Raw genomic sequence first — 115,343 nt, forward strand, 5'->3', positions numbered from 1 at the left:
ACTACGCTGCACGCCCGCCCGAACGTGGTGGGGGCCCCCCCGGGGATCGGTGCGGCCCCCCTCCTCGTACGGCATTCGGTGCGGCGGGGCGCTCCGGGGCTGCCGCGGGCCCGGGCTACTGCGGGTCCGGGCCCTTGGCGACCGGGCGGGCGGGGTCGTTCGACCACTCCGACCACGATCCGGCGTAGAGCGCGGAGGGGATGCCCGCGATCGCGAGGGCGAGGACCTGGTGCGCGCCCGAGACGCCCGAGCCGCAGTACACGCCGACCGCGCCGTCCTCCCGGGCGCCGAGCGCGGTGAAGCGATCCGCCAGCGCCTCCGCCGGGAGGAAGCGGCCGTCCTCGTCCACGTTCTCCGTCGTCGGCGCCGAGACCGCGCCCGGGATGTGGCCTCCGACCGGATCGATGGGCTCCACATCGCCGCGGTACCGCTCCGCCGCCCGCGCGTCGAGCAGCAGCCCCGAGCGCGCAAGCGCCGCCGCCCCGTCCGCATCCAGCAGCCCCACCTCGCTCGGCTGCGGCGCGAAGTCGCCCGGCTCGGGGCTCGGGGTCTCCTTCGACAGCTCGTGCCCGGCGGCCGTCCACGCCGCGAGGCCCCCGTCCAGGACCCGTACGTCCGTGTGGCCCGTCCAGCGCAGCAGCCACCACGCCCGCGCGGCACCCCATCCGAGACCGCCGTCGTAGACGACGACCGGAGTGTCCGCGGAGACACCCGCCCGGCGCATCGCCGCGCCGAAGACCGCCGGGTCCGGCAGCGGGTGCCGGCCGCCGCTGCCGGGCGGACCGGCCAGTTCCGTGTCCAGGTCGACATAGACCGCGCCGGGGATGTGCCCGGCCTCGTAGTCGGGCAGCCCCGGCGGGCCGCCGAGCTGCCAGCGGACGTCCAGAAGGACGGGGCGCCGGGCCCCGGCCGAATCGCTCGCGAGTTCGCCTGCGGTGATGATGGGCTTCATGGGTGCCATCCTCGCGCAGCTCGCGACGGCCTGGGCCCTCTTCCCCTGACCATCCCGTGCGACGGCGGGACGACGCGTCGACGACCGGACGGCGCGGCCGTGGCGCGCGAAGCGCTCAGGGGTGCGAGCATCTGGACGTGGCGCGCGACCGACGCGCGTGTACGGCGGGTGAACGGCGGGCAGGTACCCGCTGCGGGCCCCGTGGGCCCCGCTCCCACCCGCCCGAACGAGCTCGTGCGCACGCTCAGTCCCCCCGCACGGCCACGACGATGGTCCGAGGAGAGAGTGACGATGACCGAGGCGACTCGGCGCACACCCGGTACACCCTGTTGGGTGAGCTTGATGGTGCATGGCATTGACGCGACGCAGGAGTTCTACGGCGGGCTCTTCGGCTGGGAGTTCGTGCCCGGCCCGCAGCAGCTCGGTCCGTACGTCCGCGCCCTGCTCGACGGCCAGGAGGTGGCGGGCATCGGCCAGCTGCCTCCCGACCGGCATCTGCCGGTCGCCTGGACCACCTATCTGGCCACCGACGACGCCGACGAGACGGCCGAGGCCATCCGCTGCTGCGGCGGCACGGTCGCGGTAGGCCCGCTCGACGCCGGCGAGGCCGGCCGGATGGCGATCTGCTCGGACCCGGTCGGCGCCGTGTTCGGCGTCTGGCAGGCCGGGCTGCACCAGGGCACGGCGGCCGCGGGACCGCCCGGGACGCCGGTCTGGAACGAGCTCCTGACGTACGAGACATCGGCGATCGCCAAGTTCTACCGGACGGTGTTCGGGTACGAGGCCGAGCCGGTCGTCTCCGCCGACTTCGACTATCTGACCCTCCACGTGGACGGACGTCCGGTGGCGGCCCTGCACGGCGCAGGCACCGGGCTCCCCCGCGACCGGGGCGCGCACTGGCTGACGTACTTCGAGGTCACCGACACCGACGCGGCCGCGCGTCTCGTCACCGAGCTGGGCGGCCAGGTGCTGCGGCCTCCCCGGGAGGGCACGGCGGGCCGGAGCGCGCTGGTGGCGGACCCGGAGGGGGCGGTCTTTACGATCGTCCACTCGGCGAACTGACCGACCGCCTCCGGGCCGGGCCCGATCCGGGCTCGGACCGGAGCGGCGCCAGGCTCCGATCGGAGCCGGCCCCGGGATCGGAGCGGTGCCGGGCTCGGACCGGCCCCAGCCTCCGACCGGGAGCCGGGCTCGGACCGGGAGCCGGGCTCAGCTCCTGCCGCTGCGCGTGAGGGTCCTGCGCAGTCGGGATCCACTGGCACGGGCGGCCGGATCGCCACCGGGCAGGCCGAGTTTCCCCAGCCTCTGCCCGTCGAAGTACCGCGCCATGTCCGCGTTCCCCCGGTGCATCTCCAGGAAAGCGACGGTCTCGTCGCGCAGCAGGGGATGGAGCTTGGACTGCATGCAGAAGCCCACGGCCCGGACCAGCGGCGTCAGCGTCTCCGGCCCGGCTCCGGGCACGGCAGGTCCCGTACCGGTCTCCAGGTCGGGCACGATGTGGTCCACGACCGTCAGCGGCACCCGGTTGCTGTTCTCGTACGGCGTGAGCCGGGCCAGGACCGTGTCCGTGCCCACCCGGGCGATGGGGACGCCGTAGTAGACGGACGCGGTGACCATCGCGGTCGAGAAGCAGCCGACGACGAGCGTCGGCCGGCAGCGCTCGTAGAAGGTCTCGGCGAGCAGCGGACCGTCCAGGACCGTCAGCCGCACGCCGGCCTCCTCGGCCGCCTCGTACAGGGCCGTGCCGTAGCGGGCGGGCGCGGTCGGGTGCGGCTTGAAGATCACCGACGTGTGCCCGGCGGCCGCGGCACCGCGCAGCATCCGGATGTGCAGTTCCTCCTCCTCGTCGGCGGAGAGGATGCCGAGCGAGGCGAGGTACTGGCCGAGGAGGAGGGCCGTCGGCTCGGCCTCGACCGCCGCGGTGACCTGCTCATCGCCATCGGCCGCCTCGGCGATCTCCGAGAGGATCCCGCGGAACGCCTCGTCGGGTACGAGCTCGGGCTCGACGCCGTACTCGGAGAGCAGCAGGGGGCGCAGACCGGGTACCAGGTCGAGGTGGAGCAGGCGCCCGATCCGGCAGGCGATCGACTGCGGCAGCTCCTCGCGCGTCGGCCCGTAGCTCATGAGGCCGTCGGCGTAGACGTCGACGGTGCTCTCGGCGAAGACCGCCGCGAGCGCCTTGGCCGGATTGACCTGGATGGACTCGACGATCAACTCGACCGGGGCGGTGCCCAGTTCCCACGCCGTCCGGAACACCCGCTGCCACAGCGGGGCCTCCTCCGGGCGCGGCGCCCAGGTGGCGGGGTGGTGCGGGTGGATGGCCTCGTTCCAGTCGATCACCTCGTCGAAGCGGGAGGCGATCCGGTCGTAGCCGGTCATGGTGTCCAGGCGCAGCGAGGTCTCCGGGATCGCCGCGTTGTTCGACACGAGCAGGATGCGCCGGGCGTCGTCGGGGGCGCCGAACTGGCCGGCGTCGATCGCCGCCGCGAGGGTGGCCGCGCCGTAGAGCGTGGACACCTCGAAGATCTGGATGCGCGTGTGCGAGGTCGTCGCGCTCTTCGCTGTCGTCGCGGTCATGGGGTCAGGCCGTCCTTCCGGTGGCGCGCAGGCCGCGGAGCAGGGTGCTGCGCGCGGGGTCCATCGTCGCCAGCGTCTCGTCGAGCACCTGCTGCGGCATCCGGCGCAGGGCGTCGGTCACGTTCCGCTTGAGCCGCTTGGTGACGGCGGGCTCGTACTGGTCGGCCTTGCCCATGTGGAAGGCGATCATGGCGCAGTACGTACGTACCGCCTTGGGCAGGAAGCGGTCGGCGTCACGGTCGGCGGACACCTCGTCGAGCAGGAGGTCGTACGACGGGATGAAGTCGAGCTGGCGGTTGTCGGTGATCTGGGTGAGCGAGGTGGTGACGCCGCGCCGGTAGAAGACTCCGTGCAGGTTGAGGGCCGCGTAGGTGGTGGCCTTCAGGTGGAGGCGCCAGATCCAGAGCCGGTCCTCGGCGGTGCGCAGCTTCGTCTCGAAGCGGGAGCCGCCGTTCTCGAAGAGCCGGCCGCTGTAGATGCCGAAGGGGACGAAGGGGTAGTCGACCATCGTCACCATGCTGGCGGGCGCGATGCCGTCGCGCGGATCCATCACCGTCTCGCGCTGCTTGGCGGGGGCGTACCGGATGGCGCGCTTGGTGCCGGTCGACAGCACGTGGTCGGTGCGGGCGAAGTCGCAGCCGAGGGTCTCGATGCCGCGGACCATGCCGCGCAGATGGCCGGGGGCGTACCAGTCGTCGCCGTCGAGGAAGGTGATGTGGTCGCCGGTCGCCGCGTCGATCCCGGTGTTACGGGCCTGGGCCACGCCGAGGTTGGTCTCGTGGCGGATGACCTTGGCGTTCGGGATCCGGCTCTGCCAGCGGTCCAGGACGTAGGGCGTCTCGTCCGTCGAGCAGTCGTCGATCAGCAGGAACTCGAAGTCCGGGTCCGCGTTGTTCGCGAGGCTGCGCATGGTGTCGGACGCATAGATCCCGACATTGTGGAACGGGACGATGACGGACAACTTCGGCACTCGGATTTCCCCACACTCAACCAGATGTACTGACAGGCAATCGATCACTCAGGCGACTCGGCTCACTGTGTCCACCAGGGCGGACGCCCGCCAGGCGGGCAGCGTATCCACCGTTATTTCCCGCCGGTGGAGCCCGATGTGCACTCCAGGTGAACTCTTGTCGCCCTGCGGGCGAACCGGTGCCTGAAGCCGAGCGCGAGGAGGGCGAGCAGCGCTATGGCGGCGATCGCGCCGCCGATGCGCAACCCCGGGGGCCGGAAGGTGCAGCTGACCGAGGTCGTCGTGGAGTCGATCGGGACGGCCAGGAGGCCGAGGTAGCGCTGCGCGGGGGCCGGTGAGGCGTCCCCGGCGGCGCAGCTCCAGCCGGAGATGCGCGGGGCGGCGACGAGGGCGGTTCCCGTGCTGCCCGGGGGGAGTTCGGCGGTGAGCGTGTGACCGGAGACGCGCACGGAGGTGGCGCCGGTCGCCGTCAGCTTCTGTACGGCGGTGTCGAGGCGCTCCTTGTCCAGGCAGCCGACGGGCTGCCGTGGCAGGGTGGCGGCCCGCGCGTTGCCGCGCAGTTCGATCCGTACGACGCCGGAGGCCGGGACCGTGCCGAGCGTCTGCATCGGCCCCTGTACGGACGGGAGTCCGCCGAAGAAGGTCACGGGCGGCTGTCCGGTCTGGGCGGCCGTGCCCTTGAGTTCGGGGGCCCAGAGCCAGAGTTGGCTGCCCGCGGGGCAGGAGGCGGTCAGCGTGGTGACACCTCCGGGACCGTCCGTACCGCGCACTCGGTCCGGCGTGGTGTACACCGTCGAGCCGAGCAGAAGCTCCTGGTTGGCGAACGGGGAGTCGCCGAAGGCGGCGTCGCGCGCGGAGAGCTTCACGTCCGGGCGGACGGTGACCAGCGGCGGCACGGGTGAGTCCGTGACGGTGATCGCGCCCTCGGGCAGGGTGTCCGGCGTGACGGGCGCCGAGGGCGTGGAGCGCATCCGGGTGCCGATGGAGAAGATCGCGTCGGTGACCGGGTTGTCGAGGGTGACCGGGTGGCGGCCCTTGGCCCAGAAGCCGAAGCCGAGGGCGGAGAGCGTGCGCGCGTACGTGTCCGCCGTGAGACTGGAGTAGTACTCGGCTCCCTGGCCGCCGACGAGCAGGACGTCGTTGCCGCCCGGCAGTTCGCCCGGATCCGTACGGTGGCGTGGCCAGGCGTTCTTCGCCTCCACGGCGCGCGCCATGTCCTCCTGCCAGGGTCCGACGCGCGGGTTCCACTGGACCTTGCTCAGCTCCTGCTCCGCGATCCTCCCGCCGGTGAGCGCGGTCTCCCCGGCCTGGGCCACGACGAGCAGGCCGACCGCCAGGGCCGACAGGGCCCGGGCGCCGACCGCGTACCGCCGGGCGAGCAGGGCGGCGACGGCGGCGAGCACCGCGAGGGCCAGGGCGGCGGCGAAGGCGGGGTAGGTCCAGCGGTCGACGACGAGGCTGCCGCGGGCCCCGAAGGCCAGGGCGGCGAGGAGCACGGCGCCGCCGAGGAGCGCGGGCAGCGGGGGCAGTCCGCGGGCCGTGGAGAGCCAGGCGGCGATCAGCAGCAGCCCGCAGAGCACGAAGGTCTGACGGTACGGAAGTCCGTTGGGCGAGGCGCCGGCGTGCCAGAGGAGGTGGGTGGGGGCCCACTGGAGCGAGAGCGCGACCAGGCAGATCGCGGCCGTCCAGGCGATACGGAGCCGGGGCGAGACGGCGCTGTTGAACGGCAGCGTCAGCGCGAGCGCGAGGGCTGGGGTGCCGATGAAGAGGGCCGGGGTGGCGACGCTGGCCGTCGCGGGGAGCAGCCGGGCGAACACCTCGGTCCAGGCGACAGGGGTGAACGTCACCTCGGGGGTCGGGTCCGCGACCCGGGTGGCCAGGAAGATCACCAGGATGAGCGGGGCCGCAAGACCGATGCCGAGGAGCACGGAGCGGGAGGCGCGCAGCAGTCCGGCCAGGCGCCGGCGGGCTGTCGTGTCGGCCGTGAGCAGCCGGACGGTCAGGACGACGGCGGCGCCGAGGGTCGCCATGTACGCGGTGTAGAAGTTGGCGAACCAGGCGAGGGCGACGACGAGCGGGCCGAGAACCGGGCGGCGCGCGGTGCGGGCCCACTCCCCCACCAGGCAGAGCAGGGGGAAGGCAAGCAGTCCGTCGAGCCACATCGGCACGGTGGCGCCGTAGTTGAGGGTCCAGCCGCACAGCGCGTACGCCGCGCCCAGGACGGCGGCCACCTGCCAGGGCCCGCGGCGGAGCCTGAGGAGCAGGACCGCCATGGCCGCACCTGCGGCGGTGATCTTGGCGGCGGTGATGACGTAGAGGGCGAGTTCCGTCCGGTCGGCCGGGAAGAACACGACCATCAGGTCGAACGGGCTGCTCAGGTACGTGCCGTAGTCACCGAGGAAGTTCGATCCGAAGCCCGCGCTCCAGTTGAGGAACAGGTCGCCGTCGGCTTCGGCGAGCAGGACCTTGCGCCAGTGGACGTGGAAGGGCAGGTACTGCTGGCCGAGGTCGACGGTGTTGCGGGTGGTAGGCCCGAACGGATAGCTGCCGGCGAGCCGGGTGCCGAGGCAGAAGACGAGACAGGTCAGCAGGGCGGCCGCGGCGGCCGCCCGTACGCGGATGCTGTGCCGGGCCCGCCCGAGGTAGTGCTGTGGGCGGTTCCTCGTCCCGTCCGCCGCGCGGGGCGGCTCGGCCCCGGGGCGCGCGCCTTCGCCCTGATCGGGCACGGTCTCGGCAGCAGGGGGCACACGTCCTCCGGGGTGTGTCGCGCGGCGCGCGGCTTTTCGTAGGCCCGGTGTTCACGTCCACGTCACGGGCAGAGAGCCATTACCGCCGAGCCGAGCGACTCGCATCCGATCAGGAGGCGGTCTTCCGGCACACCCGAGGTGAACACGAGGTGCCGCGGCCGTTCCCGGCGCCCTGCACCCTGTCCGATGCCCTGCACCCTGTCCGGCGCGCCCTGCACCCTGTCCGATCCCTGCCCCTGTCCGGTGCCAGGCGAGACACAGATCACTGCACACGGAGGTATTCACCTCCTGCAATATCCTCCGCTTGCACTTAGCCAGCGTCTGCAACTATTGTCGAAGCACGCAAGACCCCCCTGCAAACATTTCTGGAAGGTGCTTCGCCATGCCTCTCGCGCTCCTGGCCCTGGCCATCGGGGCCTTCGGGATCGGCACCACCGAGTTCGTGATCATGGGCGTACTGCCCCAGGTCGCCGGCGACTTCGGTGTCACCATTCCCACGGCCGGCTGGCTGGTGACCGGCTACGCCCTCGGTGTCGTATTCGGCGCCCCGCTCCTCACGGCGCTCGGCACCAGGGTGTCCCGCAAGAAGATGCTCCTCTTCCTGATGGGCCTCTTCGTCGTCGGCAATCTGCTCTCCGCCGTCGCCCCGTCCTTCGGCATGATGCTGATCGGCCGGATCGTGGCCTCCCTCGCCCACGGCGCGTTCTTCGGCATCGGCTCGGTCGTCGCCGCGGGCCTGGTCGCCCCGGAGAAGAAGGCGTCCGCGATCTCGCTGATGTTCATGGGCCTGACCGTCGCCAACGTCGTCGGCGTCCCGCTCGGCACGTACATCGGTCAGGCGGCCGGCTGGCGCGTCACCTTCACCATCGTCGCCGCCCTCGGCGTGCTGGGCTTCCTCGGCGTGGCCAAGCTCGTGCCCGAGACGGGTCGACCGGAGACGTCGGGCGTCCGCACCGAGTTCGCCGCCTTCAAGAACGTCCAGGTATGGCTCGCCATGGCGATGACCGTCCTCGGCTACGGAGGCGTCTTCGCGGCCGTCACGTACATCACCCCGATGATGACCGACGTCGCCGGCTACAGCGAAGGCGCCGTGACCTGGCTGCTCGTCCTCTTCGGCATCGGTATGTTCCTCGGCAATCTGATCGGCGGGACGTTCGCCGACCGCGCCCTGATGCCCATGTTGTTCGTGTCGCTCGGCGCGCTCTCCCTGGCGCTGCTGACCTTCACGGCCACCGCCCACGACAAGGTCCTCGCCGCGATCACGCTCACCCTGATCGGCGCGCTGGGCTTCGCCACCGTGCCCCCGCTGCAGAAGTGGGTCCTGGACCAGGCGAAGCAGGCCCCGACCCTCGCGTCGGCCGCCAACATCGGCGCCTTCAACCTCGGCAACGCCCTGGCCGCCTGGCTCGGCGGTGTCGTCATCGCCTCGGGCCTCGGCTTCACCGCCCCGAACTGGGTCGGCGCGCTGCTCTCCGGAACCGCCCTGCTGCTGGCCTTCCTCGCCGCGTTCCTGGACCGGCGGACCCGGGCCGCCGCCGCGTCGGTGCGGGCCGAGGCCGCCGGAACCGCCGAAGCCGGCCAGGCTCAGGCAGCCTCCGCGCCGGTAGCGGCCGGGCTGCACTGACCCCCGTACCCCCGTACCCCCGAACATCCGTCACCCCCCACCCTGATGAAGGAAGACACCACCGTGAGCACCACCACCGCCTCCGCCGTCACCCCGCTGAGCACGCAGGACGCCGAGATCCTGCTCACCGCGGCCCGCCGCGCCGCCGAGGCCGCCGGAGTGACCGTCAGCGTCACCGTCCTGGACGCGGGCGGCCACCTGCTCGCCTTCCGTCGCGACGACCGCGCCGTCCTGATCTCCGGCGAGACCAGCACCCGCAAGGCGTACACCGCCCTCCAGCTGAACGCCCCGACCGCCGACCTCGTCGACCTGGTCAAGCCCGACGGCCCGTTCCACAGCCTCACCACGGCCCTGGACCGTCCGCTGCTCTTCATCGCCGGCGGCCTGCCGGTCCACCGCGACGGCCGGCTCATCGGTGCCATCGGCGTCGGCGGCGGCGCGCCCGAGCAGGACCACGGCTTCGCCACGGCGGCCGTCGAGACCCTCGCCTGAGCGCGAGTCCGGGGCCACGGGCCCCGGGCGGATCAGCTCTGGCTGACCGGCAGCACGTCGGGCGAGAGCGCCGCCGCATGAGCCGTCGCCGCCGTCATCCGACGGCGGTGGTGGCGTCGGCAGAGCACCTCATAACCGATCTCGTCACCGGCGTTCACATCGCCCACCACGACCTGCGCACCCTCGACGACCATCGCGCCGCCGACGGTGCGCGCGTTGTGCGTGGCCCGTGCCCCGCACCAGCACAGCGCCTCCACCTGAAGCACCTCGACCCGGTCGGCGAGCTCCACGAGCCGCTGCGACCCGGGGAAGAGCTTCGAGCGGAAGTCGGTGGTGATGCCGAAGGCGAAGACGTCGAGTTCGAGATCGTCCACGACCCGGGCGAGCTGGTCGATCTGCTCGGGCGACAGGAACTGCGCCTCGTCCGCGATGACGTAGTCGCAGCGGCCGCCCTTGGAGAGATGGGCGACGAGGTACGCGTAGAAGTCGAAGCCCTCGGCCGCCTCCACCGCGTCCGTGACCAGACCGAGGCGCGAGGAGAGCTTGCCCTCCCCCGCACGGTCGTCCCGGGTGAAGATCATGCCCTGGAGCCCGCGGGTGGAGCGGTTGTGCTCGATCTGAAGAGCGAGGGTGCTCTTTCCGCAGTCCATCGTTCCGGAGAAGAACACCAGCTCGGGCATGGGAAGTCGGGGACCTTTCAGGTCGGGGTGGGTGACGGGAGTACGGGCGTACGGGTACGGGGTCAGGAACGGACTTCGATGAGCGGCACCAACTGCTCCGCCGGCGTCATCGAACCGTGCACACCGACCATCGCCGACTCGTGGGGCTCGTTGACCGAGGCGGTGATGATGACATCGTCATGGGCCGCGGCGACGACGTCACCGATCCTGCCGTACACGCGCTCGTCGACCCTGTCGCCGAACCAGCCGAGCGCGAGTGCCTCGTCCCGGCTCGCCACCCAGAACTGCTCGCCGAGCACCTCCCGCCAGCACGTCAGCACATCGGCCTCCGCGCCCGGCACCGCGTAGACATGGCGGGCACGGCCCTCGCCGCCGAGCAGGGCGACCCCGGCGCGCAGCTCCCAGTCCTCGTCGAAGTCGATCCGGTGCTGGTCGTCGAAGGGGATGTCCACCATGCCGTGGTCGGCCGTGACGTACAGGGCCGAGCGGGGCGGCAGCTGTTCGGCGAGGCGCTGCACGAGCCGGTCGACGAACATCAGCTGGCCGCGCCAGGCGTCGGAGTCGATGCCGAAGCGGTGTCCGGCCCCGTCGAGCTCGCTGTAGTACGTGTAGACCAACGAGCGGTCGCCGGCGGCGAGCTGCTCGGCGGCGAAGTCCATCCGCTCCTCGCCGGAGAGCCGGCCGTGGAACGTTCCGCCGCTCAGCGCGATCTTGGTGAGCGGGGTGTCCTGGAAGATCGGCGAGGAGACCTGGGCGGTGTGGATGCCCGCCTCGTGCGCGAGCCGGAAGACGGTGGGGTACGGCTGCCAGACCTGCGGCGAGGTCCACGGCTTCCAGCGGAGCTGGTTCATCAGCTCGCCCGTGTCGGGGTTGCGGACGGTGTAGCCGGGCAAGCCGTGCGCGCCGGGGACCAGGCCGGTGCCCACGGAGGCGAGCGAGGTCGCGGTGGTGGCGGGGAAGCCGGCGGTGATCGGACGGCCCGTGCCGCCGCGCGAGGTGGCGAGAAGGGACGTGAGGTACGGGGCCTCGTCCGGGTGGGCCTTGATCTGCTCCCAGCCGAGTCCGTCGATCAGGAAGACGCAGTTCCGGTCGGCGGGGGCCAGCTCGGCGATCCGGGCCTCGAAACCGGGCACGTTCTGAGCGGCGACGAGCGTCGGGAGGACGTCGGCCAGCGAGCCCGTGCCGTACTCGGGCACGGGCGCCGTGGCGAGGTCGAGCGGGACGGGGTCGTCCGGCCAGCCGGAGGTGACGGCGGTGGGCTGGACCATCAGCGGGTCGCCGCGGTGGCTTCGGAGAGCGACTGGGCGAAGGCGAGGGTCTGGCGCACCGTGTCCGGGCCGTCCCCGGCGTCGCTGACGCGCAGGCTGAGGTCGTCGGCGGTGGCGTTGCCGGTGTAGCCGTGGTCGGCGTCGCAGTTGGGGTCGCCGCAGGCGGCGGGCTCCAGGTCGATCCGCGAGACGGCGCCCCAGCCGATGGTGAGGACGACCTCACGGGGCAGGGTGCCGGGGGTGTACGACTCGGGGTTGGCGACGACGCGGCTGACGACGACGGAGGAGATCCGGTCCAGCTTGACCGACTCGGTGGACGTCGTGGCGTACGGCGTCGGGGAGCTGTTGTCGGCGGCCTGCTCGTCGGTGTGGCTGACGATGAAGCGGTTGGCGGTCAGGACGAGGACCGTGACATGGCGACGGACCTCGTTGGAGTCGAAGGTGGTCTCCTGGTGCACCAGGTACGACGCGATCGGCTCGCCACCGACAGCGGCCTCCACCGCCTCGGCCACGAGGGCCGGGTAGTAGCCGCTGCGCTCGATCGCCGCGCGCAGCCCCTGAGTCGTCGTACCGGTCTTCGCCATGGACTCCATCCTAATCCGTCGGAAGGGGCGCTCCGGGACGCTTCGGAGCCGGGTTGGAGCCGGATTCCGACCGGGCTCGTGCCAGGTTCAGTAGCTCGGAAGGCTGCGGGGACCGAGGTCCGTACGGGGCGGGGGCGGGGCCAGGCGGACCGTCGCACCGAGCACGGAGAGGCCGTGCGGGGCGACGACCACGGGCTCCAGGGTGATCGCAACCACCTCGGGATGGTCGTCGACGAGCCGGGAGACGCGCAGCAGCAGTTCCTCCAGGGCGGGTGTGTCGACGGGGGCCGAGCCGCGCCAGCCGAAGAGGAGCGGGGCGGTGCGGATGGAGCGGACGAGGTCGGCGGCGTCGCGGTCGGTGGCCGGGACGAGGCGGTGGGACATGTCGCCGAGCAGCTCGGAGGCGGCTCCGGCGAGCCCGAAGGAGAGGACGGCGCCGACAGCCGGGTCGATGGCCGAGCGGACGACGGTGTCGACGCCGCGGGGCACCATCGCCTGGACGACCGGCTGGAGCTCGGCGGGCTTGCCGAGCGCCTCGGTCAATTCGGCGTACGCGGTACGGAGTTGTTCCTCGCCCGCCAGGTCGAGCCGTACGCCCCCGAGGTCGGGGCGGTGGCGCAGATGGGGGGCGGTCGTCTTGAGGGCGACGGGGTATCCGAGCCGGGCGGCGGCGAGGACGGCGTCGTCGGGGGTGGGGGCGGGGAGGGTGGGCCGCACGTCGATCCCGTACCGCCCGAGCAGCTCGCGCGCCGCGTCGACGTCGAGGGTGGCGCCCCGGGCGTCCACGTCCTCCCCGAGCACGCGCTCGATCTGTGCGGCGGCCCCGCCCTCGTCGATGTCCTCGAACTCGGGCACCCGCCCGGGCTCGGCGGCCTGCCGCCGCCACTGCCCGTACCGCACGGCCTCGGCCAACGCCCTGACGGCCCGCTCGGCGGCGGGATAGGCGGGAATCCCCCCGCTCGGCGGCCCACCCGCGGACCCCACCGGTGCGGGCGTCGCGTCGGCGGGGACCGCTCCGGCGGCGCCCGGCCGTACAGGCGCGGACGAGCCGCCCGCCGGTCCGTGGCCGGGGATCGCCCCGGTCTCCACCCCGGCTGCTCGGGCACCCGCCGGAGAAGCTGACGCCGCCCCGCCCGGGGGCCCGCCCACCGGGGCGTCCGGGCTCTTGGGCCCGGCGGGCTGGGCAGCCCCGAGCGGACGGCGCGCGGGCGGGCGCGTGCTCGTCGCCGCCGAGAGCGCTTCCGCCAGGCCGCCCATCTCCACGTGGACCACGACCACCGGCTTCGCCGGAGACGGGGCGGAGGCGACCGCCTCGCGGAGGTACGCCGCGAGGACCTCGCCGTCACCGGACTCGACCGCGCCGTTCTCGCCGACCCACGGGATCGCGGTCACGACGACCGCGTCGCACGCGTCGTCCGCGAGCGCGGCCGTCAGCGCAGCGCGGAAGTCCGCGGGGCTGGCGCCCGTCGTCAGGTCCAGCGGGCGGTGCGGGCGGAGCCCCTCCGTCAGACAGGCGTCGTACGTCAGCAGCCCGAGCGACTCGGAGTTGCCGAGGATTGCCACGCGCGGCCCGGCGGGCAGCGGCTGGCCCGCCAGGAGCAGCCCGGCGTCGACGAGTTCGGTCACGGTGTCGACGCGGATGACTCCGGCCTGCCGGAGCAGGGCGGAGACCGTGGCGTGCGGGATCCGGGTGACCGGCACGCGGTGCCCCGGCGGCGCGCTCCCGCTGTGCCGCGCGCCCTTGACCACCACGACCGGTTTGACCGCCGCCGTGCGGCGGGCCAGCCGGGTGAACTTCCGCGGGTTCCCGATGGACTCCAGGTACAGCAGGACGACGTCCGTCTCCGGGTCGTCGTACCAGTGCTGGAGGAAGTCGTTGCCGGAGACGTCGGCCCGGTTGCCGGCCGAGATGAAGGAGGAGATGCCCGCGCCGTGCCGGTGCAGTCCGGCGAGGAGCGCGATCCCGATCGCGCCGGACTGGGTGAAGAGCCCGATCCGTCCGGCGGCCGGCAACTGCGGCGCGAGCGAGGCATTCAGCCGGACACCGGCCGAGGTGTTGATGATCCCGAACGCGTTGGGCCCGATGATCCGCATCCCGTACGAGCGGGCCTGCCGCACCAGCTCCCGCTGCCGGTCCCTGCCCTCCGCCGTCCCCGTCTCGGCGTAGCCCGCGGAGAGGACGACGAGCCCCCGCACCCCGTGCTCCCCGCAGTCGGCGACGGCCTCCGGCACGCGCTCGGCGGGCACGGCCACGATCGCGAGGTCCACCGGCTCTCCGATGTCCGCGACGGAGCGGAAGGCCGGCACTCCCTCGAGCGTGCCGGTCTCCTCGGGGAGCGCGCGGTTCACCGCGTACGTACGCCCGCCGAACCCGCCGTCCAGGAGGTTTCGCAGGACCGTCCGGCCCACCCCGCCCGGTGTGCGTCCGGCGCCGACGACGGCGACCGAGCCGGGAGTGAGGAGCCGCTGTACGGAACGGGCCTCGGCCCGCTGCTCCCGCGCGCGCTGCACGGCGAGCGAGCGGTCGGTGGGCTCCAGGTCGAGATGGAGCCGTACCGAGCCGTCCTCGAAGCTCCGCTTCTGGGTGTACCCGGCGTCGGTGAAGACCTTGATCATCTTGGTGTTCGCGGGCAGCACCTCCGCCGCGAACCGGCGGATGTCCCGCTCGCGCGCCACCGCCCCGATGTGTTCGAGCAGGGCGGATGCCACGCCCCGCCCCTGGTGGGCGTCCTGGACCAGGAACGCGACCTCGGCCTCGTCGGCCGGTGCGGAGGCGGGCATGCCGCGGTCGTCGATCCGGTCGTACCGCACGGTGGCGATGAACTCCCCGCCGACCGTCGCGGCGAGTCCCACCCGGTCGACGAAGTCGTGATGGGTGAAGCGGTGCACGTCCTTGGCGGAGAGCCTCGGGTACGGCGCGAAGAAGCGGTAGTACTTCGACTCGTCGGAGACCTGCTCGTAGAAGCTGACCAGCCGTTCGGCGTCGTCGGCGGTGATGGGTCTGATGCGCGCGGTGCCGCCGTCACGGAGGACCACGTCCGCTTCCCAGTGGTCGGGGTAGGCGTGCTCCGGCTGTTCCGCCTGCCGACCCGGCTGTTCCGACTGCATGGGGCAAGCGTACGGCCGGAGTCCGACACGGGCACCGGTCGCGCGGCGCGTGGTCGCCATGCAAGGTAAGGAGGACCGATCGGCCTTCCCGCGGGGGCCGAAGGTCGGCCACGAGCACCCCGCGGCCCGTGAGAGACTGGTCTAGACAACCCGCTTGAGACTTGAAGGGCAACACCATGGCTGAGCGCCGCGTCAACGTCGGCTGGGCCGAGGGCCTGCACGCCCGCCCCGCCTCCATCTTCGTCCGTGCCACCACGGCCTCCGGCGTCCCCGTGACGATCGCCAAGGCCGATGGCAACCCGGTGAACGCCGCGTCGATGCTCGCGGTGCTCGGCCTGGGAGCGCAGGGCGGCGAGGAGATCGTTCTCGCTTCGGACGCCGAGGGTGCCGAGGCCGCGCTCGACCGCCTGGCGAAGCTGGTTGCCGAGGGGCTCGAGGAGCTTCCCGAGACCGTCTGACCTGATCTCCGAAAAAGCCGCGCACGCCGGAACACCGGCGGCGCGGCTTTTTCGTCCCCCCGATTCCGCGGGCACACTCCGTGCGACGTATTTGCGGTCAGCGCATTGCGGTCAGCGCATTGCGGGCGACGCATTGCGGGCAGCACTTTGCGCACCGAAAATTTCCGGGCGCCATCCCCTGTACGAAGGGACAGGCCCGCGAAATTCCCACCCTTTGTATACGGCCCGCTCGTTAATTCCGGACGCTCGCGGTGTTGACGACATGTTGCGAAACCCTCACACGCCCGCGCTCCGGGCGTTTCAGCCGGTGCAGCGCCAGGGACCGTTCGGCGTGCGACGCCGTCAGCGCACGAGCCCGTTCGGCGTCGCCGCGCGCCACCGCGTCCACGATCGCGCCGTGCTCGGCCCATGCCTCGACGGGCTGGGCGGGGATCTCGACCGCGTACATCCAGGCGATCTTGTGCCGGAGCTGGGTGAGCAGGGCGGTGAGCGCCGGGCTGCCCGAGGCCTGGGCCAGCGTCTCGTGGAACCAGCCGCCGAGCGAGCGCAGGTCTTCCGCCTGCCCCCGCCTGGCCCGCTCCTGCCCCAGCCTGACCAGGCCCCGCAGCACCTTGAGGTGCGCCTCCGTGCGGCGCTGCGCGGCGCGCGCGGCACCGAGCGGTTCGAGCAGGGACCGTACGTCCAGCAGGTCGGCCGCCTCCTGCTCGCTGGGCTCCGCGACGTGGGCGCCCGCGTGCCGGCGGGTGATCACGAAGCCCTCGGACTCCAGGGTGCGCAGCGCCTCGCGGACGGGGACGCGGGAGACTCCGTAACGGCGGGCCAACTGCTCCTCGGTCAGCCGGCTGCCGCGCTCGAAGACCCCGAGGACGATGTCGTCCCGGATCGCCGTGCATACAGAGTGCGCGGGAATGCGCATGTTCGACCTCCGCCTTAATCCGCGCGAAACCGGTTCTCCCGGGACTCTATTGCAGCAGGGCATTGTTTCCGATGGCTCCCCCGGAACCATGGATATGTTTTTGGTCAGCGAAAAGCCCCGGCCTAGTACGAGCCGGGGCTTTTCTGACGCGCTGGGAAGACCGCGAACGGTCAGACGTTCACACCGCGGGCGCGGAGGTACGCGATCGGGTTGATGTCCGAGCCGTACTCGGCGGTGGTGCGGGCCTCGAAGTGGAGGTGCGGGCCGGTGGAGTTGCCGGTCGAGCCCGAGATGCCTATCTGCTGGCCCGGGGTGACGGACTGGCCGACCCCGACACTGATGGCCGAGAGGTGACCGTACTGGGTGTACGTGCCGTCGTTCATCCGGATGACGACGTTGTTGCCGTACGCGCCGCCCCAGCCGGCCTCGACGACGGTGCCGGAGCCGACGGAGACGACCTTGCTGCCGGAGGCGGCGTGGAAGTCGATGCCGGAGTGACTGCCGGAGGACCAGAGCGAGCCGCCGGTCTTGTAACCGGTGCTGACGTACGAGCCGGCCACGGGGAGCTGGAAGGAGTTCAGGCGCTTGCGCTCGGCCTCACGGGCGGCGCGCTCCTTGGCCTCGCGGATCTCCTTGGCGCGGGCCTCCGCCTTGCGCTTCGCTTCGGCCTTGGCACGGGCCTCCGCCTTGCGCTTCGCCTCGGCCTCGGCGGCCTCGCGCTCCTGGGCGGCGGCCTGGGCGTCGACGGTCTCGGCGAGGGAGTCGGCGGCGACGATCTGGGTCAGCCCGGTGTCCTCGACGGAGGGGGCCGCGTCCGTGTCGACGGCGAGTGCCGGGGAGGCGAGGGTTCCGATGACGCCGGTGGTGGCGAGGGTCGCGACGCCGGCGATGCCGGCGCTGCGGCGCGCCAGACGGCTCGGACCACGATGCTTCCCGGTGGCACGGGTGAACGCCATGTAGGGGCTGTTCCTTTCCTTCCTTCTCGCCTACCGGGTTAGCTGACGGGTTCGGAGCAGGAAGGTCTCCTACGGGCCCCTCCGCACGGGTGCGAAGGCGTCCGATTCACCCCAGGGACTTCGTGTGGGTCCCCGGCTCCCCAGGCTCGCGCCTGACGGGGACTCGGCGATGACTGTCCGATGCCGCGGGTGCGGCGGGTGCAACTGGCGAACAGCCGGACTGACGCTAAGCGGACCATCTTTCAATCACCAAACAGACACGCCAGTTTGTAAGACATGCCACAGGCCATACACCCACCCTCTGCGGCAATACGGACAAAAAAGGAGGACCCCGACGTACTGTGACGTCGGGGTCCTCCGGTGCCGCCGACCGCGCCGGCGGTCCGGCTCAATCAGCCGGTGACGACGGTCACTTCGCCGATGCCGAGGGCGCGCACCGGCTCCTCGATCTCCGACGCGTCACCCACGAGCACGGTGACGAGACGGTCCACGGGGAAGGCGTTGACGACCGCGGCCGTCGCCTCCACCGTGCCGGTCTCGGCGAGGCGCGCGTACAACTGCGCCTGGAAATCGTCCGGAAGGTGCTGCTCGACCTGGTCGGCGAGGGTCCCGGCGACGGAGGCGGCGGTCTCGTACTTGAGCGGTGCCACGCCCACCAGGTTCTGCACGGCGACATCGCGCTCGGCGTCCGTCAGACCCTCCGCGGCGAGGGTGCGCAGCACCTTCCACAGGTCGTCAAGTGCCGGGCCGGTGTTGGGTGTGTCGACGGAGCCGCTGATGGCGAGCATCGAGGCGCCGTTGCCCTTGCCGTCGGAGCGCAGCACCTGGCCGAAGGCGCGGACGCCGTAGGTGTAGCCCTTCTCCTCGCGCAGGACGCGGTCCAGGCGGGAGGTGAGCGTGCCGCCGAGGCAGTACGTGCCGAGGACCTGGGCCGGCCAGACGCGGTCGTGCCGGTCCGCGCCGACACGGCCGATCAGCAGCTGCGTCTGGACGGCACCCGGGCGGTCGACGATGACCACACGGCCGGTGTCGTCGGCCGTGATCGGCGGAACCGGGCGGGACTCGGCGGAGTTCCCCGTCCAGGCGCCGAGCGTCTCGGCGAGCACCTTGTCCAGGTCGACGTCGGTCAGGTCGCCGACGACGACGGCCGTGGCCGTGGAGGGCCGGATGTGCGCCTCGAAGAACGCGCGGACGGCGGCGGCGTCGATCGCCTCCACCGTCTCCTCGGTGCCCTGGCGCGGCCGGGACATGCGCGAACCGGCCGGGAACAGCTCCTTGGAGAGCTGCTTGGCCGCCCGGCGGGCCGGGTTGGCCGTCTCGTGCGGGATCTCGTCGAGACGGTTGCGCACCAGTCGCTCGACCTCGGTCTCGAGGAACGCGGGCGCGATCAGGGCCTCGGAGAGCAGCCCGAGCGCCTTGGGCAGCCGCGAGACGGGGACCTCCAGGGAGACCCGTACACCCGGGTGGTCGGCGTGCGCGTCGAGCGTGGCGCCGCAGCGCTCCAGCTCGGCCGCGAACTCCTCGGCGCTGTGCTGGTCCGTGCCCTCGGAGAGCGCGCGGGCCATGATCGTGGCGACTCCGTCGAGGCCCGCGGGCTCGGCCTCCAGCGGGGCGTCGAAGAAGATCTCGACGGCGACGACCTGCTGGCCGGGGCGGTGGCAGCGCAGCACGGTCAGGCCGTTGTCCAGCGCTCCGCGGTCCGGGGCCGGGAAGGCCCAGGGCCTGGCGGTGCCCGGCTCCGGCTGCGGGTGGAACGTCATGCTCGTCAAAGACGCGGCAGCGTCGGTCACTGGTCCGCTCCCTCTTCCTCGTCGCTGTCGCTCTGCTCGGCGTCGTTCTGTTCGGTGCCGATCGGCTCGTAGACCAGCACCGCGCGGTTGTCCGGCCGCAGCTGGGCCTCGGCGACGGCACGCACCTCCTCGGCGGTGACGTCCAGGACCCGGTTGACGGCGGTCAGGGCGAGCTGCGGGTCGCCGAACAGGACCGCGTAGCGGCAGAGTTCGTCGGCGCGGCCCGCGACCGTGCCGAGCCGGTCCAGCCACTCCCGCTCCAACTGGGCCTGGGCGCGCTCCATCTCCTCGGGCGTCGGGCCCTCGGAGGCGAACCGGGCCAGCTCCTCGTCGACGGCGGCCTCGATCTCGGGCACCTCGACCCCGCCGGACGTCTTGACGTCCAGCCAGCCGAGCGAGGGCGCGCCGGCCAGGCGGAGCAGGCCGAAGCCGGCGGCCACGGCCGTACGGTCGCGGCGGACCAGCCGGTTGTGGAGCCGGGAGGACTCGCCGCCGCCGAGGACGGTCAGGGCGAGGTCGGCGGCGTCGCACTCGCGCGTGCCGTCGTGCGGGAGGCGGTAGGCGGCCATCAGCGCGCGGGCCGGGACCTCCTCCTCGACGACCTCGCGCAGCTGCTCGCCGATGGTGTCGGGGAGCGTGCCGTCGCGCGGCGGCAGCTTGCCGTCGTGGGACGGGATGGAGCCGAAGTACTTCTCGATCCAGGCCAGGGTCTGCGCCGGGTCGATGTCGCCGACGACCGAGAGCACCGCGTTGTTCGGCGCGTAGTACGTGCGGAAGAAGGCCCGCGCGTCCTCCAGCGTCGCCGCGTCCAGGTCGGCCATGGAGCCGATCGGCGTGTGGTGGTAGGGGTGACCCTCGGGGTAGGCCAGCGCGGTCAGCTTCTCGAAGGCCGTGCCGTAGGGCACGTTGTCGTACCGCTGGCGGCGCTCGTTCTTGACGACGTCGCGCTGGTTCTCCATGGACTCGTCGTCCAGGGCGGCGAGCAGCGAGCCCATGCGGTCCGCCTCCAGCCAGAGCGCGAGCTCCAGCTGGTGGGTGGGCATGGTCTCGAAGTAATTGGTGCGCTCGAAGCTCGTCGTGCCGTTGAGCGAACCGCCCGCGCCCTGCACCAGCTCGAAGTGGCCGTTGCCGTGGACCTGCTTCGAGCCCTGGAACATCAGGTGCTCGAAGAGGTGGGCCAGGCCGGTGCGACCCGCGACCTCGTGGCGGGAACCGACGTCGTACCAGAGGCACACCGCGGCGACCGGGGTCAGGTGGTCCTCGGAGAGCACCACGCGCAGGCCGTTGGCCAGCCGGTGCTCGGTCGCTGTCAGGCCGCCGGAGCCGGCCTCTGCCGTGGCCGTGTGACCCATGGGCATGTACGTCCCTTCGATCGCGATGTGGAAAAGTCCTGCCACCCTATGCAAGCGCACCGGCACCTGGCGAAGTTCCCGCAGGTTCCCGGCGTCCCTCTTCCGGGTCGCGCGGATGTCGCGTACGGCTGACGGCCGGCCCGGCCGACAGCCGGCGTACGGCTCGCGGACGGTCGGACGGACGGCTGAGGGACGGGCGGCGTACGGCCGCCGCACGGCTCCCGGACGGCCCTCGGCGGGCCTGTACCCGGGTCGCGGTCGGCGTTGTCGGTGGGACGGTCCACAATGGTCCGCGTCAGATCAACCTTGTTGGTGAAGGAGCCGCAGCCGCGATGGCCCGCCGCAGCACGAAGACACCGCCGCCGGACGACGCGTTCGAGGAGAGGATCCTCGACATCGACGTCGTCGACGAGATGCAGGGCTCCTTCCTCGAGTACGCGTACTCGGTGATCTACTCCCGCGCGCTGCCGGACGCCCGCGACGGCATGAAGCCCGTCCAGCGCCGCATCGTCTACCAGATGAACGAGATGGGCCTGCGCCCCGACCGCGGCTATGTGAAGTGCGCCCGCGTCGTCGGTGAGGTCATGGGCAAGCTGCACCCGCACGGCGACGCGTCGATCTACGACGCGATGGTGCGCATGGCCCAGCCGTTCTCCATGCGCCTCCCGCTGGTCGACGGCCACGGCAACTTCGGCTCGCTGGGCAACGACGACCCGCCCGCCGCCATGCGGTACACCGAGTCCAGGATGGCCGCCGCGGCGCTGATGATGACGGAGTCGATCGACGAGGACACGGTCGACTTCTCGCCGAACTACGACGGCCAGGAGCGGGAGCCGGTCGCGCTGCCCGCCGCGTATCCGAACCTGCTGGTCAACGGCGCCTCCGGCATCGCGGTCGGCATGGCGACCAACATGCCCCCGCACAACCTGGGCGAGGTCATCGCCGCCGCCCGGCACCTGATCCGGCACCCGAACGCGGACCTGGAAGCGCTGATGCGCTTCGTCCCCGGCCCCGACCTCCCCACCGGCGGCCGGATCGTCGGTCTGTCCGGCATCAAGGACGCGTACGAGAACGGCCGCGGCACGTTCAAGATCCGCGCCACGGCGACGGTGGAGAACGTGACGGCGCGCCGCAAGGGCATCGTCGTCACCGAACTGCCCTTCACGGTCGGCCCCGAGAAGGTCATCTCCAAGATCAAGGACCTGGTCGGCTCCAAGAAGCTGCAGGGCATCGCGGACGTCAAGGACCTCACCGACCGCAACCACGGTCTGCGCCTGGTCATCGAGGTCAAGAACGGCTTCGTGCCGGAGGCGGTCCTGGAGCAGCTCTACAAGCTGACGCCGATGGAGGAGTCCTTCGGTATCAACAACGTGGCGCTGGTCGACGGCCAGCCGCTCACGCTGGGCCTCAAGGAGCTCCTCGAGGTCTATCTCGACCACCGCTTCGACGTGGTGCGCCGGCGCTCCGAGTTCCGCCGCGGCAAGAAGCGCGACCGGCTGCACCTGGTCGAGGGCCTGCTCGTCGCCCTGCTCGACATCGACGAGGTCATCCGCCTCATCCGCTCCAGCGAGAACTCGGCGCAGGCCAAGGAGCGCCTCATCGAGCGCTTCTCGCTGAGCGAGGTCCAGACGCAGTACATCCTGGACACCCCGCTGCGCCGGCTCACCAAGTTCGACCGGATCGAGCTGGAGACCGAGCGCGACCGGCTCAACGGCGAGATCGACGAGCTGACCGGGATCCTGGACTCCGACAGCGAGCTGCGCAAGCTGGTCTCGGGCGAACTGGCCGCGGTGGCGAAGAAGTTCGGCACCGACCGGCGTACGGTCCTGCTGGAGTCGGCGGGCGCGCCGATCGCCGCCACCTCCCTGGAGGTCGCGGACGACCCCTGCCGGGTCCTGCTGTCCTCGACGGGCCTGCTGGCCCGTACGGCGACGGAGGAGATCCCGGCGGCCGCGGAAGGCAGGCGCTCCAAGCACGATGTGATCGTCTCCGTGGTTCCGGCGACGCAGCGCGGCGACATCGGCGCGGTGACCTCCGCCGGACGGCTGCTGCGGATCGCGGTGATCGATCTGCCGCAGCTGCCGAACACCGCCTCCGCGCCGAACCTGGCGGGCGGGGCACCGCTGGCGGAGTTCCTCACCCTGGAGGACGACGAGACCGTCGTCTGCCTGACGACGCTCGACGAGGCCTCGCCTGGGCTGGCGCTCGGCACGCTCCAGGGTGTGGTGAAGCGGGTCGTGCCGGACTATCCGGCGAACAAGGACGAGCTGGAGGTCATCACCCTCAGGGAGGGTGACCGGATCGTCGGCGCGACCGAGCTGCGGACGGGCGAGGAGGATCTGGTCTTCATCACCTCCGACGCCCAGCTGCTGCGCTACCAGGCCTCGCAGGTACGGCCCCAGGGACGTCCGGCGGGCGGTATGGCGGGCATCAAGCTCGCCGAGGGCGCCGAGGTGATCTCGTTCACGGCGGTGGATCCGGCGGTGGACGCGGTCGTGTTCACGGTCGCCGGCTCCACGGGCACGCTGGACGACTCGGCCGCCACGTCGGCGAAGCTGACGCCGTTCGACCAGTACCCCCGCAAGGGGCGTGCGACCGGTGGCGTGCGCTGCCAGCGGTTCCTGAAGGGCGAGGACGTGCTGATCCTTGCCTGGGCGGGCGCCACCCCGGCGCACGCCGCACAGGAGAACGGCACGCCGGTGGATCTGCCCGAGATCGACCCGCGCCGTGACGGCTCGGGCACCCCGCTGCCGAAGCCGGTCGATGTCGTGGCGGGCGCCCTCCGCTAGCGCTCCCCCCGTCGAAACGCCCCCTGCCCCGCGCCGTCGCGCGGGGCAGGGGGCGTTCGCCGTCGTGGGGCCGGTGGGGCCGGGCCGGCGGGAGGCCGGGGCGGACGGGGCCGGGACGGATGGGCCCGTGGCCGGTGTCAGGACGGGTCGCGGGGCGGGGCCGGTGTCAGGACCGATCGCGGGGCGGGGCCGTGGGCGCGTAGGTCGCCTCGATCCCGGCGACGATCAGGCGCAGCCCGTCCTCGAAGCCGGTGTCGTAGTCGGTGAAGAGCTCCGCCCCGGCCGCCGCCGACAGGGGGTAGTCGGCCAGCCGCTCGGCCCGCCGCTCGACGTCGAAGCCCTCGCGGGGCTGCCCCGGCACCGGCTCGGTGCCCTGCTCCTCCGTCACGAAGCCCAGCGTGAACATGTACGCCGTGGTGCTGGCCCGTACCGCCTGGGGCAGCGAGAAGCCCGCTTCGACGAGCGAGCCGAGCTGGAGCTCCATGTCCGCGGCGAAGTCGGTCCCGGTGAAGCGGGCACCGCTGTAGACCTTGGCGCCGTCGCGGTAGCGCAGCAGCCCGGCGCGCAGACCCCGGTTGACCGCGAGGATCCGCTCCTGCCAGCTCAGGTCGCCGGCCGGTCGCGCCACGGGGTCGGCGACCATCTGCCGGTACATCACCGTCGCCATCTCGTCGAGCAGCGCCTGCTTGTTCTTGAAGTGCCAGTAGAGCGCGGGCGCCTGCACGTTCAGCTCCTGGGCGATCGCGCGCAGCGTGAGTCCTTCGAGGCCCCGCTCGTTCAGCAGGCTCAGGGCGGCCTCCGCCACCTGCGCGGGATCCAGCCGAGTCGTCTTCTTCGTCGCCACCCCGCCACGGTATCCCCTTGACAACTTAACAACGTTAAGGCCATGCTCCGGAGCATGGAACTTAACAACGTTAAGGACGTGGGAGGCAGTGGCATGACCAGCGGCACGAGCGCGGAGACGGACGTCGTCGTCGTCGGAGCGGGCCCCACCGGACTGGTGCTCGCCATCGACCTCGCCCGCCGGGGCGTACGCACGCTGCTGGTCGAGAAGGCCGACCGGCTCTTCCCCGGCTCGCGCGGCAAGGGCATCCAGCCGCGCAGCCAGGAGGTCCTCGACGACCTCGGCGTACTGCCCGGGATCCTGGACGCGGCCTCCCTCTACCCGCGGATGCTGGCCTGGGAGGGCGCGGAGCGTCAGCACGAGTGGGACATGATGAAGCGGTCCGAGCCGACCGAGCAGGTCCCGTACGCGAACGTGCTGCTCATCCCGCAGTCCCGCACCCAGGAGCTGCTGTACGAGCGGCTGGTGGAGCTCGGGGGCGGCGTCCGGTTCGGCACGGCCCTCACGGGGTTCCGCCAGTCCGCGGACGGGGTCGAGGCGGAGCTCTCCACCGGCGGGACGGTACGGGCGTCCTATCTCGTGGCGGCCGACGGCGGACGCTCAACCGTCCGCAAGGCGCTCGGTATCGGCATGACGGGCGAGACCGTCGACCCGCGGCCGATGCTCGTCGGTGACGTCCGCCTCTCCCCCGAGGCGCTCGTCGACCGGGCAAACTGGCACATCTGGCCGAAGGCGCCCGGAGGCGGCGTGGCGCTGTGCCCGCTGCCCGGAGCCGACCACTTCCAGCTGATCGTCGCCTTCGAGGACGAGGCCGCCGCCGTCGACACCTCGGCCGAGGCGGTGCGCGGACTCGTCGCCGAGCGCACACCGCTCGCCGCGGCGGACGTCGTCGAGGTGCTGTGGGCCTCCGACTTCCGGGCCCGCGCGGCGATGGCGGACCGGTTCCGCGACGGCCGGGTCTTCCTGGCGGGCGACGCGGCGCACGTGCACTCCCCCGCGGGCGGTCAGGGCCTCAACACCAGCGTCCAGGACGCGTACAACCTCGGCTGGAAGCTCGGTCAGGTGCTGCGCCACGGCGCCCCGGCCGCGCTGCTCGACTCCTACGAGGCCGAGCGGCTGCCCGTCGCCGCCGCCGTCCTCGGCATCAGCAGCCGTATCCACCGGGCCTCCGCCGAGGGCGAGAACACCCAGCGCGGCGAGGAGGTCCAGCAGCTCGGCCTGGGGTACCGGGACTCGCCCGTCGCCGTCGAGACCCGGAGCGGGCTCGCCGAGGGCGCGCTGCGCGCGGGCGACCGCGCCCCGGACGGCCCGTACGGGGATGAGCACCTCTTCGACGTCTTCCGCGGACCGCACTTCACGCTCCTTGCCGTCGGCACGGAGCCCCCGGCCCTCCGGACGGGATCGGTGCGCACGGCCCGCGTGGCCGCGTACGAGCCCTACGGCACGGGCCTCTTCCTGATCCGGCCCGACGGCTACGTGGGATGGGCGGGCGAGAGCGCGGACGGCCTCGCGGACTACCTCGCCGCCGTCGGCGCCTGACCGGCCGACCACCCCGCGTCCGGCTCCGGGTCCGGGTCCGGCTCCGGCTCCGGCTCCGGCTCCGGCTGGGGTACGTAGCGCAGGACGCCCCACATGCTGTGCTCGTCAGGGATGTCCTGCGGGCCGTTCAGCTCGCACTCCGCCAGCCCCTTGCGCAGAGCCGGCGCGTCGATGCCGGAGCCGATGAGCACCAGCTGGGTGAGCCTCTCCTCGCCGACGGGCCAGGGCTCGGGAAAGAACCGCAGGAAGCGGCCGACCGCGTGGACGACATACCGGTTGTCCGGGTCCGCCGCGCCGAGATCGACGAAGCCCTTGATGCGGTAGAGCCCCTGCGGGCGGGAGTCGAGGAAGGTCATCAGGCGCCGCGGGTGCAGGGCGGTGCCGGTGGAGAACGAGAGGGACTCGTAGTGGGCGTGCGGATGCTCGGCCTCGGGGTCCCCGTAGAGCAGGTCCTCGATGGACATCTGCCCCTCGATCTCGTCCTCGGGCACCACCCGGTCGAAGAGGACCTCGGGGTCGACGCGCCCGTACGAGGCGCGGATCACCGCGGCCCGTCCGGCCAGCGCGGCGACCGTCTCGTGCACGGCGTCGAGCTCCTCCCGCGCTACCCGGTCCGCCTTGTTCACCACGACCAGATCGGCGAGGGCGAGATGACGGTCGGTCTCCGGATGCCGCTCCCGGGTCCCGGAGAACTCGGCGGCGTCGACGACCTGCACGAGCCCGCCGTACACGATCCGCTCGTTGTCGCTGGCGAGCACCATCCGGACGAGTTCCTGCGGCTCGGCGAGACCGCTGGCCTCGATGACGATCACATCGAGCCGCATCTCGGGCCGGGTGAGGACCTCCAGATACTCGTCCAGCTCGCTCGCGTCGACGGCGCAGCACAGGCACCCGTTGCCGAGCGAGACCGTGGAGCCGACCTGCCCGGCGACGGTCATCGCGTCGATCCCGATGTCCCCGAAGTCGTTGACCATGACCCCGATCCGGGTGCCCCGGGCACTGCGCAGCAGATGGTTGAGCAGCGTGGTCTTCCCCGAGCCGAGGAACCCGGAGAGGACGATGACGGGAATCTGCTGCCTGACCACGAAAACCCCTCCGACCACGAACCACAAAGCCCCCAGAATAGACACCAGCCGCGCGGCCCAGGGCCACCCGCAGCCACCGACGGTGCGCCGCCACCCGCAGGGCGGCCCGCACCTCTGCCCTCCTGGTCGCGGCGGGTGGTCGTTTCCGGTCCCCGCCCCCCTCCCCGTACCGTTCCTGCCATGAGCCCCGCACCGACCGCCCCCGCGCGACCCACTCCGCGCCGTCGGCGGTTCGGCTGGCCGCGGCGGGTCTTCGCGCAGGTCCTCCTCATGCAGCTGGCCGTCGCCACCGGCGTCACGGTGCTGGCCACCGGCCTCTTCCTCGCACCGCTCAGCGACCAGCTCGACGACCAGGCCATGCGGCGCGCCCTCGCCATCGCCGAGACCACCGCCTCCCCCGAGGTCGCCGCCGCGCTGCGTGACTCCGAGCCCTCCGCCGGTGGTCCGGTACAGGTCGAGGCCGAGCGGATCCGGCAGTCCACCGGCGCCGAGTACGTCGTCGTCATGGACACCCGAGGCGTGCGCTGGTCCCACACCGACCCCGCGCAGATCGGCAGGATCGTCTCCACGGACCCCAGCGCCGCCCTCTCCGGGCAGGAGGTCATGGAGATCGACAACGGCACCCTGGGCCGCTCGGCGCGGGGGAAGGCCCCGCTGCGCGACGTGGACGGGACCATCGTCGGCGCGGTGTCCGTCGGCATCGAGTACGACAGCGTCCACGACCGGCTCCTCGGGGCGATCCCCGGACTGCTCGCGTACGCCGGCGGGGCCCTGGCGGCCGGCGCCCTCGCCGCGTATCTGATCTCCCGCAGGCTGCAGCGGCAGACCCACGACCTGGCGTTCTCGGACATCTCCGCACTGCTCGCCGAACGCGAGGCCATGCTCCACGGCATCCGCGAGGGTGTCGTCGCCCTCGACCGCGCCGGCCGCATCCGTCTCATGAACGACGAGGCCCAGCGGCTTCTCGGTATCGGACCGGAGGCCACCGGGAGCCCGCTGGAGGAGGCGCTCGGCTCCGGTCGTACGGCCGACGTGCTGGCCGGCCGAGTCACGGGCGAGGACCTGGTGACCGTCCGGGGCCACCGGGTACTGATCGCCAACCGGATGCCGACGGACGACGGCGGCGCCGTCGCCACGCTGCGCGACCGGACCGAACTGGAGCGGCTCGGCCGCGAGCTCGACTCCACCCGCGGGCTGATCGACGCCCTCCGCGCCCAGGACCATGAGCACGCCAACCGGCTGCACACCCTCCTGGGCCTGCTGGAGCTGGAGATGCACGACGAGGCGGTGGAGTTCGTGACCGAGGTCGTGGGCGTCCACCGCGCCACCGCCGAGCAGGTGACCGAGAAGATCCACGACCCGCTGCTCGCCGCTCTCCTGGTCGGCAAGGCCACGGTCGCCGCCGAGCGGGGCGTGTCGCTGCGGATCTCGGCCGACTCGCTGCTCCCCGACCGGCTGGTCGACCCGCGCGAGCTGGTCACGGTCGTCGGCAACCTCGTCGACAACGCCCTGGACGCCGCCGCGGGCACCGTCGAGGCGCGCGTCGAGATCGCTCTGCGGGCCGAGGGCCGTACCGCCGTCCTGCGGGTCACCGACAGCGGGCCCGGCGTCCCGGACGACCGGCGCGATCTCATCTTCACCGAGGGGTGGACGACCAAGGAACTGCCCTCCCACGGCAAGCGGGGCCTGGGGCTTGCACTGGTACGCCGGCTCGCCGAGCGTCAGGGCGGCAGCGCCCGGGTCGACACGGGGCCGGACGGGGGCGCCGAGTTCACCGTCGTCCTCCCCGAAGCGCTGAACGAACCGGAGCCGCAGCCGGAGCCGGAGCCGTCGGCGGAACTGGACGAGCGACCGGACACCGGGCCGTCCGCGCCCGGCACAACCGCTCCGCCCGGCACGTCGGCCACCGGCACGTCCGCGCCCGGCACCTCGACGACCGCCAGCTCGGCCACCGGCACGTCGTCTGCCGGGGCCTCCGCGCTCGGGCCGTCCGCGTTCGGGGGGCCGCGGTGATCGACGTCCTGGTCGTCGACGACGACCGCCGCGTCGCGCAGATCAACGCGGCCTATGTGACGAAGGTGCCCGGCTTCCAGGTCGTCGCCACCGCCCACTCGTCGGCCGAGGCGCTCGCCCGGCTCGCCGAGGTCCCCGTCGACCTGATCCTGCTCGACCACTATCTGCCGGACGAGAACGGACTCGCGGTCGTACGGGAGCTGCGCCGGCTGGGCCACCAGACCGATGTGATCATGGTGACCGCGGCGCGCGACGTGGCGACCGTGCAGGCGGCGATGCGCCACGGAGCGCTGCAGTACCTGGTCAAGCCCTTCGCCTTCGCCGGGCTCCGCGGCAAGCTGGAGGCGTATGCCGCGCTGCGCCACACCCTGGAAGGCGGCGGCGAAGCGGAACAGGCCGAGGTCGACCGCATCTTCGGGGCGCTCTCCGCGAGCGCGGTGGAGCCCGACCTCCCCAAGGGCCACTCCCCCACCACGGCGGAGCTGGTGCGGCAGGTACTCCTCGCCGCCGACAAAGCCCTGTCCGCACAGGAGATCGCCGAGCGGTCGGGAGTCAGCCGGCAGACCGCTCAGCGCTACCTCAAGCTGCTCGAACGGACCGGCCGCGTACGGCTGTCGCTGAAGTACGGCGAGACGGGCCGCCCCGAACACCGCTACGTCTGGGCGAAGTCCACGGGCTGACCCCCCGCACCGGCCGAACCCCGGCGCGTGCGTCCGGCTCGCTCACACCGCTCCGGCGCCGGTCAGCGCCCTGACCTCCGTCTCCGCGTGCTTGGCCGCGTCGGGCGGCTCGGATGAGGTGACGGTCCCGACCCAGCCGGCCAGGAAGCCGAGCGGGATGGAGACCACACCCGGGTTCTGGAGCGGGAAGACATGGAAGTCGACCCCCGGGAACAGCGCGTCGGGGCTGCCGGAGACGACCGGCGAGAACACGACGAGCAGCACCGCCGGGACAAGGCCCCCGTACACCGACCACACGGCGCCGCGCGTGGTGAAGTTCCGCCAGAACAGCGAGTACAGCAGTACGGGCAGGTTGGCGGAGGCGGCGACCGCGAAGGCGAGACCGACCAGGAACGCCACGTTGAGGTCGCGGGCGAGCAGGCCGAGTCCGATCGCGGCGGCGCCGATCCCGGCCGCGGCGATGCGCGCCACGGTCACCTCGCTGTACGGCTTCGCGCGCGTGCCCCTGCGGCGCAGTGAGGCGTACAGGTCGTGGGCGACGGAGGCCGAGGAGGCGAGGGTGATGCCGGCGACGACCGCCAGGATGGTCGCGAAGGCGACGGCGGCGACGATCGCGAAGAGCACCGTGCCTCCGGTGGAGCCCGCTCCCCCGCCGAGATCGAGCGCGAGCAGCGGTACGGCGGTGTTCCCGGCCGCGTTGGAGGCGCGCACGGCGTCGGGGCCGATGATCGCGGCGGCGCCGAAGCCGAGGACGATCGTCATCAGGTAGAAGCCGCCGATGAGCCCGATCGCCCAGACGACGGAACGGCGGGCCGCCCGTGCGGTCGGCACGGTGTAGAAGCGGGACAGGATGTGCGGCAGTCCGGCGGTGCCGAGGACGAGCGCGACGCCGAGGCTGATGAAGTCGAGCCGTGAGGTCCACTCCCCGCCGTAGCGCAGGCCAGGGGCGAGGAAGTCCCGTCCGTGTCCGCTGCGTTCCGCCGCCGTGGCGAGCAGGTGGTTGAAGTCCCCGTGGAAGCGGAGCAGGACGAGCACGGTGAGGGTGATCGTGCCGGCCATCAGCAGCACGGCCTTGACGATCTGGATCCAGGTGGTCGCCCGCATTCCGCCGATCGACACATAGATCACCATCAGGGCGCCGACACCGACCACGGTCCATGAGCGGGCGGCTTCACTGGTGCCCCCGAGGAGCAGGGCGACCAGGCTGCCGGCCCCGACCATCTGGGCCACCAGATAGAGCACGGAGACCGTGACGGAGGAGGTTCCCGCGGCGATCCGGACGGGGCGCTCGGCCATCCGGGCCGCCACCACGTCGGCGAGGGTGAACCGGCCGCAGTTGCGGACCAGTTCGGCGACCAGGAGGAGCACGACCAGCCAGGCGACGAGGAAGCCGACGGAGTACAGCATGCCGTCGTAGCCGAAGAGGGCGATCAGTCCGGAGATGCCGAGGAAGGAGGCGGCGGACATGTAGTCGCCGGCGATGGCGAAACCGTTCTCCAGCGGGGAGAAGAGCCTTCCTCCGGCATAGAACTCCTCCGCCGAACCGTGCCGGTTACGGCTCACCCAGGTGGTGATCCCGAGCGTCACCACGATGAACGCGCTGAACAGCAGCAGCGCGAGTGTCTGATGGTCGTCGGTCACGGTCGGCCTCCCCGCGTGATCTCCTGCGCCCGTGTCTCGTCGAACACCGTCCAGCGCAGCTCCAGGGCGGCGCGGTCCCGCCGCAGCCGCGCGTTGCGGGCGTAGGCCCAGGTCAGCAGGAAGGTGGAGAGGAACTGGCCGAGCCCGGCGAGCATCGCCACGTTCACCATCCCGAAGACGGGCCGGGCCATCAGCGCGGGTGCCGCCGTCGCCGCCACCACATAGGCGAGGTACCAGACGAGGAAGGCGAGGACGGCCGGGATCACGAACCGCCGGTAGCGGCTGCGTACTTCCTGGAAGGCGGCGCTGCGCTGGACCTCCAGGTAGATGTCGGCAGCCCCCTGGCCGCCCGGCTGCTGTCGCGGTACGGCCCCGGTCGCCGCCGCACCGTGGTCGGCCTCGGCGGAGGGCGTCTCCATGTCGGCCGACTCGCCCCAGCCGGAGGCGAGTGCGTCGTACCAGGGGTCGTCGATCCGCACCGCGGGGGCGCCCGGCTCTTCGTCCTTCTCCACCGGTGAACTCTCCTTGTCAGCGAACCGTTTCGGCCGCGTGCCCAAGGATGGACAGAGCGGGAAGATCCCGGACTCTTCTCCCTCCTCACTTCACCCCATCAGGTGATGGTTCTCCCAGGTGGCGCGACGAGCCCGTGCTGATATGCGTACCGGACGCCCTGCGCCCGCTGGCACACCCCCGCCTTGGCGCAGAGATTGCTGATGTGGGTCTTCACGGTGGCGGTGGAGATGCTCAGCCGGACGCCGATCTCCTGGTCGAAAAGGTGCCGGCACCCACAGCCGCACAGCGAAGCCGTCGCCCTCGGGGCCCGCGTGCATGGTTCCGCCGAGGAGTTCGGCGCGGTCCCGCATGCCGAGCAGCCCGTAGCCCGATCCGGAGGCGTTTAGCCCCGCCGCCGCGGCCCGGCCGGGCACACCGTCCGTGCCGGCTGCCCCGTGTCAGGGGCGACTGGCGCCCCCGAGTCGCGTATCTCCAAGGCGACTTCCGCCGTCCCATAGGCGACAGCAACCGTGCCCTGGCTCCGGGTGCGTGTTTACGGACCTTGGTGAGGGCTTCCTGCGCCACTCTCCGTACGGCCTGGGAGGCTTCCGCTGGAAGGCGTCTGCGGGCGCCGGCCCCCTGGACCTCGGCCCGGTCCTCGCGCGCCGGCTCCCGCAGACAGTCCTCGACGGGCACCATGTCGCCCCGGAGCGCGGAGAGCGCCTGCCGGGTCTCGGCGAGCCCCTCCCGGCCATGGAGTGGGCGGCCACCACCCGCTCCAGGATCGTCTCCCGTCCGGCGCCGGCCTCGATCTGCAGCCTGGCCGCCTCCAGGTGGACCATCTGCGCGGAGAGGCTGTGCGCCAGGACGTAGGGCCGCCGAGGCCGCCTCGGCGTCGCGTACCGCGCGCTCCTGCGCCAGCGGCCGGAACCCGGCTGCGGGCTTCGGCGTCCAGACGCAGCGAGCATCCGGTGAGCAGCACGGGCGGCGGTGGTGACTCCGGCCGCCAGAACCCCGGTGTCATCCGTGTCCACGAAGCCCTCGGAAAGATGAGTCCCTCCGTCACCGCGACGCTACGGAGAGGCAGCGCGGCTGTGATCGTCTCAGGGGTGGACGGTCGGCCAGGGATCACCCCGACGGGCGGCCGGGCGTCACGCCTGAGGCGTCGGTCGGCTAGGCGTCGATGCGCGAGCGGTCGAGCGTGGCCGCGGAGCTGGTGATGAACTCCTTGCGGGGCGCCACATCGTTGCCCATGAGCAGGTCGAAGACCTGCTCGGCCGAGTCCAGGTCGCCGATGTTGATACGGCGCAGGGTCCGGTGGCGCGGGTCCATCGTGGTCTCCGCCAGCTGGTCGGCGTCCATCTCGCCGAGGCCCTTGTAGCGCTGGATGGCGTCCTTGTAGCGGATGTTCTTGCGCTGGTACTCGAACAGGGTCTGCCGCAGCTCGTTGTCCGAGTACGTGTAGACGTACTTGTCCTGGCCCTTCTTGGGCTGGACGAGCTCGATGCGGTGCAGGGGCGGCACGGCGGCGAAGACCCGGCCGGCCTCGACCATCGGGCGCATGTAGCGCTGGAAGAGGGTCAGCAGCAGGCAGCGGATGTGCGCGCCGTCGACGTCGGCGTCGACGAGGAGCACGATCTTGCCGTAGCGGGCCGCGTCGATGTCGAAGGTACGGCCCGAGCCGGCTCCTATGACCTGGATGATCGCTCCGCACTCGGCGTTCTTGAGCATGTCCGAGACGGAGGACTTCTGGACGTTGAGGATCTTTCCGCGGATCGGCAGGAGCGCCTGGAACTCGCTGTTGCGGGCGAGCTTGGCGGTACCGAGCGCGGAGTCTCCCTCGACGATGAAGAGCTCGCTGCGCTCGACGTCGTCGCTGCGGCAGTCGGCGAGCTTGGCAGGCAGCGAGGACGACTCCAGCGCGGTCTTCCTGCGCTGCGCCTCCTTGTGCTGGCGGGCCGCGATACGCGTCCTGGCGGCGGCCACGGCCTTCTCCAGGACGGCACGGGCCTGGGCCTTGGCGTCGCGCTTGGTGGACGTCAGGAAGGCCTTGAGCTCCCGGGCGATCACGGTGGCGACGATCCGGCGGGCGGCCGAGGTGCCGAGCACCTCCTTGGTCTGCCCTTCGAACTGCGGCTCGGCGAGCCGGACCGTCACGACGGCCGTGAGGCCTTCGAGGGCGTCGTCCTTGACGATGTCGTCCTCGGCGACGCGGAGCATCTTGGCGGAGCGCAGGACCTCGTTGACCGTCTTGGTGATGGCCTGCTCGAAGCCGGAGACATGGGTGCCGCCCTTGGGGGTGGCGATGATGTTGACGAACGACTTGACCGTGGTGTCGTAGCCGGTGCCCCAGCGCAGGGCCACGTCGACGCCCAGCTCACGGGTGACCTCGGTGGGCGTCATGTGCCCGCGGTCGTCGAGGACCGGGACGGTCTCCTTGAAGGTGCCCTGGCCGGTCAGCCGCAGCACGTCGCAGACGGCCTTGTCCTGGGCGAGGAACTCGCAGAACTCGCTGATGCCGCCGTCGAAGCGGAACGTCTCCTCGCTCTTGCCCACGCCCTCCAGGTCTCGCTCGTCCCTGACCACGATGGTCAGGCCGGGCACCAGGAAGGCGGTCTGGCGGGCGCGCTGGTGGAGGTGGTCCAGGGAGAGCTTGGCGTCCTTGAGGAAGATCTGGCGGTCCGCCCAGTACCGCACGCGGGTGCCGGTGCGGGTCTTGGGGACGCGCTTGCCCTTCAGCAGCCCGTTGCCCGGGTCGAAGGGGCTGTCGGGGCCCTGCTCGGTGAAGATGCCGGGGACACCGCGGCGGAAGCTGATCGAGTGCGTGGAGCTGTTCCGGTCGACCTCGACGTCGAGCCTGGCCGACAGGGCGTTCACCACGGAGGCGCCCACGCCGTGCAGACCGCCGGAGGCCGCGTACGAGCCGCCGCCGAACTTTCCGCCGGCGTGCAGCTTGGTCATGACGACCTCGACGCCGGACAGCCCGGTCTTGGGCTCGACGTCGACCGGGATGCCCCGGCCGTTGTCGCGCACCTCGACGGAGCCGTCCTCGTGGAGGATCACGTCGATGTGGTCGCAGTAGCCGCCGAGAGCCTCGTCGACCGAGTTGTCGATGATCTCCCAGAGGCAGTGCATCAGGCCGCGGCTGTCTGTGGACCCGATGTACATACCGGGGCGCTTGCGGACCGCTTCGAGCCCTTCGAGTACGAGCAGGTGCCGCGCGGTGTAGTTGGAACCGTCACGGTCTGCGGTCAGCAGCGCACTGGACGGCACGGACGTCTCGGCGGTCACGCGGTTCGCTCCTCGCTGAATTTGAAAACTGGCCCCGTGGGGTAAGGCCCGGCGTCGGTCACCGGTCAGAGGGTACCGATGCCTGGTAGAGCGGTTGTCACGCCACCCTCCTGATTTCTCATGCTAGTGCAGAGTCGCATGGGTGTTCGATCCCTCGAAGGGGTGACGTGAACATCACGTTCCCTTCCGCGCATGAACCATTTAGGCTCCGGGCACGTCCTCATGAACAACCGGCAACCCAGCCGGGAGGACGAAACCGAGACAAGCAATGCGAAATCCGTAGAGCGACGCAATACGGCTCATTCGCCGCCAACCGGCAGCAGCAGCCACCTCGGGAAGAAGTTTCGAGGAAAAGCCACGAGCGGGAACGTTTTCGGCCTGGTTGGATGTTGACCCTGGTACGACAGCTCGTCGAGCTAGAGAAGAGGCGACGTGACTACTGTTCTGACCCCCGCGAGCCCCCTGACGGCCGCTGACCGCTGCGACCGCTGCGGCGCCCAGGCGTACCTGCGCGTCGTCCTGACCAGCGGCGGTGACTTGCTCTTCTGTGCCCACCACGGGCGCAAGTTCGAGCCGGAACTCAAGAAGATCGCCGCGGAAATACAGGATGAGACGGACCGGCTCACCGACGTGCCGGCCAAGGCAGTAGACGAGGACCGCTGACGCCTCGCATCCACGACGAGCCATGGCCGGTCGCTGACCGGACGACGGGCGGCCACCCCCGCGTGACGGAGGGTGGCCGCCCGTTCTCGCGCCCTCGGCTCAGAAGTTCGCCGGCAGCACGGTGGAGACGCGGGTGTAGACCCCCGGGCTCTCGGCCTGCCCACAGCCGCTGCCCCAGGACACCAGACCGATGAGCCGCCCGCCTGCCACCAGCGGCCCGCCGCTGTCCCCCTGGCAGGCGTCCTTGCCGCCCTGCGGATCGCCCGCGCAGAGCATCGTGCCGGCGCGGTACGCGGACCCGAAGCCGCCGGGATACGCCCGCTCGCACGCGGCGTCGGGCAGCACCTGGACACGCGCGGCGCGCAGCGCGGAGGCGTAGGTCCCGTTGCCGGTGGTGTCCCCCCAGCCGTACACGTCCGCGGCCGTCCCCGGCGCCTCGGCCGCGTCACCGGGGACGGCCGGCGTGATCACGTACGACAGGGGCAGCGGGCTCGCCAGCGTCAGTACGGCCAGATCGTTGGCGTTCGCCGTCGGGTCGTAGTCCGGACTGATCCAGGTGTCGGTGACACGGATCTCCTGTCCGCCCGTGCCTCTCAGCGCGGACCGGCCCGCGATGACCTTGAAGTCGGCGAGATCCCCGGGCGCGCCGCCCAGGACGTCCCTGCCCAGGCAGTGGGCGGCGGTCAGCACCCGGGTCGGTGCCACCACCGCTCCCCCGCAGAACTGACCCGCGCGCGTACCTCCGAACCGGTCACGGCTCGAGAGCGCCACGGCCCAGGGGGCGTCGGCGATCCGCGCGGGCTGCCCGCCCACCACGACACTGTCGGCGGCCGCGGGAGCGGCGGCGGCGAACGGACCGGCCGCCGCCGAGATCAGGCCCAGGGCAGCGGTCACTGCTCGGGCGAAGGGGCGACGCATAGAGCCTCCTGACTCTCCGATGATGTCGGTTCACCCAGCGTCGTCCAGACTCACGCGCCGTGCACCCCCGCAATGCCGAAGGGCCCGGCTCCCTCCTGGGGAACCGGGCCCTTCTCGGCTCGTACGACCGCGGACTAGTCGAGGTAGTCGCGCAGCACCTGCGAACGAGACGGGTGGCGCAGCTTCGACATGGTCTTCGACTCGATCTGGCGGATGCGCTCACGCGTCACGCCGTAGACCTTGCCGATCTCGTCCAGCGTCTTCGGCTGGCCGTCGGTGAGGCCGAAGCGCATGGAGACCACGCCTGCCTCACGCTCGGAGAGCGTGTCGAGGACGGAGTGCAGCTGCTCCTGGAGGAGCGTGAAGCTGACCGCGTCGGCCGGGACGACCGCCTCGGAGTCCTCGATGAGGTCACCGAACTCGCTGTCTCCGTCCTCACCCAGAGGGGTGTGGAGGGAGATCGGCTCACGGCCGTACTTCTGGACCTCGATGACCTTCTCCGGGGTCATGTCGAGTTCCTTGGCCAGCTCCTCCGGGGTGGGCTCGCGGCCCAGATCCTGGAGCATCTGGCGCTGGACGCGCGCCAGCTTGTTGATGACCTCGACCATGTGCACCGGGATACGGATGGTGCGGGCCTGGTCGGCCATGGCGCGGGTGATCGCCTGACGGATCCACCAGGTGGCGTACGTGGAGAACTTGTAGCCCTTGGTGTAGTCGAACTTCTCGACCGCGCGGATCAGACCCAGGTTGCCTTCCTGGATCAGGTCCAGGAAGAGCATGCCGCGGCCGGTGTAGCGCTTGGCCAGCGAGACCACCAGGCGGAGGTTGGCCTCCAGGAGGTGGTTCTTGGCGCGGCGGCCGTCCTCGGCGATGATCTCCAGCTCACGCTTGAGCTTGGGCGCCAGCTTGTCGGAGTTGGCCAGCTTGTCCTCGGCGAACAGACCGGCCTCGATGCGCTTGGCGAGCTCGACCTCCTGCTCGGCGTTGAGCAGCGGGACCTTGCCGATCTGCTTCAGGTAGTCCTTGACCGGGTCGGCGGTGGCACCGGCGACGGCGACCTGCTGCGCCGGAGCGTCGTCCTCGTCCTCGTCGGACAGGACGAAGCCCTTGTTCTCGCCCTCGGCCTCCTCGTCCTCGCCCTTGCCGGGCGCGACGTCCTCGAGGAGCTCCTCGCCCTCGACGACCTCGTCGGAGTCCTTCTTGGCGGCCGTCTTCTTGGCCACCGTCTTCTTGGCGGCCGTCTTCTTGGCCACGGTCTTCTTGGCCGCGGTCTTCTTCGCGGCTGCCTTCTTGGCCGGGGTTCCGGCCTCGTCGGCCGGGTCCGCGCTCTCTGTCGCCGGAGCCGCCGCGGCGGCCGAGACGGTCTTCGTCACGGTCGTCTTGGCGGTGACGGTCTTGGTGGCGGTGCGCTTGGCCGGGCTCTTCGCTGCGACGCTCTTGCGGGCGCGCTTCGGCGACTCCGCTGCACTGACCATCAGCGTCACACCCTCTTCCTCGAGGATCTGGTTGAGGCTGCGCAGAACATTCTTCCACTGGGTTGGCGGAATCTGGTCAGCCTCGAAGGCCCGACGCACGTCATCGCCGGCGATCTGCCCATCAGCCTTTCCCCGCTCGATGAGCGCCATCACAGACTCGGACTCGGCGATCTCCGGCGGGAGCGTACGGGATGTGCTGGCCGACACGAACAACCTCTCGGAACGATGGAAAACGGCTTCCGGCCCCGCCCATGATCGGGCCGGAGCCGACGACCGTCGACGGGGAATGTGCCGACGGCGCGGGCTGGACCGGGGAACTGCACAGCGCCTGACACGGCTGCTGTATTCCTTCCTCGGCTGTCACCTCTTAGGTCATCGCACGACTTCGAAGAGTGTTACGCCCAATCCGCGTGGCCCGAGTCACACCCCATGTGCGACTAATCGGTCAGAACGGACGTTCTCGACCTATTCGCGCCGCCGGAGCCCCCGCGGCCCCGGGGACACATGATGTTCCCCGGGTTCCGCGCGGGTCCGGCGACGCGCGCTGCGCACAACTCCGCCCACCCTGCCACGGCGGGCCTCAGTGCTCGCGCGGAGCGGGCACGACCCGCTCCACCTCCGGGTGGACCGTGAGCAGCTGCCGCATGGCCGCTTCGGCGCCCTGGGCGTCGCCGGCCGCGAGGCAGTCGACGATCCGCGCGTGGTGGGTCAGGCAGGACTCGCCGGGGCGGTCACAGCCGGTGACCGGGCCGCCGGAGACCTGCAGGGCGGCGCCGACGATGCCGGAGAGGTGCTCCAGCATGCGGTTGCCGGCGAGCTGGATCAGCAGGGAGTGGAACTCGGCGTCGGCCCGGGTGAAGGTGATGCCGTCGCCCTGGGCATAGGCGTGGCCCATGATCTCGACCATGTCGGCGAGTCGCTGCTGGACGTCCTCGCGGCCGTGCCCCGCGGCGAGCCGGGCGGCGAGGGGCTCGATCGTCCAGCGCAGCTCGTTCAGCTCGCGGCGCTGGTCGTCGCGCTGGGGCCCGAAGGCCCGCCACTCGATGATGTCCGGATCGAGCAGGTTCCAGTCGCTGACGGGCCTGACCCGGGTGCCGACGTTGGGGCGGGCACTGACCAGGCCCTTGGCCTCCAGCACACGCAGCGACTCGCGCACGACGGTGCGGGAGACCTCGAAGCGCTGGCCGATCTCCTCCGGGACGAGCGGGCGGTCGGCGCCGAGGTCGCCGGAGACGATCATCTGGCCCAGCTGCTGGACGAGCTGGCCGTGCAGCCCTCGGCCGCGGCTGCCGGCGCTGCGACGACCGACCCGGCCGAGGTCCGTCTCCACCCCTTCCCAGGCGGGCGGGCCCACGCGCTCGGCGGCGGGCGCCTCCGCGTACGGGTAGCGATCGAGGTCGCCCGGGGCGCCGAGGCCGGAGTCGACGGAGCGGGCGGCGGTCATCATGGTGTGCGCAAGGGTACTCACGCATCCTTTGTCGGCGTGGCCCCGGTGGCCCTTGAGGTCTTTGGTGAAAAGCACACGAAAGGGTGATCGGCACCCGCTACACAATTGACGATTAATCGGACATAAGTGGGCATTTTCAAGAGAGTTGCCGGGGAAGCGAAGCGTTTCGATCCCTGCCTGATCACCAACGCGCTCTACGGTGAAGGCCAGTGATCAGATACGCGCAGAGCAGGGCGGTCAACGCCAGCGTCAGCGCCACCCCCACGGGCTGCGCCACCACCCGCAGCGCCCCCAGCATCCAACGGTCGGCGGCCAGCGGCCACTGCATGCTGGCAAATTCCCGCAGTCGGCCCGGGAGTCCGGCGATCGACCGGCCCGCAGGGGCCGAGGTGACCAGGCGCAGCAGCGGAGCCACGACGACGGGTACCGAGAGCACGGCGGCCACTCCCGCCGTGGCGACCCGGAAGACCCCTGCCCCGAGCACCCCCGCCCAGGCGCAGCCGACGATCAGACCGAGCCAACTCGCACAGAGGGTCGGCCAGTTTTCGGGTACGGGAATCAACTCGCCGCCGTAGACGAGGCGGAGTGCCTCCAGGTCGACCACCACGACGAGCACGGCGAGGACCAGGGCCACGGCGGCCGCGACCGTGAGCTTGGCGAGCAGCAGCCCGAGCCTGCGTGGCACGACGCCGCGTCCTGTGGTGAGTGCCGGGTAGCGGTATTCGTCGCCGAACGAGAAGGCGCCGAGCAGCCCGGCACCCAGGGCGGCGGGTGGCAGTGGCGAGAGCGCGGGCCAGCCCGCGAGGACCGTGGGCAGAGGTGTCCGGCCACTGCGCGCGAGGAGCACAGAGATCACCACGGAGGCGACGAGGACGGCCGCCGCGACCAGGGGAGTCGCCGGTACTCCGAGCAGCCTGCGGATCTCGTACCGCACCGGCCGCAGCGGCGAACGGGCAGGCCGCCGGACCTTCGACTGCCTGGGCTCGGGAGAGGCCGGCTCAGGTGAGGCTTCGGAAGGACGCCCCTCGGGCTCAGGTGAGGCTTCGGATCGACGCCCTTCGGGCTCCGGTGCGGGGTCGGAGGGGTTCCGCGAGCCGAGCAGGCCGGTGTCGCCCACCTCGTCGGCCAGTTGATGGATGAGGACGCCGTGCCGGAAGGCGGTCTCGCCGATCGCGGCGCAGTCGCTGCCGTAGACGGACAGCCGGTTTCCCCGCTCGGCGATCACTTCGACGCCACGACGGGCTGCGCGTGCCTCCTGGGTCACCGCGGCGGCGAGCCGCGCGGCGTGGGGTGTCCGGACGACCACGCGCGGCCGCAGGCGGGTACGGGCGAAGTCGGCCGCCTCCTGCGCCGCGACGAGCCGGCCCTTGTCGAGCGTGACGACCCGGTCGGCGTTGCGGGCGGCATCCTTGGGGTCCGCGGTGGTGTAGAGGACGGTGCCGCCGTCGGTGGCATGAGCGCGCAGGAGTTGGTGCAGCCAGGCCTTCTCACGGGCGGAGAGCCCGGCGCCGGGCTCGTCGAGCAGCAGCGTGTGCGGATCGCCCAACAGGGCCGAGGCAAGGCCGAGTCGGCGGTCCATGCCACGGGCCAGCCTGCCGATGCGCTGATCATGGAGGCCCGTGAGCCCCACGAGGTCGAGCATGTCGTCGGCCCGGGACGCCGGGACCCCGGCCGCGGCGCACAGCATCCGCAACTGGCTGCGCAGCGTCCGCGAGGGGTGCCCGGGAACGTCGCCGAACAGCACCCCGACCTCGCCGGCGGGGTGCGCGATGCGCTGGAGAGGGCGGCCGCGGAAGTACGTGACGCCCCGGCCCGGCTCGAGGTCGAGCATCAGTCGCAGGGCCGTGGTCTTACCGGACCCGGCGGGGCCGACAAGAGCGGTGACCTGGCCCGGCCGCGCCTCGAAGGTGAGATCGTCCACGGCGGGCGGGAGGTCACGGCGGGGGTTGCTGGTGAGTCCGATGGCCTGGAGCATCGCTTCTCTCGCGGTAGGTGAGACCGCTTCGCGGCAGGGCGGCTACCCAAGCAAGATATCGCTACATTTCGGACTTTCGGTGCAGGGTTGAGGCCCGGGTTGAGGCCCGGGGTCGCCGGGGAGCGACGCGGTCAGACCTCAGGTCGGAGCATCGGCGGGTTGAGCAGCGTCGCCCCGCCCGCGCGGAACAGCTGTGCGGGACGCCCTCCCTGACGGGTCGTGGTCCCACCGGCCGGCACCAGGAACCCTGGGGTGCCGGTCACCTTCCTATGGAAGTTGCGCGGGTCGAGCGCCACTCCCCACACCGCCTCGTACACCCTGCGGAGCTCGCCGACCGTGAACTCCGGCGGGCAGAACGCCGTTGCCAGCGAGGAGTACTCGATCTTCGATCGGGCCCGCTCGACACCGTCGGCGAGGATCCGCGCATGGTCGAAGGCCAGCGGCTCGGCCTGCTCGTCCGGCTCCACGGACCCTGGCTTGCCGAGCATCTCCTCCACCGGCGCCCACCGGGCGCTGTTCGCGTCGCCACCGGCGCGCGGGGCGGGCAGATCAGGGGCGAGTGCCAGGTGAGCGACGCTGACCACCCGCATCCGGGGGTCGCGCTGCGGGTCGCCGTAGGTGGCCAGCTGCTCGAGGTGCGCGCCGTTGCCAGGCATGGGCGCCGGGGTGCCCGGGTCGTGGACGCAGAGCCCGGTCTCCTCCACCAGCTCACGTGCGGCGGCCGCGCCGAGGTCCTCGTCGGCCCGGACGAATCCGCCGGGCAGCGCCCACCTGCCCTGGAACGGCGTTTCCCCCCGTCGTACCACGAGGGCGCACAGGGCGTGGCGCCGCACGGTGAGCACGACCAGATCGACGGTGACGGCGAAGGGCGGGAAGGCCGACGGGTCGTAGGGAGGCATGCCGCGATCATAGTCGTCTTCCTGACGATAAACACGCCCCTCCCCTGCATCGACCACGACTTCTTCGCGCTGCTCCGCAGCGCCCCTCGCCATGTCGAGCGGCATCCGGTCAGACCCCCAGCTGGAGGCCGTCGGCGGCCTCTTCGACCATGCCCAGCCCGAGCCGGCTGACCCGCGCGGAGAAGGGCTCACCAGCGACTCGGATCTCCGACAGCCGGACCGTGCCGAGCGGAGCCGACCGGACGGGGTGCAGGGCGACCGTGCCGCCGGGTGCGTCGGGCCGTACACCCACGAGGGTCGTCAGGAGATGGACCGCACCGGCTGCGGCGACCGCGGCCGGACGGCAGGCCGCCGGATGCGGAGCCGGTACCGCGCCTGCCGTCCGCAGGCTGCCCGCGTACATCTCGGGCAGCCGGTAGCCGAAGGCCTCCGCCGCGTCGAGGGTCCCCTTCAGCAACGACGCCGCCTCCTTTTCGTATCCCGCCGCGCCGAGACCGGCCACGGCCACCACCGTCTCGTGAACCCTCACCGCTCCGGCCCGGTGGCCGAACGGGTTGTTGCCGGGCTCCTTGGCACCGAGGCTGCGCAGTCCCCAGCCGGAGTCCAGCGCGGGGGTGCCCAACAGCCGGGCCAGCTGCTCGGTCTCGGACTTGTCCAGCAGACCTGGTGCGTACCGGCCACCGCCGAGAAGCCCGGTGTCGAGGAGGTGCGCCGCCCAGCCGCCGAGCCGGGTCCACGGCCGGCCGCCCGGCGCCGTGGCCAGAGCGGGCCTGCCCCCTGACCGGTCGTCGATCCAGAACTCCGCCCGGAACCGCTCGCGCAGCGCACGGGCCCACTCCCGCCAGGCGTCTCCTCCGGGTCGGCCACAGGCGTCGAGCAGGTCGGCGCCGAGTACGGCCGCGCGGTGGGCGTGGGCCTGTGTCTCGGCCCGCCACGGCCCGGCGGGCCCCGGGTCCGGAACGAACCCGTGCGGGTCGGCCGCCGCACGGAGCCAGTGGAGGCACCGCTCCGCGACGGGAAGCAGCTCCGCGAGGTCCTGCTCGGGCATCCCCCAGCGCCTGGCCTCGGCGAGGACCGTGGGGAAGGCGAGGGTCGCCTCGACTCCCGTACAGCGAGGCGGCAGGAAGGGGCCCGCGTCTCTGAGGGGGCCGGGAATGCGCCCGGACGCCGGTCCCGGTCCGTCGAGCTGGGTGCGGGCCATGGCCCGGAGAGTGGTGACGGCGAGCCGGGTGCCGAGCGGGAGCGCCATCCGCGCGGCCCAGAGAGCCTCGGCCGTGACCGGTCCGCAGCGCCAGGGCACTCCCGCGGCGAGATGCACATCGGCCGGGTGTTCCTGGTCTCGCTGGAGGAGCGCACGCAGATCGTCGACGGCGACACGCAGCAGCTCGCCGACCCGAGGATCGTCCCCTTCCGCACGGGCCTCCGCGATACCCACGCCCCCGGGCCGGCCGGTACCGGCACCGGCGCCGGAGGGACCGGAGAGCCCGTGGGGGCGGTCGCCCCGGACTCTGAGCTCGATGGTCCGGGCCGATCCGGGAGCCAGCTCGACCTCCCAGCGCAGAAGTCCGGCAGCCGCCAGAGCATCCGTCGGCGGTGGGTCGGTGGTGACGGACGCGCACCGGCCGTCGTCCGCGGTCCAGCGCATCCCCGTGCCGTGGACGCTCGCGACGAGTTCGGGGCTCGCCCGCCCCGCCGCGACGGCGCCCAGGTCCGCGAGATCCGTCCCCAGAGAGATTTCCACCGGGAGCCGAAGGGGCCTGACCGCGAAGCTGCGCAGCGTGATCCGCTCGGTTCCGTCGGCGCTCCGTGAGCGTTCGACGGTGAGACCGGGGTCGGGGCCAGTGTCTCCCGCCGTACGTACGACGGAGAGGAAGACGGCGCGGTCCGCTGCGTCCTGGCGGCCCTGGAGCGCGAGGGGTTCACGGCCGGCCACCCGCAGCACGCAGCGGGCAAGGAGTCGGCGTCCGGAGGCGTAGACCCCTTCGAGGCCCTGTCCGGTGAGCTGGCCGTGCCCTGGGCAGACGGCGAGTGCGGGCAGGGCGACACAGAGGAGTGCGTCGTGCACCGAAGGAAGCTCCGCCGGTCGTACGGCGCCAGGGGCCCTGAGGCGGGTGGCGGGCGCCTGTCCGGCCGGGAGTGCGTGGGCTGGGGCGGGACGAGAGGCCATGGGTGGTGTGCGGTGCTCTCTGTGCGATCCGGACTGCCGAGGAGGGGTCGGCGGCACGGTTCGTCAGGCTCCGCCACAGACGTGAACGCCGCTGCGGGCGGCCGGGTCACGGGCGTCATCGCCCGCTCCTCGTCCCGCGGGGTCCGCCGCCGCGCCGCGCCCCCGCGCCCCGCGGCGGCCTGGGCGAGACCTTGCCGGGTCGGGTGCCGGCCGTTCGCGGGCCCTGCCGGACGCCCTTGACCGGCCTGACCGCCCTCCCCGCCTTGCCCCGCTTGACCGCCCTGTCTTCCGTCTCCGCACTGTCCGCCTCGACCGGTGTGTCCGCCCCTTCCGCCTTGATCGTCGGCGGGCGGCCGTCCTGGAATCCGATCGGCCGGGCCGCGGCGCGGGCCTCCACCACGGTGGCGGCCCTCGCCCCGCGTTCGTGCCTGAGGCAGCTGCGCAGCGATTCGGGGTCGAGCCCCTCGTTGCAGGCCTGATGCAACAGGCGGGCGAAGACGTAGTCGGGGTCGGCGTCCAGCGCGAGGCCCAGGGCAGCCCGGGCGGCCGGTTCGTCCCCGGTGGACCAGGCCACCCAGCCGGCGAGGGTGAGCGGGGCGGCCGCGTGCTCGTCGAAGGGGGTGACGCAGCGCCGGGCCAGCGCGCGCCACAGGCGCAGAGCGGCGGCGCCTTCGCTGCCCTCCATCCACTCGGCGGCCTGGTCCCGCGTGTCCCGGTCCTGGAGGCCGAGGATCAGGGCCGCGGCCTCGTCCGTCCCGATCGCCGCGTCGTCCGATGCGTCCTGCTCGGCCGTTCCGGGGCCGCGCCCGGGGCTCGTCACGGGCGTCCTCGCCGTGGTGCCGGTCCCGCCGGGCGGGGTGTCGAACCGCCGGAGCACCTCCCGGGCGAGCGTGAGCGTCGCCTCCCTGACCTCGGCGCGCCCGGCGCCGGGCGGGCCGTCGAAGATCTTGGGGACGATCAGGGTCGCGCCCTCGTTCAGCGCCTTGCGCTGCCGCTCCTCGTCGGGCCACGACGGACGCGGCTTGAGCCGTGCCTCCATGTCCCGCAGGGATCCCCGGACCTGAATCCCGGCGTAGGCGGCCGAGGCCGCCATGACCGACGTACCGGTCAGCGCCATGGGCGTGCCGTCGGGCGGGCAGCAGCGGGTGTCGGGACAGCAGTAGGAGAAGTACAGGCCGTCGGAGATGCAGAGGGCTTCGTAGACGGGAATGTCGAGCGCGCCGCAGGCGGTGCGCAGGCGCTGGGCGAAGGGGCGCAGCCGCTCCATCACGTGCCGGCCCGTCTCGCCCGGTGCGGGGTCCTGGCAGAGGAAGACGACGATGCCGTCCGGGCGGGTGCCGCGCCGGGCGCAGCCGTCGACGAGGCACTCCGCGAGGTGTTCCGCCGTCGAGGGCCATTCCTTCGCCGATCGCGGGATGCCCAGCCTGACCCGGCCGCCGAATCGTCCGAGCTCGCCGTGGAGCGCGACGAGGACGACGGAATCGCTGGGATGGAAGCCGAGCATGAAGGGCAGGGCGTCGGCCAGTTCCGCGGGGCCGCGCAGGGTGATCTGATGAGTTTCGGTCGTTCCACGGAATTCGTGCGGGTTCGTGTTCATGGTCACGACGTTCTCGCGACCAGTGCCGACTCCGAAAGCCCTGTGGATAACTCGACGGGGAGGCCCTCACCAGGTTTTCCACAGGTTTCGCGGCCCGTTCGCGCATTGTCCGAGTCATCGGGTTGCATGGGGGCATGACCAACGCAGAGCGCCTCCCCGACCGCGCGGCCCTCCGAGCCACCGCCGACGCCGTACTCGCCCGCCTCGTCGGCGACCCCACGGGCACTGCGAGACTGCGCGAGGACCAGTGGCGTGCCATCGAGGCGCTCGTCGCGGACAAGCGGCGCGCTCTGGTCGTCCAGCGGACCGGGTGGGGCAAGTCCGCCGTGTATTTCGTCGCGACGTCGCTGCTGCGGGCGTCCGGCAGCGGTCCCACCGTGATCGTCTCCCCTCTCCTGGCGCTGATGCGCAACCAGGTGGAGGCCGCCGCCCGAGCGGGGATCCGCGCCCGCACGATCAACTCGTCGAACACGGAGGAGTGGGAGACGGTCCAGCAGGAGGTGGCGGCGGGCGAGGTCGATGTCCTGCTGGTCAGCCCGGAGCGGCTCAACAACCCTGGCTTCCGCGACGAGGTCCTTCCCCGGCTGGCGGCAGCCACGGGCCTGCTCGTGGTCGACGAGGCCCACTGCATCTCCGACTGGGGCCATGACTTCCGGCCCGACTACCGCCGTCTGCGGACGATGCTGGCCGAGCTGCCGGCGGGTGTTCCGGTCCTCGCCACCACCGCGACGGCCAACGCCCGTGTGACGGCGGACGTCGCCGAGCAGCTCGGTACGGGCGCGGGGACCGATGCGCTGGTGCTGCGTGGCCCGTTGGACCGCGAGAGCCTGAGCCTCGGTGTCGTCCGGCTGCCCGACGCCGCGCACCGGCTGGCCTGGCTGGCTGATCACCTCGGCGAGCTGCCCGGTTCGGGGATCATCTACACGCTCACGGTGGCCGCCGCCGAGGAGGTCACCGCGTATCTGCGCCAGTGCGGCCACACGGTCTCCTCGTACACCGGCCGCACCGAGAACGCGGACCGGCAGCAGGCCGAGGAGGATCTGCTGGCCAATCGGGTCAAGGCTCTGGTGGCGACATCGGCGCTGGGCATGGGGTTCGACAAGCCGGACCTGGGCTTCGTGGTGCACCTCGGTTCGCCGTCCTCCCCCATCGCGTACTACCAGCAGGTGGGCCGTGCCGGGCGTGGTGTGGAGCACGCCGAGGTGCTGCTGCTGCCGGGCAAGGAGGACGAGGCGATCTGGCAGTACTTCGCGTCGGTGGCCTTCCCGCCCGAGGAGCAGGTGCGCCGCACGCTCGACGTGCTGGCGCAGGCGGACCGTCCGCTGTCGTTGCCCGCCCTCGAGCCTCTGGTGGAGCTTCGGCGGACCCGGTTGGAGACGATGCTCAAGGTGCTCGACGTGGACGGTGCCGTGCACCGGGTGAAGGGCGGCTGGACGAGCACGGGACAGCCCTGGGTGTACGACTCCGAGCGCTATGCCTGGGTGGCGCGGCAGCGGGCGGCCGAGCAGCAGGCGATGCGCGAGTACGCGGCGGGGACGGGCTGCCGGATGGAGTTCCTGCGGCGTCAGTTGGACGACGAGGAGGCCGCCCCGTGCGGCCGCTGCGACAACTGCGCGGGGTCCCGGTTCGACCCGAAGGTGAGCGACGCGGCGCTCGATGCCGCCAAGGGAGAGCTCGGCCGGCCCGGTGTGGAGGTGGAGCCGCGCAAGATGTGGCCGACCGGACTCGCGGCGGTGGGCGTCGATCTGAAGGGCCGTATCCCCGTGGGCGAGCAGTCGTCCGGCGGGCGGGCACTAGGGCGGCTTTCGGACATCGGCTGGGGCAACCGGCTGCGTCCCTTGCTGTCCGAGCGGGCGCCGGACGGTCCGGTTCCGGACGATGTCGTGCAGGCGGTCGTGCGAGTGCTCGCCGACTGGGCGAAGGGGCCCGGGGGTTGGGCCTCCGGGGCACCGGACGCACCGGCCCGGCCCGCCGGTGTCGTGACGGTGGCCTCGCGCAGCAGGCCGAGGCTGGTGGACTCGCTGGGGCAGCGGATCGCGGAGATCGGCCGGATGCCGCTGCTGGGGGCGGTCGAGTACGCGCCGGAGGCCGAGGAGTTGCGGATCTCCCGGACGAACAGCGCTCAGCGGGTGGTCGGGCTCCACCAGGCGCTGACGGTGCCTCCCGCGCTGGCGGAGCGGCTGGGCTCGGCCGGGGGTCCCGTGCTGCTCGTGGACGATCTGTCGGACAGCGGCTGGACGCTCGCCGTGGCGGCCCGTCTGCTGCGCCGGTCGGGGGCCGAGGGGGTGTACCCCCTGGTGCTGGCGGTCCAGGCGTAGAACGGGGAGTGAACACTGGGTGTCTGGGCAGGGATATGAGTGGCATACCACCCTATTCCAGTCAGCGGCCTCAATTGCTCGTTGCCGCTCGCGCACAGGCCCGCAAGAATTGGGAAACCGCCCGGCATTGGCCCTGTACGCGGTCCGGAAGGACTGTGCCGTGGTGCGCCCTCACTCGACCCTGCCCGCCCAGCGGGCGCGTATCCGAAGGGAGGACCGTGACCTTCGGATTCGCTCCGTCCGCAGCCACCTCGATCACCTCGTCGTCCGAGTCCGCCAGCCGCCTCGCTCGGATGCTGGAACCGGCCGAGTGGGCGGCCGCCGGAATCCCGCTGCTGCGGAATCCTCGTGAGGTGGTCAGCGGCCTGCACACGCGCCATCGGCCGGCGCCCGCGACGGCGGTCGTCGCGGTGCTCGACCACGAGGAACGGCTCATCGCCAGCGCGTCGTTCACGCGTCGCCCGGTCCCCGCGGACGGCTGGGAGTTCCGCAACGCGCTCCTGGCTCATCTGCGGCGCGTGATCCCGCACGACCTGCGACGGCGCACTCCCGTACGGACGGCCGTGCTGCTCTACTGCCGTGATGGCGACGAGCGTTGGACGGAGGAGGACGGCGCCTGGATGTGGGGGTTGCGGGATGCCTGCACGCTCCACGGGCTGCGCTGTGGTGCGTACATCACTCTGACCCGCAGCGGTTGGCAGGTGCTGGGCGAGGGACGCGGCGGCAGGCACCCCGGCCTCGGATCGCGTCCCGACGCGCTCGGCGATGCAGCATCCGAAAGGGGAATCTTCGCTCCGCGCACGGCCGGAGGTGCGGCCGAGCCGCTGCGCCGGACCGCGGCCCGCTGATCGGGACGGCCGGTGCGCGCGACCACGGCCCGGCCGCCCGCGAGGGGCAGCCGGGTCACGACCGCGAGAGACGCTCCGGCTCAGACACCCGCGCCGAGCACGGCGTTGATGCGCTTCGGGTCGCCGCAGACGATGAGCAGCGTGGTCGCGCGTCCCATCGCCAGGGGCAGCGCCCGTGCGGTGACTTCGTCGGTCGAGCCGTTGACCGCCACGACGACGACGGGCCGTGCCGTGGCACGCTCCACGGCGGAGGCGTCCGCGAAGAACACGTCGTCGCCGGCGTCCTGCTGGGCCCAGTAGGCGGCCTCACCGAAGGACAGCTCGTGCGCCGCCCACGGGTGCTGCTCACCGGTGGTGAGCACGAGGATGTCGCCGGGGGCGCGGCCGCTCTCCAGGAGCAGATCGACGGCCTCTTCGGCGGCGTCGAGTGCGCCGTCGACAGGCGCCGGGATCAGCTGGATCTGCGGTCCGGACCGCTGTTCGGAACGATTCTCCGTGCGGGAGGACGGGGACTGCCCGGCACCGGGGTGCGGGCGCGGTACCGGCGGGGCGGGGCGAGCCGGTCGAGGACCGGGACTCCCGGGACGCGGCGAAGCCGCGGAACGCGGACCGGGTACGGGACGGGGGGTCGGCGCGGGGTGGCCTGCGGCCGTGCCGCGGGGACCCTGGGCACTCTCGTGAATCTGAGGCTCCTCGGGGATGAGAGGCATGGGTGGATGTCTATCAAACGCCGGTGCGCGAAGCTCCGGCGGGTGGGCACAATCGTGCGACCCGGCTGTTGGCATGAGCCTGCCGGGAAGTTCAGAAGTCGAAGCCGAGTTGGCCCCCGCTTTCCAGTGCGACCGCCTCGGCGGAGATCCGGACCTTCTTCAGGTGCCGCCACTGGGGCAGCGCGTCGAGGTACGCCCAGGAGAGACGGTGATAGGCGGTGGGTCCCAGCTCTCGCAGGGCGGCCTTGTGGACCGGCGAGGGGTAGCCCGCGTTGTCGCCGAAGCCGTACGCCACACACTCCAGCGCCTCGCTCGCCAGCTCTGCCATCATCGCGTCGCGCCGGACCTTGGCGATGACCGAGGCCGCCGCCACGGCAACGCAGGACTGGTCGCCCTTGATCACCGTACGGACCTGCCACGGGCTGCCGAGGTAGTCGTGCTTCCCGTCGAGGATCACCGCGTCCGGGCGTACGGGCAGGGCGTCCAGCGCGCGCACGGCGGCCAGCCGGAGCGCCGCGGTCATGCCGAGCTCGTCGATCTCCTCGGGGGAGGCATCACCGAGGGCGTAGGCAGTGACCCACTTCTCCAGTTCCGCGGCCAGGGCGGTACGGCGTTTGGGGGTGATCAGCTTGGAGTCCGTGAGCCCCTCGGGGGGCCGGCGCAGGCCGGTGATGGCCGCGCAGACCGTGACGGGGCCGGCCCATGCCCCGCGTCCGACCTCATCGACCCCGGCAATGATCTTGGCGCCGGTGGTGGCTCGGAGCGAGCGCTCGACGGTGTGAGTGGGTGCTTCGTAGGGCATGGCGCCAGACAGATTACGCCGATCCGCACCGCCCGCGATACCCGGATTCCCATCGGATGTCCGAAGCGGCCGGATGAAGCCCTCGGCGGCGGCGCGATCCGATCGATCATCGCGCCGATTGTGGTGTGCGTGGACCCCTGTTCCATCCCCAGCAGCGGGGAGGAACAGGGGTCCATGCGTGCCTTCGGACGGGCAGCGGCGTCCAGGTTCAGGGGGTGCCGAGCGAATCGCCGTACCAGGTGCCGTCCGCGTACGGGTCGTACTCGTCCTCCCTGCTCGGCACGCCGCATTCGGCCGGGGTCCGGTCGATCCCACGCTCCGTCAGGATCGTGCGCGCCCGCGCCTCCGACCAGCTGGTGGCGTACCAGCTGCCGTCGTCCTCACGCAGGCGCGTCTCGATGTCGAGGAGGGCGCAGGAGCGCTGAGGTTCGGGGAGCCGATCGAGCGCGGGTACGGCGTCGGCCGAGAGCCCGGCGAGGTAGGGGATGTCGATCTTGTCTGAGCTGGTGAACCGCTCGACGTTCTGCTCGGCGACGATGGCGTCGGGGGACGCGAGGCCGAAGAGAAGCATGCCCGCGGCCGCGCTCACGGCCACCGCGCGGGGCAGCAGGCGGGCGCCGAAGATCCCCGCGGCCATGATCAGCAGAATGACCAGGCCCAGCCACATCTCCATGGCGGCCACCGAGATGCGCAGCCGCGTGAGCCCGTACGCGTCCACGTACAGGTCCATCCTGCGCAGCGCCGAAGCGACCACGACCAGGGTGAGGACGCACAGGGTGCCGAGGACGGCGCGTACGAGCGTGCGGTCACGCGGGTCCGCACGCGGCGCCCAGCGCAGGGCGAGGCCGATCACCACGAGAGTGAGGAGCGTCGCCATCAGAAGCTGCCAGAAGCCCTCGCGGGCGTACGCGGAGTAGGTCAGGTCGGTCTCGCTGAGGACCTTGTCGTATCCGCCGAAGAGAACGGCGAGTTGGACCGCGTTGAAGGCGGCGAAGAGCAGATTCAGCACGACGAGCGGCAGGGCCCATTCCAGTCGCGCCCGTGCCTTGCCGGGGCTGATGGCCATCCGGTCCCAGCGCAAGGGCGCGGCGGCTGTTCGGGCGAAGGCGATGGCGCCGAACAGCCCGAGCAGGAAGAACGAGAGCCGCCAGGGCGCCTGCCCCAGTGACACGTCGGGGATGAGCGCGCCGAGCAGATCGGCGAAGGCCGCGTCGGCTCCGGCGAACAGCGCACCGAAGACGACGAGCAGGACGACGGCCACCGCGACGGTCCGTACGACCGGACCCCACCGGCCCCGCGAGCCGTCGGCCCGGTCGCGCAGGCCGTGCCAGACCCAGGCGCTGCCGGAGCCGAGGGAGTCGAAGAGTCCGACGGGCGAGAGCAGGACGCTTGGCCAGCCCCGGCCGCCGTGCAGGGCCAGGGCCGTCACGCCGAGGGCTGAGACGATCGCGAGGAAGGTCGGCCAGCCGGCGTCGCGCAGCGCGGGTACGGCGAGGAGGGCGAGGCCGCCGACTGCCCAGACCAGCGTCCAGGGACGGAGGCGGCGACCCGCCGCCCGCGCGGCGAAGGCGGCCGCGAGGACAGCGGGAGCGGCCACGATCATCAGATTGAGCCCGATGCCCTCGCCGAGGAGCAGGGCGCTGAGCAGGGCGGTGGCCAGGACGGCCCAGAGGGTCGGGGCGGTCACCGGAGCCGGGGCGCTGGGGCGCAAGCGGTGGAGCCATGGCTCCCTCGGAGGCCCCGGTGGCGCCCAGGGGTGCGGCGGCCGGGCGTACGGCGGCTGGCCGCCCGGCCCGAGAGGCCAGCCGCCCGGCCCCCCGGCGGCTGCCACGGCCCGGGGCCGCGGCTGCGGCTGCGGCTGCGGCTGCGGCTGCGGCTGCCCAGACGGTACGGCGCCGGACGGCGTCGTACCGGCGGAGCGCTGGGGCGCAGGGTCAGGCTTGGCTTGAGCCCTGTCCTGCGGCGGTGGCGGTTCGGACGGTATGTCGGACACGGGACCCCCTCCCGACCCGGTCGCGTTCGTGCCGTGAGGGCGGAGGGTTGCGGTCCGGGTGTCGCGTCGGCGCGCTCTCGTCATGATCAGCGCTGCGGAGTGGCCGACTCTAACGCCGGTCCGGCTGGACGGGCCCGGCGGGCCGGCGCTGTGTCAGGACCGTGACACTCGCCGGCCCGCAACGAAGGTGCGGGCCGGCGTTCAGGCCCCCGTGATCAGAGGCTCGACCTTGGGGTCAGGGACGGACCGCGGCCGGCAGCCAGTCCGGCAGTTCCTCGGTCCGCTCCAGCCAGGAGGCGGGCGGCGCGCCGACCGTACTGGAGGCCACGACCCCGCCGGCGATCGCGCAGGTGGTGTCGACGTCCCCGCCGACCTGGGCGGTCGTCCAGAACACCTGCTCGTAGTCGCCGAGGGCCCGGGCAGCGGACCAGAGCGCGAACGGGACGGTGTCGTGGGCGCTGGTGCGGCGCCCACTTCCGAGGACCGCCGCTACGGTCGCGGCGTCACCGTAGTCGAGCATGTCGCGGGCCCGGCGCAGCCCCGCGCCGACGGCGCTGCGCGGTACGAGGGCGACGACCCCGTCCAGGAGCTCCGTGGGCTTCGGCGGACCGGCCGGGTTCGCCGCCAGCGCGGCGGCGGCCGCCACGGCCATGGTGCCGACGACGGCCTCACGGTGCTGGTGCGTGGTGTACGCGGAGATCTCGGCCTGATGGGTCGCCTGCTCCGGGTCGTCGGCGTACCAGGCGCCGAGCGGGGCGATCCGCATCGCGGCGCCGTTGCCCCAGGAGCCCTGCCCGTTGAAGAGCGCGGCGGCCAGCTCACGCCAGTCGCCGCCCTCCCGGATGAGCCGCAGCATCCGGTTGACCGCGGGCCCGTAGCCCCGGTCGAAGTCATGGTGCTCGGCGAACGAGTGAGCGAGCGCGTCCTGGTCGATCCGGTCGTGCCGGGCGAGCACGGCCAGGACCGAGCACGCCATCTCGGTGTCATCGGTCCACTGCCAGGTTCCCGACGGCAGTTCGCGTCGTTTGAGCAGCGGATAGTTGGCGGGAACGAAGAACTGGGAGCCCAGGGCGTCTCCCACGGCCAGCCCTCGAAGGCTGGCCAGGGCGCGTTCGAAGCGCCGGTCGAGAGAGGAGTCAGCGGTCATCGCTTCACCACTCTATCCGGTGTCGCCGTACGGTTCCGGGGTACGCCAGTGCTCGAACGGCCGGTCCAGGCTGTACCGGCCGTCCTCACCGAGCAGCAGTGTCCGTGTCTCGCCGTTTCCCGGATTGGACAGCGACTCGAACTCGGCGACGGTCCAGTGGAACCAGCGCATGCAGAAGAGCCGCATCGTCAGCCCGTGGGTGACCAGCAGGACGTTCGGCGGGTGGTCCGGTGCCTCGAAGCTGCGGTACAGGCTCTCCAGGAACGCCCCGACCCGGTCGTACACGTCCGCTCCCGACTCGCCCTGCGCGAAGCGGTAGAAGAAGTGCCCGTACGCGTCGCGGTACGCCTTCTGGAGTCGTACGTCATCCCTGTCCTGCCAGTTCCCCCAGTCCTGCTCCCTGAGCCGCGGCTCCTCCCTCACCCGGACCTGCTCCGGGTCGAGCCGGAACTCCCGGAACGTCTCGTGGGTGCGGCGGTACGGAGAGACGTACGCGCTGACCTGTTCCTCCCCGAACAGTCCCCGCAGCCGCGCCCCCGTCTCCCGCGCCTGCCGCAGACCGGTCTCGGTGAGTCTGAGCGCGTGGTCGGGCTCCCGCTCGTACACCGTGTCGTCGGCATTGCCTTCGGACTCTCCGTGTCGTACGAGGACGATGCGCCGCGGTCGTGCCATGCCATGACCCTAGATGGCGCTTCCCGGCCGGGCTCAGCCGAGGGGGCGTCCGGCGTCCATCCGGCGTATGGCACCCGTGAACCGGCGGCGCAGCTGCCGGTCGTGGGAGACCACGACCAGGGCTCCGGCCCACTGCTGAAGCGCTTCCTCCAGCTCCTCGACAAGGCCGAGGGCAAGATGGTTCGCGGGCTCGTCGAGCAGCAGCAGGTCGACAGGCCGGGCCAGCAACCGGGCGAGAGCGAGCCTGCGGCGCTGCCCCGCGGAGAGGCTGCCGACCGGCACGTGGAGGTCGCCGGGCCGGAACAGTCCGTACGAGAGGAGCAGTTCGGCCTGCTCGTCGTCGGTGAGGGCCAGCCCGCGGCCGAAGGCGGCGAGGACGCGCTCGGCGGGCCGGTGGGCCGGTATCTCCTGGGCGAGGAACCCGATCCGGCCGCCGCGGCGGACTTCCCCGGTGTCGGGTTCGGTGAGACCCGCCATGACGCGAAGCAGCGTCGACTTGCCCACCCCGTTGTCCCCGTGGATCAGGAGCTTCTCCCCCGCCCGGACGGTCAGCCGGTCGACGGCCAGCCGGTCCGCGACGCGCACCGCGGTCAGCGAGACCAGTTCCCCCTCAGCGCCTCCTGCGACCGGCCGCGCGGCGAAGGAGAGCGGTCGCGGTGGCTTGGTGACCGGTTCGGCCCGGAGGCGGCGCAGTCGCTCCTGGGCGTTGCGGACCCGGCCCGTGACCGACGCCTGGACCCGGCCGCCGGCCCGGTCGTACGCCATCTTGTTGTTGTCCCTGATCGAGCGACCCGCGGCGACCCCATGGGCGGTGGTCGTGGCGTAGACCTCGAGCCGGGCCGTCTCCTCGCGCCACGTCTCGTACGCCTGCTCCCAGCGCTGCCGGGCGGCCGCCCGCTCGGCGCGGAAGCCGGCGTACCCGTCGCCGTACCGCACGACGGTGCGCCGCTCGGCGTCGACCTCCAGGACGGACGTGGCCACCCGTTCCAGGAAGACCCGGTCGTGGGAGACGGCCACGACGGTGCCGCGGTGGGCGAGCAGTGCCTCCTCCAGCCAGTCCAGGGCGTGTTCGTCGAGATGGTTGGTCGGCTCGTCCAGCAGGAGCACTTCGGGCGCGGCGGCGACGGCGCAGGCGATGCCGAGCCGGGCCTGCTCCCCGCCCGACAGGCTGCCGAGCGGACGCTCGCGGCCTATGGAGGCGAGTCCGAGGCCGTGCATGGCCTTGTCGACGCGTGCGTCTGCTTCGTACCCGCCGCGCAGTTCGAAGGCCGTGAGCAACTCGCCGTAGGCGTCGAGTTCGTCCGCTCCGGCCGTGGCGAGAGCCGCTTCGCTCTCGCGGAGCCGCCGTTCCATGGTCCGAAGCTCGGCCAGCGCGTCGTCGATCGCGTCGGCGACGGTGTGGTGGGCCGACAGGCGTGGGGTCTGCGCGAGCATTCCCGTACCGCCCTCGACAAGGGTGGTGATCTCCCCCTCGTCGGGCGCTTCGAGGCCTGCGAGCAGTCGGAGCAGGGTGGTCTTGCCCGCTCCGTTCTCCCCCACGATCCCGATCCGCTCACCGGGGCGCACGGTGAGCGAGATCCGGTCGAGCAGCAGGCGTTCGCCGCGGGACACGGTCACGTCATGCAGAGAGATCTGTGTGGGCAAGGGCGCCTCCGGTGACGGTCGACAGGACACAGCCTCTCCCGAACAAACGCAACGTGAGTGGCATTACGACGACTATGGCACACTCGAACGACTAACGCAACGGGAGTAGCAATTGAATGCCTCGATCGAGAGTGAGACGCCTCCGCCCGGCAGCCGCCGCCCCGGCGGCCGTACCGCGCGCACCCGGGCCGCCGTCCGCGACGCCGTACTGACAGGGCTGGCCGAACACGGCTATCCGGCGCTCACCGTCGAGTACGTGGCGGAGCACTCCGGAGTGCACAAGACGACGCTCTACCGCCGATGGGGCAGCCTCGAAGGGCTTCTCGCGGACGCCTTGATGCTCGCCGGCGAGGACAGCTGGGCGCCGCCCGACACCGGCAGTCTGGAGGGTGATCTGCGGGCGCTGGCCCGTGAGGTGGTCGACTCCTTCTCCGACCCTGCGACCTCGGCGGCTCCCACCGCGTTCGTCGGCGCCGCCTTCCAGTCGGAGCGCGCCGCCGAGGCGCTGCGCGCCTTCTACGCGGAGCGCTTCACCCGCTGCGAAGAGGTCGTCGAACGGGCCCTGGCCCGCGGCGAAGCGCCCGAGGGCACGGACGCGGGCGCGGTCGTGCGCGCCACGTCCGCGCCTCTGTTCCTGCGCCTGTTCGTCACCCGCGAGCCGGTCGACACGGCACTGGCCGACCAGTCGGCCAGTGCCGCGGCAGCCGCCGTCGCGGCCGGAGCCTTCGTCACCCCGCCGGCCCCCGCCGCGGCCGGTCCTGGCAAGGCGTGATCAGACCGTCCAGGACGGCTCGAGCTGCACCACGTCCCCGCTGAGCGCCGCCACGTCGGCCTCCGTCTGGGCACGCAGCCCGAGCCGTTCGACCCGCTCCACCCGGTACTTGCCGTGTTCCGCGGCGGACCGCCACATCGACAGCACCACGAACTCGTTCCCCGGCGCCTCTCCAAAGACCCCGCGCAGCATGCCCGGCGAGCCAGCCATCGCCGGGTTCCACACCTTCTCCTGCATCAGCGCGAAGTGCTCGACCCGGCCCTCGTGGACACGGCAGTGCGCCACCCTCGCCACATCGGCGTCCGCGAACTTCGGCTCGAAGCCGGTCTTCACGTCGAAGCGGTGGTCGAAGAGCTTGACCTGGCTGTCCTTGAACGAGCCCGACTGTGTGGCCGCCAGCCGGTCGTGGGAGCGCGCCATGAACGAGTCGTAGAACGCGCGGCTCTCCCAGAACGAGAAGACATGGGCGACATCGGGCCGCGCCCGGCTCCACCCACCGCCCTGGCCCCGGAACCCCGGCTCACCCAGCAAACCCGCCCATTTCCGCTGCCCCCGCTCGAACCCGCGACGGTCCACCACGGTGCAGCGAATCCACTTGACCAGCACGGCGCCATCGTACGGGGCATTCACCGTCCGCCACCCCGTTCTCGCGCGGAGTGCGCATGACACCATGAACAACCGGTCCGGGACCATGGGTAGTTGACCGGGCCCAGGGTTGCCAGTCGTACACAGAGAGGGGATTCACGGTGAGCGGACTCAACAAGGGGGTCGGCAAGGTCGAGGTGACGCTCAAGTGGGACCCCAGTCCGATCGGCGCCGCGGCGCACGATCTCGACATCATCGCCGGGGTCTACACGGCGGACGATCCATACGGCCCGCCCGCCTATCTGGTGCACTTCGACAGCCGCTCCCCCGACGGCACGATCACGCTCAGCCGGGACAGCCGTACGGGCCAGGGCTTCGGCTACGACGAGGCGATGATCCTCGAACTCGACCGTCTCGCGCCGCTCTACGCGCGCGTGGTGGTGGGAGTCGCCATCCAACAGGGCGCCGGCAAGCTGACGTTCGGCGCCATCGCCAACACCGGCGTACGGGTGCGTGAGGGGTACACCGAACTGGCCGTTCATGGCTTCGACGATGTCGCCGCGTCCACGGCGGCGACGGTCGTGGAGTTCACGCGCGACGGGCCGGACGGCTGGTCCTACCGGTCGATCCGTCGCGGCTTCGACGCGGACCCGCAGACCTTCGCGGCGCAGATGGGCGCCAGGACCGCCTGACCCTGCCCGGCGCAGGCGCGTCATGACGCAGGAGGGGGCCGGCCCGAGGCCGGTCCCCCTCTCATTCACCGTTCGGCCCGCGACCGCTGCGGGGGGACAGCGGAGTGTCGGCGAGGGAGGCCCGTAGATCGAGTTCCGGCGCGACGGAGTCGACGAGCCACGTCAGCCGTTCATGGCCGGCCGCCAGACCCTGCCGCGCCGTGTCACGCCACTCCTCACGACCGAGCAGGTCGAGATACGCCCTCCTGGCCCCGCCCCAACGCGCCTTGAGGCCGGCGTCGTCCGACCAGGCAGGAACTTCACCGGAAGACCACGGAGCCTCCTGGCCAACTCGCGCGGCGGGGCACCTGTGTCGTCGAAGTACGCGTCGAGGACCCGCGCGGCGTCGACGCCGTCCCGGGCGTAGCCGAGCGGTGGTTTTTTCCGTGCTCCGGGCCGGGGCCGCCCCGCGCCGGTGGTTTCTGGTCGTGCGCGGAGGGCGGCAGCGAGGCCACACAAACGCCGAGGGCGGCGGCGCCGACGAATCGGCACCACCGCCCTCACGCGCGAGCATCACCCGCGAGCTGAGCTCAGGTCAGCTGCAGGGGTCAGCTGCAGCCGCTGGTCGAGCCGCAGCCCTCGCAGATGTAGCAGGAGCCGGCCCGCTGCATCTTCGTACCGCAGGAGAAGCACAGCGGGGCGTCCGCGCTGATGCCCAGCTGCATCTCGACGAGCTCCGCCGAGGTGTGCGCCTGCTTCGGGGCCGGGGCCTCCGCCTTCACCGGGGTCGAGACGGCCTTCAGGGTCTCCGTCTGACGCGGGGCGGACTGGGCAAGGCCCTCGACGTCCATCTCGTCGTCGGCGGCCTCGTAGGAGCCCGTCTCCAGGTGACGCTGACGCTCCTCGGCCGAGTGGATGCCGAGCGCGGAGCGGGTCTCGAAGGGCAGGAAGTCCAGCGCGAGACGGCGGAAGATGTAGTCGACGATCGACTGCGCCATCCGCACGTCGGGGTCGTCCGTCATACCGGCCGGCTCGAAGCGCATGTTGGTGAACTTCGAGACGTACGTCTCCAGCGGGACGCCGTACTGCAGACCGACGGAGACGGCGATGGAGAAGGCGTCCATCATGCCGGCGAGCGTCGAACCCTGCTTGGACATCTTCAGGAAGACCTCGCCGAGACCGTCGTCCGGGTAGGAGTTGGCGGTCATGTACCCCTCGGCGCCACCGACCGTGAAGGAGGTGGTGATCCCCGGGCGGCCCTTGGGCAGACGCTTGCGGACCGGGCGGTACTCGACGACCTTCTCGACGGCCTCGCGGATCGTCGCCTCGGACTTCGCGGTGACCTCGGTCTTCTCCTCTTCCTTCTTCTTCGCGGAGAGGGGCTGACCGACCTTGCAGTTGTCGCGGTAGATGGCGAGCGCCTTGACGCCCATCTTCCAGGCCTCGAAGTAGACCTCCTCGACGTCCTCGACCGTGGCCGTCTCCGGCAGGTTCACGGTCTTGGAGAGGGCGCCGGAGATCCACGGCTGGATGGCGGCCATCATGCGGACGTGGCCCATCGCGGAGATGGAACGCTCGCCCATGGCGCAGTCGAAGACCTCGTAGTGCTCGGTCTTCAGACCGGGGGCGTCGATCACATTGCCGTGCTCGGCGATGTGGGCGACGATCGCCTCGATCTGCTCCTCCTGGTAGCCCAGGCGACGCAGGGCCTGCGGGACGGTGCCGTTGACGATCTGCATCGAGCCGCCGCCGACGAGCTTCTTGAACTTGACCAGGGCGAGGTCGGGCTCGAGGCCGGTGGTGTCGCAGGACATCGCGAGACCGATGGTGCCGGTCGGGGCGATGACCGAGGCCTGCGCGTTGCGGAAGCCGTTCTTGGCGCCTAGGCGGATCACGTCCTGCCAGGCCTCCGTGGCCGCGGCCCAGATCGGCGAGTCGAGGTCGTCCATGCGGACGGCCACGGTGTTCGCGTCGGCGTGCTGCTTCATGACGCGCTGGTGCGGCTCGGCGTTGCGGGCGTAGCCGTCGTACGGACCGACGACCGCGGCGAGCTCGGCGGAGCGCTTGTACGAGGTGCCGGTCATCAGCGAGGTGATGGCACCGGCCAGGGCGCGGCCGCCGTCGGAGTCGTACGCGTGGCCGGTGGCCATGAGCAGGGCGCCGAGGTTGGCGTAACCGATGCCCAGCTGACGGAAGGCGCGGGTGTTCTCGCCGATCTTCTGGGTGGGGAAGTCGGCGAAGCAGATGGAGATGTCCATCGCCGTGATGACCAGCTCGACGACCTTGGCGAAGCGCTCGGAGTCGAACGACTGGTTGCCCTTGCCGTCGTCCTTCAGGAACTTCATCAGGTTCAGCGACGCGAGGTTGCAGGACGTGTTGTCCAGGTGCATGTACTCGCTGCACGGGTTCGAGCCGTTGATGCGGCCGGACTCGGGGCAGGTGTGCCAGTGGTTGATCGTGTCGTCGTACTGGATGCCCGGGTCGGCGCAGGCCCACGCGGCCTCGGCCATCTTGCGGAACAGCGCCTTGGCGTCGACCTCTTCGATGACCTCGCCGGTCATACGGGACGTCAGGCCGAACTTGCCGCCCTCCTCGACCGCCTTCATGAACGTGTCGTTCACGCGGACCGAGTTGTTGGCGTTCTGGTACTGGACGGACGTGATGTCGTCGCCGCCCAGGTCCATGTCGAAGCCCGCGTCACGCAGCGCGCGGATCTTCTCCTCCTCCTTGACCTTGGTCTGGATGAAGTCCTCGATGTCGGGGTGGTCGACGTCGAGGATGACCATCTTCGCCGCGCGGCGGGTGGCGCCGCCCGACTTGATCGTTCCTGCGGAGGCGTCGGCGCCGCGCATGAAGGAGACCGGGCCGGAGGCGTTGCCGCCGGAGGAGAGGAGCTCCTTGGAGGAGCGGATGCGGGAGAGGTTCAGGCCGGCGCCGGAGCCGCCCTTGAAGATCATGCCCTCTTCCTTGTACCAGTCGAGGATCGACTCCATGGAGTCGTCGACGGACAGGATGAAGCAGGCGGAGACCTGCTGCGGCTGCGGCGTGCCGACGTTGAACCAGACCGGCGAGTTGAAGCTGAAGATCTGGTGCAGGAGGGCGTACGCCAGCTCGTGCTCGAAGATCTCGGCGTCGGCGGGCGAGGCGAAGTAGCCGTACTCCTCACCGGCCTTCGTGTACGTCTTCACGATCCGGTCGATGAGCTGCTTCAGACCGGTCTCGCGCTGCGGGGTGCCGACGGCCCCGCGGAAGTACTTGCTGGTGACGATGTTGACCGCGTTCACCGACCAGAAGTCGGGGAACTCGACGCCACGCTGCTCGAAGTTGACCGAGCCGTCGCGCCAGTTGGTCATGACGACGTCACGACGCTCCCAGACCACCTCGTCGTACGGGTGCACGCCAGGGGTGGTGTGGATGCGCTCGATACGCAGGCCCTTGCTCGCCTTGGCTCCCTTGGCGCGGGAACCTCGTGCCGGACCGCTCGCCGTCTCTGTCATGCCGCCTCCCATATACGGGCAAAACACACTTAAATGCCCAGATAATCCCAGGGCACTGTCTTCTTTGTCTGCTGTCGCGAGCCCCACGCGGGATGCTCGTGACACGTCTTTTCGGCCGCGACGCGACCGGCCACGACCGGACCCTCGGTCCGGTCCGCCGGTCAGTCGGCGGCGGTGGCGGGAACGGGGACCTCGGGGGTCGCTCCGATCCCGCCGTTCTCCCCGGAGGGCCGTCGCTCGCGGAGCTCCGCGACGGCGGCCTCGAAGTCGTCGAGGCTGTCGAAAGCCTTGTAAACGGATGCGAAGCGCAGGTACGCGACGAGGTCGAGCTCCTGCAACGGACCGAGGATGGCCAGCCCCACGTCGTGGGTGGTCAGCTCGGCACTTCCGGTGGCGCGCACCGCCTCCTCGACCCGCTGGCCGAGCTTGGCGAGGGCGTCTTCGGTCACGGGGCGCCCCTGGCACGCCTTGCGCACACCGGAGATGACCTTGGTGCGGCTGAAGGGTTCGGTGACGCCCGAGCGCTTGATCACCATGAGCGAGCACGTCTCGACCGTCGTGAAACGACGGGAGCAGTCGGGGCACTGGCGGCGGCGTCGGATCGACGTCCCGTCGTCGGTGGTGCGACTGTCGACGACACGGCTGTCGGGGTGCCTGCAGAAGGGGCAATGCATGGTTCCGACCCTCCCTCACGGCACGACTGAATAGCCTCGCCGAGCCCGTCAAGGCCCCTCGAAGCGACCACCAGCATAGGCGATGCGGGCACCCCCGGCCGACGGGGGACCACAACTTGTAGGTGGCTGATGCAATCCAACCACTAGATCTGGGGTTGGGTCCGATTTCCGTCACTTCGCGCGTGTCGCGCGACCCGTGCGCGGAGGGCCGGCCACGAGGGTACGGGAAGCGCGCGGTTCCGCCGATTCGGGCCCCGCGAGTGCGAGACTGGGAGGGCACCCCCCGCCCGCATAGGGGAAGGCGCCGAACGGTACTTTAATGACCGAATTGCCACTGGCGCCCGGGCCTGCGTATACACCCACCCGCGCATACACGTAAGGCAATCTGCGTTTTTTCACTCGAACGTGTGTTTGGCGCAACCTTTCGAAAGCCACTACCGTTGTGCCAGCCAGGGAGACCATTCGAGAGGGGCCGCCGACGTGACCACCACCGCAGACAGTGCCACCATCACTGCCCAGGACCGCTCCCAGGGCCGACTCGAGGCGGTGCATGCCATGAATGACGCAGCCATGACCGGAGACGGGGAGCCTGGGCGACCTACGCGCTCGTTGCCCGGCCGACCTCCAGGAATCAGGGCCGACAGCTCCGGCCTCACCGACCGGCAGCGCCGGGTGATCGAGGTCATCCGGGACTCCGTCCAGCGGCGCGGCTACCCGCCGTCGATGCGGGAGATCGGTCAGGCGGTGGGCCTCTCCAGCACGTCCTCCGTGGCGCACCAGCTGATGGCGCTGGAGCGCAAGGGCTTCCTGCGCCGTGACCCGCACCGCCCCCGGGCGTACGAGGTGCGCGGTTCCGACCAGCCGAGCACCCAGCCGACGGACACGACGGGGAAGCCCGCCGCGTCGTACGTTCCCCTCGTCGGCCGGATCGCCGCCGGTGGTCCGATCCTCGCCGAGGAGTCCGTCGAGGACGTCTTCCCGCTCCCCCGGCAGCTCGTCGGCGACGGCGAGCTCTTCGTCCTGAAGGTCGTCGGTGACTCGATGATCGAGGCGGCGATCTGTGACGGGGACTGGGTCACCGTCCGTCGGCAGCCGGTCGCGGAGAACGGCGACATCGTCGCCGCCATGCTCGACGGCGAGGCGACGGTCAAGCGCTTCAAGCGCGAGGACGGCCATGTCTGGCTGCTGCCGCACAACGCGGCGTACCAGCCGATCCCTGGTGACGAGGCCACCATCCTCGGCAAGGTCGTGGCGGTGCTGCGGCGGGTGTGACACCACCCGCCGGCTCTGACCGGGCCCCGGAACCCACTGCGCCGGTTCCGGGGCCCTGCTCTGTTCATCGGGCCTATGCCGCGGGGGTCTACGCCCGGCCGAGGGCCTGCGCCGGCCTGGTGCGTTCTTGCGTCGTCCTCCGGCGGCCTGCTGTCAGCCGCAGGACCCCCGGTCCGGTCTCCGCTCGGGCCGGACTCGTCAGACCCCTGCCGCCTTCGAGGCGGCATCGATCGCCGCCAGGGACTTCCGCACCTGGTTACGGTCCGTCGTGTACCAGAAGTCGGGCAGCGAGGCCTTCAGATAGCTGCCGTACCGCGCCGTGGCCAGCCGCGGATCGAGTACGGCGACGACGCCACGGTCACAGGTGGCCCGTACGAGACGTCCCGCGCCCTGGGCCATCAGCAGGGCCGCGTGGGTGGCGGCGACGGCCATGAAGCCATTGCCGCCCGCGTCCTCGACCGCCTTCTGGCGGGCGCTCATCAACGGGTCGTCGGGGCGCGGGAACGGGATCTTGTCCATCACGACCAGCTGGCAGCTGGCGCCCGGTACATCCACCCCCTGCCAGAGGGAGAGCGTCCCGAAGAGGCACGTCTGCGGATCCGCGGAGAAGTTCTTGATCAGCTCACCGAGCGTGTCCTCGCCTTGGAGCAGGATCGGGAACTCGGGGATCCGCGAGCGCAGCTCCTCAGCAGCGAGCTGGGCTGCGCGCATCGACGAGAACAGACCGAGCGTCCTGCCGCCCGCGGCCTGCATGAGCTCCGTGAGCTCGTCGAGCATGTCCGTACGGTCGCCGTCCCGGGCGGGGCGGGACAAGTGCTTGGCGACGTAGAGAATCCCCTGCTTGGGGTAGTCGAACGGCGATCCGACGTCGATGCCCTTCCAGACCGGCATGTCGTCGCCCTGGGTGCCTTCGGGAGCCAGGCCCAGCGAGGCCCCGACGCCGTTGAAGTCGCCGCCCAGCTTCAAGGTGGCCGAGGTGAGGACGACGGACCGGTCCGCGAAGAGCTTCTCGCGGAGCAGCCCGGACACGGAGAGCGGGGCGACCCTCAGCGAGGCACCGAATCGGTCGTGGCGTTCGTACCAGACGACGTCCCACTCGGAGCCCTGTGTGATGCGCTCGGCGACGCCGTGCACGGTCTCCACGGAGGCCAGGGCCTGCTTGCGGACGGCATCCTCGTCCTGGACGGACTTGTCCCGGGTGGAGCCGAGCGCCGAGATCACCGCGCGCGAGGCGTCGCGCAGCGCCATCAGGGCGTAGCCCAGGTCCTCCGGGATCTCCTCCAGGCGGCCCGGCAGCGCCAGCTCCATGAGCCGCTCGAAGCCCTCCGCTGCGGTCTGCAGCTGGTCGGCGACCTTCTCGTCGACCAGCTTCGCGGCACGGCGGACCGCGCGGTTCACCTGACCGGGGGTGAGCTCGCCCGTGGCGACGCCCGTGACCCGGGAGACCAGCTCATGGGCCTCGTCGACGATCAGCACTTCGTGCTGCGGCAGCACGGGGGCGCCTTCGATCGCGTCGATGGCCAGCAGCGCGTGATTGGTGACGACGACCTCGGCGAGCTTGGCCCTCTCACGGGCCGCCTCGGCGAAGCACTCCGCCCCGTACGCGCACTTGCTGGCGCCGAGGCACTCCCGCGAGGAGACCGACACCTGGGCCCAGGCGCGGTCCGAGACACCGGGCGTCAGATCGTCCCGGTCGCCCGTCTCCGTCTCGTCCGACCAGTCGCGGAGCCGCAGCAGGTCCTGCCCCAGCTTGCTGGTGGGGGCGGCGGCCTCGAAGGGGTCGAAGAGGCCCTCCTCCTCGTCCTGCGGCACCCCCTCGTGGAGGCGGTGGAGGCAGAGGTAGTTCGACCGCCCCTTGAGCATCGCGAACTCCGGGCGCCGTCGCAGCTGCGGGTGCAGGGCGTCGACCGTGCGGGGAAGATCGCGCTCGACCAGCTGGCGCTGGAGCGCCAGAGTGGCCGTGGCGACCACCACGCGCTCACCGTGCGCCAGGGCCGGCACCAGATAGCCGAGGGACTTTCCGGTGCCGGTGCCGGCCTGGACCAGCAGGTGGGAGCTGTCGTCGATGGCCTCGGCAACAGCCTCGGCCATGGTGACCTGGCCGGGCCGCTCCATACCGCCGACGGCGGTCACGGCGGCGTGCAGGAGGTCGGGGAGGGATGGCTTCGTCATAGCGCGTCCACCCTACGGCGCGGCACTGACAGTCGGATCACGCGAGCGGATTCGGGACCGTTCCGTGGACGGCGGCGTGCGGCCGCTCGGGGCGGTCGCGGTAGCCGTCCAGGTGCAGACGGTTGCGGTTGAGACAGAGCCGCTCGATTCGCGGGGTGAGGAGATCGAACAGCTCGAACCGTTCCTTCAGCTCGGGGAACCGCGCCTGATGGCGCAGGATCTCGGCCCGAACGAGGGACCAGAACTCATCTTCCGGCACGGCGAGTTGCTCCTCGCAGAGCGGAGCCAGATAGCGGAAGACGCCGACAAACAGCCCTGAATGGATGAACTGGGTGAGGAACCCGGGCTCCTCGGTGAGCAGGACGGCGCGGACGTCGTCCGGCATCGTCTCGTGCTCGGGCAGCGGGTGGTCGCTGATGTTGACGTCGTCGACGAAGTCCTTGATCGCCAGGCGTACGGGGACGTCGTGGTCGTCGTAGACGACGATGGCGTTCTCGCCGTGCGGCGAGAAGACCGTGCCGTACTGGTAGAGGAAGTGCAGCAGCGGGGGCAGCAGGGCGGCGAAGAGCCGTTGGAGCCAGACGGTGGGTGCGAGTCCGGATCGCTCGACGAGCTCGGCGACGAAGGCGCGGCCGTGCGGGTCGGTGTGCAGCAGGGCGGCCAGGGTCCGGGCGCGTTCGCCGGGCGGGAGCTTGAGCGGTTCACGCCAGATCGCGCCGAGGAGTTCCTTGTACTGGTACGGGACCTCGGGCAGCCGGTCGTAGAGAGGGTGCTCGACGGTGACCGAGGCGATCTCGCCGAGGAGGACCACGCCGCACTCGTCGCGCAGGAACGGGTCGGCGTCGCGGAGGCCGTGGACCCAGGAGGTGACGGCGGGTGCGGCGAGGGTCCGCTCCGTGGGCAGGCCGCGCCAGACGAGGGTGTTGAGCACGGAGAGCGGCAGCTTCACGGTGTGCCGGTCGGGCCTGCTCGTGTTGAGGAAGGTACGGATGGACTGCTGCGGCAGGCGCAGGTCGCCGTCGGCGGGAAGCGGCACGATCGCCCCTGCGGCGACCGCGGGGGCATAGAGGGGCAGGATGACCTCGTCCCACTGCCAGGGGTGAACCGGCAGGAGGAGGTACCTGTCGGGGTCGAGCCTGCGGTCCCGGAGCGTCGCTCGGAAGGTCTCACGTACCTCGGCGTCCAGTTCACGGGCGTAGAGCTGGTCGGGGGTGTCGAGGCCGGCGACTCCGCGGTAGGCGGCGAGGTCGGTGCTGACGGCGATCCAGGGGAGCCGGGCAGGGCGGCGGGCCTCGGGGGCCCAGCGCGCGGCATCGGTGGCGGAGAAGCCGATCCTGCCTTTGTTGAGGACGAGCCAGGGGTGGCCCGTCTGGTGGCCTTCGAGTTCGGCGTACCCGAGGTCGGCGAGCCGGTCGGCGGCGAGGGCCGTCCGGTCGAGGCGTGCGTCGGCGGCGAGGGTGGTGGTGAGCTCGCGGATCAGATGGCCGAGGGTGGCTCCGTCGAGGTCCAGCAGGCGACGGGCCCGGACGAGGAAGTCGAGGGGGTCGGTGAGCGGCTGTCCGTCGCGCGTCAGGGAGTCGGGGTCGAGACGCCAGCTTCCGTAGGCGCCGCGGCGGGCCGTGAAGGTCAGCGCGGAGCCGTCGTCGAGGCGGAGGAGGTAGGGCCGGAGACCGTCCGGGGCACCTGGAGTGCCGTTGCCCTTTTGGGAGTCGGGCTGCGTGCCTGGCGCCGGGACGGGCTCGACGATCTCCTCGTACGCGAACTCGGCGATGGTCTTGGCGAGCAGGCGCGAGGCGGCGCGGGTCCAGGCCTCGGGGGTCAGCTCGGCGGGCGAGAGCAGTGTGGAGTCATGGGTGGCAGGGGACGTCGGCACGGGGACTCCTCGGGGTGGGAACCGCTGTGGGTCGAGCGGTGTATGTAAGGCAGGGAGGCGTTCACAGGACGTGACGAAGGGCCCGGTCGCGGACCATGAGGGCGGCTCGCTTGTCGGGGAGGTCGACTTCCGCGGAGAAGCGGTAGCCGGCGCTCAGGAAGGCTGAGACGGAGGGGGTGTTGCGCAGGTCGGGTTCGGCGATGACACGTGTGCTGTGCGGACGGTGATCGAGCGCGAGATCGGCGACGGTACGGAGGAGCACGGTGCCGACACCCCGGCCTCGGTCGCCGACGCTGCCGAGGAGGAGGTGGATGCCGGTGTCGTGCGGACGGGCGGGGTAGTGCCGGGCCAGCGGGTCGAGGTCGGCGCGGTAGATCTCGAAGTAGCTCATCGGGGTGGAGTCGAGGACTCCGAGGCAGGGCACGCTGCGGCCGTCGCCGTCGAGTTGGGCGCGGATGTGGGTGGCCGTGACGGTCTCGGGGCCGGAGAGCTCCCAGAAAGCGGCGACGGCCGGGTCGTTCATCCACCGTGTGATGAGGGTCAGGTCGCGCTCGAGCCTGACGGGTACGAGGCGGAACGTGCCGACGGGGGTGGCGGCGGGGCCCCAAGTGGCGACCTCGTCGAGGAGGTCGCCGTCGGTGGTCGCCGTGCCCTCGGCGGCCGCGATGAGGGCGACGAGTTCGTCCGAGAGATGCAGGTCCAGAGTGTCCTCGCTGCCCGTTCCGGAGGCGGGCAGGGCGCCGGTACGGGGCACGGGGCCCGTGTCGGCATCCGGGCAAGTGGTGCCGGCGCCGGCATCGGGGTTCGTGTCGGTGCCGGGACGCGCATCGGCGGGAGGCACGGTGGTGGTCTCCTCTCGGCGGGTTCGTTCGGATGGCGATCTACGGCCGGTGGTCCTCAGCCGTGCGATCGGGGCGTGGACTTCAGGAACGGAGGGGGTTGGTGATGGCGACGTAGACGGATTGGGTGTCGACAGGGCCGACGAGTTCGTCGAGGCCGTGCAGACGGGTGAGGAGGTTGGCCTTACAGCGCAGGGTCGCGGCCTCCAGAAGCCGGTGCGGCAGCGGGGAGCCGAGGCTGATGGCGGAGGTGAGGAACTGGCGGAACCCGGCGAGCAGGACGCGTTCGTCGGCGAGGTGCTGGGCGCCGAAGGCCCCGATGAGTCCGAGGACGTTGTTGATGCCGAGGTAGTAGGCGAAGCGTTCGTCGGTGACCTGGTCGGAGACGAAGGTGTCGCTGGCCGCCCCGATCCCTGGGAGGCGGCTCTCCAGCTCGTCACGGCGTGACTCGCGGAAGTAGTAGCCCTGATTGTCGCGGTAGCGGCCGCCGATGGGCCAGCCGTCGGGGTCGAGGAGCACCAGGGTGTTCTGCTGGTGAGCCTCCAGGGCGACGCCGGCCACGCCGTCGAGCCAGAGGACGGGGCGGACGACCTGGTCGAGATAGCGCAGGAACCACTCGGCCGCGACGGCCGTCATGGGGCGGCCGGTGCGGGCGGCCAGGCGGGTGACGATGTCGGCGAGGCGGGAGCGCATCCGTGTGGTGCCGGGCCAGGGGCGCGGAGCGGTGAGGGCGGCGATGCAGACGGCGTCGTCCCCGGCGGTGAAGGGATTGTGCCGGATCATCACGTCGAGGCCGGGGACGGGTTCGCCGTCCAGGGTGTCGACCGCGAGCCAGGCGGGGTCGCGGACGATGTCGAAGCCGGGGTGGGCGGCCTGCCACTGGTCGACGAGGCCGGTGCGCAGGAGCCGGTGGACCTCGACGCCGCGGTGGAGTTCCTTACGGAGGTTCTCTCGGCGGGAGTTGGTGATGCGGACGCCGAGGGACAGCTTGAGCATCGTCCGGGCGCCGGGCCGGTGCACGGTACGGACGGAGGAAGTGGGGTGCCAGTCGGCTCCGGCGGGGCCGAGGTCGTGGAGGAGGCCGGATGCGAGGAGGGAGGCGACGGCGGGTCGGTGCGACAGTTCGCGCGCCTGCCAAGGGTGCAGGGGCAACGGGACGGTGCCGGGGGGCACGTCGAGTCCGTCGGCGAGGCCGGTGGCGAGCTGGGCTGCGGTGACGGCGCGGCCCTGTTCGGTCCAGGCGGAGTCGGAGGCGAGGACCTTGGGGTCGACGGCCATCCAGTGCAGCGGGAAGGAGCCGTACAGCTCGGGTGAGTAGAGCCGGGCCTCGGCGTCGGAGAGTCCTTCGCGGCTCTTGGAGGTGGGGTGGAGCGGGTGGCCGAGCAGCAGGGACTGCTCGGCGGTGAGGAAGAGGTCGGCTTCGGGGCCGGGGGTCGGGCGGCGGCGCCGGTCGGTGATGAAGTCGGCGGTGCGGCGGGCCGAGTCGGCGACGCGGCCGACGAGTTCGGTGCCTTCGGGGCGGCCGGTCTCGCGGCTGATCAGGGCGGCGACGGTGACGGCGTCGGCGCGGGGGGCGGTGGGGTGCAGCCCCTCCAGAGCGGGCGGGCCGAAGCGGTGCCATCCCGTGGGCGACCAGTAGAGGACGGGAACGAGGAGGGCGGTGCCGCTGGCTTCGAGCGGGATGCGGAGGGTGGTGGAGCCCGGGGCGGGCAGGTTCTTCTCCCGTACCCAGCAGCGCAGCAGGTTCTCGATCGTCGCCGCATCGGCGGCGCGCCGCGGATCCGGGTCGTCGAGCGGGTCCTGGCGGATGCCCGCGCCACCCGCGGCCGTGCGCGCGGTCGAGGGCTGAGTGTCGTACGGGCCGGAGTGCTGGCGCGGGACGATGGCCTGCTCGACGGTGAGCGGGCCGCGTGCGGCGCTGCCGGTGTCGGACGCTTCGGAGGGGCTGGCGTTCACGGGGGCTTCCTTGTGAGGGTGTCCGGGATCGGTCCGGGGTCAGTGGGACGGCCCGGTCGGCCCGGCCGGTCCGGTGGTTCCAGTGGTTCCGGGGTTTCCAGTGGTTCCTGTGGTTCCTGTGGTTCCTGTGGCGTTCCGGAGGTGGGCGGCGTGCGCGTGGGGGCGCGGGCGGTGGCCACGTTCGGCGGCGGCCAGGGCGTCGGCGAAGCGGTCGAGGACGGCCTCGGCCTGCTCGTCGGTCAGGGTGAGCGGCGGCAGAAGACGCACGACACCCGAATGACGACCGCCGAGTTCGACGATGAGACCTCGGTGCAGGCACTCCTGCTGGACGGCCACGGCGAGGGCCTGGTCGACCGGTGGTGCGCCCGCGCCGTCGCCGGGGGTGTCCGGGTCCACGAGCTCGACGCCGATCATGAGCCCCCGGCCGCGGACGTCGCCGATGCAGCGGTGGGCGGCGGCCAGGCCCTGGAGGCGGCCCAGCATCCGCGCGCCCAGGGTGGCGGCGCGGTCGGCGAGCCGGTTCTCCCGTACGTACGCCAGGGTGGCGGCGCCGGCGGCCATGGCGAGCTGGTTGCCTCGGAAGGTGCCCGCGTGGGCGCCGGGCTCCCAGGCGTCGAGCTCCGCCCGGTAGACGATGACCGCGAGCGGGAGGGAGCCGCCGATGGCCTTGGAGAGGACCATCACGTCGGGGACGATGCCGCTGTGCTCGACGGCCCAGAAGGCGCCGGTGCGGCCGACGCCCGTCTGGACCTCGTCCGCGATGAGCGGGATGGACCGGGCCGCGGTGATCTCCCGCATGCGGCGCATCCAGTCGTCGGGGGCGGGGATGACACCGCCCTCCCCCTGCACCGGTTCGAGGATCATCGCGGCGGGGTTCATGACCCCGCTCTTGGGGTCGTCGAGGAGGTTCTCCGTCCAGCGCGCCGCCAGCTCGGCTCCGCGGTCGCCTCCGACGCCGAAGGGGCAGCGGTAGTTCTGCGGATAGGGCAGCCGGGCGACCCGTACCTCGGTCGCTCCTCCCGACGCGTCCAGGGCACCGGCCGTCATGCCGTGGTAGGCGCCGGTGAAGCTGAGCAGCCCGCTGCGGCCGGTGGCCGTGCGGACGAGTTTGAGCGCGGCTTCGACCGCGTCCGTACCGGCCGGTCCGCAGAACTGGATGCGCGCGTTGTCGGCGAGTCCGGCGGGCAGCGTGGCGAACAGCTCGGTGGTGAAGGCGTCCTTGACCGGGGTGGCGAGGTCGAGGACATGGAGCGGGGCCCCCGAGTCGAGCACCTTCTTGATGGCTTCGAGGACCACCGGGTGATTGTGTCCGAGCGCCAGGGTCCCCGCGCCGGAGAGGCAGTCGAGATAGCGCCGGCCGTCGGCGCCCTCGATGGTCAGGCCTCTGGCCCGCACGGGCACGATCGGCAGCGAGCGCGCGTACGTGCGCGCCGCCGATTCGCGCAACGACTGGCGGCGCAGGATGCCTTCGAGGGCGCCCGCCTCGCCGGTCCTCCGTTCGCCCTGGTGCGCCTGCGCGGCCGACAGTACGGCCGGAGCTGGTTCGGTCACGGCCACGGCTCGGTGTCCTCCCGCTGTAACAGTTGCGTTGCACATCGGTACGTTGCTCCGCCCTGCGAAGGGCAGCCTTGAACGCCTCCTCTGTGTCCCCCGTACGTACCAACGACGCGAACTCCCAAGGATCACGGGAGAATCCCAAGATCCTTTACGTGGCGGGGATCACGGCCGGGCAACGACCGCAGGCGGACCGGAACCGTGGACCTGTTCGGTACCGTCCCCTCCGGCACCGGCATAGTGGGGGCCGCACTTCGGCGCCGCTCACGGCGCCACCACAGTTCACTCATGCACAAGTTGACGTAGTCCCAGGGGGATCACGAGATGCGATCGATTCGTCCGCTGCTGGCCGCGGCAGCCGCCGTCGCGGCGCTGACGCTGACGGCGACGGCCTGCGGCCCGACCGAGGAGAACGCGGGCGACAAGCCCAGCGCGCCCGCGAGCCCGTCCACCGGCGACAAGATCACGATTCCGGACGATCTCAAGGACCGGCTCAAGGAGCACGGGATCGATCTGGACAAGTGGAGGAACGGCGAGTGGAAGAACTGGGACCGCGACAAGTGGCTGCGTGAGGCGAAGGACTACGTCAACCCGATCATCGAGGACCTCTGGGACCCGGACCGGATGCGGGACGCGCAGCGCCCCGACAAGCCGGTCGAGGAGGAGGACATCTCGGGTGACGAGGGAGTGACCGACCCGACGCCCGCGCCGGTGAAGGCGAAGGGCGTACCGGCCGCGTACCACTCCAACGCCCCCGAGGCGGGCAAGGTGTTCTTCGACGGCCCCGAGGGATCGATGGTCTGCTCGGCCACGGTCGTGAAGGACCCGGCCAACCCCGGCAAGTCCAACATGGTCTGGACGGCGGGCCACTGTGTGCACGCCGGCAAGAAGGGCGGCTGGTACCGCAACATCGCCTTCGTGCCGTCGTACAACGACAAGGCCCTGCCGACCGCGCAGCTGGAGAACGCGACCCGCGAGCAGGTCGCGCCGTACGGCGTGTGGTGGGGCGACTGGGCCCAGACCTCCGAGCAGTGGATCTCCGAGGGCGCGGCGACCGGCGGCCAGGGGGCGCCGTACGACTTCGCGGTGATCCATGTGACGCCGGAGAAGGGGAGCACGGGCAAGTCGCTGGAGGAGACGGTCGGTTCGGCGCTCCCGGTCGACTTCAACGCTCCCGCGGTGTCGAAGATCGTGAACATGCAGGCGACCGGCTACCCGGCGGGCCCGCCGTTCGACGGCCAGAAGATGTACCAGTGCAAGGACAAGCCGGGCCGTCTCTCGGTGAAGGCGGATCAGCCGACGATGTACCGCATCGGCTGCACCATGACCGGTGGTTCGTCCGGTGGTGGCTGGGTGGCCGCGGGCAAGGACGGTCAGCCGGCGCTGGTGTCCAACACCTCGATCGGACCGGTGACGGCGGGCTGGCTGGCCGGTCCGCGCCTGGGCGCCGAGGCCAAGGGCATCTACGACGAGGTCAGCAAGAAGTTCGCCGGCCGCTAGGCGGGCCGGTCCGAGGGGCGGGACCCTGCGGGGTCCCGCCCCTTCCTACGGGCATACTGTGCACCGCAAGTGACGCGTCCATGGCAACGCGACCGTGTATGCGGTCCGTGGCGTCGCCCGGACGCGGGAAACATCATCTGGGGGATCTCAACTCATGCGTTCCACACGACTCATACCGACGGTCGCCGCGCTGGCCTCGGCGCTCGCGCTGACCGCCACCGCCTGCGGCCCGACCGAGACTCCGGCGGCCGACAAGCCCGCGGCGGAGACGAGCGCACCCGCCACCGGCGGCGGCGATGCCGCGCTTCCCCAGGACCTCGCCGACAAGCTGAAGAAGCACGGCGTCGACCCAGACAAGTGGAAGAACGGCGAGTGGAAGAACTGGAACAAGGACACATGGCTCCGTGAGGCCGAGGACTTCGTCAACCCGGTGATCGAGGGGCTCTGGGACTCCCAGCGGATGCAGTCCGCGAAGAGCCCGGACCAGGCGATGGCCACGACGGCGGGCTCCGGGGGCAGCGACCCCACGCCGCGGCCCGTCAAGGCCCAGCGGGAGAAGACCCCGTACCACCGCAACGCGGCACCGGTCGGCAAGATCTTCTTCGACTCGCCCCAGGGCCACATGGTCTGCTCCGGCACGATCGTGAAGGACCCCCGCCGGCCCGGGAAGTCCAACATGGTGTGGACCGCGGGCCACTGCGTCCACGCGGGTCAGCGCGGCGGCTGGTACCGCAACATCACCTTCGTCCCCGCCTACAACGACCTCGGCAAGTCGCCGGCAGCGCTGCGCAACGCCAAGCCGCACGAGGAGGCACCGTACGGCCAGTACTGGGCCGACTGGGCCGTGACCTCGGGCGAGTGGATCCAGCGCGGTGGGTCACAGGGCGCGTGGCCGTACGACTACGCCGTGCTGCACGTGAAGCCGGCCCAGGGCAAGAAGTCCCTGGAGGAGACCGTCGGCGCGGCGCTGCCGATCGACTTCTCGGCGCCGACGCCGGCCCAGGCCGGAACGGTGGGCGCCTGGGGCTACCCGGCGGCGCCGCCGTACAACGGTCTGATCATGCACAAGTGCCTGGACCGGGCGACGCGGCTCACCACGGCACCGGCCACGCCGACCATGTACCGCATCGGCTGCACGATGACCGGTGGCTCGTCCGGCGGCGGCTGGTTCCGCGCGCTGCCGAACGGGACGACCGCGCTGGTGTCGAACACCTCGATCGGCCCGGCCGGCGGCAACGGCTGGCTGGCGGGACCGCTGCTGGGCCGCGGCGCGAAGAATGCGCACGAGATGGTGAGCAAGAAGTTCGCCCGCTGACCCGACGCGCCTGAGGTGCCGGGCTCCGGCGGAGACCGGCGTACGACATGCGGAAGGCCCCGCCCCCGATGAGGGGGCGGGGCCTTCCGTCTGTCGCGTGAGCGGACCGGTCGGTCAGCGGACCGGTCCGCTCAGTGAGCGGCCGGTACGTACGGCGTGAGGAACGCCGCCAGCTCCTCGTGCACACGCGCCTTGAGCAGCGTGCCCTCGGGCGTGTGCTCCTCGGAGAGCAGCTCGCCCTCGGCGTGCACCCGGGAGACGAGACCGCCTTCCGTGTACGGCACGAGTGCCTCGATCTCGACCTGCGGCCGCGGCAGCTCGGCGTCGATGAGCGCGAGCAGCTCCGGGATGCCCTCGCCCGTGCGGGCGGAGACCGCGATCACGTGCCGCTCGACCCGCAGCAGCCGCTGCAGAACGAGGGGGTCGGCCGCGTCCGCCTTGTTGACGACCACGACTTCCGGCACGTTCACCGCGCCGACGTCCCGGAAGACCTCGCGCACGGCGGCGAGCTGCTCCTCCGGAGCCGGGTGCGAGCCGTCCACCACGTGCAGGATCAGGTCGGAGTCCCCGACCTCCTCCATGGTGGAGCGGAACGCCTCGACGAGGTGGTGCGGCAGATGCCGTACGAACCCCACGGTGTCGGCCAGGGTGTACACCCGGCCGCTGGGCGTCTCGGCCCGGCGTACGGTCGGGTCGAGGGTGGCGAACAGGGCGTTCTCCACCAGCACACCCGCGCCGGTCAGTCGGTTGAGCAGCGAGGACTTGCCCGCGTTGGTGTATCCGGCGATGGCGACCGACGGAACCTTGTGACGGCGCCGCTCCTGCCGCTTGATGTCGCGGCCGGTCTTCATCTCCGCGATCTCCCGGCGCATCTTCGCCATCTTCTCGCGGATCCGACGCCGGTCGGTCTCGATCTTGGTCTCACCGGGACCACGGGTGGCCATGCCGCCACCGCCGCCGCCACCCATCTGACGGGAGAGCGACTGACCCCAGCCTCGCAGTCGCGGCAGCATGTACTGCATCTGCGCGAGCGCGACCTGCGCCTTGCCCTCTCGGGACTTGGCGTGCTGGGCGAAGATGTCGAGGATCAGGGCGGTCCGGTCGACCACCTTGACCTTGACGACGTCTTCGAGGGCGATGAGCTGGCCGGGGCTGAGTTCGCCGTCGCAGACGACGGTGTCGGCGCCGGACTCGAGCACGATGTCCCGCAGCTCACGGGCCTTGCCCGAGCCGATGAAGGTCGCCGGGTCCGGCTTGTCACGGCGCTGGATCACGCCGTCGAGTACCAGGGCACCCGCCGTCTCGGCGAGGGCCGCGAGCTCCGCGAGGGAGTTCTCCGCGTCCTGGACGGTCCCCGAGGTCCATACGCCTACCAGCACGACGCGCTCAAGGCGCAGCTGCCGGTACTCGACCTCGGTGACGTCCTCGAGCTCGGTGGAGAGGCCCGCCACGCGCCGCAGGGCCGCGCGCTCGGAGCGGTCGAACTGATCGCCGTCCCGCTCTCCGTCGATCTCGTGGCTCCAGGCGACGTCCTCTTCCATCAGGGCATCGGCCCGAAGGCTCTCGGTGCGGTTCGTGTCCGCGAAGCTCTGCTCGTCCTGGGAAGGGGATGAAGAGGAGGTCATTTGATCCTTACGTCGATGGAAAGTCGTTGCGTCGATCACAACGTGTGACGGCACGGAAAGATTCCCGGGCCGACCGCGTCGTCGACCTGACGATGGTGACACGGTCGGCCCGGGCCCGTCATCCGGGTTTCACCGCGCCGCCCCGGGCCTTCTCGACGGGCCGGGAGCGCCAGTCCGGGTGGCCGGGCATCGGCGGGGTCTTCTCCGCGTACAGCCAGCCGGCGAAGAAGGACGTGAGGTCACGCCCCGCGACGTCGGAGGCGAGCGCGGTGAAGTCGGCGGTGGTGGCGGTGGCGTCCTTGTGCTCGCTCACCCAGCGACGCTCCAGCTGCTGGAAGGCCTCCGCGCCGATCTCCTCGCGCAGCGCGTAGAGGACGAGGGCGCTCCCGTCGTACACGACGGGCCGGAAGAGGCTGATCTTCTGCCCGGGCGTGGGCGGCTCGGGGGCGGCGGGCGGCCCGCCGTCCGCGCGCCAGCCGTCGGAGGCGGCGTAGGCGGCCTTCATGCGCCGTTCCATGGACTGCCCCGCGGTCTCCTCGGCGTACAGCGCCTCGTACCAGCTGGCATGCCCCTCGTTGAGCCACAGGTCGGACCAGGTGCGGGGCGAGACGCTGTTGCCGAACCACTGATGGGCCAGCTCGTGGACCATGATCGAGTCGACGTACCACTCCGGGAACCCGGGCTCGGTGAAGAGCCTTCTCTCGAAGAGAGAGAGCGTCTGGGTCTCCAGCTCGAAACCGGTGGTCGCGTCGGCGATCAGCAGCCCGTACGTCTCGAAGGGGTAGCGGCCGACCTTGCCCTCCATCCACTCCATGTGGGCGGGGGTGCGCTTGAGCCAGGGCTCCAGGAGGTCCCGGTCGGCCGTGCGGACCACGTCCCGCAGCGGCAGGTCGTGCGGCCCCGCCCGGTGGACGACGGTGGTGCGGCCGATGGAGACCTGGGCGAGTTCCGTGGCCATGGGGTGGGCCGTGCGATAGGTCCAGGTGGTGGTGGATCCGTCGGTGGTCCGGCCCGCGGGCAGACCGTTGGCGACGGCCGTGAGCGCGCTGGGGGCGGTGATCCGGAAGGTGAAGTACGCCTTGTCGGCGGGGTGGTCGTTGGAGGGGAAGACCCGGTGGGCGGCGTCTGCCTGGTTGGCCATGGCGAGGCCGTCGCCGGTGCGGACCCAGCCGCCGGCGTCGGCGGGGCCGGCGGGATCGCTGGTGTGGGTGACGGCGATGGTCATCGCGTCGCCGCTCTCGGTCGCCGTGGCGGGCGTGATCACCAGGTCTTCGCCACTGGACTCGAAGGCCGCCGGCTCCCCGTCGACGGTGACGGAGGCGACCGTCCCGTGCGTGAAGTCCAGGTTGATCCGCTCCAGGTCGGCCGTGGCCAGTGCCTCGATCCGGGTCACGGCGTCGAGCGGTTCGGTGTTCTCACCGGGGTACGTGAGCGAGATGTCGTACGTGAGGACGTCGTAGCCGGGGTTGCCGAGGTGAGGGAAGAGCGGGTCTCCGATGCCGAGCGGTGTCGGCGCGGGGAGGGCGGCGGCGACGAGCCCGGCCGAAGCGGCGACGAGGACGGCGGCGCGCAGCCATCGCGCGCGTGGGGAGGCGTTTCGGGGAGTGAGCGGCATGGGCTACGGCTACCAGTGCCTTCGCCGCTCCCCCGGACGGCGCGCTCACCCGCCACCCGAAGGGGTCACCCCGCCGCCACGGCTGACGTCACTCGTCGTGTGTGGCGGGGTGCCGGGCGCGGCTCACGTCGTACACCCCCGGTACGTCACGCATGGCCCTCATCAGGGTGGGCAGACCTGCCGCGTCCGGGAGTTGCAGGGTGTACGTGTGCCGGACACGCTGTTCGCTCGGGGGTTCGACGGTCGCCGACACGACGGCGACACCCTCACCGGCGATGGCCTCGGTGAGGTCGGCGAGGAGACGGGGCCGGCCGAAGGCCTCGGCGACGAGCGTGACGCGGCACTCGGCGGTGTCGCCCCAGCGGACGGAGACGGGTGCGCGCCCCAGCCGTCTCATCGTGCCGACGGCCGCGCAGCCGATGCGGTGCACGGTGACGGAGCCGCCCCGCACCTGGAAGCCGGTGATCGCGTCGGGGGGTACGGGGGTGCAGCAGCCGGCCGGTCGTACGGCGGCGGCCGGAGCGCCGGGAAGGTCGGCGTGGAGCTTGGCGCCCGAGCGCCGGTCGGCCGTGACGGAGACGGGTGGCCTCGGGTCGGCCTCCGGCGCTCCGACGGCTTCCGGGTGGGCCTGTAGCCAGGCCGTGATCGCGATCCGCGCGGCTGGCGTACGGGCGTGGTCCAGCCACTCCGGAGAGGGCCCGGAGGCGGTGTCCTGGGCGAGGAGCAGCTGGACGGTGTCGCCGTCGTTCAGGACGGTACTGAGCGTCGCCAGGCGGCCGTTGACCCGCGCGCCCAGGCAGCCGTGGGCCGCGGCGCCGTGCTGGGCGTACGCCGCGTCGACACAGCTCGCCCCGGCGGGCAGACCGAGTGTGCCGCCGTCGGCGCGGAAGACGGTGATCTCCTGGTCCTCGGCGAGGTCGGCGCGCAGCGAGGTCCAGAAGGTGTCCGGGTCGGGGGTGGACTGCTGCCAGTCCAGGAGCCGGGAGAGCCAGCCGGGGCGGGTCGGGTCGGCGCGCTCGCCGTCCTCGGCGGGTTCGACGCCGTCGCCTCCCGCCGGGGGTGTGTACGGGTTGCCCAGCGCGACGACACCGGCCTCGGCGACCTTGTGCATCTGGTGCGTACGGATGAGGACTTCGGCGACGGCCCCGTCGGGGGCGGCGACGGCGGTGTGCAGCGACTGGTACAGGTTGAACTTGGGAGCCGCGATGAAGTCCTTGAACTCGGAGATCACCGGGGTGAAACAGGTGTGGAGTTCACCGAGGACGGCGTAACAGTCGGCGTCCTCGGCCACCAGGACGAGGAGCCGTCCGAAGTCGCTGCCCCGCAGGTCGCCGCGCTTGAGGCGGACACGGTGGACGGAGACGAAGTGCCGTGGACGGACGAGCACTTCGGCGCCGATGTCCGCCTCGCGCAGGACCGCCGCGACGCTGTCGGCGATGGTGGCGAGGGCGTCGCCCGCGCCGGTGTTCCCGGCGATGAGGACGCGGGTGTTCTCGTACTCCTCCGGGTGGAGGATCGCGAAGACGAGGTCCTCCAGCTCGCTCTTCAGCGCCTGGACGCCGAGCCGCTCGGCGAGCGGGATGAGGACGTCGCGGGTCACCTTGGCGATCCGGACCTGTTTCTCGGGGCGCATCACACTGAGGGTGCGCATGTTGTGGAGACGGTCGGCGAGTTTGATCGACATGACGCGGACGTCGTTGCCGGTGGCGACGAGCATCTTGCGGAAGGTCTCGGGTTCGGCGGCGGCGCCGTAGTCGACCTTCTCCAGCTTGGTCACGCCGTCGACGAGATAGGCGACCTCGTCGCCGAACTGCTCCCGTACCTGATCGAGCGTCACCTCCGTGTCCTCGACGGTGTCGTGGAGCAGGGCGGCGGTCAAAGTCGTTGTCTCGGCTCCGAGTTCGGCGAGGATCAGGGTGACCGCGAGCGGATGGGTGATGTACGGCTCACCGCTCTTGCGGAACTGTCCGCGGTGCGAGGACTCGGCCAGGACGTACGCGCGGCGCAGCACGGCCAGGTCGGCGTCGGGGTGGTGTGCCCGATGGGCCTCCGCCACGTGCCCGATGGCGTCGGGCAGCCGGTCCCTGGCGGTGGGTCCGAGCAGTGCGGCGCGGCCCAGCCGACGGAGGTCGAGCCTCGCACGGGCGCGGCCGCGACTGCGGGGAGCGTCGGGGCCCGCGGCCTCCGCTGCGCTCACAGGGTTGGTGGCCTCTGCACTCATGGGGCACCTCCGGCGACGTCGACCGGCGGTGGACGGGCAAGGCGTGCCCGCGGGGCCGGTGCTTGATGCTACCGACCCCACCACGTGGCGCAGTGCTGCTCTCGCTCAGCGTGAAACGGATCACCCATTCGAGCGAAGGATCAGTCGTTGACTGTTTCGAATATGTCCGTCGGGCGCTTTTGGTGCTTACCGATCTCGGTAAGGGTGCCTGAGGCTCAGTGGTCGGCGAGCCAGGCCGGGTCGATGGTGCCTTCGGCGACGATGACGGCCGGACCGGTCATCTCCACCTCACCGTCGGGGTGCTCGGTGATGGTCAGCGACCCTCCGAGGACGTCCACCGTGTACGCGACGGGCTCACCGCTCACCGAGGGGTCGACGCCGTCACGGCGGGCGGTGGCCACGGCGACGGCGCAGGCGCCCGTGCCGCAGGAACGGGTCTCGGAGGCCCCGCGCTCGTGTACGCGCATGGCCACGTGGCGCGTGCCCCGGTCGGCGACGAACTCGATGTTCACACCGTCCGGGAAGACCTCGGCCGGGGCGTACGGGGGCTCGGTGAACAGGTCACCGGCGTGATCGAGGGACTCGACGAACGCGACGGCGTGCGGATTGCCCATGTTCACGTTACGGGCGGGCCAGCTGCGGCCGTCGACGGTGACGGTGACGCCGTCCTCGGGAAGCCGGGCGCGGCCCATGGCGACGGTGACGGAGCCGTCCTTGTCCAGGTGGACGCGCTTGACCCCGCTGCGCGTGGCGATGGCGACCTCGCCGGCGGAGATGTGTCCGGCGTGCTCCAGATAGCGGGCGAAGACGCGGACACCGTTGCCGCACATCTCGGCGACGGAGCCGTCCGCATTGCGGTAGTCCATGAACCACTCGGCCTCGTCGGCCATGGCGCGGGCCTCGGGGTGGACCGCGCTGCGGACCACGTGCAGCACCCCGTCGCCGCCGATGCCGGCCCGTCGGTCGCAGATCCGGGCGACGACGGCGGCCGGCAGCTCGATGGCGTTGTCGGCGTCCGGGACGATCACGAAGTCGTTCTCGGTCCCGTGGCCCTTGAGGAATGCGATGCCTGAGGTCTGTGTCGTGGTCACGGGATCAACTGTACGGGTCGGGTCCGACAGCCGCCCGAAGATCCACCCCTCGGGCGGGGTGGCTCAGCGGAGGCGGGCCACGCGCCAGACGGCCAGGGCGACCAGGAGCGCGCTGAAGAACACGTACAGGGCGATCACGCGCCAGTTCGGCCGCTCGCCGGAGCCGCGGGCCGGGAGCCCCGGCCAGGCGGAGCCGACCCTGCGGGCGGCCATCATGCCCCAGCCGGCCGCGCAGGAGCTGATCAGCAGGCCGAGCATGGCGACGACGGCACCGCCGTCACCGGACCCGAAGGCAAGAGGGAAGGCGAACATCAGCGAGCCGAGGGCGGCGAGGCCCACGATGGGCGCGAGCTGCCAGATCCGCAGGCGGCGCTGCGGCCGCAGCTCGACCTCGACCTCGTCGGCGTCGACCTCGACGGACGTGCCTTCGGCGTCGTCCGGACCGTCCGGGCTCAAACCGGGCGCGTCACCCGGAGCTTCGCCCGGGGCGGCTTCCTGCTGTTCTCTGTCGCGAGGGCCGGCCTCCATCGCCACGCGCCCTCCCACTCGGACTCCACTTGGTCGATCGATGCTCGATGATGGCACGCCAGAGACCCCTGGAATGACGGGCATGGCGTCCCGATGCCATCACGTGATCAGGCTGTGACCGCTCGTTCGACCAACGTCAGCGCATCCCGCGGGAGTTCCCCACGGTCTTCCGCCGCTCCACTCAGCCAGTGGACCCGCGGGTCGCGCCGGAACCACGAGTCCTGGCGGCGCGCGAAGCGCTTGGTGGCGCGTACGGTCTCCGCACGCGCCTCGTCCTCCGTGCACTCCCCCGCGAGCGCCGCGAGCACCTGCTGGTAGCCGAGCGCGCGGGCGGCCGTGCGCCCCTCCCGCAGTCCGTGCGCCTCCAGGGTGCGCACCTCGTCCACGAGTCCGTCCTCCCACATCCGGTCCACGCGCGCGGTGATCCGCGCGTCGAGCTCGGGGCGAGCCACGTCGACGCCGATCTGCACGGTGTCGTAGACCGAGTCCGGGCCGGGCAGATTGGCCGTGAACGGCTTGCCGGTGATCTCGATGACCTCCAGGGCCCGGACGATGCGGCGGCCGTTGCTCGGCAGGATCGCTCGCGCCGCCTCCGGGTCGGCTTCTGCGAGGCGGGTGTGCAGGACGCCGGAGCCCCGCTCCTCGAGCTCGGCCTCCAGGCGTGCGCGGACGGCCGGGTCGGTGCCCGGGAATTCGAGCGCGTCGATGGCGCCCCGTACGTACAGGCCGGAGCCCCCGACCAGGATCGGAGTGCGGCCCATGGCGAGCAGCCGGTCGATCTCGGCGCGCGCGAGGCGCTGGTACTCGGCGACGCTGGCGGCCTCCGTCACGTCCCAGATGTCGAGGAGGTGGTGCGGGATGCCGCCGCGCTCTTCGAGCGTCAGCTTGGCGGTACCGATGTCCATCCCTCGGTAGAGCTGCATCGAGTCGGCGTTGACGACCTCGCCGCCCAGTTGCTGGGCGAGGAATACGCCCAGATCGGACTTTCCGGTCGCTGTGGGACCGACGACGGCGATGACCCGCGGGGCGGGAGCTGCACTTCTCACTGACACAGTCTCGCAAACCTCCCGGCAGGTCCCCGAATGAGCGACGTGACGGCCCGCAACCGGGTTCGTTGCCAGTTGCGAGGTTCCGACCGCCGGTTTCCGTACCGGCTGCACCGGTTGGCGCAACAGGGCGCCCCGGGCGCCGCGGGGCTTTTCCCACACGAGTACGCTATGGAGTGGAAATGGGCGTTTTTGCAATGTTTCGGCGGAAGGGCAAGGAAGCTGCCGAGGCGTCGACGGAGGAGGCCCAGGCTGTCGCCGTGACGGACGCGCCGGAGGAGGCGGAGGCCGGAGCACGGAGCGGTGAGGACGCCAAGGCCGAGACGAAGGACGGCGCCGGGGCGGGTTCGACCGCCGAGCCGGCCGACGTGTCGGAACCGGGCGACGGGGAAGGCGTGGTGGAGGCCGTCGAGGTGGTCGAGGCCGTCGAGATCCCGAAGCAGCAGTCGGCGGACGAGGCCGCGGACAACGAGGCCGGAGAAAGCGCCCGGAAGTAGCGGTTCCTGGAGACAGGGCCCGGCAGAAGGACTCACCGGAGGGAAGGTGACCCATGGGTCTCCTGGATTCACTGAAGGCCAAGCTCGCCCCGGCGAAGGAGAAGGTCTCGGACCTCGCGCAGCAGCATGAGGCCAAGATCGACCACGGGCTGGAGAAAGCGGCGAGGGTGGTCGACGAGAAGACCAAGGGCAAGTACAGCACCAAGATCGAATCGGGCACCGGCAAGGCCAAGGACGCCCTGGGGCGGATCGCCCACAAGGACGACGGCGGCACCCCGGGCCCGGGCATGGCTCCGGGCGGCGGCCAGGGTCCGACGACCCCGCCGACAACCCCGCCGACGCCGCCCACCCCGCCGGCCGCCTGACGCCTTACGCCTGACGCCTGACGCCTGACGCCTGGGATCACTGCCCGGCGTCACCTGACGGTCCCTCCCGCACGGCGGACGGCCGCGGAGCGCGACGCTCCGCGGCCGTCCGCCGTTCTGTGCGCGCCCCGTGGTGCGTGCGCGGGTCGCTAGGACCAGGCGGCGACGAAGTAGCCGACGCCGTACGGGGCGGCCTCGTACAGCAGCCTGCCGCCGAGGTCGGCGCCCTCGGCCGCGCCCGCGAGGACCTGCCAGGGGGCCCGGCCCGCCGCCTTCAGCTCGTACGCCAGGTTCTCGTCCAGCCCGAGGAGGGTGTCCACATCCGCCGCTCCCAGCGCCCGGGCCGCCTCCGCGTCGAAGGCGGCGGCACGCTCGTCCAGGTAGCCGGGCGCCTTGAGGGTCCGGCAGGCACTGCCGTCCCCCATCACCAGGAGCGCGACGCGGTCGGCCGCATCGGCCAGCCGGCGGCCGGTGGAAGCGCATCGGCCGGCCTCCAGCGGCTCTCCGACCCCGAGCCCTTCGACGGGAGCGTCGGCCCAGTCCGCACGGCGCAGCAGCCAGGCGGCGATGGCGAGGGATGTGGGCAGCCGGCGCTCCACCGCGGGCCCGGTCCCGAGCTGTACGGAGAGGTCGACGCCGAAGCCCGCGAAGCTGCCGGTCGAACCGGCGGGGAACGTTCCGCGCGCTCCCTCGTCCGCGGGGCCGACGACATAGAGCCGGTCGGGCCGGGACGCGGCGAGGAGTCCGAGGGCATCGACGCAGGCTGTCCGGGCCGCATCGAGCTCACCGGCGGCCCCTGCCGCCACCTCGGGCACGAGCAGGGGAGGACAGGGACAGACGGCTGCGGCGACAAGCATGATCCGCAGCCTACTGCGACGGGCTCCGGTCCATGGGCGGGACGCTGTCCCGCGGTTCCGGCGACGCAGGCTCGGGGTCGGCCGAATCGTGGACCTGTTCGGCGATGCTCAGCGTGATCAGCGTCTCCGACATGAGTCCCCTGACGATCAGCAGGCAGCTGTCACCACTGGGGTACTGGTACACCTCGCGCGACTTCTCGCGCCACGGCTCGCGGAAGGTGAGCGAGACGGCGCGCATCGCCTCCTGCGCGTCCTCCCGCGATCCGGTGACTCTCCGGACCACTTCGCAGCGGTACGTGTCCCCATTGCTGCCGCGTTGCGCGACGATGATCCACTTTCCCATGACGGCCCCCCGCTTCGGATGTGTCGGTTGTCCGGTGTCAGTGGCTTCCGCAGGCAGGGGCCGCAGCCGCGGGGAGCGGGTCCGGCACACCGATCTTCGGAAGCCCGAGCAGGACGCCCGCGGGCTTGGCGGCAGCCTCGGCGTTGCGCTTCTCCCAGGCGTCGCCCGCGCGGGTACGGCGGACGGAGGTCGTCGGGCCCTCGGCGAGGAGGTGGTGCGGGGCGGCGTAGCTGATCTCGACGGTCACCACATCACCCGGGCGGACCTCCTGGTCCGGCTTGGTGAAGTGGACGAGCCGGTTGTCGGGGGCGCGGCCGGAGAGGCGGTGCGTGGCGCCGTCCTTGCGGCCCTCGCCCTCGGCGACCATGACCTCCAGCGTCCTGCCGACCTGCTTCTTGTTCTCCTCCCAGGAGATCTCCTCCTGGAGTGCGACGAGGCGCTCGTAACGCGCCTGCACGACCTCCTTGGGAATCTGCCCGTCCATCTCGGCCGCGGGGGTCCCGGGCCGCTTGGAGTACTGGAAGGTGAAGGCGTTGGCGAAGCGGGCCTCACGGACCGTGTGCATCGTCTGCTCGAAGTCCTCCTCGGTCTCGCCGGGGAAGCCCACGATGATGTCGGTGGAGATGGCGGCGTGCGGGATGGCGGCGCGCACCTTCTCGATGATGCCGAGGAAACGCTCCTGCCGGTAGGAGCGGCGCATGGCCCTGAGGACCGTGTCCGAGCCGGACTGCAGCGGCATGTGGAGCTGCGGCATCACGTTCGGGGTCTCGGCCATCGCGGCGATGACGTCGTCCGTGAAGTCACGGGGGTGCGGCGAGGTGAAACGGACCCGCTCCAGGCCCTCGATCTCACCGCAGGCGCGCAGCAGCTTGGAGAAGGCCTCGCGGTCGCCCAGGTCGGAGCCGTACGCGTTGACGTTCTGTCCGAGGAGGGTGATCTCGGAGACGCCCTCGGCCACCAGGGCCTCGATCTCGGCGAGGATGTCGCCGGGGCGGCGGTCCTCCTCCTTGCCGCGCAGCGCCGGGACGATGCAGAAGGTGCAGGTGTTGTTGCAGCCGACGGAGATCGACACCCAGGCGGCGTACGCGGACTCGCGACGGGTGGGCAGCGTGGAGGGGAAGGCCTCCAGCGACTCCGCGATCTCGATCTGGGCCTCTTCCTGGACGCGGGCGCGCTCCAGGAGGACCGGCAGTTTGCCGATGTTGTGCGTGCCGAAGACGACGTCGACCCAGGGGGCCTTCTTGACGATGGTGTCGCGGTCCTTCTGGGCGAGACAGCCGCCGACGGCGATCTGCATGCCCGGGCGCGAGGTCTTCCTGGGGGCGAGCCGGCCGAGGTTGCCGTAGAGCTTGTTGTCGGCGTTCTCACGGACCGCGCAGGTGTTGAAGACGACGACGTCGGCGTCGCCGTCCGAGCCCTCGGGGGCGCGGACGTAGCCGGCGTCCTCCAGCAGACCGGAGAGCCGCTCGGAGTCGTGGACGTTCATCTGGCACCCGTAGGTGCGTACTTCGTAGGTTCGCTGGACGTCCACTGCCTGGCTCCGGTCGCTGCTGGTCATGGAACAAGGGTATGCGGTGCCGGGGATTGCCCCGGCCCGCGCTGCCCCTGCGACGGTACGGGGGCGCTCCCGGCGGCTTCGAGGGCCTCCTTGAGCTGGGCGGCGAGGGTCCCCGCTGCCGGGCGCAGGGAGCCGTCGAAGGCGGCCGAACCGATGGTGAAGGCATCGGCCCCGGTGCCTGCCAGGTCCTGTATCCGGGCCCTGGAGGCGATGCTGCCGGCCACGACCAGGCGCCCCGTGGTGGCCGCTCGGGCGGCGCGGACGAGGTCGAGGGGGTCCGCGTCGGTGGCCCGGTAGGCGAGGAGGTCGACGCCGGCGCAGCCGGCGGCCTCGGCCCGGCGGCAGTCCTCGGCGACCCGGCCGGGTCCACCCGCGAGGCGGGTGGGGTGGCCGACGGGTTCACCCGCGAAGGGGAGGTACTCGATACCGGTGCCGGTGAGGAGGGCCAGCGTCTCGTCGATCCAGGTTCCGCCCATGAGCCGGTCGACGCCGAGGTCGATGGCGTGCCGGACGGAGGTGAGGGCCGCGTCGCGGGTGTTGCTGACCACTTCGAGGTAGCTGGTGGCGCCCATGCCCTTGATCTGCGTGTGGAGCCGGTCGAGGGTGGCCGCGTCGACCCCGACGTCCTTGAAGCCGAGGTGGCCGATGCCGAGGTCCCGGACGGTGTCGAGGACATCGAGGCAGTCCGTGACGGTCCTGTCGTCACGGGTGAGCATGAAGATGAAGTCCACGGGGGTCCTCCGGCTCGGGTGCGGGTGGCTGGGCCAGCTCGTCCGCCTGGTGGAGGGCGGTGAGCAGGCTGGTGTGGTCGGCGGTGCCCTGCCCGGCGAGGTCGAAGGCGGTGCCGTGGTCGACGCTGGTCCGCACGAACGGCAGGCCGATGGTGATGTTGACGCCGTGCTCCAGGCCCAGGTACTTGACCGGTATGAGCCCCTGGTCGTGGTACTGCGCGACCACGACGTCGAATTCGCCCGCACGAGCGCGCATGAAGACCGTGTCGGCGGGCCAGGGGCCGCTGGCGTCGATGCCTTCCCGCCGAGCGGCGCGCACGGCCGGTTCGATGATGTCGAGGTCCTCGCGGCCGAAGAGCCCGTTCTCACCGGCGTGGGGGTTGAGGGCGGCGACGGCGATGCGGGGACGGGCGCTCTTCGCGCGGCCCGCCAGGAGCGTCCGGTGCGTGAGCCGGATGATCTCCAGCTCGCGGGCGGTGGTGAGGGAGTCGAGCGCTGTGCGCAGTGACCGGTGGACGGTCACCAGGACCACGCGCAGCTCGTCGTTGGCCATCATCATGGCGTAGTCCTCGGTGCCCGAGAGCTCGGCGAGGATCTCGGTGTGGCCCGGGTAGGGCAGCCCTGCCAGCCTGAGCGCCTCCTTGTTGATGGGTGCCGTGGTCAGCGCCCGGATCTCGCCTTCGAGGGCGAGCTCGATGCCTCGGCGTACGTACTGGAACGATGCGGCTCCGGCGCGGGCGTCCACCGTGCCGAGCGGCAGGTCCGCGGGGAGCGCGCCTACGGGCAGGACGTCCATCACTCCCGGGCTGTGGGCCGCTTCGGCGACGGTGGAGATCGTTCGCAGGGTCAGCTCGGCGCCCGTGACACGGCAGGCCCGGGCGAGGGTGTCCGGGTCGCCGATGACCACGACCGGACGGCGGCGCCGGGGGTCGGCGTACGCCTTGACGGTGATCTCGGGACCGATGCCGCTGGGGTCGCCCATGGTGAGGGCGATGGGGCGCGTCATGAGACCGGCCCACCCTCCGTGAGGAGGCGACAGAGACGCTCGAGCGTTCCGTCGTCGCCGAAGCCGCCCGCCTTGATCAGGACGGGGATGCGGGGCCGGCCGAGCAGTACGCCCCGTGCCACCCCCGGCTCGGGCTCGTCGACCAGGTCGACACCGGCGACCCCGAGGGCTTCGAGCGCGGCGACCGCGGTCTCGCCGCCGGTCAGTACGAGTCCGTCGACCAGTCCGTCCTCCGTCAAGGCGCGGACGACGGTGGCGACATCGCCCGTCAGCGCGTCGGAGGCCGTACGGCGGGCGTCGGGGGTGTGGACGGCGAGCACGGGCGCGGTGGATCGCCGCAGGACCTCGGCGGCCGCGGCCGGGTCGTCGCCGGCATCGGCCGTGCCCACGTCCCCGCGCCTACGCAACCGGTCCAGCTGGCGGCGCGTGGCCGGGTGCGCACTGCCGACCACGACCAACGGACGGTGGGAGGCCGGGAGTTCGACCGCGGGGACCGCGGGGTCACGGGAGTGGTGGGCGGCCAGTGCCGCGGCGAGGCCCGGGGAGCCGACCCAGAGGACGTCGTCCGGTCGGGGCACGGAGGAGACAAGGAGGCCGAGGTCGGCGTCGGTGGCCGCCGAGCAGACGAACACGCCTCCCGCCTCGATCAGCTCGGGCAGCTTCCCGAACCGCTCCGGTTCGAGCAGTTCCGCTTCGGGCAGCAGACGGGCCAGGTCCGAGGTGCGGACCGGATGCGCCGGGTCGTGCGCGAAGGCCGTCTCGTGCACCGGCACGCCCTGGACGTGCTGGATGCCGTGGACCGTAGTCCTGCCCTCGGCGGGGAACGCGGGCGCGACGACGACGGCCTGTCGGCCGGATCCGGAGTGGGCGGCGCGGATCTCGGCCGCCACATGGCCCCGGAGCGTGGAGTCGACGGTTTTGATCAACAGGTCGGCACCCGCGAACGCGCCGGCGGCCCGCCAGGTCAGCGCCACGGCTGTGGGCTCGTCGAGCAGGCGGCTGCCGAGGTCGACGGCGACGACTCCGTCCCGGGCCGCGACGTGCGCGCCGAGTCCCGGCAGCAGGACCTGCGCCCGGTGCCCCGTCCCGCGAAACGGTGCCGCGCCGTCGCCGGCGCTCGTGAGGTCGTCCGCGAGGACCGCGACGCTCGTCACGGGATCCGCAGGGGGTACCCGCCTCATGCCTCGTCCTCCTCCCGTCGGTCTCGTGACGCGATCGCCACTGACGTCAACCCTGGCGCCGGGAAAGCCGCTGGACAAGCGATTCCTTCTCACTCCACCTGTGAGTAGATTTCACACATGCGCTGGCCGGACCTTCCCCCGCTGAACTCGCTGCTGCCCTTCGAGGCGACGGTGCGGCACGCGAGCATGACCCGGGCCGCCGAGGAGCTTCATGTGACCCACGGCGCGGTCAGCCGCCAGATCCAGAACCTGGAGAAGTCTCTGGGTGTCACGCTCTTCGAGCGTGGGACCCGCTCCCTGCGGCCGACGCCTCAGGCCCGTCGCCTCGCGGCCGCCGTCCGTGACGCTCTCGACCAGGTCGACACGGCGGCCCGGGAGATGGCGCGCCGCGAGCGAGGAGGGCCGCTCGCGCTGTCCTGCGAGCCGACGCTCCTGATGCGCTGGCTCATTCCCCGGCTGCCGGACCTCGCGAGCCAGGTGCCGGACCTCACGGTGCATCTGTCGGCGGGCGGAGGACCCGTCTCCTTCGAGCGGGACCCCGTCGACGTCGCCGTGCGCCGCGACGACTTTCCCGTACCCGCGGAGGTGTACCGCTCTCCCCTTTTTCTGGAACGGATCGGTCCGGTCTGCAGCCCCGACCTGGCGGAGCAGCTCGGAGACGGGACCGGGGTCGCCGGAGTGACGATCCTGCACACAAGCACGCGGCCACGGGCGTGGGCCGACTGGCAGCGCATCACGCGTCGAAGCGTCGAGGCAGCCGGCGAGCAGACCTTCGAGCACTTCTATCTGGCGCTCCAGGCGGCCGTCGCCGGCGTCGGTATGGCCATCGGTCCGTACGCGCTCGTCCATGACGACCTCGTGCGCGGCCAGCTGGTGGCGCCCTTCGGACTGGTCGAGGACGGCACGGGATACCACCTGCTCAGCCCGCGACCGCCCGAGCAGGACGCCCGGACCGCCGCGCTGCTCGCGTGGCTGCGGACCCAGGCGACCGGCCTCTGACGAGCGGAACAGCGGCACGGCGCCGGCCGAGCGGAACAGCGGCACGGCGCCGGCGCAGCCCAGCCTCCACGGGCGCGCAGCCCAGCCCCTACGCGCGCACCCCGTCCCTCACGCGCGCGTGCCCACCCACCTCACCCCTCACGGCCGGCGGCTCGGAGGCCCAGGCCTGGCCAGAGCGGGGATGGAACTGGCAGGATCGCGCCATGCTCACCGCCCTCGCCCGTGCCGCCCGCCACCGCCTGCTCCAGGTGTCGGCGGCGCTTCTGGTGGTGTGCGGGCTGCTGGTGTGGTGGCTGGTTCCTTTCGGTCCCTCGGCGCCGAGTGGCCGGGTCACCGTCAGTACGGGCGTTCCCACCGGGGTGTACCAGCGCTACGGCGAGCTGCTGCGGCAGGCCCTCGCCACCGATCTGCCGGATGTCTCGATAACGCTCAAGAACAGCGAGGGCTCCCAGCAGAACCTCGCGCGTCTGGCCTCGGGCGAGGCGGACTTCACCATCGCGACCGCCGACGCCGTGGCCCAGTACCAGCACGACCGGAAGCCCGGCTTCGACCGGCTCCGGGGCTCCGCCCGCCTCTACGACGACTACGTCCAGCTCGTCGTCCCCAAGACGTCGCCCGTCCGTTCCGTCGCCGATCTGCGCGGGCTGCGCGTCGGAGTCGGCCAGGAGGGATCCGGCGTCCGGCTCATCGCGGATCGGGTCCTCGCGGCGGGCGGACTCGCCCCCGGCGCCGACATCAAGCCGGTCTCCGCCGGCATCGACACCATGCCGGGCCTGCTGGAGCGCGGGGAGCTGGACGCGTTCTTCTGGTCGGGCGGTCTGCCCACACAGGCCGTCCAGGCGCTGTCCGAGCGCCTGCCGGTGCGGCTGGTCTCGATGGACACGGCCCTGGTGGACAAGCTGCACGACGTGGGCGAGTCGACCCGCCACTACCGGTCCGCGGTCATCCCGGCGGACGCGTACAAGCGGGCGCAGGACGGTCAGCCGGTGGAGACGGTGGCCGTGGCGAACCTGCTCGTGACGACGGACACGGCCGACTCGGCGCTGGTGGAAGGTTTGACCCGTACGGTGATCAGAAGCCGCGACCGGATCGGCGGCCAGGTCCACCCCGCCCAGCTGGTGGATCTGCGCACCGCGATCTACACGGAACCGCTGTCCCTGCACGAGGGCGCACGCCGCTACTACCGCTCCGTGAAGCCGTAGCCGCAGCCGCAGTCGTAGCCACAGCCACAGCCACAGCCACAGCCACAGCCACAGCCACAGCCACAGCCACCGAACGCCCGCCGCAGCCCCACGGCCCCCCGAGCGGCCGACACGTACCCCCGCCAAGCACCCGCCGACCACCCTCAGCGCCCCTGCGGCCCCGTCCTCGGCACCGTGACCGTCACGCGCAGCCCGTGCGGCTCGTTCGGCGCGTAGGCGACCGAGCCGCCGCCCGCCGCGAGCAGGACCTGGGCGATCGAGAGACCGAGCCCCGAGCCCTTGATGTTCTGGTGGCGGTTGCTGCGCCAGAAGCGGTCGCCGACCCGGTCGAGCTCCTCCGGCGTGAGTCCCGGCCCCGCGTCCGCCACCACGACCGTGCAACTGTCGCCCTCGGACGCCACGGCGACCGTGACCTCCTCCCCTTCCGGGGTGAACTTCAGCGCGTTGTCGATCACCGCGTCGAGCGCGCTGGAGAGGGCCACCGGGTCCGCCCAGGCCGTCACCGCCCGGCGCTCGCCCTCCAGCCGTACGCCCTTCTCCTCGGCGAGCGGACGCCACGCGGCCACCCGCTCGGCCGCGAGCGCGCCGATGTCGGTGAGCCGCAGGTCGGCGGCGGCGTGCTCGGCGAGCGCGAGGCCCAGCAGATCGTCGAGGACCTGGGCGAGCCGCTTGCCCTCGGTGCGGACGGAGGCGATCTCCTCATTGCCCTCGGGGAGCTCCAGGGCGAGCAGCTCGATACGGAGCAGCAGCGCCGAGAGCGGGTTGCGCAGCTGGTGCGAGGCGTCGGCGACGAAGGCCCGCTGCTGTTCCAGGACGTCCTCGACGTTGTCGGCCATCTCGTTGAACGAGCGGGCCAGACGGCGCAGTTCGGGCGGTCCGCCGGCCGCGGCGACCCGGGACTTCATCCGGCCGGTGGCGATGTCATGGGTGACCGCGTCCAGGACGCGGACGGGCCGCAGCACCCAGCCGGTGAGCCGGAAGGCGGCTCCGACGGCGAGAAGCATCGCGGCCGACTCCCCCGCCGCGATGATCAGCCAGCCGCTCAGTATGCGGGAACGCAGCTGTCCGGTGGGCGAGTCGGTCACCACGACGGCGACGACGTCACCGTCCCGTACGACCGGAGAGGCGATCGTGAGGCGGGCGTGCGACTGCCACGGCCACACCTGCGGCGGGTCATGGCTGCGGCGTCCGAGCAGCGCCTCGTTGAAGGCGCGGCGGCCCTCGCCCTCGTACGGGACGACCCAGTCCTCGGGCGCGGCGGCCATCGCCCGGTTGTCGCGGTAGAAGATGCCGGTCCTGATGCCGTACACGTCGTGATAGCTGGCGAGTTCACCCCTGAGGGTGGTGCGGCGCTCGTCGACCGTGGGTTCGGACTCGCTGACGAACTGGGCGAGCGCGGCGAACCGCGCCGCGTCGTCGAGCCGGTCGACGACCACGCGCTGTTGCTCGGCCGCGGCGAGGCTCGCGGCGAGCGGGAAGCCGAGGGCGAGCAGCACCCCGGCCATCAGGACGAGGAGAAGCGGGAGGAGACGTGTGCGCACGCGGGGCCCGGGCGGCTACGCGGCCGGGGCGACCAGGCGGTAGCCGACGCCGCGCACGGTCTCGATGAGGGCGGGCATGGCCAGCTTGGAGCGCAGCGAGGCGACATGCACCTCGAGCGTGCGGCCGGTCCCCTCCCAGTTGGTGCGCCAGACCTCGCTGATGATCTGCTCGCGCCGGAACACCACCCCGGGCCGCTGGGCGAGCAGGGCCAGCAGGTCGAACTCCTTGCGGGTGAGCTGGACGGGCGTGCCGTCCACGCTGACGCGGCGGGTGGGGAGCTCGATGACGACGGAGCCGAGCCGCAGCGCCGCGTCGTCGCCGGCCGAACCGGCCTCGTCGCCGCCCGCGTTGCGGCGGCTGACGGCGTGGATCCGGGCGAGCAGCTCCCCGGTGTCGTACGGCTTGACCACGTAGTCGTCGGCCCCGAGGTTGAGGCCGTGTATCCGGGACCGTACGTCGGCACGCGCGGTCACCATGATCACGGGGGTCGCGGTGAGCTTACGGATCCGGCCGCAGACCTGGTAGCCGTCCTGGTCGGGCAGACCGAGGTCGAGCAGGATCACACCGTACGAGGGGCGCTCGCCGTGCGCGGCGGGCAGCACCGCCTGGAGCGCCTCCTCGCCGTTCCGGGCGTGGGTGACCGCGAACCCGTGCTTCGCCAGTACGGCGGACAGGGCCGCGGCGACATGATCGTCGTCTTCGACGAGCAGGAGTCTCATGGCCCCCCTCCGGTGGCTTCGTGATCGCGTGATGGCTATCGGTGTACCAGGGCATGAACGCCGATGGTCGGTGTCACAGTCAAGTGTCCCCCTGTGACGAGGGGGTTTCTGTTATGCACCCGGTACGCCGTCGCGTGCCCCGTTCACGCAGTGTGTCCGGTCGAGGCCGTATCGTTATCCTCAATTTCCGCTCAGATGTAATGACGCTCGTCGCACCGCGTGCCTAGTGTCCTCCCCAACCGAGGAGGACGGAGCAAAAAGCCGATGAGCGGAGTGTCAGTGACCAAGGGCTCGGAAGACGCCGTTGCGGCGGCGGGCGACCTGGTCGTGCTGTCCAACGTGAACAAGCACTTCGGCGCGTTGCATGTGCTCCAGGACATCGACCTGACGATCGCCCGGGGCGAAGTCGTGGTCGTCATCGGGCCTTCGGGTTCCGGTAAGTCCACACTGTGCCGCACCATCAACCGCCTGGAGACGATCGACTCCGGCACCATCACGATCGACAGCCGGCCGCTGCCCCAGGAGGGCAAGGAGCTGGCCCGGCTGCGCGCCGACGTCGGCATGGTGTTCCAGTCCTTCAATCTCTTCGCGCACAAGACCGTGCTCGAGAACGTGATGCTGGGTCAGATCAAGGTCCGCAAGAGCACGAAGGGCGCCGCCGAGGCAAAGGCCCGCGCCCTGCTGGACCGCGTGGGTGTCGGCACCCAGGCGGACAAGTACCCGGCGCAGCTCTCCGGAGGTCAGCAGCAGCGTGTCGCGATCGCGCGGGCGCTGGCGATGGACCCGAAGGTCATGCTGTTCGACGAGCCGACGTCGGCCCTCGACCCCGAGATGATCAACGAGGTTCTCGAGGTCATGCAGCAGCTGGCGCGTGACGGCATGACGATGGTCGTCGTCACCCATGAGATGGGTTTCGCGCGTTCCGCCGCCAACCGCGTGGTGTTCATGGCGGACGGCAAGATCGTCGAACAGGCCACGCCCGACCAGTTCTTCAGCAACCCTCGAAGCGACCGGGCGAAGGACTTCCTCTCGAAAATCCTGCACCACTGACGACGGTCAGCCCGCATGATTCACCCTGCCGACCAACAACCCACGAACCAAGGGATGTTCACCATGAAGCTCCGCAAGTCCGCGGCCGTGGCCGTCGCCGTTCTCGCGCTCACCGCGACCGCCTGTGGTGGCAAGGAGGGCTCCGCCGGCGACAAGCCCGCCGTGAAGCCCGGCGACTCGAGCGCCCCCCAGCTCCCCAAGTACATCGTCGCCACCGATGTGAAGCTGGAGTCGCCCACCTTCAAGGAGGCGCAGAAGCGCGGCAAGCTGATCATCGGCTCCAAGGCCGACCAGCCGTACCTCGGCTTCGAGGACCAGGCCACCAAGGAGCGGTCCGGCTTCGACATCGAGATCGCGAAGATGATCGCGGCCGACCTCGGCTTCACCGAGGACAAGATCGAGTGGAAGACCGTCGACTCCAAGCTCCGTGAGACGGCGATCTCCACGGGCCAGGTCGACTACTACGTCGGTACGTACACGATCAACGACAAGCGCAAGGCGCAGGTCGGCTTCGCGGGTCCGTACTACAAGGCCGGCGCCGACCTCCTGGTCCGCAAGGACGAGACCGCGATCACCGGTCCGGAGACCCTCAAGGGCAAGAAGGTCTGCTCCATCACGGGCTCGACCCCGCTGCAGGAGATCAAGAAGCCCCAGTACGGCGCCCAGACCACCGAGCTGGCGAAGTACTCCGACTGCGTGCAGCAGCTGCTCACCAAGCAGGTCGACGCGGTCACCACCGACGACGCGATCCTCAAGGGCTACGCCGCCGCCAACGCCGGCAAGCTCAAGGTCGTGGGCAAGCCCTTCACCGAGGAGCCCTACGGCGTCGGCATGAACAAGGACGACAAGGTCCTGCGCGACAAGATCAGCGACATCCTCGACGCGCACATCAAGGACGGCACGTACAAGAAGATCTACGAGGCGACCCTGGGTCTCTCGGGCTCCGCGTACGTCGAGCCGCCGGCGCTCGTCCGCTACTGATCCTTCGCCTGAAGTCGAGCGCCCCGTACGGGAGTACGGGGCGCCGCTCCTCCTGCCCGTAAGCCGCTGACAGCCGACGCGGAGACCTCATGAACGTACTGCTCGACCATTTCCCGGAGTTCCGCGACGGCTTCATAGGAACCGTGTCGATCACCGCCGTCAGCTCGCTCATCGCGCTGGTCCTCGGCGTCGTCGTCGCCGGCTTCCGGGTCTCGCCCGTCCCGCCGCTGCGCTTCTTCGGGACCGCCTGGGTCACGCTCCTGCGCAACACCCCGCTGACGCTGCTCTTCCTCGTCTCGTTCTTCGTCATCCCCGAGATCCTGTTCCCGGGCATGAGCCCCTTCGTGCTCGGCTCGCTGGCGCTCGGCTTCTACACCTCCGCGTTCATCTGCGAGGCCGTCCGCTCCGGCATCAACACGGTCCCGCTCGGTCAGGCGGAGGCCGCCCGCTCGCTGGGCATGACCTTCTCGCAGACCCTCCGGATGATCGTGCTGCCGCAGGCCACCCGGACCGTACTGCCGCCGCTGAGCTCGATCTTCATCGCGCTCACCAAGAACTCGGCCATCGCGGGAGCCTTCAGCGTCACCGAGCTCTTCGGCTGGCAGACGCTGATGAGCGAGCAGGGCTACGCCATCGGCCCCATCTTCGCCTGGGTGGCCGCCGCGTACCTGGTCGTCACCTTCACCATCAGCGGGATCTTCCGTCTCCTTGAGCGCCGCATGGAGGTCGCCCGATGAGTGCCAGCGTTCTCTACGACTCCCCGGGCCCCAAGGCGCGTGTCCGCAACCGGATCTTCGCCGTCGTGGGCACCGTCGCCATCGTCGCGCTGCTCGCCGTGAGCGTGCTCCGGCTGGCCGACAAGGGGCATCTCGACCCCGCGATGTGGGACATCTTCAACTACGCGGGCATCCGGCAGAACATCGCCGACGCCCTCCTCGCCACCCTCAAGGCCTTCGGCCTCGCGGCGGTCGGCTCGCTCGTGCTCGGTGTGCTGCTCGCCGTCGCCCGGCTCTCCGACCACGCGCCGGTCCGCGTGGTGGCCACCGGCTTCATCGAGCTGTTCCGCTCGATCCCGCTGCTGATCACGATCTACGCCGTCTGGGTCGCCTTCCTCACCGACTACTCGATGTGGGCCCTGGCCATCGGCCTGTCGATCTACAACGGCTGTGTCCAGGCCGAGGTCCTGCGCGCCGGCGTGAACGCCGTGCCCAGGGGGCAGAGCGAGGCCGCGTACGCCCTGGGCATGAGCAAGACCCAGGTCATGACGACCGTCCTGATGCCGCAGGCCGTCCGGGCGATGCTGCCGACGATCATCAGCCAGCTGGTGGTCACCCTGAAGGACACCTCGCTCGGCTTCGTCATCCTCTACCCCGAGCTGCTCTACTCGGCCCGTCTGATCGCCTCCAACACGCAGGTCAACGGCCAGTACCCGTACGTCTCCACCATCGTGGTCTTCGGCGCCATCTACATCGCGCTGTGTCTGGCGCTCTCGGCGCTCGCCACGTGGATCGAGAAGCGGGGGCGCCGTGCGAAGACGGGGATCGCCGTCTCCGAAGCCGGCGTGACAGGGGTCGCCCAGGGCAACGAGGCCGTGCTGATCCCGCCGACCCGCACCGAGGCCCCGGGAGGCTTCGACGGTGTGGCGCCCGGCGGAGACGGGTCGCACCGCGGCGACGGGGCCGACGGGACCGGTATCACGAAGAACTGACAGTATGTGACATCATCCGGGGGCAGTGGCGGTCGCGCCGCTGCCCCTGTCGCTTGACGCAAGCACCCGCAATGGGTTGCATACGTTCTGTGATCACGCACCGGGCTCGCGCCACACTTCGCTGTGCTACCCGCATGACCGAACGGCCTTCAGGAGCCGCGCCGTGGACCCGGTGATCATCGTCGGCGCGGGGCCCGTGGGCCTCGCGCTCTCCCTTGCCCTGGCCTCGCAGGGTGTGCCCACCGTCGTGCTCGACGAGGGCCCCGGCAAGGAGGAACCGCGGCCCGCCCGAACCGTCGTGCTGCGGGCCGACATGGCCGCGATGGTGGAGCGGCTGGGCTGCGCCACTCTGCGTGACGAGGGGGTCCGCTGGGTCGGCTGGCGCTCTCTGCGTCGCAAGCAACAGATGAGGCACATCGAACTGAGTCTCGGTCTCGGCGGTACGGAGGGTGACGACGAGAGCCCGGCGGCTCCGCTCCACATTCCCCAGCACGCCCTCGCCCGGGGTCTGCGCGACGCGATCGCCGGGCAGGAGCTGATCCAGGTCGTCGGCGACGCCCGCCTCGACACGATCGAGCAGGACGCGAGCGGTGTCACGGCGCACACCCGTGGCCCCGGCAGCGGCGCCAACGGGACGTGGTGGCGCGGCAGCCATCTGGTCGGTTGCGACGGCGCCCGCTCCACGGTGCGCAAACTGCTCTCGATCCGCTTTCCCGGGCGTACGGCGGTGGAGCGGCACGCGGTGGCCGCGCTGCGCGTGGAACTCCCCTGGCCGGGCGAGGCCCTGCTCCACCGCCAGCCGCCATGGCGGGGAGGCGGCGAGGAGGTCACGGCCCGCCCGCTGCCGGACGGGGTCTGGCGGATCGACTGGCTGCTGCCGCCGCGGGGCGATCTCGTCACCCCGGACGCGCTCGTGTCCAAGATCCGCGAGACCCTGGCCGGCTGGTGCGGCGGGGAGACACCCCCGTATGAGTTGATCGACACCGGTGTCCACACGCTGCACCACCGGCTCGCGCGGCGCTGGCGCGTGGACCGGGTCTTCCTGGCGGGTGACGCGGCCCATCTCCTCGGCGCCGTGGGGACGCAGGGCCTCGACGAGGGGCTGCGGGACGCCGACAACCTGGCCTGGAAGCTCGCGTACGCCTGGCACCACGGGGCCTCGGACACCCTCCTCGACAGCTACCAGAGCGAGCGGCGGGCCGCCGTCGCCTCCCGCCTGCGGGCCGCCGACCAGTCACTGCCGGTGCTGCGCGGGGGTGGCGGGCTTCGGACGTATCTGCCCGGTGGCTCGCGTGGCCACGACACCTTGCTGACGGATGGTCACCTGGGGCGCGGACCGCTGGGCGCGCCCCCCGCGTACCCGCACTCCCCCCTCGCGCCCCAGGACGCCGGGGCGTCCCGGAGCGCGGTGGGCACGGGTACGGGCGCGCCGGTCGAGGACGTCCGTGTGACGGCGCCGGACGGCACGACGGTACGGCTCCGGGACCGGCTCGGCCGGGGGCGGCTCCTGGTCGTGCTCGTCGCGCCCGGCACGGGTGTGTGGGACCGGCGGCACTGGATGAGCGCGGGCGTGATGCCGCGGCTCGTGGAGGCGGTCCGGGCCCTGCCGGTGAAGGCGGAGCTGCTGGTCACGGAGGCGTACCCGGGCGCCGTCGCCCACACGGTCCTGCTCGTCCGTCCGGATGGGCATCTGGTCGCCTCGTTCCCCGGGGTGCGGCCCGACGAGCTGTACGCGGCGGCGGACGCGACCCGGGGCGGCAAGGCGGAGCCCGCGGACAGCGAGGTCGCCTCGGCGGTGGCGAAGAGCGACCGTACCGCGGACATCAATTGACCCTCGCGGGCGCACATGGTGTACTCCGGAGCGTGACCGACACCGATGTGCGCCTGTGGCGGAGGGTCCATATGGATCTCCTCCGTTTCGCGGGCTGCGTGTGTCGCCCGTCCTGCTGACTTCGCCCTCCTTCGCGTGAACCCCGCCGCCGACCAGGTCGGTGTGCCGTCTCGCGCGCCTTTCCCGCGAACCTCAGGACGGTCCTCCGTGCCCCAGCATGTCCCCGCGCCATCCGGCGTCTCCTCCGCGTCCTCCTCCGCGCCCTCCGCCCCCTCCTCCGCGTCCTCCTCCGCACCCACCGCCGCCGAGCTTCTGGACTTCGTCCGTCGGACGGCGGCGGACACCGAGCTGATCGACTCGTTGCCGCTCGACCCCGAAGGCCGGACCTGGGTGCGGCTGGAGGGCCCCGGTGGCAGCGAGGCCTGGCTCATCGGCTGGCCGCCCGGCACGGGCACGGGGTGGCACGACCACGCCGAGTCCCAGGGCGCGTTCACCACGGCTCGCGGCACTCTGACGGAGAACTCCCTCACGGTGCGGCTTCCTTCGGGCGGCTGGAAGACCCTGGAACTGGCCGACGGCGTCGACCGTGAGCGGCGGCTGCCGGCGGGCAAGGGGCGTGCGTTCGGGCAGCACCATGTGCATGAGGTGCTCAACGAGTCCGGCGACACGCACGCTGTGTCGGTCCACGCGTACTATCCGCCGCTCCCGCTGATCCGGCGCTTCAGCCGGTCGGGAGCGGTGCTCCGTCTTGAGCAGGTCGAGCGTCCGGAGGACTGGCAGTGAGCGCGTACGAGGCGGCCGAACGGGTGGGAATCGACGAGCTTCTCGAGCGGGTCAGGTCCGGCCTGGACCGGATCGAGCCGCGCGCGGCGCACGAGGCGTACGAGGCGGGTGACGCGCTTCTGGTCGACACCCGGTACGCGGCGCTGCGGGAGCGGGACGGGGTGATTCCGGGCGCGCTGATCGTGGAGCGCAACGAACTGGAGTGGCGGCTCGACCCGTTGGGCAGCCACCGCGCGCCGGAGGCGGTCAGCCATGACCTGCGGGTGCTGGTGTTCTGCAACGAGGGGTACGCGTCCTCGCTGGCGGCGGCCTCGCTGCGGCAGCTGGGACTGCACCGGGCTACGGACGTGATCGGCGGCTTCCAGGCCTGGAAGGCGGCGGGCCTGCCGGTCGTCCCGCCGGGCACCACGACGTAGCCGGTACGCAGCAGGGTGCGAGGGCGACGGCGCGCGCCCCCCTCCAGCCGCTGCCCCGGCTAGAAGGGGTCGTCCAAGCCGTCGGTGTCCTCGCCCTCGGCCTCCAGGGCTTGGCGGACGACCCGTAGGGCCATGCCCTCCGGGTAGCCCTTGCGGGCCAGCATCCCCGCGAGCCGGCGCAGCCGGCGGTCCCTTTCGAGGCCGCGGGTGGCGCGGAGCTTGCGATCGACGAGCTCGCGCGCGGTGATCTCCTCCTGCTCGGAGTCCAGTTGCCCCACCGCCTCCTGGATGAGCGAGGCGTCCACGCCCTTGGTGCGCAGTTCACGGGCGAGGGCGCGGCGGGCGAGTCCCCGCCCGTGGTGCCGGGACTCCACCCACGCGTCGGCGAAGGCGGCGTCGTCGATCAGCCCGACGTCCTCGAAGCGTGAGAGGACCTCTTCGGCGACGTCGTCGGGGATCTCGCGCTTGCGCAGGGCGTCGGCGAGCTGCTTGCGCGTGCGGGGGGTCCCGGTGAGCAGGCGCAGGCAGATCGCCCGCGCCCGCTCAGCCGGATCCTGGGGCGACAGCTCCTTCTCGGCCCTCGACGAGTCGGCGCTGTCGCCCGGCCATTCGGTGCGACCGGTCACTGGCTCAGCTCTTGGCCGCCGGGGCCTTGGTCGCCTTGGTGGCCTTGGCCGCCGGGGCGGCCTTGGCCGCCTCGTCCGCGGCGGCCGGCTCCGTGGCGCCCGCGGCGTCCGTGCCCGCCTCGGCCGTCGCGGCTCCCGGCCGGACGCCGACGCCCAGCTTCTCCTTGATCTTCCGCTCGATCTCGTTGGCGAGGTCGGGGTTGTCCTTCAGGAAGTTGCGGGCGTTCTCCTTGCCCTGGCCGAGCTGGTCGCCCTCGTACGTGTACCAGGCGCCGGCCTTGCGGACGAAGCCGTGCTCCACGCCCATGTCGATCAGGCCGCCCTCGCGGCTGATGCCCTGGCCGTAGAGGATGTCGAACTCGGCCTGCTTGAAGGGCGGCGCGACCTTGTTCTTGACGACCTTGACGCGGGTCCGGTTGCCGACCGCGTCCGTGCCGTCCTTGAGGGTCTCGATACGGCGGATGTCGAGGCGCACCGAGGCGTAGAACTTCAGGGCACGGCCACCGGTCGTGGTCTCCGGCGAGCCGAACATCACGCCGATCTTCTCGCGGAGCTGGTTGATGAAGATCGCGGTGGTCTTGGACTGGTTGAGCGCGCTGGTGATCTTCCGAAGCGCCTGGCTCATCAGACGGGCCTGGAGACCCACGTGCGAGTCGCCCATCTCGCCCTCGATCTCCGCCCGCGGGACGAGCGCGGCGACGGAGTCGATGACGATGAGGTCGAGGGCGCCGGAGCGGACCAGCATGTCGACGATCTCGAGGGCCTGCTCACCGTTGTCCGGCTGGGACAGGATGAGGTTGTCGATGTCGACACCGAGCTTCTTCGCGTACTCGGGGTCGAGGGCGTGCTCGGCGTCGACGAAGGCGACCTGACCGCCGGCCTTCTGGGCGTTCGCCACGGCGTGCAGCGTCAGGGTCGTCTTACCGGAGGACTCCGGGCCGTAGATCTCCACGACACGGCCGCGGGGCAGTCCGCCGACGCCGAGCGCGACGTCGAGGGCGGTCGAGCCGGTGGAGATCACCTCGATCGGCTCCTGGGTGCGGTCGCCCATGCGCATCACGGCACCCTTGCCGAATTGCCGTTCAATCTGCGCGAGCGCGGCTTCGAGGGCCTTCTCGCGGTCGGTACCTGCCATGGGTTCCACCCGGTTTGCTTGAGTCGATCGCTTCATGTGAAAGACGCTAACCCCTGCCACTGACAATGGGCCCCGGCGTCCCTCCGACCTGTGGATAACTCGCCCACATCCCCGCGATTCCAAGGGCCGGAATCCCATAAGAATGGATGTTCGATTTTGGTGTCAAGCGCACCACGCGGGCCCGCGGTCACCGGTCGACGGGCGCCCGCCGTCCCACGCCCCCCTATCCTTCCTGGCATGGCCCTCCCCTTCCGCGACCGTGGCGGCCGCATGTCCCCGCGGGTCGCCGATGCCGTCGTGGCGCTCGTCGTGGCCCTCGTCGTGGCCGTCTGGACGCTGCTGTCCGCGGGGTACGAAGGCGAGCCCGTCGGCCGTACGGTCGCGGCGTGGGCGCTGATCGCGGTCGGCTGCGGGGCGCTCTGCTTCCGGCGGCGGGCGCCCGTCGTCGTCGCCGCCGTCACCCTCCTCGCCTGCGCGGTCTACTACCCGCTGTCGGCCCAGGACGGTCCGCTGATGATCACCTTCGCCCTCGCGCTGTACACCACGGCGGCGGAGGGCCGGTTCGTCGCCGCCGTCGCGCTCGCCTCGGTCACGCTGCTCGCCGTCGGGCTCGGCGAGATCCGGCAGGACGCGGGCCGCCGGCAGATCGACGACACCTCTCTCGCGATGCTGGCCGGCTGGCTGATCAGCCTCGTCGCCGTGGGCCGCGCCCAGCGGACCCGGCTCGCCTATCTCCACGAAGTGGAGCAGCGGGCGCACGCCGCCGAGCGGGAGCAGGAGGCGCGGGCCCTGCAGAGCGCCACGGCGGAGCGGCTGCGGATCGCCCGGGAGCTGCACGACGTGCTGGGCCACAGCATCTCGCTGATCAACGTGCAGTCGGGGGCCGTGCTGCACCGGCTGAGCAAGAAGCCGGAGCCGGAGGTCGCGCTGGCCGCCGCCGAGGAGGCCCTCGAAGCGGTGAAGGCCACCAGCAAGGACGCGCTGCGCGAGCTGCGCGCCACTCTCGGGGTGCTGCGCCAGGCCGACGAGGCCGCGCCGACCGGGCCGACCTCCGGTCTCGCCCTGCTGGGGGATCTGGTGGAGCGGGCCAGGGGCACGGGCCTCGACGTCCGCACGGAGCTGACGGGCACCCCCGTACCGCTGGCGCCTCCTGTCGATCTCGCCGCGTACCGGATCGTGCAGGAGTCACTGACCAATGTGACCCGGCACTCCGGTGCGCGTACGGCCACGGTCACGCTCGACTGGCGGGCGGACGAGCTGCGCCTGCGGATCGAGGACGACGGCGAGGGCGCTCCGGAGGAGCGGCCGCTGGGCAGCGGCATCCGGGGCATGGCCGAACGCGCCCGGGCGTTCGGCGGCGAACTGACCGCACACAGCACCACCGAGGGCTTCCGGGTCGACGCCCGGCTGCCGATCGGCGCACCCGCGTCCACGACCACCACGTCCGAGGGGGACCCCCGATGATCCGCGTCGTACTCGCCGACGACCAGACACTGGTCCGGGCCGGGTTCCGCTCGATCCTGGCCGACGAGGACGACATCGAGGTGGTCGGGGAGGCCGCGGACGGCGAGCAGGCGATCACCCTCGCCCGCGAACTGCGCCCGGACGTGGTCCTGATGGACATCAGGATGCCGGGGCTCGACGGTCTGGAGGCCACCCGCCGGATCACCGCCGACGCCCGGCTCGAAGGCGTCCGGGTGGTCATCCTGACCACCTTCGACGTCGACGACTACGTCTACGGCGCGCTGCGCGCCGGGGCGAGCGGCTTCCTCGTGAAGGACACCGAGCCGATGGAACTGCTCCACGGCGTACGGGTGGTGGCCCGCGGCGACGCGCTGATCGCCCCGGCGGTCACCCGCCGTCTGATCGCGGAGTTCGCCGGCCGCTCCAGGCAGCCGGACCCCAGCCCGCGCCTGAACGCCCTCACGGAGCGGGAACGCGAGGTGATGGGCCTGGTGGGAGCGGGTCTGTCCAACGACGAGATCGCCCGGCGCCTCGTCCTGTCCCCGGCCACCGCCAAGACACATGTCAGCCGGATCATGACCAAGCTGGACGTACGCGACCGGGCGCAGCTGGTGATCCTCGCGTACGAGTCGGGGATGATCACACCCGGCTGGATGGGGTGACACCCGGCGGTGTCCCCTAGGGGGCACACGCGCGTGGGCGCAACTCCTGGGGTACGCGCGCGTGGGGCGGCGCAACCGAGGGGGTACGCCCACTGACCACCGCCGGGCGACGCGGCGCCCGTAGCCGTACGCCGACGCTGGCAGCGTGAATCCAGACGTCCTCGATCTCGCCCGGCTGCAGTTCGCCCTCACGGCGGGCGGCCACTTCCTCTTCGTCGCCCTGACCCTGGGCCTCGCGACCGTGGTCGCCGTCGTCCAGACGGTGGCGACGATCGGGCGGAAGCCCCTGCACGCGCGCATGGTCCGCTACTGGGGCCAGCTGTACGTGATCAATTACGCGGTCGGAATCGTCACGGGCATCGTGATGGAGTTCCAGTTCGGGATGAGCTGGAGCGGGCTGACGCACTACGCGGGCAACGTCTTCGGCGCCTCGCTCGCGGTCGAGACGATCGTGGCGTTCTTCGTCGAGTCGACCTTCCTCGGTCTGTGGATCTTCGGCTGGCATCGCTTCAACCGCTGGGTCCATCTCGCGACGATCTGGATCGTCACGCTGACCGCATACCTCTCGGCGTACTGGATCCTCGTCTCCAACGGCTTCCTCAACAACCCGGTCGGGTACCGGACCGAGGGCGGCAAGCTCGTCCTGGACGATCCGATCGCCGTACTGACCAACCCCTCGGCGCTCCTCGCCTTCGGCCACATCCTCGCCGGGGCGCTGCTCACGGCCGGGTTCTTCGTGGCCGGCGTCAGCGCGTACCACCTGTTCCGGCGGTCGCCCGAGTGGGAGTTCTTCGGCCGGAGCCTGCGGATCGGGGTCTTCCTCTCCTTCCCCGCGCTGATGGTCACGGCGGTCTTCGGAGGCGTCCAGTTGGCTGCGCTGAGCACCCTGCAGCCCATGAAATCTGCCGTATTCAGCCAGAAGACCGCCGAAATAGCGCAGATCCAGGCGGACATGGTCGCCCGCTTCGGCCCGGGCGACTACGTCCCCTCCGAGGCGTGGACCCGAGGCGGCGGTCTGGTCATGCTCCTCTGCTTCGCCCTGATGATGTACTTCACCTTCGCCGGCGTGATCCTCGCCTGCTTCAAGACCGTCGTCTTCCGCTTCCGCCTCTGGCATCTGGCCCTGATGGCCGCCGTGCCGCTGCCCTATCTCGCGATGATCAGCGGCTGGGTGTTCCGGGAGGCGGGCCGTCAGCCCTGGGTCGTGTACGGGCTGCTGAAGACCGAGGACGCGGTCTCCGACCTCTCCCCCGGCGCCATGCGCGCCTCCCTGATCGTCTTCACCACCCTCTTCGGCCTGCTCGTCGTCCTCAACGCCTGGCTGCTCGCCCGCCACGCCCGCAGGGGCCCGGTCGACTCCGGCCTCGGCCACGACGACCGGGACGGCCGCGAGAACCCCGCCGACTCCCTGCCCGCCACCAGCTACTGAGGAGCCCGGCCGTGGAAACCCTCGCCATCGCCCTGCTCGCCTTCTTCGCCACCGGCTACTTCGTGCTCGCGGGCGCCGACATCGGGACCGGAATGCTCACCCCGTACCTCGGCCGCACCGACCACGAGCGCCGCCTGGTCATCACCTCCTTCGCGCCCTTCTTCCTCGGCAACGAGGTGTGGCTGATCGCCACCGCGGGCGTCCTCGTCGGCTGCTTCCCCGACCTCGAAGGGGAGCTGCTGTCCGGCCAGTTCGCGGTGGTCGTACCCCTCCTGACCGGTTGGATCGTCCGTGACGTCGGGCTGTGGTCGCGCGGTCGCGGGCCGGGACCACGCTGGCGGGCGGTCTGCGACGGGGCGGTGGTGTGCGGCAGCTGGACGGTCGCGCTGGCGTGGGGGTGGCTGCTCGCCGCGCCGCTGACCGGCCTGCCGTACGAGCGAGCCACCGGCCCCACCGCGATCCTCGTCGCCCTTGCCGTGGCCGCCCTGTTCGCTGCGCACGGGCTCGGCTTCGCCACACTCCGGCTGACGGGGCAGCCGTACGAACGCGCCCGGCTGCTGGTGGGGCGGACCGGCCCCTGGCAGTCCTTCGCCCTCACCGCGGTCCTCCTCGGGGCTCTTCCGCTTCTCGCCGGGATCGCCCTTCCGCTGACCGAGCGGGCCGCCGACGGCGCCACGCTCGCGCTGCTCGTCCCCGCACTGCTCGTCGTCACCCCGCTCATCGTCGCCGCCCAGGCGTGGACCTGGCGCACGTTCCGGCACCGGGTGACCCGTCCCTCGTACCTGTAACTCCCAGAAGGAGAAACGATCATGACGACCGCGCGGGACACCGATCCCACGACGAACCCGGCGAGTCCGCCGCAGCCGCCGACCCGGCGGGGCAGCGTCTTCGAGCGCCTGGCCACCTTCTCGTACCGCCACCGCTGGTCCGCCGTGCTGCTGTGGATCGTGGTCGTGGTCGCCGCGACCGGCGCCTCGACGGCCGTCGGCAGCGCGTACCACAACGACTTCTCTCTGCCCGGTACCGATTCCCAGACCGCACGGACGGTCCTGGAGCGGCACGGATCCGCCCAGGCCACGGACGCCACCCTGCAGATCGTCGTCAAGGACGAGCGGGGAGTCCGCGAAGAGACCGTCCACGCGCGCGTGGAGGGACTGCTCGACACGGTCGGGGGTCTCCCGGGCGTGACGGACGTGCGCGGTCCGTACGAGGAGAAGGCGGCGGTCTCCGAGGACGGAACGGTCGGCTACGCGACCGTCACCCTCGACGATGCGGCGGAGAACACCGACCGCACCGAGGTCCTGAGGATCATCGACACCGTACGGGCGGCGCAGGGCGACGGGCTGAGCGCCGCCGTCGGCGGTGACGCGGCACGCGGCGCCGAGGAGGGAGGCGGCGGAGCGGCCGAGGGCGCGGGCATGCTGGGGGCGCTGGTGATCCTGGTGTTCCTCTTCGGCTCCCTGGTCGCGGCGAGCCTGCCGGTGGTCACCGCGATCTTCGCCGTCGGCAGCTCGATCGGGCTGATCGCCCTCGCCTCACACCTCGCGGACGTCGCGGACTTCACCCCGCCGATCATGATGCTGGTCGGCCTCGGCGTCGGCATCGACTACGCGCTGCTGATCTTCTCCCGCTACCGCGGCGAGCTGCTGCACGGCGCGGAGCCCGAGCGGGCGGCCCGGACCGCACTGGACGCGGCGGGGCGCACGGTCTTCTTCGCGGGCTGCACGGTGATCATCGCGCTGATGGGTCTGGTCGCGCTCGGACTGGGCTCGCTCCAGGGCGTGGCGCTCGCCGTCGCCCTGACCGTCCTCGTCACGATGGCCGCCTCGCTCACCCTGCTCCCGGCGCTGCTCGGGATCTTCGGCCGGCGCATCCAGCGGCAGGTCGCCAAGCGCGCCGCGAAGGCGACGCGCGAGGAGGGCGCCCGCTGGCGCGGCTGGGCGACGGCGGTGCAGAGGCGTCCGTGGGCGGCGCTACTGGTCTCGCTCGCGGCGCTCGGCGCGCTCGCCGCGCCCGCACTCGACATGCGGCTCGGCTTCGCCGACGCGGGCAACGACGCCCCGGCGAAGTCCAGCAGGCAGGCGTACGACCTGCTGGCCGAGGGTTTCGGACCGGGCTTCAACGGACCGCTGATCGTGGTCGCGGACGGCGGCGGCGAGCGGGCCGCGGACGCCCTGCTCCAGGCCCTGGAGAACACGGCGGGCATCGCGGCGGCGAGCGGGCCCATCCCGACGAAGGACGGCGCTGTCTCGACCGTCATCGCCTTCCCCGAGTCGGCTCCCCAGGCCGAGGCGACGTCGGAGCTCGTCGACCGGCTGCGGTCCGACGTCCTGCCGCCGGTGGAGCGGTCGACGGGCGCCGATCTGCTGGTCGGTGGACCGACGGCGGCGACCGAGGACTTCGCCGCCACCGTCGCGGACCGGATGCCGCTCTTCGTCGCGATCGTCGTCGGACTCTCCGCGCTGCTGCTGCTCCTCGTCTTCCGGTCCGTACTCATCCCGGTCAAGGCGGCGCTGCTCAACCTGGTGAGCATCGGAGCGGCACTGGGGGTGATCACCCTGGTCTTCCAGCACGGCTGGTTCGGCGTGCAGCCCGGCCCGATCGAGGTGTTCATCCCCGTGATGATCTTCGCGATCGTCTTCGGACTCTCGATGGACTACGAGGTCTTCCTGCTCTCCCGGATCCACGAGGAGTGGGAGCGCACGAAGGACCCGCAGGGCGCGGTACGGGAGGGCCTCGCGGCGACGGGCAAGGTCATCACGGCCGCGGCGGCGATCATGATCGTGGTGTTCTCGGCCTTCGTCCTCAGCCCCGACCGGATGCTCCAGCAGTTCGGCCTCGGCCTCGCCGTGGCGATCCTGCTGGACGCGGTGGTCATCCGCTGTCTGATCGTGCCCGCGGTCATGCAGCTGCTCGGGCGGCGCGCGTGGTGGCTCCCGGCCCCGCTGGAGCGGATCCTGCCGAAGGTGCAGCTGGAGCGCCACTGACGGGGGGCACGCGCGCGTACACGCGAGTGGGCGCGCGCGGGTAGTGCGGGTACACGCTGGCGGCCACGCGCGTCACCCGCGGGCGGGCAGGGTCAGGTGTCGTCCTCCTCCGACGACGCCTGGCCCTGCTTCTTCTTGTGGTGCAGCGCCTTCTGCAGCCGGGCCACGACGGCCTCCCCGTACCGCCTGTGGCCGTGGACGCGCGGGTCGTCGGTCACGGCGTACCGCTTCACGTAGGCGCCGAGGAAGGCCTGGAGCGTGGCGATCGCCGGAATCGCGATCAGCGCGCCGACGGCCCCGAGCAGCGCCGTTCCCGCGATCACCGATCCGAAGGCCACCGCCGGATGGATGTCGACGGTCTTGGACGTCAGCTTCGGCTGGAGGATGTAGTTCTCGAACTGCTGGTAGATCACGACGAAGATCAGCACCCACAGCGCGTACCAGGGGTCGACGGTGAAGGCGATCAGCATCGGCAGCGCACCCGCGAGGTACGTGCCGATGGTCGGGATGAACTGCGACACCAGGCCGACCCACACGGCGAGCGCGGGCGCGTACGGCACGTCCAGGATCTCGAAGAGCACGAAGTGCGCCACGCCGGAGATCAGCGCCATCAGGCCTCGCGAGTACAGATAACCGCCGGTCTTGTCGACGGCGATCTCCCAGGCCCGCAGCACCTCGGTCTGCTTGGCCGGCGGCAGGACGGAGCACAGCGCGCGGCGCAGCCGGGGCCCGTCGGCCGCGAAGTAGAACGCGAAGAGGAAGATCGTCAGGAGCTTGAACAGCCCCCCGAGGAGGGTGGCGGAGACATCCAGGACACCGGCGGCGCTGTTCTGCACGTACTTCTGCAGCCAGTCCGAGCGCAGCAGGCTGTCCTGCACCTCGACCCGGGACAGCTCCGTGTGGAAGTGCTGGTTGGTCCAGTTGATGAGCGAGTCGAGGTACTTCGGGAAGTTCTCGACCATGTCGACGATCTGGCCCGCGAGCATGGAGCCCAGCAGGACGACGAATCCGACGCCGAACACGAGGACGGCGAGGGACACGAGGAACGTGGCGAGTCCTCGCCGCATGCCACGGGCGGCCATCCGCCCGACGGCCGGTTCGATGGCGAGGGCCAGGAAGAAGGCGACCAGGATGTTGACGAGGAGCCCGACGAGCTGGTGGAAGGCCCAGCTGCCCAGCTGGAAGCAGGCGTAGAGCGCGAGGGCCAGTACCAGGGCCCGCGGCAGCCAGCGGGGCATCCGGGCTGCCGGAGCGGTCGTGCCCGCCCCCGGGGTACCCGCTCCGCCCCCGGCCCCCGCTCCACCCGCGGTCGCGGTGGCGGGCTCGGGCGCGGACTCGGACGGCGTGGACGCGGTCTGCCCCGTCGACGCCGTCGTGCCGGTGTTCTTCTTCGCCGATACGTCCCAGGACGACTCGTCGCCGGATGCCGCGGAGGAACTGTCCTCGGCCGAACGCGCCTTCGGAGGTCTTCCGGTCACGCCCCGGTTGAAGGTCCCTTCGGGGGTCGTCCTGCCGGTCGCGTCGGTTTCGTCTGTCGGAGCCACCCCGCCAGTCTCGCTCACCGCGCGGACATTCCCTCGCCGCCGGAGCACGTCAGCGTTTGTCCGCGGGTACGTCCATGGCCGCGCAGACCGCCCGCCACACGTCCTTCGCCTCCCAGCCGGCGTCCAGTGCCTCATGCACCGTACGTCCGCCCAGTTCGGACATCACATGGTCCCGCGCGAAGGACTCGGCGTAGGAGCCACCGAAGTGGTCCGCCATCCGCTCCCAGAAAATCGTCAACCGCATGACCCCAGTATCCCGCCCCCAAGAGTGCAGCCGGGCCGGTATGCCTTGTCACACGCCTTGGGCGGCCTACGGTCGGACCATGGCTGGAACTCCTCTCGCGGCTCCGCACCACACGCCGCTCGCGCGCGCCGAACAGTTCGTCTGGCTGACGGCCCGCGTGCTCGAACAGCGCCGGTTCGCGTACCACTTCCTCCGCGGCGGCGCGGAACCCGTCGAGGTCGCGCTCGCGGCGTACCTCAACGAGGACGGCGGCTACGGCCACGCGCTCGAACCGGATCTGCGCGGTCCGGTGAGCCAGCCGCTGCACACCGGGCACGCGCTGCGGGTCCTGGACTCCATCGGCCGCTGCGGCGGGCTGCGGGTCGAACGGATCTGCCGCTACCTCACCGAGGTGTCCACGCTCGACGGGGCGCTGCCGGCGATCCACCCGTCGCAGCGGGGCTATCCCAGCGCGCCGTTCGTGCCGGTCGTCGACGACCCGCCGAGCGCGCTGCTGTCCACGGGCCCGGTGGTCGGGCTGCTCCACCGCAACCAGGTCTGGCACGCCTGGCTGTTCCGGGCGACCGAGTTCTGCTGGTCGGCGGTCGAGTCGCTGGAGAAATCGCATCCGTACGAGATCGAGGCCGCCGTCGCCTTCCTGGACGGGGTCCCCGACCGGTCACGCGCGCAGGCGGTGGCCGACCGGCTGGGGCGTCTGGTGCGGGAGCAGGGCCTCGCGGCCCTGGATCCCGGGCGGCTCGACGAGTTCCCGGTCGCGCCGGGGTACGCGCCGGACGAGCACCACTTCCCGTACGACTACGCGCGCGTGCCGGATTCGCTGGCCCGCCGCTGGTTCACGGACGAGGAGATGGCGCGCTCCCTCGACCACCTGGCCGCCGGCCAGCAGGACGACGGCGGATGGCCGATCACCTGGCGGCAGTGGGCCCCGGGCACGGCCTTGGAGGCGCGCCCGATCGCAACGATCGAAGCGCTCCGGACCCTGCGGGCCCACGGCCGCGCGATCGCCTGAAGGAGGTCGGCCGGGCCCGCGGGCGGCACACCTCGCCGGGCCGGGTCACCGGCCCAGGCTCGGTGGCCGGGTCACCGGCCCAGGCTCGGTGGCCGGGTCACCGGCCCAGGCTCGGTGGCCGGACCGGGCTGGGGCCACCGCCGGCAGGAGGGCCGGTCCGCCGCGGCCGCGGGCGCCGGACGGTGGTCCGGCGACGCCGGCCGCCCGTCGCCCCGGTCACGCGCCCAGCGCCCGCCCCTCGCCCGTCACCCGCCCAGCGCCCGCACCCCGGCCGTCACGAGTACAGCCGCGGCCACGACGACCAGGAAGGGGGCCCGCAGGACCAGGGCGAGCGCGGCGGCCGCCACGCCCGCCGCGCGGGCGTCCAGGGCGAGGCCGGTCCCCGCGCCGAAGGTCTGCTGGGCGGTGAGCGCCGCGAGCAGGGCCACGGGCACCAGGGCCGCCATTTGCCGGACGGCCGGTCGTTCGAGGGTGCCTGCCGGCACCAGGAGCCCGAGCAGCTTGACCAGGTAGCAGCCCACGACCGTGAGGCCGATCGCGATCCAGACGGTCATCGCTCCCCCTCCTTCTTCGACGCACCCGACGCATCCGACGCACGCCGCCCACCCAACACACCCGGCTCATCCGTCCCACCGGCCATGCGCCTGCCCCGCAGCCACAGCACCGCGGGCGCGGCGAGCGCCGCCGCCAGGACGGGTACGCCGGCCGGCAGCACGGGCAGCAGCCCGAGGCCGAGCACGACGGCGAGCCCCGCCGTGTACCGCTCCGTCGCCGTCTTCAGCATGGGAGCGAGGAGCGCGAGGAAGACCGCGGGTCCTGCCGCGTCCAGACCCCAGGCCTCGGTGTCGCCGATTGCCTCGGCACCGAGGGCGCCGAGCAGGGTCGTCAGGTTCCACAACACGTAGAGCGTGAGGCCGGTGACGGTGAAGCCGATCCGCGCGGCCCGTCGCGTCGGCTGCGTGAGTGCCACGGCGGCTGTCTCGTCGATGACCCACTGCGCGGCGAACGGCTTGACCGCGCGGGGCAGGGCGAGGAGCTGGGACAGGCGCAGCCCGTAGAACGCGTTACGGGTGCCGAGGAAGAAGGCGCCCGCCGCGGCCGTGAACGGGTTCCCGCCGGCCGCGAGCGCTCCCACCAGCGCGAACTGCGAGGCGCCGGTGAAGACGAGCAGGCTGAGCGCGCAGGTCTGGAGCAGGCTGAGTCCGGAGCCCGCCGCGGTCACGCCGAAGGCGAAGCCGGAGAGGCCGACGGCGATCCCGACGCCGAGCGCATCGCGCACGACCGCCGAGTCCGGCTTGGTCCTCTCCCGTATGACTGGGGGTGCTGTCTGTTCTGCCACGCCAGGGACGTTACGAGCTCCGGCCACCCGCGGTCTTGTACGTTCTTGCACCCCTCGGGCCCGCACCTACGTTCTTGCACCCCTGGGGCCCGCACCTACGGTCTCGCACCCCCCGGCCCCGCACCCCGCGGTGCTGCCGCGTCCCGCAGGGCCTCGCCTCCCGACGACCCCACCCCGTCCCGCATGGCCTCGCCGCCCGACGACTCCACCCCGCCCCGCAGGGCCTCCCCGCCCCGCGAGCGCTGGTACGCCCCGGGCGGCACGCCCACGCTCCGTGCGAAGTGCCGGTTGAGGTGCGGCTGGTCGGTGAAGCCGACGGCGACCGCCGCCTCGGCCGGTGCCGTCCCGGCGTCGAGCAGGTGCCGCGCCCGCCGCACGCGCGCGTCGGTGAGCCACGTGTGCGGCGGCATCCCGTACGTGTCGCGGAAGGCCCGCAGCAGGGCGAAGGGGCTGGTGCCGAGGTCGGCGGCGAGGCGCTCCAGGGTCGGCGGATCGGTCATCCGCTCCTCCAGGACCGCACGCGCGCGTGCCGCGTTGCGGGCGCCTGCCGAGCGCGGGGCGAGCCGTGCGATCCGGCCCCCGTGGCTGCGCAGCATCCTGGCCGTGACCAGCCGCAGGAGGCTGTCGGCGGCCAGTGCGTTGCCCTCCTCCGCGGCCCGGTGGACGCCGATGACGAGTTGCGCCGCGTACGGGTCGTCCACGACGGGGTCGGTGAACCCGACATCGCCGCGCAGCGCGATGGTGTCGGCCGCGATGGACCGGATCAGCTCCGCGTCGGGGTAGATCGTGCGGTACGTCCAGCCCTCGGGCACACCCGCGTACCCGGTGTGCGGGGTGTCGGGGTTGACGAGCGCTATCTGGCCGGGCCCGGCGTGCACGAGGTCGTCGCGGTAGTGGAAGGCCTCGACACCGTCGGTGATCGCGGCGAAGACGAAGGTCTCGTGGGTGTGCCGGGCGAAGGCCTTGCGCACGTAGTGGGCGTGCAGCAGATCGACTCCGGGCAGCTCGGAGTACTGCCAGTACCGTGCGCGTTCCCCGGTCGCCATGCTTCCCATTCTGCGCCACCGACCGCTGCCCGCCACGAGCGGGGTTTCCCCAGGTCCGGGCGGTTGTCAGTGGCGGGGTGCACGATGGGTGACATGGTCAGGTCCGCACTCGACTCGTTCTCCCCCGCGACCCGCGCATGGTTCACCGGGGCCTTCCACGCGCCCACCACGGCGCAGGAGGGCGCCTGGCAGGCCATCGGCGCGGGCTCGGACGTGCTCGTGGTCGCCCCGACGGGGTCAGGCAAGACCCTGGCCGCCTTCCTCGCCTCCCTCGACCAGCTGGCCTCCACCCCGCCACCGGCGGACCCGAGGAAGCGCTGCCGCGTGCTGTACGTCTCGCCGCTGAAGGCCCTGGCCGTCGACGTCGAGCGCAACCTCCGCTCCCCGCTGACCGGTATCCGCCAGGAGTCGGTCCGCCTGGGGCTGTCCGAGCCGGACGTCCGGGTCGGGATCCGCTCCGGCGACACCCCGCCCGCCGAGCGCCGCGCGCTGGCCACGAAGCCGCCGGACATCCTGATCACGACCCCCGAGTCCCTGTTCCTGATGCTGACCTCCGCCACGCGGGATGCGCTCGCCGGGATCGAGACGGTGATCCTGGACGAGGTCCATGCCGTGGCCGGGACGAAGCGCGGCGCGCATCTCGCGGTCTCCCTGGAGCGGCTCGACGAGCTGCTGCCCCGCCCCGCGCGCAGGATCGGCCTGTCGGCGACCGTCCGGCCGGTGGACGAGGTGGCCCGCTATCTCTCGCCGCAGCGCAGGGTGGAGATCGTCCAGCCGCCGTCCGGCAAGGAGTTCGACCTGTCGGTGGTCGTCCCGGTCGAGGACATGGGTGAGCTGGGAGGCTCCCCGGCCTCCGAGGGCACGGACGGCGGCGACAAGCCCTCGATCTGGCCGCATGTCGAGGAGCGCATCGCCGATCTCGTCCAGGCCCACCGCTCCACGATCGTCTTCGCGAACTCGCGCCGGCTCGCCGAGCGCCTGTGCAACCGGCTCAACGAGATCGCGTACGAGCGCGCGACGGGCGAGCCGATGCCCGACGACGGCCCGCCACCGGCCCAGATCATGGCTCAGTCGGGCGCGGCCCAGGGAGCACCCGCCCTGCTCGCCCGCGCCCACCACGGCTCGGTCTCCAAGGAGCAGCGCGCCCAGGTAGAGGAGGA

The 115,343-nt window shown here is 71.7% G+C and carries 95 protein-coding genes, 1 pseudogene and 1 riboswitch (1 of these 97 running past the window's edge); of the genes and pseudogenes, 35 read left to right on the forward strand and 61 right to left on the reverse strand.

Annotated features, from left to right (window positions below; all coding sequences use genetic code 11):
* Nucleotides 1–115 precede the first annotated feature (115 nt).
* Nucleotides 116–952 carry a sulfurtransferase gene (locus tag ACFY8U_RS27410; protein ID WP_389574782.1) on the reverse strand — a complete coding sequence of 279 codons (837 nt, stop codon included), beginning with the start codon at nt 950–952 and terminating at the stop codon, nt 116–118.
* A gap of 291 nt (nt 953–1,243) precedes the next feature.
* On the opposite strand from ACFY8U_RS27410, the gene ACFY8U_RS27415 reads away from it, so the two are divergent.
* Nucleotides 1,244–2,014 carry a VOC family protein gene (locus tag ACFY8U_RS27415; RefSeq protein ID WP_389574785.1) on the forward strand — a complete coding sequence of 257 codons (771 nt, stop codon included), beginning with the start codon at nt 1,244–1,246 and terminating at the stop codon, nt 2,012–2,014.
* 147 nt (nt 2,015–2,161) lie between these two features.
* Here ACFY8U_RS27415 and ACFY8U_RS27420 read toward each other — a convergent pair whose 3' ends face one another.
* The 3 genes from ACFY8U_RS27420 to ACFY8U_RS27430 form a co-directional block, all read right to left on the reverse strand.
* Nucleotides 2,162–3,529 carry a polysialyltransferase family glycosyltransferase gene (locus ACFY8U_RS27420; RefSeq protein WP_389574788.1) on the reverse strand — a complete coding sequence of 456 codons (1,368 nt, stop codon included), beginning with the start codon at nt 3,527–3,529 and terminating at the stop codon, nt 2,162–2,164.
* 4 nt (nt 3,530–3,533) lie between these two features.
* Nucleotides 3,534–4,499, reverse strand: coding sequence for a glycosyltransferase family 2 protein (locus ACFY8U_RS27425; protein WP_361768362.1), 966 nt, complete (start codon nt 4,497–4,499; stop codon nt 3,534–3,536).
* Between the two features lie 113 nt (nt 4,500–4,612).
* Nucleotides 4,613–7,246 (reverse strand): YfhO family protein, encoded by a 2,634-nt coding sequence (locus ACFY8U_RS27430; protein WP_389574791.1) that lies wholly within the window; start codon nt 7,244–7,246, stop codon nt 4,613–4,615.
* A 382-nt stretch (nt 7,247–7,628) separates the two neighbouring features.
* On the opposite strand from ACFY8U_RS27430, the gene ACFY8U_RS27435 reads away from it, so the two are divergent.
* Together ACFY8U_RS27435 and ACFY8U_RS27440 are read left to right on the forward strand one after the other, a co-directional pair.
* A complete protein-coding gene (locus ACFY8U_RS27435) occupies nt 7,629–8,870 on the forward strand; it encodes an MFS transporter (protein WP_389574794.1) in 1,242 nt (413 codons plus the stop codon).
* A 45-nt stretch (nt 8,871–8,915) separates the two neighbouring features.
* Nucleotides 8,916–9,362, forward strand: coding sequence for a heme-binding protein (locus tag ACFY8U_RS27440; RefSeq protein WP_389574797.1), 447 nt, complete (start codon nt 8,916–8,918; stop codon nt 9,360–9,362).
* 32 nt (nt 9,363–9,394) lie between these two features.
* On the opposite strand, the gene ACFY8U_RS27445 is transcribed toward ACFY8U_RS27440, so the two are convergent.
* The 4 genes from ACFY8U_RS27445 to ACFY8U_RS27460 form a co-directional block, all read right to left on the reverse strand.
* Nucleotides 9,395–10,042, reverse strand: coding sequence for a thymidine kinase (locus tag ACFY8U_RS27445; protein WP_389574800.1), 648 nt, complete (start codon nt 10,040–10,042; stop codon nt 9,395–9,397).
* A gap of 62 nt (nt 10,043–10,104) precedes the next feature.
* Nucleotides 10,105–11,310 (reverse strand): alkaline phosphatase family protein, encoded by a 1,206-nt coding sequence (locus ACFY8U_RS27450; RefSeq protein WP_389574801.1) that lies wholly within the window; start codon nt 11,308–11,310, stop codon nt 10,105–10,107.
* Nucleotides 11,310–11,894, reverse strand: coding sequence for a DUF5998 family protein (locus ACFY8U_RS27455; RefSeq protein WP_361441761.1), 585 nt, complete (start codon nt 11,892–11,894; stop codon nt 11,310–11,312). The genes ACFY8U_RS27450 and ACFY8U_RS27455 overlap by 1 nt, the downstream gene beginning before the upstream one ends.
* A gap of 87 nt (nt 11,895–11,981) precedes the next feature.
* The gene (locus ACFY8U_RS27460) at nt 11,982–15,002 is read right to left on the reverse strand and encodes a GNAT family N-acetyltransferase (RefSeq protein ID WP_389574804.1); all 3,021 of its coding nucleotides are present in this window, start codon (nt 15,000–15,002) and stop codon (nt 11,982–11,984) included.
* 176 nt (nt 15,003–15,178) lie between these two features.
* On the opposite strand from ACFY8U_RS27460, the gene ACFY8U_RS27465 reads away from it, so the two are divergent.
* Nucleotides 15,179–15,460 carry an HPr family phosphocarrier protein gene (locus ACFY8U_RS27465; protein WP_048477591.1) on the forward strand — a complete coding sequence of 94 codons (282 nt, stop codon included), beginning with the start codon at nt 15,179–15,181 and terminating at the stop codon, nt 15,458–15,460.
* Between the two features lie 232 nt (nt 15,461–15,692).
* On the opposite strand, the gene ACFY8U_RS27470 is transcribed toward ACFY8U_RS27465, so the two are convergent.
* The 4 genes from ACFY8U_RS27470 to ACFY8U_RS27485 all read right to left on the reverse strand — a co-directional run bounded on the left by ACFY8U_RS27470 (nt 15,693) and on the right by ACFY8U_RS27485 (nt 20,480).
* A complete protein-coding gene (locus ACFY8U_RS27470) occupies nt 15,693–16,376 on the reverse strand; it encodes a GntR family transcriptional regulator (protein WP_389574808.1) in 684 nt (227 codons plus the stop codon).
* A 170-nt stretch (nt 16,377–16,546) separates the two neighbouring features.
* Nucleotides 16,547–17,332, reverse strand: a complete 786-nt coding sequence (locus tag ACFY8U_RS27475; RefSeq protein WP_361441751.1) for a M23 family metallopeptidase — start codon at nt 17,330–17,332, stop codon at nt 16,547–16,549.
* A gap of 12 nt (nt 17,333–17,344) precedes the next feature.
* A riboswitch (cyclic di-AMP (ydaO/yuaA leader) is annotated at nt 17,345–17,511 on the reverse strand.
* Nucleotides 17,512–17,724: 213 nt separating this feature from the next.
* Entirely contained in the window at nt 17,725–19,092 is a 1,368-nt protein-coding gene (locus tag ACFY8U_RS27480) for a M16 family metallopeptidase (protein ID WP_389575038.1), read from the reverse strand.
* A 26-nt stretch (nt 19,093–19,118) separates the two neighbouring features.
* The gene (locus ACFY8U_RS27485; protein ID WP_361604088.1) at nt 19,119–20,480 is read right to left on the reverse strand and encodes a pitrilysin family protein; all 1,362 of its coding nucleotides are present in this window, start codon (nt 20,478–20,480) and stop codon (nt 19,119–19,121) included.
* A gap of 326 nt (nt 20,481–20,806) precedes the next feature.
* Between ACFY8U_RS27485 and ACFY8U_RS27490 the strand changes: the two genes are divergently transcribed.
* Nucleotides 20,807–23,263 (forward strand): DNA topoisomerase (ATP-hydrolyzing) subunit A, encoded by a 2,457-nt coding sequence (locus ACFY8U_RS27490; protein ID WP_389574811.1) that lies wholly within the window; start codon nt 20,807–20,809, stop codon nt 23,261–23,263.
* Between the two features lie 166 nt (nt 23,264–23,429).
* Here the strand turns inward: ACFY8U_RS27490 and ACFY8U_RS27495 are convergent, their stop codons facing one another.
* Nucleotides 23,430–24,107: a TetR/AcrR family transcriptional regulator C-terminal domain-containing protein gene (locus ACFY8U_RS27495; RefSeq protein WP_389574814.1), complete on the reverse strand. Its 678-nt coding sequence runs from the start codon at nt 24,105–24,107 to the stop codon at nt 23,430–23,432.
* A 93-nt stretch (nt 24,108–24,200) separates the two neighbouring features.
* Between ACFY8U_RS27495 and ACFY8U_RS27500 the strand changes: the two genes are divergently transcribed.
* The gene (locus ACFY8U_RS27500; RefSeq protein ID WP_389574818.1) at nt 24,201–25,646 is read left to right on the forward strand and encodes an FAD-dependent oxidoreductase; all 1,446 of its coding nucleotides are present in this window, start codon (nt 24,201–24,203) and stop codon (nt 25,644–25,646) included.
* Here the strand turns inward: ACFY8U_RS27500 and ACFY8U_RS27505 are convergent.
* On the reverse strand, nt 25,622–26,731 hold the full coding sequence (locus ACFY8U_RS27505; RefSeq protein ID WP_389574820.1) for a CobW family GTP-binding protein: 1,110 nt from the start codon (nt 26,729–26,731) through the stop codon (nt 25,622–25,624). The two genes, ACFY8U_RS27500 and ACFY8U_RS27505, sit on opposite strands and share 25 nt — an antisense overlap.
* Nucleotides 26,732–26,911: 180 nt before the next feature.
* Here ACFY8U_RS27505 and ACFY8U_RS27510 point away from each other — a divergent pair, with 180 nt between their 5' ends.
* Both ACFY8U_RS27510 and ACFY8U_RS27515 read left to right on the forward strand, forming a co-directional pair.
* Nucleotides 26,912–28,744, forward strand: a complete 1,833-nt coding sequence (locus ACFY8U_RS27510) for an ATP-binding protein (RefSeq protein WP_389574823.1) — start codon at nt 26,912–26,914, stop codon at nt 28,742–28,744.
* On the forward strand, nt 28,741–29,424 hold the full coding sequence (locus ACFY8U_RS27515; protein ID WP_389574825.1) for a response regulator: 684 nt from the start codon (nt 28,741–28,743) through the stop codon (nt 29,422–29,424). Before ACFY8U_RS27510 ends, ACFY8U_RS27515 begins: the two co-directional genes overlap by 4 nt.
* A gap of 42 nt (nt 29,425–29,466) precedes the next feature.
* On the opposite strand, the gene ACFY8U_RS27520 is transcribed toward ACFY8U_RS27515, so the two are convergent.
* The 5 genes and pseudogenes from ACFY8U_RS27520 to ACFY8U_RS27540 all read right to left on the reverse strand — a co-directional run bounded on the left by ACFY8U_RS27520 (nt 29,467) and on the right by ACFY8U_RS27540 (nt 34,848).
* Nucleotides 29,467–31,065, reverse strand: a complete 1,599-nt coding sequence (locus ACFY8U_RS27520; protein ID WP_389574828.1) for a cation acetate symporter — start codon at nt 31,063–31,065, stop codon at nt 29,467–29,469.
* Nucleotides 31,062–31,577, reverse strand: coding sequence for a DUF485 domain-containing protein (locus ACFY8U_RS27525; RefSeq protein WP_361767619.1), 516 nt, complete (start codon nt 31,575–31,577; stop codon nt 31,062–31,064). The genes ACFY8U_RS27520 and ACFY8U_RS27525 overlap by 4 nt, the downstream gene beginning before the upstream one ends.
* Nucleotides 31,578–31,675: 98 nt before the next feature.
* Entirely contained in the window at nt 31,676–31,864 is a 189-nt protein-coding gene (locus tag ACFY8U_RS27530; RefSeq protein WP_389575041.1) for a LuxR C-terminal-related transcriptional regulator, read from the reverse strand.
* A pseudogene (locus ACFY8U_RS27535) lies at nt 31,845–32,533 on the reverse strand (sensor histidine kinase); the annotation flags it as partial. The pseudogene ACFY8U_RS27535 and the gene ACFY8U_RS27530, both read right to left, overlap by 20 nt.
* A 197-nt stretch (nt 32,534–32,730) precedes the next feature.
* A complete protein-coding gene (locus ACFY8U_RS27540) occupies nt 32,731–34,848 on the reverse strand; it encodes a type IIA DNA topoisomerase subunit B (RefSeq protein ID WP_389574831.1) in 2,118 nt (705 codons plus the stop codon).
* A gap of 432 nt (nt 34,849–35,280) precedes the next feature.
* Between ACFY8U_RS27540 and ACFY8U_RS27545 the strand changes: the two genes are divergently transcribed.
* Complete coding sequence (locus ACFY8U_RS27545; protein ID WP_137992866.1) at nt 35,281–35,511, forward strand: hypothetical protein; 231 nt, start codon at nt 35,281–35,283, stop codon at nt 35,509–35,511.
* 99 nt (nt 35,512–35,610) lie between these two features.
* Here ACFY8U_RS27545 and ACFY8U_RS27550 read toward each other — a convergent pair whose 3' ends face one another.
* The 7 genes from ACFY8U_RS27550 to ACFY8U_RS27580 form a co-directional block, all read right to left on the reverse strand.
* Nucleotides 35,611–36,429, reverse strand: coding sequence for a S1 family serine peptidase (locus tag ACFY8U_RS27550; protein ID WP_389574834.1), 819 nt, complete (start codon nt 36,427–36,429; stop codon nt 35,611–35,613).
* A gap of 134 nt (nt 36,430–36,563) precedes the next feature.
* Complete coding sequence (locus ACFY8U_RS27555; RefSeq protein ID WP_389574837.1) at nt 36,564–38,111, reverse strand: RNA polymerase sigma factor; 1,548 nt, start codon at nt 38,109–38,111, stop codon at nt 36,564–36,566.
* 373 nt (nt 38,112–38,484) lie between these two features.
* A complete protein-coding gene (locus ACFY8U_RS27560) occupies nt 38,485–39,372 on the reverse strand; it encodes a FadR/GntR family transcriptional regulator (protein ID WP_389574840.1) in 888 nt (295 codons plus the stop codon).
* A gap of 160 nt (nt 39,373–39,532) precedes the next feature.
* Complete coding sequence (locus tag ACFY8U_RS27565) at nt 39,533–41,326, reverse strand: ATP-binding cassette domain-containing protein (RefSeq protein ID WP_389574844.1); 1,794 nt, start codon at nt 41,324–41,326, stop codon at nt 39,533–39,535.
* Nucleotides 41,327–41,457: 131 nt separating this feature from the next.
* The gene (locus tag ACFY8U_RS27570) at nt 41,458–42,225 is read right to left on the reverse strand and encodes an NUDIX domain-containing protein (protein ID WP_389574847.1); all 768 of its coding nucleotides are present in this window, start codon (nt 42,223–42,225) and stop codon (nt 41,458–41,460) included.
* A 109-nt stretch (nt 42,226–42,334) separates the two neighbouring features.
* A complete protein-coding gene (locus ACFY8U_RS27575; RefSeq protein ID WP_389574850.1) occupies nt 42,335–44,392 on the reverse strand; it encodes a glycogen debranching N-terminal domain-containing protein in 2,058 nt (685 codons plus the stop codon).
* A 115-nt stretch (nt 44,393–44,507) separates the two neighbouring features.
* Complete coding sequence (locus ACFY8U_RS27580) at nt 44,508–45,989, reverse strand: DUF4192 domain-containing protein (protein WP_389574853.1); 1,482 nt, start codon at nt 45,987–45,989, stop codon at nt 44,508–44,510.
* A gap of 134 nt (nt 45,990–46,123) precedes the next feature.
* On the opposite strand from ACFY8U_RS27580, the gene ACFY8U_RS27585 reads away from it, so the two are divergent.
* Both ACFY8U_RS27585 and ACFY8U_RS27590 read left to right on the forward strand, forming a co-directional pair.
* Nucleotides 46,124–48,307 (forward strand): RecQ family ATP-dependent DNA helicase, encoded by a 2,184-nt coding sequence (locus tag ACFY8U_RS27585; RefSeq protein ID WP_389574855.1) that lies wholly within the window; start codon nt 46,124–46,126, stop codon nt 48,305–48,307.
* A gap of 218 nt (nt 48,308–48,525) precedes the next feature.
* Nucleotides 48,526–49,155, forward strand: a complete 630-nt coding sequence (locus ACFY8U_RS27590) for a hypothetical protein (RefSeq protein ID WP_361441693.1) — start codon at nt 48,526–48,528, stop codon at nt 49,153–49,155.
* An 80-nt stretch (nt 49,156–49,235) separates the two neighbouring features.
* Here the strand turns inward: ACFY8U_RS27590 and ACFY8U_RS27595 are convergent, their stop codons facing one another.
* The 6 genes from ACFY8U_RS27595 to abc-f form a co-directional block, all read right to left on the reverse strand.
* Nucleotides 49,236–49,865, reverse strand: coding sequence for a hypothetical protein (locus tag ACFY8U_RS27595; RefSeq protein ID WP_361767592.1), 630 nt, complete (start codon nt 49,863–49,865; stop codon nt 49,236–49,238).
* A 91-nt stretch (nt 49,866–49,956) separates the two neighbouring features.
* Nucleotides 49,957–50,667: a ribonuclease HII gene (locus ACFY8U_RS27600; RefSeq protein ID WP_361441688.1), complete on the reverse strand. Its 711-nt coding sequence runs from the start codon at nt 50,665–50,667 to the stop codon at nt 49,957–49,959.
* 208 nt (nt 50,668–50,875) lie between these two features.
* On the reverse strand, nt 50,876–52,378 hold the full coding sequence (locus ACFY8U_RS27605) for a DUF4173 domain-containing protein (RefSeq protein WP_389574858.1): 1,503 nt from the start codon (nt 52,376–52,378) through the stop codon (nt 50,876–50,878).
* Between the two features lie 517 nt (nt 52,379–52,895).
* Nucleotides 52,896–53,807, reverse strand: coding sequence for an ADP-ribosylglycohydrolase family protein (locus tag ACFY8U_RS27610; RefSeq protein WP_389574861.1), 912 nt, complete (start codon nt 53,805–53,807; stop codon nt 52,896–52,898).
* A 12-nt stretch (nt 53,808–53,819) separates the two neighbouring features.
* Entirely contained in the window at nt 53,820–54,479 is a 660-nt protein-coding gene (locus tag ACFY8U_RS27615) for a histidine phosphatase family protein (protein ID WP_389574864.1), read from the reverse strand.
* A 33-nt stretch (nt 54,480–54,512) separates the two neighbouring features.
* The gene (gene abc-f / locus ACFY8U_RS27620; RefSeq protein ID WP_389574867.1) at nt 54,513–56,123 is read right to left on the reverse strand and encodes a ribosomal protection-like ABC-F family protein; all 1,611 of its coding nucleotides are present in this window, start codon (nt 56,121–56,123) and stop codon (nt 54,513–54,515) included.
* Between the two features lie 112 nt (nt 56,124–56,235).
* On the opposite strand from abc-f, the gene ACFY8U_RS27625 reads away from it, so the two are divergent.
* Nucleotides 56,236–56,895, forward strand: coding sequence for a TetR/AcrR family transcriptional regulator (locus ACFY8U_RS27625; protein WP_389574870.1), 660 nt, complete (start codon nt 56,236–56,238; stop codon nt 56,893–56,895).
* Here ACFY8U_RS27625 and ACFY8U_RS27630 read toward each other — a convergent pair whose 3' ends face one another.
* The gene (locus ACFY8U_RS27630) at nt 56,896–57,501 is read right to left on the reverse strand and encodes a YdbC family protein (RefSeq protein ID WP_389574873.1); all 606 of its coding nucleotides are present in this window, start codon (nt 57,499–57,501) and stop codon (nt 56,896–56,898) included.
* 140 nt (nt 57,502–57,641) lie between these two features.
* On the opposite strand from ACFY8U_RS27630, the gene ACFY8U_RS27635 reads away from it, so the two are divergent.
* Entirely contained in the window at nt 57,642–58,172 is a 531-nt protein-coding gene (locus ACFY8U_RS27635; protein WP_389574876.1) for a TerD family protein, read from the forward strand.
* Nucleotides 58,173–58,759: 587 nt separating this feature from the next.
* Here ACFY8U_RS27635 and ACFY8U_RS27640 read toward each other — a convergent pair.
* Both ACFY8U_RS27640 and nrdR read right to left on the reverse strand, forming a co-directional pair.
* Nucleotides 58,760–61,648, reverse strand: coding sequence for a vitamin B12-dependent ribonucleotide reductase (locus ACFY8U_RS27640; protein WP_389574879.1), 2,889 nt, complete (start codon nt 61,646–61,648; stop codon nt 58,760–58,762).
* 161 nt (nt 61,649–61,809) lie between these two features.
* Nucleotides 61,810–62,322, reverse strand: coding sequence for a transcriptional regulator NrdR (gene nrdR, locus ACFY8U_RS27645; protein WP_389574882.1), 513 nt, complete (start codon nt 62,320–62,322; stop codon nt 61,810–61,812).
* A 480-nt stretch (nt 62,323–62,802) separates the two neighbouring features.
* On the opposite strand from nrdR, the gene lexA reads away from it, so the two are divergent.
* Nucleotides 62,803–63,594, forward strand: a complete 792-nt coding sequence (lexA, locus tag ACFY8U_RS27650; RefSeq protein WP_361441655.1) for a transcriptional repressor LexA — start codon at nt 62,803–62,805, stop codon at nt 63,592–63,594.
* A 198-nt stretch (nt 63,595–63,792) separates the two neighbouring features.
* On the opposite strand, the gene ACFY8U_RS27655 is transcribed toward lexA, so the two are convergent.
* The 5 genes from ACFY8U_RS27655 to ACFY8U_RS27675 all read right to left on the reverse strand — a co-directional run bounded on the left by ACFY8U_RS27655 (nt 63,793) and on the right by ACFY8U_RS27675 (nt 71,991).
* Nucleotides 63,793–65,766 (reverse strand): ATP-dependent DNA helicase, encoded by a 1,974-nt coding sequence (locus ACFY8U_RS27655; protein ID WP_389574884.1) that lies wholly within the window; start codon nt 65,764–65,766, stop codon nt 63,793–63,795.
* A gap of 37 nt (nt 65,767–65,803) precedes the next feature.
* The gene (locus ACFY8U_RS27660) at nt 65,804–67,639 is read right to left on the reverse strand and encodes an IucA/IucC family protein (protein WP_389574886.1); all 1,836 of its coding nucleotides are present in this window, start codon (nt 67,637–67,639) and stop codon (nt 65,804–65,806) included.
* Nucleotides 67,640–67,700: 61 nt separating this feature from the next.
* Entirely contained in the window at nt 67,701–68,480 is a 780-nt protein-coding gene (locus tag ACFY8U_RS27665; protein WP_389574889.1) for a GNAT family N-acetyltransferase, read from the reverse strand.
* An 82-nt stretch (nt 68,481–68,562) separates the two neighbouring features.
* Entirely contained in the window at nt 68,563–70,434 is a 1,872-nt protein-coding gene (locus ACFY8U_RS27670; protein ID WP_389574892.1) for an IucA/IucC family protein, read from the reverse strand.
* A gap of 39 nt (nt 70,435–70,473) precedes the next feature.
* The gene (locus ACFY8U_RS27675; protein WP_389574894.1) at nt 70,474–71,991 is read right to left on the reverse strand and encodes a diaminobutyrate--2-oxoglutarate transaminase family protein; all 1,518 of its coding nucleotides are present in this window, start codon (nt 71,989–71,991) and stop codon (nt 70,474–70,476) included.
* Between the two features lie 321 nt (nt 71,992–72,312).
* On the opposite strand from ACFY8U_RS27675, the gene ACFY8U_RS27680 reads away from it, so the two are divergent.
* The gene (locus ACFY8U_RS27680; protein ID WP_389574896.1) at nt 72,313–73,488 is read left to right on the forward strand and encodes a trypsin-like serine peptidase; all 1,176 of its coding nucleotides are present in this window, start codon (nt 72,313–72,315) and stop codon (nt 73,486–73,488) included.
* Between the two features lie 154 nt (nt 73,489–73,642).
* Entirely contained in the window at nt 73,643–74,803 is a 1,161-nt protein-coding gene (locus ACFY8U_RS27685; RefSeq protein WP_389574899.1) for a trypsin-like serine peptidase, read from the forward strand.
* A gap of 131 nt (nt 74,804–74,934) precedes the next feature.
* Here ACFY8U_RS27685 and hflX read toward each other — a convergent pair whose 3' ends face one another.
* From hflX to miaA, 6 genes are all read right to left on the reverse strand, one after another.
* Nucleotides 74,935–76,428 (reverse strand): GTPase HflX, encoded by a 1,494-nt coding sequence (gene hflX, locus ACFY8U_RS27690; protein WP_389574902.1) that lies wholly within the window; start codon nt 76,426–76,428, stop codon nt 74,935–74,937.
* Between the two features lie 118 nt (nt 76,429–76,546).
* A complete protein-coding gene (locus ACFY8U_RS27695) occupies nt 76,547–78,043 on the reverse strand; it encodes a M1 family metallopeptidase (RefSeq protein ID WP_389574905.1) in 1,497 nt (498 codons plus the stop codon).
* An 88-nt stretch (nt 78,044–78,131) separates the two neighbouring features.
* Nucleotides 78,132–80,264, reverse strand: a complete 2,133-nt coding sequence (locus tag ACFY8U_RS27700; RefSeq protein WP_389574908.1) for a RelA/SpoT family protein — start codon at nt 80,262–80,264, stop codon at nt 78,132–78,134.
* Between the two features lie 215 nt (nt 80,265–80,479).
* A complete protein-coding gene (gene dapF / locus ACFY8U_RS27705) occupies nt 80,480–81,355 on the reverse strand; it encodes a diaminopimelate epimerase (protein ID WP_389574911.1) in 876 nt (291 codons plus the stop codon).
* 63 nt (nt 81,356–81,418) lie between these two features.
* Complete coding sequence (locus ACFY8U_RS27710) at nt 81,419–81,883, reverse strand: hypothetical protein (RefSeq protein WP_361604170.1); 465 nt, start codon at nt 81,881–81,883, stop codon at nt 81,419–81,421.
* Nucleotides 81,884–81,990: 107 nt separating this feature from the next.
* Nucleotides 81,991–82,929, reverse strand: coding sequence for a tRNA (adenosine(37)-N6)-dimethylallyltransferase MiaA (gene miaA / locus ACFY8U_RS27715; protein ID WP_389574914.1), 939 nt, complete (start codon nt 82,927–82,929; stop codon nt 81,991–81,993).
* 182 nt (nt 82,930–83,111) lie between these two features.
* Between miaA and ACFY8U_RS27720 the strand changes: the two genes are divergently transcribed.
* Nucleotides 83,112–83,426, forward strand: a complete 315-nt coding sequence (locus tag ACFY8U_RS27720) for a hypothetical protein (protein ID WP_389574917.1) — start codon at nt 83,112–83,114, stop codon at nt 83,424–83,426.
* 53 nt (nt 83,427–83,479) lie between these two features.
* A complete protein-coding gene (locus ACFY8U_RS27725; RefSeq protein ID WP_389574920.1) occupies nt 83,480–83,791 on the forward strand; it encodes an antitoxin in 312 nt (103 codons plus the stop codon).
* Between the two features lie 149 nt (nt 83,792–83,940).
* Here ACFY8U_RS27725 and ACFY8U_RS27730 read toward each other — a convergent pair whose 3' ends face one another.
* From ACFY8U_RS27730 to ACFY8U_RS27755, 6 genes are read right to left on the reverse strand one after another with little or no spacing between them, the layout of a single operon-like run.
* Nucleotides 83,941–84,648: a class III extradiol dioxygenase subunit B-like domain-containing protein gene (locus tag ACFY8U_RS27730; RefSeq protein ID WP_389574923.1), complete on the reverse strand. Its 708-nt coding sequence runs from the start codon at nt 84,646–84,648 to the stop codon at nt 83,941–83,943.
* 10 nt (nt 84,649–84,658) lie between these two features.
* Nucleotides 84,659–84,991 carry a hypothetical protein gene (locus tag ACFY8U_RS27735; protein WP_389574925.1) on the reverse strand — a complete coding sequence of 111 codons (333 nt, stop codon included), beginning with the start codon at nt 84,989–84,991 and terminating at the stop codon, nt 84,659–84,661.
* A 37-nt stretch (nt 84,992–85,028) separates the two neighbouring features.
* Entirely contained in the window at nt 85,029–86,549 is a 1,521-nt protein-coding gene (miaB, locus tag ACFY8U_RS27740) for a tRNA (N6-isopentenyl adenosine(37)-C2)-methylthiotransferase MiaB (RefSeq protein WP_389574928.1), read from the reverse strand.
* Complete coding sequence (locus tag ACFY8U_RS27745) at nt 86,546–87,280, reverse strand: hypothetical protein (RefSeq protein WP_389574931.1); 735 nt, start codon at nt 87,278–87,280, stop codon at nt 86,546–86,548. The genes miaB and ACFY8U_RS27745 overlap by 4 nt, the downstream gene beginning before the upstream one ends.
* Complete coding sequence (pdxA, locus tag ACFY8U_RS27750; RefSeq protein ID WP_389574934.1) at nt 87,252–88,286, reverse strand: 4-hydroxythreonine-4-phosphate dehydrogenase PdxA; 1,035 nt, start codon at nt 88,284–88,286, stop codon at nt 87,252–87,254. The genes ACFY8U_RS27745 and pdxA overlap by 29 nt, the downstream gene beginning before the upstream one ends.
* Nucleotides 88,283–89,467, reverse strand: a complete 1,185-nt coding sequence (locus ACFY8U_RS27755) for a four-carbon acid sugar kinase family protein (RefSeq protein ID WP_389574937.1) — start codon at nt 89,465–89,467, stop codon at nt 88,283–88,285. The genes pdxA and ACFY8U_RS27755 overlap by 4 nt, the downstream gene beginning before the upstream one ends.
* A gap of 117 nt (nt 89,468–89,584) precedes the next feature.
* Here ACFY8U_RS27755 and ACFY8U_RS27760 point away from each other — a divergent pair, with 117 nt between their 5' ends.
* A complete protein-coding gene (locus ACFY8U_RS27760) occupies nt 89,585–90,466 on the forward strand; it encodes a LysR substrate-binding domain-containing protein (RefSeq protein ID WP_389574939.1) in 882 nt (293 codons plus the stop codon).
* A gap of 203 nt (nt 90,467–90,669) precedes the next feature.
* Complete coding sequence (locus ACFY8U_RS27765; RefSeq protein ID WP_389574942.1) at nt 90,670–91,668, forward strand: TAXI family TRAP transporter solute-binding subunit; 999 nt, start codon at nt 90,670–90,672, stop codon at nt 91,666–91,668.
* Between the two features lie 143 nt (nt 91,669–91,811).
* Here the strand turns inward: ACFY8U_RS27765 and ACFY8U_RS27770 are convergent, their stop codons facing one another.
* Together ACFY8U_RS27770 and ACFY8U_RS27775 are read right to left on the reverse strand one after the other, a co-directional pair.
* A complete protein-coding gene (locus ACFY8U_RS27770) occupies nt 91,812–93,209 on the reverse strand; it encodes a sensor histidine kinase (RefSeq protein WP_389574944.1) in 1,398 nt (465 codons plus the stop codon).
* Nucleotides 93,210–93,224: 15 nt separating this feature from the next.
* The gene (locus ACFY8U_RS27775; protein ID WP_361441583.1) at nt 93,225–93,929 is read right to left on the reverse strand and encodes a response regulator transcription factor; all 705 of its coding nucleotides are present in this window, start codon (nt 93,927–93,929) and stop codon (nt 93,225–93,227) included.
* A gap of 264 nt (nt 93,930–94,193) precedes the next feature.
* Between ACFY8U_RS27775 and ACFY8U_RS27780 the strand changes: the two genes are divergently transcribed.
* The 8 genes from ACFY8U_RS27780 (at nt 94,194) to ACFY8U_RS27815 (ending at nt 100,698) form a co-directional block, all read left to right on the forward strand.
* The gene (locus tag ACFY8U_RS27780) at nt 94,194–94,979 is read left to right on the forward strand and encodes an amino acid ABC transporter ATP-binding protein (protein WP_361441580.1); all 786 of its coding nucleotides are present in this window, start codon (nt 94,194–94,196) and stop codon (nt 94,977–94,979) included.
* Nucleotides 94,980–95,042: 63 nt separating this feature from the next.
* The gene (locus tag ACFY8U_RS27785; protein WP_361441577.1) at nt 95,043–95,960 is read left to right on the forward strand and encodes a glutamate ABC transporter substrate-binding protein; all 918 of its coding nucleotides are present in this window, start codon (nt 95,043–95,045) and stop codon (nt 95,958–95,960) included.
* 89 nt (nt 95,961–96,049) lie between these two features.
* Complete coding sequence (locus tag ACFY8U_RS27790; RefSeq protein ID WP_389574949.1) at nt 96,050–96,697, forward strand: amino acid ABC transporter permease; 648 nt, start codon at nt 96,050–96,052, stop codon at nt 96,695–96,697.
* Complete coding sequence (locus ACFY8U_RS27795; RefSeq protein WP_389574952.1) at nt 96,694–97,668, forward strand: amino acid ABC transporter permease; 975 nt, start codon at nt 96,694–96,696, stop codon at nt 97,666–97,668. The genes ACFY8U_RS27790 and ACFY8U_RS27795 overlap by 4 nt, the downstream gene beginning before the upstream one ends.
* 163 nt (nt 97,669–97,831) lie before the next feature.
* The gene (locus ACFY8U_RS27800; RefSeq protein WP_389574955.1) at nt 97,832–99,499 is read left to right on the forward strand and encodes an FAD-dependent monooxygenase; all 1,668 of its coding nucleotides are present in this window, start codon (nt 97,832–97,834) and stop codon (nt 99,497–99,499) included.
* A 47-nt stretch (nt 99,500–99,546) separates the two neighbouring features.
* On the forward strand, nt 99,547–99,618 hold the full coding sequence (locus tag ACFY8U_RS27805) for a putative leader peptide (RefSeq protein ID WP_315893453.1): 72 nt from the start codon (nt 99,547–99,549) through the stop codon (nt 99,616–99,618).
* Between the two features lie 88 nt (nt 99,619–99,706).
* The gene (locus tag ACFY8U_RS27810) at nt 99,707–100,282 is read left to right on the forward strand and encodes a cysteine dioxygenase (RefSeq protein WP_389574957.1); all 576 of its coding nucleotides are present in this window, start codon (nt 99,707–99,709) and stop codon (nt 100,280–100,282) included.
* Nucleotides 100,279–100,698: a rhodanese-like domain-containing protein gene (locus tag ACFY8U_RS27815; protein WP_389574960.1), complete on the forward strand. Its 420-nt coding sequence runs from the start codon at nt 100,279–100,281 to the stop codon at nt 100,696–100,698. Before ACFY8U_RS27810 ends, ACFY8U_RS27815 begins: the two co-directional genes overlap by 4 nt.
* A gap of 59 nt (nt 100,699–100,757) precedes the next feature.
* Here the strand turns inward: ACFY8U_RS27815 and recX are convergent, their stop codons facing one another.
* Nucleotides 100,758–101,324, reverse strand: coding sequence for a recombination regulator RecX (gene recX / locus ACFY8U_RS27820; RefSeq protein WP_389574962.1), 567 nt, complete (start codon nt 101,322–101,324; stop codon nt 100,758–100,760).
* Between the two features lie 4 nt (nt 101,325–101,328).
* The gene (gene recA, locus ACFY8U_RS27825; RefSeq protein WP_389575044.1) at nt 101,329–102,468 is read right to left on the reverse strand and encodes a recombinase RecA; all 1,140 of its coding nucleotides are present in this window, start codon (nt 102,466–102,468) and stop codon (nt 101,329–101,331) included.
* A 228-nt stretch (nt 102,469–102,696) separates the two neighbouring features.
* Here recA and ACFY8U_RS27830 point away from each other — a divergent pair, with 228 nt between their 5' ends.
* The 5 genes from ACFY8U_RS27830 (at nt 102,697) to ACFY8U_RS27850 (ending at nt 109,001) form a co-directional block, all read left to right on the forward strand.
* Entirely contained in the window at nt 102,697–103,923 is a 1,227-nt protein-coding gene (locus tag ACFY8U_RS27830) for a sensor histidine kinase (protein WP_361603910.1), read from the forward strand.
* Nucleotides 103,920–104,585 carry a response regulator gene (locus tag ACFY8U_RS27835; RefSeq protein WP_389574965.1) on the forward strand — a complete coding sequence of 222 codons (666 nt, stop codon included), beginning with the start codon at nt 103,920–103,922 and terminating at the stop codon, nt 104,583–104,585. Before ACFY8U_RS27830 ends, ACFY8U_RS27835 begins: the two co-directional genes overlap by 4 nt.
* Before the next feature lie 145 nt (nt 104,586–104,730).
* Nucleotides 104,731–106,014, forward strand: a complete 1,284-nt coding sequence (locus ACFY8U_RS27840) for a cytochrome ubiquinol oxidase subunit I (RefSeq protein ID WP_389574968.1) — start codon at nt 104,731–104,733, stop codon at nt 106,012–106,014.
* An 11-nt stretch (nt 106,015–106,025) separates the two neighbouring features.
* Nucleotides 106,026–106,802, forward strand: coding sequence for a cytochrome d ubiquinol oxidase subunit II (locus ACFY8U_RS27845; RefSeq protein ID WP_389574971.1), 777 nt, complete (start codon nt 106,026–106,028; stop codon nt 106,800–106,802).
* A gap of 21 nt (nt 106,803–106,823) precedes the next feature.
* Nucleotides 106,824–109,001, forward strand: coding sequence for an MMPL family transporter (locus ACFY8U_RS27850; RefSeq protein WP_389574974.1), 2,178 nt, complete (start codon nt 106,824–106,826; stop codon nt 108,999–109,001).
* A gap of 92 nt (nt 109,002–109,093) precedes the next feature.
* Here ACFY8U_RS27850 and ACFY8U_RS27855 read toward each other — a convergent pair whose 3' ends face one another.
* Nucleotides 109,094–110,239, reverse strand: coding sequence for an AI-2E family transporter (locus ACFY8U_RS27855; protein ID WP_389575046.1), 1,146 nt, complete (start codon nt 110,237–110,239; stop codon nt 109,094–109,096).
* Nucleotides 110,240–110,594: 355 nt separating this feature from the next.
* Entirely contained in the window at nt 110,595–110,789 is a 195-nt protein-coding gene (locus ACFY8U_RS27860; protein WP_361441542.1) for a DUF3046 domain-containing protein, read from the reverse strand.
* A 79-nt stretch (nt 110,790–110,868) separates the two neighbouring features.
* On the opposite strand from ACFY8U_RS27860, the gene ACFY8U_RS27865 reads away from it, so the two are divergent.
* Nucleotides 110,869–111,798: a hypothetical protein gene (locus tag ACFY8U_RS27865; RefSeq protein ID WP_389574977.1), complete on the forward strand. Its 930-nt coding sequence runs from the start codon at nt 110,869–110,871 to the stop codon at nt 111,796–111,798.
* A 245-nt stretch (nt 111,799–112,043) separates the two neighbouring features.
* Here ACFY8U_RS27865 and ACFY8U_RS27870 read toward each other — a convergent pair whose 3' ends face one another.
* The 3 genes from ACFY8U_RS27870 to ACFY8U_RS27880 all read right to left on the reverse strand — a co-directional run bounded on the left by ACFY8U_RS27870 (nt 112,044) and on the right by ACFY8U_RS27880 (nt 114,183).
* A complete protein-coding gene (locus ACFY8U_RS27870) occupies nt 112,044–112,352 on the reverse strand; it encodes an AzlD domain-containing protein (RefSeq protein ID WP_361441536.1) in 309 nt (102 codons plus the stop codon).
* Nucleotides 112,349–113,137: an AzlC family ABC transporter permease gene (locus ACFY8U_RS27875; protein ID WP_389574980.1), complete on the reverse strand. Its 789-nt coding sequence runs from the start codon at nt 113,135–113,137 to the stop codon at nt 112,349–112,351. The genes ACFY8U_RS27870 and ACFY8U_RS27875 overlap by 4 nt, the downstream gene beginning before the upstream one ends.
* Nucleotides 113,138–113,232: 95 nt before the next feature.
* Nucleotides 113,233–114,183: an AraC family transcriptional regulator gene (locus tag ACFY8U_RS27880; RefSeq protein ID WP_389574982.1), complete on the reverse strand. Its 951-nt coding sequence runs from the start codon at nt 114,181–114,183 to the stop codon at nt 113,233–113,235.
* A 93-nt stretch (nt 114,184–114,276) separates the two neighbouring features.
* Between ACFY8U_RS27880 and ACFY8U_RS27885 the strand changes: the two genes are divergently transcribed.
* Nucleotides 114,277–115,343 carry the 5' portion of a DEAD/DEAH box helicase gene (locus tag ACFY8U_RS27885; protein WP_389574985.1) on the forward strand. 3,574 nt of this gene lie beyond the right edge of the window, so 1,067 of the gene's 4,641 nt are visible here — the first part of the coding sequence; the start codon lies at nt 114,277–114,279; the stop codon falls past the right edge of the window.

This window comes from Streptomyces sp. NPDC012508 (assembly GCF_042902595.1).
Lineage (GTDB): Bacteria > Actinomycetota > Actinomycetes > Streptomycetales > Streptomycetaceae > Streptomyces.

Bases quoted from the DNA above. Each gene is read 5' to 3' on its own strand.
- ACFY8U_RS27410 (WP_389574782.1), bottom strand. From the start codon at position 952: ATGAAGCCCATCATCACCGCAGGCGAACTCGCGAGCGATTCGGCCGGG.
- ACFY8U_RS27415 (WP_389574785.1), top strand. From the start codon at position 1,244: ATGACCGAGGCGACTCGGCGCACACCCGGTACACCCTGTTGGGTGAGC.
- ACFY8U_RS27420 (WP_389574788.1), bottom strand. From the start codon at position 3,529: ATGACCGCGACGACAGCGAAGAGCGCGACGACCTCGCACACGCGCATC.
- ACFY8U_RS27435 (WP_389574794.1), top strand. From the start codon at position 7,629: ATGCCTCTCGCGCTCCTGGCCCTGGCCATCGGGGCCTTCGGGATCGGC.
- ACFY8U_RS27440 (WP_389574797.1), top strand. From the start codon at position 8,916: ATGAAGGAAGACACCACCGTGAGCACCACCACCGCCTCCGCCGTCACC.
- ACFY8U_RS27445 (WP_389574800.1), bottom strand. From the start codon at position 10,042: ATGCCCGAGCTGGTGTTCTTCTCCGGAACGATGGACTGCGGAAAGAGC.
- ACFY8U_RS27450 (WP_389574801.1), bottom strand. From the start codon at position 11,310: ATGGTCCAGCCCACCGCCGTCACCTCCGGCTGGCCGGACGACCCCGTC.
- ACFY8U_RS27455 (WP_361441761.1), bottom strand. From the start codon at position 11,894: ATGGCGAAGACCGGTACGACGACTCAGGGGCTGCGCGCGGCGATCGAG.
- ACFY8U_RS27460 (WP_389574804.1), bottom strand. From the start codon at position 15,002: ATGCAGTCGGAACAGCCGGGTCGGCAGGCGGAACAGCCGGAGCACGCC.
- ACFY8U_RS27465 (WP_048477591.1), top strand. From the start codon at position 15,179: ATGGCTGAGCGCCGCGTCAACGTCGGCTGGGCCGAGGGCCTGCACGCC.
- ACFY8U_RS27470 (WP_389574808.1), bottom strand. From the start codon at position 16,376: ATGCGCATTCCCGCGCACTCTGTATGCACGGCGATCCGGGACGACATC.
- ACFY8U_RS27475 (WP_361441751.1), bottom strand. From the start codon at position 17,332: ATGGCGTTCACCCGTGCCACCGGGAAGCATCGTGGTCCGAGCCGTCTG.
- ACFY8U_RS27480 (WP_389575038.1), bottom strand. From the start codon at position 19,092: ATGACGTTCCACCCGCAGCCGGAGCCGGGCACCGCCAGGCCCTGGGCC.
- ACFY8U_RS27485 (WP_361604088.1), bottom strand. From the start codon at position 20,480: ATGCCCATGGGTCACACGGCCACGGCAGAGGCCGGCTCCGGCGGCCTG.
- ACFY8U_RS27490 (WP_389574811.1), top strand. From the start codon at position 20,807: ATGGCCCGCCGCAGCACGAAGACACCGCCGCCGGACGACGCGTTCGAG.
- ACFY8U_RS27500 (WP_389574818.1), top strand. From the start codon at position 24,201: ATGACCAGCGGCACGAGCGCGGAGACGGACGTCGTCGTCGTCGGAGCG.
- ACFY8U_RS27510 (WP_389574823.1), top strand. From the start codon at position 26,912: ATGAGCCCCGCACCGACCGCCCCCGCGCGACCCACTCCGCGCCGTCGG.
- ACFY8U_RS27550 (WP_389574834.1), bottom strand. From the start codon at position 36,429: ATGCGTCGCCCCTTCGCCCGAGCAGTGACCGCTGCCCTGGGCCTGATC.
- ACFY8U_RS27565 (WP_389574844.1), bottom strand. From the start codon at position 41,326: ATGCTCCAGGCCATCGGACTCACCAGCAACCCCCGCCGTGACCTCCCG.
- ACFY8U_RS27570 (WP_389574847.1), bottom strand. From the start codon at position 42,225: ATGCCTCCCTACGACCCGTCGGCCTTCCCGCCCTTCGCCGTCACCGTC.
- ACFY8U_RS27575 (WP_389574850.1), bottom strand. From the start codon at position 44,392: ATGGCCTCTCGTCCCGCCCCAGCCCACGCACTCCCGGCCGGACAGGCG.
- ACFY8U_RS27580 (WP_389574853.1), bottom strand. From the start codon at position 45,989: ATGAACACGAACCCGCACGAATTCCGTGGAACGACCGAAACTCATCAG.
- ACFY8U_RS27585 (WP_389574855.1), top strand. From the start codon at position 46,124: ATGACCAACGCAGAGCGCCTCCCCGACCGCGCGGCCCTCCGAGCCACC.
- ACFY8U_RS27595 (WP_361767592.1), bottom strand. From the start codon at position 49,865: ATGCCTCTCATCCCCGAGGAGCCTCAGATTCACGAGAGTGCCCAGGGT.
- ACFY8U_RS27600 (WP_361441688.1), bottom strand. From the start codon at position 50,667: ATGCCCTACGAAGCACCCACTCACACCGTCGAGCGCTCGCTCCGAGCC.
- ACFY8U_RS27610 (WP_389574861.1), bottom strand. From the start codon at position 53,807: ATGACCGCTGACTCCTCTCTCGACCGGCGCTTCGAACGCGCCCTGGCC.
- ACFY8U_RS27615 (WP_389574864.1), bottom strand. From the start codon at position 54,479: ATGGCACGACCGCGGCGCATCGTCCTCGTACGACACGGAGAGTCCGAA.
- ACFY8U_RS27640 (WP_389574879.1), bottom strand. From the start codon at position 61,648: ATGACAGAGACGGCGAGCGGTCCGGCACGAGGTTCCCGCGCCAAGGGA.
- nrdR (WP_389574882.1), bottom strand. From the start codon at position 62,322: ATGCATTGCCCCTTCTGCAGGCACCCCGACAGCCGTGTCGTCGACAGT.
- ACFY8U_RS27655 (WP_389574884.1), bottom strand. From the start codon at position 65,766: ATGACGAAGCCATCCCTCCCCGACCTCCTGCACGCCGCCGTGACCGCC.
- ACFY8U_RS27680 (WP_389574896.1), top strand. From the start codon at position 72,313: ATGCGATCGATTCGTCCGCTGCTGGCCGCGGCAGCCGCCGTCGCGGCG.
- ACFY8U_RS27685 (WP_389574899.1), top strand. From the start codon at position 73,643: ATGCGTTCCACACGACTCATACCGACGGTCGCCGCGCTGGCCTCGGCG.
- hflX (WP_389574902.1), bottom strand. From the start codon at position 76,428: ATGACCTCCTCTTCATCCCCTTCCCAGGACGAGCAGAGCTTCGCGGAC.
- ACFY8U_RS27695 (WP_389574905.1), bottom strand. From the start codon at position 78,043: ATGCCGCTCACTCCCCGAAACGCCTCCCCACGCGCGCGATGGCTGCGC.
- ACFY8U_RS27700 (WP_389574908.1), bottom strand. From the start codon at position 80,264: ATGAGTGCAGAGGCCACCAACCCTGTGAGCGCAGCGGAGGCCGCGGGC.
- ACFY8U_RS27710 (WP_361604170.1), bottom strand. From the start codon at position 81,883: ATGGAGGCCGGCCCTCGCGACAGAGAACAGCAGGAAGCCGCCCCGGGC.
- ACFY8U_RS27720 (WP_389574917.1), top strand. From the start codon at position 83,112: ATGGGCGTTTTTGCAATGTTTCGGCGGAAGGGCAAGGAAGCTGCCGAG.
- ACFY8U_RS27725 (WP_389574920.1), top strand. From the start codon at position 83,480: ATGGGTCTCCTGGATTCACTGAAGGCCAAGCTCGCCCCGGCGAAGGAG.
- ACFY8U_RS27730 (WP_389574923.1), bottom strand. From the start codon at position 84,648: ATGCTTGTCGCCGCAGCCGTCTGTCCCTGTCCTCCCCTGCTCGTGCCC.
- ACFY8U_RS27735 (WP_389574925.1), bottom strand. From the start codon at position 84,991: ATGGGAAAGTGGATCATCGTCGCGCAACGCGGCAGCAATGGGGACACG.
- miaB (WP_389574928.1), bottom strand. From the start codon at position 86,549: ATGACCAGCAGCGACCGGAGCCAGGCAGTGGACGTCCAGCGAACCTAC.
- pdxA (WP_389574934.1), bottom strand. From the start codon at position 88,286: ATGACGCGCCCCATCGCCCTCACCATGGGCGACCCCAGCGGCATCGGT.
- ACFY8U_RS27755 (WP_389574937.1), bottom strand. From the start codon at position 89,467: ATGAGGCGGGTACCCCCTGCGGATCCCGTGACGAGCGTCGCGGTCCTC.
- ACFY8U_RS27760 (WP_389574939.1), top strand. From the start codon at position 89,585: ATGCGCTGGCCGGACCTTCCCCCGCTGAACTCGCTGCTGCCCTTCGAG.
- ACFY8U_RS27765 (WP_389574942.1), top strand. From the start codon at position 90,670: ATGCTCACCGCCCTCGCCCGTGCCGCCCGCCACCGCCTGCTCCAGGTG.
- ACFY8U_RS27775 (WP_361441583.1), bottom strand. From the start codon at position 93,929: ATGAGACTCCTGCTCGTCGAAGACGACGATCATGTCGCCGCGGCCCTG.
- ACFY8U_RS27780 (WP_361441580.1), top strand. From the start codon at position 94,194: ATGAGCGGAGTGTCAGTGACCAAGGGCTCGGAAGACGCCGTTGCGGCG.
- ACFY8U_RS27785 (WP_361441577.1), top strand. From the start codon at position 95,043: ATGAAGCTCCGCAAGTCCGCGGCCGTGGCCGTCGCCGTTCTCGCGCTC.
- ACFY8U_RS27790 (WP_389574949.1), top strand. From the start codon at position 96,050: ATGAACGTACTGCTCGACCATTTCCCGGAGTTCCGCGACGGCTTCATA.
- ACFY8U_RS27795 (WP_389574952.1), top strand. From the start codon at position 96,694: ATGAGTGCCAGCGTTCTCTACGACTCCCCGGGCCCCAAGGCGCGTGTC.
- ACFY8U_RS27830 (WP_361603910.1), top strand. From the start codon at position 102,697: ATGGCCCTCCCCTTCCGCGACCGTGGCGGCCGCATGTCCCCGCGGGTC.
- ACFY8U_RS27835 (WP_389574965.1), top strand. From the start codon at position 103,920: ATGATCCGCGTCGTACTCGCCGACGACCAGACACTGGTCCGGGCCGGG.
- ACFY8U_RS27850 (WP_389574974.1), top strand. From the start codon at position 106,824: ATGACGACCGCGCGGGACACCGATCCCACGACGAACCCGGCGAGTCCG.
- ACFY8U_RS27855 (WP_389575046.1), bottom strand. From the start codon at position 110,239: ATGCCCCGCTGGCTGCCGCGGGCCCTGGTACTGGCCCTCGCGCTCTAC.
- ACFY8U_RS27860 (WP_361441542.1), bottom strand. From the start codon at position 110,789: ATGCGGTTGACGATTTTCTGGGAGCGGATGGCGGACCACTTCGGTGGC.
- ACFY8U_RS27865 (WP_389574977.1), top strand. From the start codon at position 110,869: ATGGCTGGAACTCCTCTCGCGGCTCCGCACCACACGCCGCTCGCGCGC.
- ACFY8U_RS27870 (WP_361441536.1), bottom strand. From the start codon at position 112,352: ATGACCGTCTGGATCGCGATCGGCCTCACGGTCGTGGGCTGCTACCTG.
- ACFY8U_RS27880 (WP_389574982.1), bottom strand. From the start codon at position 114,183: ATGGCGACCGGGGAACGCGCACGGTACTGGCAGTACTCCGAGCTGCCC.